102 protein-coding genes are annotated in these 115,343 nt (G+C 69.2%); 60 read left to right on the top strand and 42 right to left on the bottom strand.

What is annotated here, in order from left to right; translation table 11 throughout:
* Nucleotides 1-105: 105 nt before the first annotated feature.
* From T333_RS09285 to nrdE, 3 genes are all read left to right on the top strand, one after another.
* On the top strand, nucleotides 106-339 hold the full coding sequence (locus T333_RS09285) for a redoxin NrdH (RefSeq protein ID WP_067781531.1): 234 nt from the start codon (nucleotides 106-108) through the stop codon (nucleotides 337-339).
* Between the two features lie 45 nt (nucleotides 340-384).
* Nucleotides 385-846, top strand: a complete 462-nt coding sequence (nrdI, locus tag T333_RS09280) for a class Ib ribonucleoside-diphosphate reductase assembly flavoprotein NrdI (protein WP_354999149.1) — start codon at nucleotides 385-387, stop codon at nucleotides 844-846.
* A gap of 65 nt (nucleotides 847-911) precedes the next feature.
* Nucleotides 912-2,993 carry a class 1b ribonucleoside-diphosphate reductase subunit alpha gene (gene nrdE, locus T333_RS09275; RefSeq protein WP_354999824.1) on the top strand — a complete coding sequence of 694 codons (2,082 nt, stop codon included), beginning with the start codon at nucleotides 912-914 and terminating at the stop codon, nucleotides 2,991-2,993.
* A 114-nt stretch (nucleotides 2,994-3,107) separates the two neighbouring features.
* Here nrdE and T333_RS09270 read toward each other — a convergent pair whose 3' ends face one another.
* Nucleotides 3,108-4,100 carry an LLM class F420-dependent oxidoreductase gene (locus T333_RS09270; protein ID WP_496424226.1) on the bottom strand — a complete coding sequence of 331 codons (993 nt, stop codon included), beginning with the start codon at nucleotides 4,098-4,100 and terminating at the stop codon, nucleotides 3,108-3,110.
* 295 nt (nucleotides 4,101-4,395) lie between these two features.
* On the bottom strand, nucleotides 4,396-5,157 hold the full coding sequence (locus tag T333_RS09265) for a response regulator (protein ID WP_496424225.1): 762 nt from the start codon (nucleotides 5,155-5,157) through the stop codon (nucleotides 4,396-4,398).
* 171 nt (nucleotides 5,158-5,328) lie between these two features.
* On the opposite strand from T333_RS09265, the gene T333_RS09260 reads away from it, so the two are divergent.
* From T333_RS09260 to mgtE, 3 genes are all read left to right on the top strand, one after another.
* Nucleotides 5,329-5,541, top strand: a complete 213-nt coding sequence (locus T333_RS09260) for a type II toxin-antitoxin system VapB family antitoxin (protein ID WP_354999152.1) — start codon at nucleotides 5,329-5,331, stop codon at nucleotides 5,539-5,541.
* Between the two features lie 76 nt (nucleotides 5,542-5,617).
* Entirely contained in the window at nucleotides 5,618-6,142 is a 525-nt protein-coding gene (locus tag T333_RS09255; protein WP_357253318.1) for a hypothetical protein, read from the top strand.
* Nucleotides 6,143-6,418: 276 nt separating this feature from the next.
* Entirely contained in the window at nucleotides 6,419-7,783 is a 1,365-nt protein-coding gene (mgtE, locus tag T333_RS09250; RefSeq protein WP_357253320.1) for a magnesium transporter, read from the top strand.
* Nucleotides 7,784-7,787: 4 nt separating this feature from the next.
* On the opposite strand, the gene T333_RS09245 is transcribed toward mgtE, so the two are convergent.
* From T333_RS09245 to T333_RS09230, 4 genes are all read right to left on the bottom strand, one after another.
* Nucleotides 7,788-8,717, bottom strand: a complete 930-nt coding sequence (locus T333_RS09245) for a peptidase (RefSeq protein ID WP_496424224.1) — start codon at nucleotides 8,715-8,717, stop codon at nucleotides 7,788-7,790.
* A 184-nt stretch (nucleotides 8,718-8,901) separates the two neighbouring features.
* On the bottom strand, nucleotides 8,902-9,876 hold the full coding sequence (locus T333_RS09240; protein ID WP_496424223.1) for a peptidase: 975 nt from the start codon (nucleotides 9,874-9,876) through the stop codon (nucleotides 8,902-8,904).
* Between the two features lie 181 nt (nucleotides 9,877-10,057).
* Nucleotides 10,058-11,014, bottom strand: a complete 957-nt coding sequence (locus T333_RS09235) for a hypothetical protein (protein WP_496424222.1) — start codon at nucleotides 11,012-11,014, stop codon at nucleotides 10,058-10,060.
* A 185-nt stretch (nucleotides 11,015-11,199) separates the two neighbouring features.
* Nucleotides 11,200-12,081 carry a hypothetical protein gene (locus T333_RS09230; protein WP_496424221.1) on the bottom strand — a complete coding sequence of 294 codons (882 nt, stop codon included), beginning with the start codon at nucleotides 12,079-12,081 and terminating at the stop codon, nucleotides 11,200-11,202.
* Nucleotides 12,082-12,636: 555 nt separating this feature from the next.
* Between T333_RS09230 and nrdF the strand changes: the two genes are divergently transcribed.
* Complete coding sequence (gene nrdF / locus T333_RS09225) at nucleotides 12,637-13,599, top strand: class 1b ribonucleoside-diphosphate reductase subunit beta (protein ID WP_067781560.1); 963 nt, start codon at nucleotides 12,637-12,639, stop codon at nucleotides 13,597-13,599.
* Between the two features lie 119 nt (nucleotides 13,600-13,718).
* Here the strand turns inward: nrdF and T333_RS09220 are convergent, their stop codons facing one another.
* The 3 genes from T333_RS09220 to T333_RS09210 all read right to left on the bottom strand — a co-directional run bounded on the left by T333_RS09220 (nucleotide 13,719) and on the right by T333_RS09210 (nucleotide 16,744).
* On the bottom strand, nucleotides 13,719-14,579 hold the full coding sequence (locus T333_RS09220; RefSeq protein ID WP_496424754.1) for a dioxygenase family protein: 861 nt from the start codon (nucleotides 14,577-14,579) through the stop codon (nucleotides 13,719-13,721).
* 204 nt (nucleotides 14,580-14,783) lie between these two features.
* Nucleotides 14,784-15,872: an ABC transporter substrate-binding protein gene (locus tag T333_RS09215; protein WP_496424220.1), complete on the bottom strand. Its 1,089-nt coding sequence runs from the start codon at nucleotides 15,870-15,872 to the stop codon at nucleotides 14,784-14,786.
* A gap of 71 nt (nucleotides 15,873-15,943) precedes the next feature.
* The gene (locus T333_RS09210) at nucleotides 15,944-16,744 is read right to left on the bottom strand and encodes a VOC family protein (RefSeq protein WP_354999160.1); all 801 of its coding nucleotides are present in this window, start codon (nucleotides 16,742-16,744) and stop codon (nucleotides 15,944-15,946) included.
* 263 nt (nucleotides 16,745-17,007) lie between these two features.
* On the opposite strand from T333_RS09210, the gene ctaD reads away from it, so the two are divergent.
* The 9 genes from ctaD to T333_RS09165 all read left to right on the top strand — a co-directional run bounded on the left by ctaD (nucleotide 17,008) and on the right by T333_RS09165 (nucleotide 26,877).
* Entirely contained in the window at nucleotides 17,008-18,750 is a 1,743-nt protein-coding gene (ctaD, locus tag T333_RS09205) for an aa3-type cytochrome oxidase subunit I (RefSeq protein WP_354999161.1), read from the top strand.
* 180 nt (nucleotides 18,751-18,930) lie between these two features.
* Complete coding sequence (gene serB / locus T333_RS09200) at nucleotides 18,931-20,151, top strand: phosphoserine phosphatase SerB (protein ID WP_354999826.1); 1,221 nt, start codon at nucleotides 18,931-18,933, stop codon at nucleotides 20,149-20,151.
* A gap of 89 nt (nucleotides 20,152-20,240) precedes the next feature.
* Nucleotides 20,241-20,690, top strand: a complete 450-nt coding sequence (locus T333_RS09195) for a protease inhibitor I42 family protein (RefSeq protein WP_354999162.1) — start codon at nucleotides 20,241-20,243, stop codon at nucleotides 20,688-20,690.
* Nucleotides 20,691-21,467: an aminoacyl-tRNA hydrolase gene (locus tag T333_RS09190; RefSeq protein ID WP_496424219.1), complete on the top strand. Its 777-nt coding sequence runs from the start codon at nucleotides 20,691-20,693 to the stop codon at nucleotides 21,465-21,467.
* A 329-nt stretch (nucleotides 21,468-21,796) separates the two neighbouring features.
* The gene (locus T333_RS09185) at nucleotides 21,797-22,630 is read left to right on the top strand and encodes an ABC transporter ATP-binding protein (protein ID WP_357253484.1); all 834 of its coding nucleotides are present in this window, start codon (nucleotides 21,797-21,799) and stop codon (nucleotides 22,628-22,630) included.
* Between the two features lie 312 nt (nucleotides 22,631-22,942).
* Nucleotides 22,943-23,713, top strand: a complete 771-nt coding sequence (locus tag T333_RS09180) for an NUDIX hydrolase (RefSeq protein WP_354999828.1) — start codon at nucleotides 22,943-22,945, stop codon at nucleotides 23,711-23,713.
* Nucleotides 23,714-23,771: 58 nt separating this feature from the next.
* The gene (locus tag T333_RS09175; RefSeq protein ID WP_357253336.1) at nucleotides 23,772-24,548 is read left to right on the top strand and encodes an enoyl-CoA hydratase-related protein; all 777 of its coding nucleotides are present in this window, start codon (nucleotides 23,772-23,774) and stop codon (nucleotides 24,546-24,548) included.
* Between the two features lie 158 nt (nucleotides 24,549-24,706).
* On the top strand, nucleotides 24,707-25,684 hold the full coding sequence (locus T333_RS09170; protein WP_496424218.1) for a class I SAM-dependent methyltransferase: 978 nt from the start codon (nucleotides 24,707-24,709) through the stop codon (nucleotides 25,682-25,684).
* The gene (locus tag T333_RS09165; protein ID WP_496424217.1) at nucleotides 25,684-26,877 is read left to right on the top strand and encodes a THUMP-like domain-containing protein; all 1,194 of its coding nucleotides are present in this window, start codon (nucleotides 25,684-25,686) and stop codon (nucleotides 26,875-26,877) included. Before T333_RS09170 ends, T333_RS09165 begins: the two co-directional genes overlap by 1 nt.
* 19 nt (nucleotides 26,878-26,896) lie before the next feature.
* On the opposite strand, the gene T333_RS09160 is transcribed toward T333_RS09165, so the two are convergent.
* Together T333_RS09160 and T333_RS09155 are read right to left on the bottom strand one after the other, a co-directional pair.
* Nucleotides 26,897-27,436, bottom strand: coding sequence for a DUF1697 domain-containing protein (locus T333_RS09160; RefSeq protein ID WP_496424216.1), 540 nt, complete (start codon nucleotides 27,434-27,436; stop codon nucleotides 26,897-26,899).
* Between the two features lie 41 nt (nucleotides 27,437-27,477).
* Nucleotides 27,478-28,227, bottom strand: a complete 750-nt coding sequence (locus T333_RS09155) for an acyltransferase (protein WP_354999168.1) — start codon at nucleotides 28,225-28,227, stop codon at nucleotides 27,478-27,480.
* 242 nt (nucleotides 28,228-28,469) lie between these two features.
* Between T333_RS09155 and T333_RS09150 the strand changes: the two genes are divergently transcribed.
* Nucleotides 28,470-29,801 carry an outer membrane protein assembly factor BamB family protein gene (locus tag T333_RS09150; RefSeq protein WP_496424215.1) on the top strand — a complete coding sequence of 444 codons (1,332 nt, stop codon included), beginning with the start codon at nucleotides 28,470-28,472 and terminating at the stop codon, nucleotides 29,799-29,801.
* Nucleotides 29,802-29,865: 64 nt separating this feature from the next.
* Here T333_RS09150 and T333_RS09145 read toward each other — a convergent pair whose 3' ends face one another.
* From T333_RS09145 to T333_RS09135, 3 genes are read right to left on the bottom strand one after another with little or no spacing between them, the layout of a single operon-like run.
* Complete coding sequence (locus T333_RS09145) at nucleotides 29,866-31,128, bottom strand: glycosyltransferase family 4 protein (RefSeq protein WP_354999170.1); 1,263 nt, start codon at nucleotides 31,126-31,128, stop codon at nucleotides 29,866-29,868.
* On the bottom strand, nucleotides 31,125-32,711 hold the full coding sequence (locus T333_RS09140) for a 1,4-alpha-glucan branching protein domain-containing protein (protein WP_496424214.1): 1,587 nt from the start codon (nucleotides 32,709-32,711) through the stop codon (nucleotides 31,125-31,127). Before T333_RS09140 ends, T333_RS09145 begins: the two co-directional genes overlap by 4 nt.
* A complete protein-coding gene (locus T333_RS09135; protein WP_496424213.1) occupies nucleotides 32,708-33,517 on the bottom strand; it encodes a class I SAM-dependent methyltransferase in 810 nt (269 codons plus the stop codon). The genes T333_RS09140 and T333_RS09135 overlap by 4 nt, the downstream gene beginning before the upstream one ends.
* 192 nt (nucleotides 33,518-33,709) lie before the next feature.
* On the opposite strand from T333_RS09135, the gene T333_RS09130 reads away from it, so the two are divergent.
* Together T333_RS09130 and T333_RS09125 are read left to right on the top strand one after the other, a co-directional pair.
* Nucleotides 33,710-34,495, top strand: a complete 786-nt coding sequence (locus T333_RS09130; RefSeq protein WP_067781613.1) for an electron transfer flavoprotein subunit beta/FixA family protein — start codon at nucleotides 33,710-33,712, stop codon at nucleotides 34,493-34,495.
* Nucleotides 34,496-34,533: 38 nt separating this feature from the next.
* Nucleotides 34,534-35,490, top strand: a complete 957-nt coding sequence (locus T333_RS09125; protein WP_354999173.1) for an electron transfer flavoprotein subunit alpha/FixB family protein — start codon at nucleotides 34,534-34,536, stop codon at nucleotides 35,488-35,490.
* Between the two features lie 241 nt (nucleotides 35,491-35,731).
* On the opposite strand, the gene T333_RS09120 is transcribed toward T333_RS09125, so the two are convergent.
* Nucleotides 35,732-36,589, bottom strand: coding sequence for a LysR family transcriptional regulator (locus T333_RS09120; protein WP_357253349.1), 858 nt, complete (start codon nucleotides 36,587-36,589; stop codon nucleotides 35,732-35,734).
* Between the two features lie 112 nt (nucleotides 36,590-36,701).
* Between T333_RS09120 and T333_RS09115 the strand changes: the two genes are divergently transcribed.
* The 3 genes from T333_RS09115 (at nucleotide 36,702) to T333_RS09105 (ending at nucleotide 40,154) form a co-directional block, all read left to right on the top strand.
* A complete protein-coding gene (locus T333_RS09115; RefSeq protein WP_496424212.1) occupies nucleotides 36,702-37,973 on the top strand; it encodes an NAD(P)/FAD-dependent oxidoreductase in 1,272 nt (423 codons plus the stop codon).
* A gap of 229 nt (nucleotides 37,974-38,202) precedes the next feature.
* The gene (locus tag T333_RS09110; RefSeq protein ID WP_354999176.1) at nucleotides 38,203-39,027 is read left to right on the top strand and encodes a GNAT family N-acetyltransferase; all 825 of its coding nucleotides are present in this window, start codon (nucleotides 38,203-38,205) and stop codon (nucleotides 39,025-39,027) included.
* Nucleotides 39,024-40,154, top strand: coding sequence for a lysophospholipid acyltransferase family protein (locus T333_RS09105; protein WP_496424211.1), 1,131 nt, complete (start codon nucleotides 39,024-39,026; stop codon nucleotides 40,152-40,154). Before T333_RS09110 ends, T333_RS09105 begins: the two co-directional genes overlap by 4 nt.
* A 20-nt stretch (nucleotides 40,155-40,174) precedes the next feature.
* Here T333_RS09105 and T333_RS09100 read toward each other — a convergent pair whose 3' ends face one another.
* Nucleotides 40,175-41,566 (bottom strand): aldehyde dehydrogenase family protein, encoded by a 1,392-nt coding sequence (locus tag T333_RS09100; RefSeq protein WP_496424210.1) that lies wholly within the window; start codon nucleotides 41,564-41,566, stop codon nucleotides 40,175-40,177.
* A 138-nt stretch (nucleotides 41,567-41,704) separates the two neighbouring features.
* On the opposite strand from T333_RS09100, the gene T333_RS09095 reads away from it, so the two are divergent.
* The 6 genes from T333_RS09095 (at nucleotide 41,705) to T333_RS09070 (ending at nucleotide 49,109) form a co-directional block, all read left to right on the top strand.
* Entirely contained in the window at nucleotides 41,705-42,649 is a 945-nt protein-coding gene (locus T333_RS09095; RefSeq protein ID WP_496424753.1) for a glycosyltransferase, read from the top strand.
* The gene (locus tag T333_RS09090; RefSeq protein WP_357253357.1) at nucleotides 42,646-43,611 is read left to right on the top strand and encodes an NAD-dependent epimerase/dehydratase family protein; all 966 of its coding nucleotides are present in this window, start codon (nucleotides 42,646-42,648) and stop codon (nucleotides 43,609-43,611) included. The genes T333_RS09095 and T333_RS09090 overlap by 4 nt, the downstream gene beginning before the upstream one ends.
* A gap of 100 nt (nucleotides 43,612-43,711) precedes the next feature.
* Complete coding sequence (locus T333_RS09085) at nucleotides 43,712-45,334, top strand: carbamoyltransferase family protein (protein ID WP_496424209.1); 1,623 nt, start codon at nucleotides 43,712-43,714, stop codon at nucleotides 45,332-45,334.
* Nucleotides 45,331-46,824 (top strand): HAD-IIIA family hydrolase, encoded by a 1,494-nt coding sequence (locus tag T333_RS09080; protein WP_496424208.1) that lies wholly within the window; start codon nucleotides 45,331-45,333, stop codon nucleotides 46,822-46,824. Before T333_RS09085 ends, T333_RS09080 begins: the two co-directional genes overlap by 4 nt.
* Nucleotides 46,825-46,846: 22 nt before the next feature.
* Entirely contained in the window at nucleotides 46,847-47,797 is a 951-nt protein-coding gene (locus T333_RS09075; protein ID WP_496424207.1) for a glycosyltransferase family 9 protein, read from the top strand.
* Entirely contained in the window at nucleotides 47,790-49,109 is a 1,320-nt protein-coding gene (locus tag T333_RS09070; RefSeq protein WP_496424206.1) for a UDP-glucose dehydrogenase family protein, read from the top strand. Before T333_RS09075 ends, T333_RS09070 begins: the two co-directional genes overlap by 8 nt.
* A gap of 254 nt (nucleotides 49,110-49,363) precedes the next feature.
* On the opposite strand, the gene frdD is transcribed toward T333_RS09070, so the two are convergent.
* The 7 genes from frdD to T333_RS09035 form a co-directional block, all read right to left on the bottom strand.
* The gene (frdD, locus tag T333_RS09065) at nucleotides 49,364-49,717 is read right to left on the bottom strand and encodes a fumarate reductase subunit FrdD (RefSeq protein WP_496424205.1); all 354 of its coding nucleotides are present in this window, start codon (nucleotides 49,715-49,717) and stop codon (nucleotides 49,364-49,366) included.
* Complete coding sequence (locus T333_RS09060) at nucleotides 49,714-50,106, bottom strand: fumarate reductase subunit C (protein WP_496424204.1); 393 nt, start codon at nucleotides 50,104-50,106, stop codon at nucleotides 49,714-49,716. The genes frdD and T333_RS09060 overlap by 4 nt, the downstream gene beginning before the upstream one ends.
* On the bottom strand, nucleotides 50,103-50,846 hold the full coding sequence (locus T333_RS09055; RefSeq protein WP_496424203.1) for a succinate dehydrogenase/fumarate reductase iron-sulfur subunit: 744 nt from the start codon (nucleotides 50,844-50,846) through the stop codon (nucleotides 50,103-50,105). The genes T333_RS09060 and T333_RS09055 overlap by 4 nt, the downstream gene beginning before the upstream one ends.
* 5 nt (nucleotides 50,847-50,851) lie before the next feature.
* Nucleotides 50,852-52,594 (bottom strand): fumarate reductase (quinol) flavoprotein subunit, encoded by a 1,743-nt coding sequence (gene frdA / locus T333_RS09050; protein WP_354999187.1) that lies wholly within the window; start codon nucleotides 52,592-52,594, stop codon nucleotides 50,852-50,854.
* A 25-nt stretch (nucleotides 52,595-52,619) separates the two neighbouring features.
* Complete coding sequence (locus T333_RS09045; RefSeq protein ID WP_357253375.1) at nucleotides 52,620-52,853, bottom strand: hypothetical protein; 234 nt, start codon at nucleotides 52,851-52,853, stop codon at nucleotides 52,620-52,622.
* 81 nt (nucleotides 52,854-52,934) lie between these two features.
* Complete coding sequence (gene ligA, locus T333_RS09040) at nucleotides 52,935-54,926, bottom strand: NAD-dependent DNA ligase LigA (RefSeq protein ID WP_354999189.1); 1,992 nt, start codon at nucleotides 54,924-54,926, stop codon at nucleotides 52,935-52,937.
* 56 nt (nucleotides 54,927-54,982) lie between these two features.
* Nucleotides 54,983-56,107 carry an NADH:flavin oxidoreductase gene (locus tag T333_RS09035; protein ID WP_496424202.1) on the bottom strand — a complete coding sequence of 375 codons (1,125 nt, stop codon included), beginning with the start codon at nucleotides 56,105-56,107 and terminating at the stop codon, nucleotides 54,983-54,985.
* A gap of 115 nt (nucleotides 56,108-56,222) precedes the next feature.
* Between T333_RS09035 and T333_RS09030 the strand changes: the two genes are divergently transcribed.
* The 7 genes from T333_RS09030 to T333_RS09000 all read left to right on the top strand — a co-directional run bounded on the left by T333_RS09030 (nucleotide 56,223) and on the right by T333_RS09000 (nucleotide 65,037).
* Nucleotides 56,223-56,690: a MarR family winged helix-turn-helix transcriptional regulator gene (locus tag T333_RS09030; RefSeq protein WP_496424201.1), complete on the top strand. Its 468-nt coding sequence runs from the start codon at nucleotides 56,223-56,225 to the stop codon at nucleotides 56,688-56,690.
* Nucleotides 56,691-56,927: 237 nt separating this feature from the next.
* Nucleotides 56,928-58,157 carry a cysteine desulfurase family protein gene (locus T333_RS09025; protein ID WP_496424200.1) on the top strand — a complete coding sequence of 410 codons (1,230 nt, stop codon included), beginning with the start codon at nucleotides 56,928-56,930 and terminating at the stop codon, nucleotides 58,155-58,157.
* Complete coding sequence (gene mnmA / locus T333_RS09020) at nucleotides 58,157-59,275, top strand: tRNA 2-thiouridine(34) synthase MnmA (protein WP_496424199.1); 1,119 nt, start codon at nucleotides 58,157-58,159, stop codon at nucleotides 59,273-59,275. Before T333_RS09025 ends, mnmA begins: the two co-directional genes overlap by 1 nt.
* A gap of 438 nt (nucleotides 59,276-59,713) precedes the next feature.
* Entirely contained in the window at nucleotides 59,714-60,763 is a 1,050-nt protein-coding gene (locus T333_RS09015) for a methionine synthase (protein WP_496424752.1), read from the top strand.
* Between the two features lie 70 nt (nucleotides 60,764-60,833).
* Complete coding sequence (gene ligA, locus T333_RS09010) at nucleotides 60,834-62,948, top strand: NAD-dependent DNA ligase LigA (RefSeq protein ID WP_496424198.1); 2,115 nt, start codon at nucleotides 60,834-60,836, stop codon at nucleotides 62,946-62,948.
* A 263-nt stretch (nucleotides 62,949-63,211) separates the two neighbouring features.
* Nucleotides 63,212-63,904, top strand: a complete 693-nt coding sequence (locus T333_RS09005; protein ID WP_496424197.1) for an SDR family NAD(P)-dependent oxidoreductase — start codon at nucleotides 63,212-63,214, stop codon at nucleotides 63,902-63,904.
* Nucleotides 63,901-65,037, top strand: coding sequence for an S-adenosylmethionine:tRNA ribosyltransferase-isomerase (locus T333_RS09000; RefSeq protein ID WP_496424196.1), 1,137 nt, complete (start codon nucleotides 63,901-63,903; stop codon nucleotides 65,035-65,037). The genes T333_RS09005 and T333_RS09000 overlap by 4 nt, the downstream gene beginning before the upstream one ends.
* Nucleotides 65,038-65,319: 282 nt before the next feature.
* On the opposite strand, the gene T333_RS08995 is transcribed toward T333_RS09000, so the two are convergent.
* Nucleotides 65,320-65,673, bottom strand: coding sequence for a hypothetical protein (locus T333_RS08995; RefSeq protein WP_357253402.1), 354 nt, complete (start codon nucleotides 65,671-65,673; stop codon nucleotides 65,320-65,322).
* Between the two features lie 66 nt (nucleotides 65,674-65,739).
* Nucleotides 65,740-66,339, bottom strand: coding sequence for a Uma2 family endonuclease (locus tag T333_RS08990; protein ID WP_496424195.1), 600 nt, complete (start codon nucleotides 66,337-66,339; stop codon nucleotides 65,740-65,742).
* A gap of 179 nt (nucleotides 66,340-66,518) precedes the next feature.
* Between T333_RS08990 and T333_RS08985 the strand changes: the two genes are divergently transcribed.
* From T333_RS08985 to T333_RS08975, 3 genes are read left to right on the top strand one after another with little or no spacing between them, the layout of a single operon-like run.
* Nucleotides 66,519-67,763 carry an AAA family ATPase gene (locus tag T333_RS08985; protein WP_496424194.1) on the top strand — a complete coding sequence of 415 codons (1,245 nt, stop codon included), beginning with the start codon at nucleotides 66,519-66,521 and terminating at the stop codon, nucleotides 67,761-67,763.
* Nucleotides 67,764-67,791: 28 nt separating this feature from the next.
* Entirely contained in the window at nucleotides 67,792-68,136 is a 345-nt protein-coding gene (locus T333_RS08980; RefSeq protein ID WP_354999198.1) for a hypothetical protein, read from the top strand.
* Nucleotides 68,137-68,182: 46 nt separating this feature from the next.
* Nucleotides 68,183-68,692: a GNAT family N-acetyltransferase gene (locus T333_RS08975; RefSeq protein WP_496424193.1), complete on the top strand. Its 510-nt coding sequence runs from the start codon at nucleotides 68,183-68,185 to the stop codon at nucleotides 68,690-68,692.
* 59 nt (nucleotides 68,693-68,751) lie between these two features.
* Here T333_RS08975 and T333_RS08970 read toward each other — a convergent pair whose 3' ends face one another.
* Nucleotides 68,752-69,402: an ACT domain-containing protein gene (locus T333_RS08970; protein WP_067781705.1), complete on the bottom strand. Its 651-nt coding sequence runs from the start codon at nucleotides 69,400-69,402 to the stop codon at nucleotides 68,752-68,754.
* A 364-nt stretch (nucleotides 69,403-69,766) separates the two neighbouring features.
* On the opposite strand from T333_RS08970, the gene gatC reads away from it, so the two are divergent.
* Entirely contained in the window at nucleotides 69,767-70,066 is a 300-nt protein-coding gene (gatC, locus tag T333_RS08965; protein ID WP_354999200.1) for an Asp-tRNA(Asn)/Glu-tRNA(Gln) amidotransferase subunit GatC, read from the top strand.
* The gene (gatA, locus tag T333_RS08960) at nucleotides 70,063-71,535 is read left to right on the top strand and encodes an Asp-tRNA(Asn)/Glu-tRNA(Gln) amidotransferase subunit GatA (protein ID WP_496424192.1); all 1,473 of its coding nucleotides are present in this window, start codon (nucleotides 70,063-70,065) and stop codon (nucleotides 71,533-71,535) included. Before gatC ends, gatA begins: the two co-directional genes overlap by 4 nt.
* A gap of 70 nt (nucleotides 71,536-71,605) precedes the next feature.
* On the opposite strand, the gene T333_RS08955 is transcribed toward gatA, so the two are convergent.
* From T333_RS08955 to T333_RS08940, 4 genes are all read right to left on the bottom strand, one after another.
* Entirely contained in the window at nucleotides 71,606-72,850 is a 1,245-nt protein-coding gene (locus tag T333_RS08955) for an SGNH/GDSL hydrolase family protein (protein ID WP_496424191.1), read from the bottom strand.
* A gap of 91 nt (nucleotides 72,851-72,941) precedes the next feature.
* Nucleotides 72,942-73,388 (bottom strand): SRPBCC family protein, encoded by a 447-nt coding sequence (locus T333_RS08950; protein ID WP_496424190.1) that lies wholly within the window; start codon nucleotides 73,386-73,388, stop codon nucleotides 72,942-72,944.
* Between the two features lie 339 nt (nucleotides 73,389-73,727).
* On the bottom strand, nucleotides 73,728-75,140 hold the full coding sequence (locus T333_RS08945) for an alpha/beta-hydrolase family protein (protein ID WP_496424189.1): 1,413 nt from the start codon (nucleotides 75,138-75,140) through the stop codon (nucleotides 73,728-73,730).
* Nucleotides 75,137-76,006 (bottom strand): hypothetical protein, encoded by an 870-nt coding sequence (locus tag T333_RS08940; RefSeq protein ID WP_496424188.1) that lies wholly within the window; start codon nucleotides 76,004-76,006, stop codon nucleotides 75,137-75,139. Before T333_RS08940 ends, T333_RS08945 begins: the two co-directional genes overlap by 4 nt.
* A 169-nt stretch (nucleotides 76,007-76,175) precedes the next feature.
* Here T333_RS08940 and T333_RS08935 point away from each other — a divergent pair, with 169 nt between their 5' ends.
* Both T333_RS08935 and T333_RS08930 read left to right on the top strand, forming a co-directional pair.
* The gene (locus tag T333_RS08935; RefSeq protein ID WP_496424187.1) at nucleotides 76,176-77,396 is read left to right on the top strand and encodes a sensor histidine kinase; all 1,221 of its coding nucleotides are present in this window, start codon (nucleotides 76,176-76,178) and stop codon (nucleotides 77,394-77,396) included.
* 84 nt (nucleotides 77,397-77,480) lie between these two features.
* A complete protein-coding gene (locus tag T333_RS08930) occupies nucleotides 77,481-78,146 on the top strand; it encodes a response regulator (RefSeq protein ID WP_354999207.1) in 666 nt (221 codons plus the stop codon).
* Here T333_RS08930 and T333_RS08925 read toward each other — a convergent pair whose 3' ends face one another.
* On the bottom strand, nucleotides 78,147-79,043 hold the full coding sequence (locus T333_RS08925; protein ID WP_354999208.1) for a serine hydrolase: 897 nt from the start codon (nucleotides 79,041-79,043) through the stop codon (nucleotides 78,147-78,149).
* A gap of 247 nt (nucleotides 79,044-79,290) precedes the next feature.
* Here T333_RS08925 and T333_RS08920 point away from each other — a divergent pair, with 247 nt between their 5' ends.
* A complete protein-coding gene (locus T333_RS08920) occupies nucleotides 79,291-82,086 on the top strand; it encodes a serine/threonine-protein kinase (RefSeq protein WP_496424186.1) in 2,796 nt (931 codons plus the stop codon).
* 17 nt (nucleotides 82,087-82,103) lie between these two features.
* On the opposite strand, the gene T333_RS08915 is transcribed toward T333_RS08920, so the two are convergent.
* From T333_RS08915 to T333_RS08905, 3 genes are read right to left on the bottom strand one after another with little or no spacing between them, the layout of a single operon-like run.
* Nucleotides 82,104-84,596, bottom strand: a complete 2,493-nt coding sequence (locus tag T333_RS08915; RefSeq protein WP_496424185.1) for an ABC transporter permease — start codon at nucleotides 84,594-84,596, stop codon at nucleotides 82,104-82,106.
* A complete protein-coding gene (locus tag T333_RS08910; protein ID WP_354999211.1) occupies nucleotides 84,593-85,342 on the bottom strand; it encodes an ABC transporter ATP-binding protein in 750 nt (249 codons plus the stop codon). Before T333_RS08910 ends, T333_RS08915 begins: the two co-directional genes overlap by 4 nt.
* Nucleotides 85,343-85,376: 34 nt before the next feature.
* On the bottom strand, nucleotides 85,377-85,697 hold the full coding sequence (locus T333_RS08905; protein ID WP_496424184.1) for a hypothetical protein: 321 nt from the start codon (nucleotides 85,695-85,697) through the stop codon (nucleotides 85,377-85,379).
* A gap of 191 nt (nucleotides 85,698-85,888) precedes the next feature.
* On the opposite strand from T333_RS08905, the gene T333_RS08900 reads away from it, so the two are divergent.
* The 9 genes from T333_RS08900 (at nucleotide 85,889) to gatB (ending at nucleotide 95,897) form a co-directional block, all read left to right on the top strand.
* Nucleotides 85,889-87,295, top strand: coding sequence for a sensor histidine kinase (locus T333_RS08900; RefSeq protein ID WP_496424183.1), 1,407 nt, complete (start codon nucleotides 85,889-85,891; stop codon nucleotides 87,293-87,295).
* A complete protein-coding gene (locus tag T333_RS08895) occupies nucleotides 87,292-87,981 on the top strand; it encodes a response regulator (RefSeq protein WP_354999214.1) in 690 nt (229 codons plus the stop codon). Before T333_RS08900 ends, T333_RS08895 begins: the two co-directional genes overlap by 4 nt.
* A gap of 51 nt (nucleotides 87,982-88,032) precedes the next feature.
* Nucleotides 88,033-90,063 carry a serine/threonine-protein kinase gene (locus tag T333_RS08890; RefSeq protein ID WP_496424182.1) on the top strand — a complete coding sequence of 677 codons (2,031 nt, stop codon included), beginning with the start codon at nucleotides 88,033-88,035 and terminating at the stop codon, nucleotides 90,061-90,063.
* Nucleotides 90,053-90,940, top strand: coding sequence for a serine hydrolase (locus tag T333_RS08885; RefSeq protein ID WP_496424181.1), 888 nt, complete (start codon nucleotides 90,053-90,055; stop codon nucleotides 90,938-90,940). The genes T333_RS08890 and T333_RS08885 overlap by 11 nt, the downstream gene beginning before the upstream one ends.
* A gap of 93 nt (nucleotides 90,941-91,033) precedes the next feature.
* Complete coding sequence (locus T333_RS08880; RefSeq protein ID WP_067781831.1) at nucleotides 91,034-92,068, top strand: ATP-dependent 6-phosphofructokinase; 1,035 nt, start codon at nucleotides 91,034-91,036, stop codon at nucleotides 92,066-92,068.
* A gap of 52 nt (nucleotides 92,069-92,120) precedes the next feature.
* Nucleotides 92,121-92,378, top strand: a complete 258-nt coding sequence (locus T333_RS08875) for a type II toxin-antitoxin system Phd/YefM family antitoxin (protein WP_496424180.1) — start codon at nucleotides 92,121-92,123, stop codon at nucleotides 92,376-92,378.
* Nucleotides 92,368-92,775, top strand: a complete 408-nt coding sequence (locus T333_RS08870) for a type II toxin-antitoxin system VapC family toxin (protein WP_496424179.1) — start codon at nucleotides 92,368-92,370, stop codon at nucleotides 92,773-92,775. The genes T333_RS08875 and T333_RS08870 overlap by 11 nt, the downstream gene beginning before the upstream one ends.
* A gap of 171 nt (nucleotides 92,776-92,946) precedes the next feature.
* On the top strand, nucleotides 92,947-94,326 hold the full coding sequence (locus T333_RS08865) for an alpha/beta hydrolase family protein (RefSeq protein WP_496424178.1): 1,380 nt from the start codon (nucleotides 92,947-92,949) through the stop codon (nucleotides 94,324-94,326).
* Between the two features lie 65 nt (nucleotides 94,327-94,391).
* Nucleotides 94,392-95,897 carry an Asp-tRNA(Asn)/Glu-tRNA(Gln) amidotransferase subunit GatB gene (gene gatB, locus T333_RS08860; protein ID WP_354999219.1) on the top strand — a complete coding sequence of 502 codons (1,506 nt, stop codon included), beginning with the start codon at nucleotides 94,392-94,394 and terminating at the stop codon, nucleotides 95,895-95,897.
* A gap of 184 nt (nucleotides 95,898-96,081) precedes the next feature.
* Here the strand turns inward: gatB and T333_RS08855 are convergent, their stop codons facing one another.
* Complete coding sequence (locus T333_RS08855; RefSeq protein ID WP_496424177.1) at nucleotides 96,082-97,185, bottom strand: PQQ-dependent sugar dehydrogenase; 1,104 nt, start codon at nucleotides 97,183-97,185, stop codon at nucleotides 96,082-96,084.
* A 142-nt stretch (nucleotides 97,186-97,327) separates the two neighbouring features.
* Between T333_RS08855 and T333_RS08850 the strand changes: the two genes are divergently transcribed.
* Complete coding sequence (locus T333_RS08850) at nucleotides 97,328-98,170, top strand: DoxX family protein (protein ID WP_354999221.1); 843 nt, start codon at nucleotides 97,328-97,330, stop codon at nucleotides 98,168-98,170.
* 12 nt (nucleotides 98,171-98,182) lie between these two features.
* On the opposite strand, the gene T333_RS08845 is transcribed toward T333_RS08850, so the two are convergent.
* From T333_RS08845 to T333_RS08825, 5 genes are all read right to left on the bottom strand, one after another.
* Nucleotides 98,183-98,986 carry a VOC family protein gene (locus T333_RS08845; protein ID WP_496424176.1) on the bottom strand — a complete coding sequence of 268 codons (804 nt, stop codon included), beginning with the start codon at nucleotides 98,984-98,986 and terminating at the stop codon, nucleotides 98,183-98,185.
* 260 nt (nucleotides 98,987-99,246) lie between these two features.
* Complete coding sequence (locus T333_RS08840) at nucleotides 99,247-99,951, bottom strand: hypothetical protein (RefSeq protein WP_496424175.1); 705 nt, start codon at nucleotides 99,949-99,951, stop codon at nucleotides 99,247-99,249.
* 259 nt (nucleotides 99,952-100,210) lie between these two features.
* Nucleotides 100,211-100,447, bottom strand: a complete 237-nt coding sequence (locus T333_RS08835) for a hypothetical protein (protein WP_496424174.1) — start codon at nucleotides 100,445-100,447, stop codon at nucleotides 100,211-100,213.
* A gap of 91 nt (nucleotides 100,448-100,538) precedes the next feature.
* Nucleotides 100,539-102,380, bottom strand: a complete 1,842-nt coding sequence (ilvD, locus tag T333_RS08830; RefSeq protein WP_496424173.1) for a dihydroxy-acid dehydratase — start codon at nucleotides 102,378-102,380, stop codon at nucleotides 100,539-100,541.
* A gap of 463 nt (nucleotides 102,381-102,843) precedes the next feature.
* The gene (locus T333_RS08825; protein WP_496424172.1) at nucleotides 102,844-103,425 is read right to left on the bottom strand and encodes a PH domain-containing protein; all 582 of its coding nucleotides are present in this window, start codon (nucleotides 103,423-103,425) and stop codon (nucleotides 102,844-102,846) included.
* A 348-nt stretch (nucleotides 103,426-103,773) separates the two neighbouring features.
* Between T333_RS08825 and T333_RS08820 the strand changes: the two genes are divergently transcribed.
* The 3 genes from T333_RS08820 (at nucleotide 103,774) to ilvC (ending at nucleotide 107,351) form a co-directional block, all read left to right on the top strand.
* A complete protein-coding gene (locus T333_RS08820) occupies nucleotides 103,774-105,708 on the top strand; it encodes an acetolactate synthase large subunit (RefSeq protein ID WP_354999225.1) in 1,935 nt (644 codons plus the stop codon).
* A complete protein-coding gene (gene ilvN / locus T333_RS08815; protein ID WP_067781857.1) occupies nucleotides 105,705-106,208 on the top strand; it encodes an acetolactate synthase small subunit in 504 nt (167 codons plus the stop codon). The genes T333_RS08820 and ilvN overlap by 4 nt, the downstream gene beginning before the upstream one ends.
* A gap of 141 nt (nucleotides 106,209-106,349) precedes the next feature.
* Complete coding sequence (gene ilvC, locus T333_RS08810; protein ID WP_496424751.1) at nucleotides 106,350-107,351, top strand: ketol-acid reductoisomerase; 1,002 nt, start codon at nucleotides 106,350-106,352, stop codon at nucleotides 107,349-107,351.
* A 53-nt stretch (nucleotides 107,352-107,404) separates the two neighbouring features.
* On the opposite strand, the gene T333_RS08805 is transcribed toward ilvC, so the two are convergent.
* Entirely contained in the window at nucleotides 107,405-107,707 is a 303-nt protein-coding gene (locus tag T333_RS08805) for a hypothetical protein (protein ID WP_354999226.1), read from the bottom strand.
* A gap of 490 nt (nucleotides 107,708-108,197) precedes the next feature.
* Between T333_RS08805 and T333_RS08800 the strand changes: the two genes are divergently transcribed.
* From T333_RS08800 to T333_RS08785, 4 genes are all read left to right on the top strand, one after another.
* A complete protein-coding gene (locus T333_RS08800; protein ID WP_496424171.1) occupies nucleotides 108,198-109,562 on the top strand; it encodes a DUF2252 domain-containing protein in 1,365 nt (454 codons plus the stop codon).
* A 105-nt stretch (nucleotides 109,563-109,667) separates the two neighbouring features.
* Nucleotides 109,668-110,549 carry an AAA family ATPase gene (locus tag T333_RS08795; RefSeq protein WP_357253446.1) on the top strand — a complete coding sequence of 294 codons (882 nt, stop codon included), beginning with the start codon at nucleotides 109,668-109,670 and terminating at the stop codon, nucleotides 110,547-110,549.
* Nucleotides 110,546-111,940 carry a vWA domain-containing protein gene (locus T333_RS08790; RefSeq protein WP_496424170.1) on the top strand — a complete coding sequence of 465 codons (1,395 nt, stop codon included), beginning with the start codon at nucleotides 110,546-110,548 and terminating at the stop codon, nucleotides 111,938-111,940. The genes T333_RS08795 and T333_RS08790 overlap by 4 nt, the downstream gene beginning before the upstream one ends.
* A gap of 164 nt (nucleotides 111,941-112,104) precedes the next feature.
* Nucleotides 112,105-113,580, top strand: coding sequence for an ATP-binding protein (locus T333_RS08785; RefSeq protein ID WP_496424169.1), 1,476 nt, complete (start codon nucleotides 112,105-112,107; stop codon nucleotides 113,578-113,580).
* Nucleotides 113,581-115,030: 1,450 nt separating this feature from the next.
* Here T333_RS08785 and T333_RS08780 read toward each other — a convergent pair.
* Nucleotides 115,031-115,252 carry a hypothetical protein gene (locus tag T333_RS08780; protein WP_496424750.1) on the bottom strand — a complete coding sequence of 74 codons (222 nt, stop codon included), beginning with the start codon at nucleotides 115,250-115,252 and terminating at the stop codon, nucleotides 115,031-115,033.
* Nucleotides 115,253-115,343: the final 91 nt, after the last annotated feature.

Here is a 115,343-nt window from a genome sequence, read left to right as displayed (position 1 = left end):
ACCGGCTGTGGATCAGGCTCGCGATGTGAGCTCGGGCCCGGAGGCGGAAGCCCGCGTAACCAGGCCGCGAACATCGCGGATTAGGCACAGGAGAGAGGGACATCAATGACCATCACCGTGTACACCAAGCCCGCTTGCGTCCAGTGCAATGCCACCTACAAGGCCCTCGACAAGGCCGGGGTGGACTACGAGGTCATCGACATCTCCGAGAACGACGAGGCGCGTGACTACGTCATGGCCCTCGGTTACCTCCAGGCTCCGGTCGTCGTCGCGGGTGAGGACCACTGGTCCGGCTTCCGCCCCGACCGCATCAAGGCCCTGGCGGTCGCGGCGGCCTGATCGGCGCCACATCTTCGGCGTTCGTCCGATGGGAGAGGAGAAGCGATGTCCACGGGGACCGCGCTGGTCTACTTCTCCAGTGCCTCGGAGAACACACATCGTTTCGTCGAGAAGCTGGGACTCCCAGCCACTCGCATACCACTGCACACCGCCGATTCGCTGCGCGTCGACGAACCCTACGTGCTGATCGTCCCCACCTACGGGGGCGGTCGGCACGTTCTGGGGGGTAACAGGTCCGACAAGGACTTCGTGCCGCGGCAGGTCGCCAAGTTCCTCAACGATCCGCACAACCGCGCCCTGCTGCGCGGCGTCGTCGCGGCGGGAAACACGAACTTCGGCGATACCTATTGCTTTGCGGGAGAGGTGATCTCGCGCAAGTGCGGGGTGCCGTATCTGTATCGCTTCGAACTCATGGGAACCGCTGAGGACGTCGACCGCGTCCGAGAGGGATTGGGATTGTTTTGGCAACAGCAACGACAGCGCCCGCCGGAAAGACAGCTCGCTTAGAGCAGCCCCCGGTGCGCGGCGCCGACGCCGCGGGCGAGGTACTCGACTACCACGCCCTCAACGCGATGCTGAACTTGTACGGACCGAATGGCGAGATTCAGTTCGACAAGGACCGCGAGGCCGCCCACCAGTACTTCCTGCAGCACGTCAACCAGAACACCGTCTTCTTCCACAACCTGGACGAGAAGCTGGACTACCTGGTCGACGAGAACTACTACGAGGCAGAGGTTCTCGACCAGTACAGCAGGGCGTTCATCAAGAGTCTGTTCAAGCAGGCCTACGCGCACAAGTTCCGGTTCCCGACCTTCCTCGGCGCGTTCAAGTACTACACCTCGTACACGCTCAAGACCTTCGACGGCAAGCGCTACCTGGAGCGCTTCGAGGACCGTGTGTGCATGGTGGCGCTCACCCTGGCCGCCGGTGACGAGACCCTGGCGCGTCAGCTGGTCGACGAGATCATCGGCGGCCGCTTCCAGCCGGCCACCCCGACCTTCCTCAACTCGGGCAAGAAGCAGCGCGGCGAGCCGGTGTCGTGCTTCCTGCTGCGCATCGAGGACAACATGGAGTCCATCGGGCGCTCCATCAACTCGGCGCTGCAGCTGTCCAAGCGCGGCGGCGGTGTCGCCTTGCTGCTCAGCAACATTCGCGAGCACGGCGCGCCGATCAAGAAGATCGAGAACCAGAGCTCCGGCGTCATCCCGATCATGAAGCTGCTCGAGGACTCGTTCTCCTACGCCAACCAGCTCGGCGCGCGGCAGGGCGCGGGCGCGGTGTACCTGCACGCGCACCACCCGGACATCTACCGCTTCCTGGACACCAAGCGGGAGAACGCGGACGAGAAGATCCGCATCAAGACGCTCTCGCTCGGCGTGGTGATCCCCGACATCACCTTCGAACTGGCGAAGAAGAACGAGGACATGTACCTGTTCTCGCCGTACGACGTGGAGCGCATCTACGGCAAGCCGTTCGCCGACATCGACGTCACCGAGAAGTACTACGAGATGGTCGACGACAAGCGGATTCGCAAGTCGAAGATCAAGGCGCGCGAGTTCTTCCAGACCATCGCCGAGCTGCAGTTCGAATCGGGCTACCCGTACATCATGTTCGAGGACACGGTGAACAGGGCCAACCCGATCGCGGGCAAGATCACCCACTCCAACCTGTGCTCGGAGATCCTGCAGGTCTCCACCGCGTCGGAGTTCAACGACGACCTGTCCTACAAGAAGGTCGGCAAGGACATCTCCTGCAACCTGGGTTCGCTGAACATCGCCAAGGCGATGGACTCGCCGGACTTCGCGCAGACCATCGAGGTGGCCATCCGCGCGTTGACCGCGGTGTCGGACCAGACGCACATCTACTCGGTGCCGTCGATCGAGCAGGGCAACAACGAGTCCCACGCGATCGGGCTCGGGCAGATGAACCTGCACGGGTACCTGGCGCGCGAGCGGGTCCACTACGGATCCGAAGAGGGCATCGACTTCACCAACATCTACTTCTACACCGTGGTCTACCACGCGATCCGGGCGTCGAACCGGATCGCCATCGAGCGCGGCGCCTGGTTCGGCGGCTTCCCGGAATCCAAGTACGCCAGCGGCGAGTACTTCGACAAGTACACCGACCAGGCGTGGGAGCCGAAGACCGACCGGGTGCGTCAGCTGTTCGACGACGCGGGCGTGCACATCCCGACCCAGGACGACTGGCGCGAGTTGAAGGCCTCGGTCATGGAGCACGGCATCTACAACCAGAACCTGCAGGCGGTGCCGCCGACCGGCTCGATCTCCTACATCAACCACTCCACCAGCTCGATCCACCCGGTGGCGTCGAAGATCGAGATCCGCAAGGAAGGCAAGATCGGGCGCGTCTACTACCCGGCGCCCTACATGGACAACGACAACCTCGAGTACTACGAGGACGCCTACGAGATCGGCTACGAGAAGATCATCGACACCTACGCCGCGGCCACCCAGCACGTGGACCAGGGCCTGTCGCTGACCCTCTTCTTCAAGGACACGGCCACCACCCGTGACCTGAACAAGGCGCAGATCTACGCCTGGCGCAAGGGAATCAAGACGCTGTACTACATCCGGCTGCGGCAGATGGCGCTGGAGGGGACCGAGGTCGAGGGCTGCGTGAGCTGCATGTTGTGAGGCTTATGGCTCGATGAAAGGGGCGGCTTCCGTTGGGAGGCCGCCCCTTTCGTGTGCGGGTTGCGCTGGGGCCGGGTGAGCCGACGTCGTGACCGGACTCGGTCCGCAGTCGAATCAGGACAGCGCCGGGATGACCTCGCGCTCGAAGAGCTCGATGCCCGAGGTGTCGTAGGCGGACTCGGGGAAGTTGAGGATCGTGTAGCCCAAGCCGAGATCGCGGATCTTGGAGAGGTTTTCGACGATCTGCTCCGGGGTGCCGACGGCGGCGGTGCCGCGGAACAGGTCGTCGACCTGCTTGGCGGCCTGTTCGGCGCCCACGAACGGGATCAGCCGATCGCGCAGGGCGGCGAGGCGGTCCTCCACCTCGGACTCGGTGGCGCCGATCGCGACGTTGAAGTTCGAGGAGCGGACGATGGCGTCGAAGTCGGTGCCGACCTCGGCGCAGTGTCCGCGCAGGATCTCCGACTTGCGCGCGAACTCGTCGGGATTGCCGCTGAAATTGGTGTAATTCGCGAACTTCGCCGCGATGCGCAGCGTCTTCTGCTCACCGCCGCCCGCGATCCACAGCGGAATCCCGCCCTCCTGCAACGGAAGCGGACGGACGATCGCGCCGTCGACCTGGTAGTGCTTGCCGTCCAGGGTGGCCTTGCCCGCGGTCCACGCCTGCCGGAAGATCTGCACGCCCTCGTCGAGGCGGCCAAGGCGCACGCCCGCGGAGGGGAAGCCGTAGCCGTAGGCGCGCCACTCGTGCTCGTACCACCCGCCGCCGATGCCCATCTCGGCCCGGCCGCCCGAGATCACGTCCACCGTCGCGGCGACCTTCGCCAGGTAGGCCGGATTGCGGTAGCTGATCGCGGTACACATCTGGCCGAGCCGCACCCGCGAGGTGCTCGCCGCGAACGCCGACATCAGTGTCCACGCCTCGTGCGTGGCCTCCTCGGTGGGGACCGGGACCGTGTGGAAATGGTCGTAGACCCAGATCGACTCCCACGCGTCGTTCGCGTCGGCGCGCTGCGCCAGATTCCGCATCACCTCCCACTGCGCGGCGGGCTCGATCCCCACCAGATCCAACCGCCAGCCCTGTGGGACGAACAATCCGAAGCGCACAGACTTCTCCTTCGCATATCCGAGCGAGACCTGTCCCGGCCATCCTGCCGCGAACCCGCCCCACCCTGCCCACTCCCCACCTCGACATCAACCATTCCACGCGCCCCGCGCCGAACTCCCGCCGAGCGCGAGCCGAGGCCCGCCGATTCGCGGCGCGTTCTACCGGCTCAGTCGGTCTGCTTGGGATGGCCCGAGCGGGCCAGCACCACCCAGACGATTCGTCGTTCCGAGTCGGGGCAGTACCAGATGCGGCCGCTCGCGCTCACTTCGTACTGCCACTGCCGCGGTGGGGCGACTATCTGGGGAGGAGGCCGAGGGTGGCTAGTTCGCCGGTGAGGTCGGTGGGGGAGGAGGTGACGGTGCGGGCGCCTGCGGCGATGGCCTGGTCGCTGGTGTCGCAGCAGGCGGTGTGGGCGCTGGTGAAGACGAGGACGGGGGTGGTGAGGCCGCGGGCACGGACGGTTTCGGTGAGGCGCAGGCCCGCGTCGGGGACGGCGGAGCCATTTTCGGTGCGGTTCATGTCGGTGATGATCGCGCCGTAGCGGCGGGTCGACAGCAGGTCGGTGGCGGCCGCGGTGGTCAGTGCGGTGTCGACGCGAATTCCGTTGCGTTCCAACCGGTCGATGAGGAAGGCGTTGTTGGAAGGGTGGTCGTCCACCCACAGGATCGCGCTCGCGACAGGGGATTCCGGATGAGGCGCGGCCGTGCCGAGGTCCAAGGAGCTGCCGACGTCCTCCGCGGCGCCGGATCGGGTGTCGTCTCCGGTGCCGGGCAGGCCGCGGACCTGTCCCGCGCCGGGGTCGAGCGCACGTTCGGCGGTGAGCTGATCGACCTGCTCGCGCAGTCTGCGGACCTGGACCTGCAGATCCTCGATCATATTCTCCTGCTGCTCGCTGACCTGCTTCATGTCCAGCTCTTGCCCGCCGATGCGCAAGGTGAACTGCCTGCGCGCCGCCGAGCTGATCACCCGCGCCAACGGACCGCGGAACATACACAGCGCGGCCGCCGCGAGCAACGGCCACAGCAGCGCCGCGACAGCATCGATCGTCTCGTTCACAGCTCCCCCTTGTGACGTGTCCCCAACGAGCACAACGTATTTCGCCAGAACCCCGCCCGACTATAAGGTCCCCCCGCGTCCCCCACAACCCGGACCACCGCGAATACCACTGTCCACGGCGCGGAAATTCGGCCTACGATTCGAAGAGGGGCCGATTTGTGGGAGGTGCGCATGTCGCAGACATCGATCGATGTGGATGATGCCGCCCTGGCGGTGGTCGGTGTGCTGCTCGGCACGACGGACACCGAGGAAACGGTGAACGCGGCACTGCACGAGGTGATCGCGCAACGTAAGCGGCTGGCGATGCTGGAGCGGATGATGGTCCGTTCCCGCGAGAAGGTCGACCAGGCGCCTGACCCGTGGCGCAAGACCGTCTCCTGGTAACGGGGAACGCGGGAAAGCCCGGCGCTGGAGCGAAATTCGGTGGCCGGTCAGCTCGGCCGAGGTCATGCTTGGTGCGATGAACAACGAACGACAGTATCGACTCGGCGTGGACTTCGGCCGGGTCATCCAGGGCGCCGCGCTGCCTTCCGGCGACGCCGACACCGTCTTCCTCGGCGGCGGCGACACGGACGCCATGCGAACTCCACCGAGCCCCAACGCTTTCGAGGTCCTCGCACGCTTGGTCGCGCTGTTCGAGCGGCGCGCCTGGATCATCTCCAAATGCGGTCCGCGCGTGGAAGAACGCACCCAGCGGTGGCTCGACCACCACGACTTCTACGAGCGGACCGGACTTCCGCGCGGCAACCTCCGCTTCTGCCGGGAACGCGCCGACAAGGCGATTCACTGCGCCGAACTCGGCATCACGCACATGATCGACGACCGTCTGGACGTGCACCGGGCGCTGCGCGGTCTGGTGCCGCATCTCTATCTTTTCGGCGTGCAATCCGGCCCGATCCCGGAGTGGGTCGAACATGTGCTGACCTGGGACGATGCGGAACCCGCTGTGGTGGCTTCGATCACGCCGCGACCCGCGGAAGGGTGACGACACGCCGCTCGCCGTGAAACATGGGGTTGAAACATGTATCCTTCACGGGGACGCATTCGCGTTCGAATTCTGTTGACCAGGTAAACGGCGCGCGACCGATCGGTCGCGGCGGGGACGATCAGGAGGTGGGTTGCCATGCGCAGTGAACCTCCCAGTCGAAGGCCGCGCGGCGCCGCCCCTTCGCATACCTGGTAGGTCTGCGTCGCCCGGGTGGGCGCCTCGCGGTGTGAAACTTCGTGCACTTTTCACCCCACGCTGTGCTGAGGACCTCCCATGTCGCAGATCGATCTCATCGAAGCACGCCCGGTTACGACCGAGTCCCTGCCGGACTTCGTCGCCGAGCACCGTGTCGACGCCGCCCTCGACTGGCTCGACAACCACCCGCCGCACTTCATCGCCGACCAGCTGGCCAGGATGGACGCCGTCCAGGCTGGCATGGCGTTCCGGCTGCTGGACAAGGATCTGGCGCTGGCCGTCTTCGAGGAGCTCGAGCCGGTCGACCAGCAGCAGATCCTGCAGGGCCTGCGTGATCAGAGCTTCCGTGAGCTGGTCGAGGGCATGGCCCCGGACGACCGTGCGCGCATGTTGCGCGAGGCGCCCGCCAAGGTCGCCAAGAAGGTGCTCGCCGGTCTGAGCCCGCGCGAGCGGCGGATGACCGCCGCCCTGCTCGGCTATCCCGAGGGCTCCGCGGGCCAGTACATGACGCCCGAGGTGGTCGCGTTGCCGCGCAACCTGACCGTCGCGGAGGCGCTGGCCACGGTGCGCGCCAAGGGCACGGGCGCGGAAACGGTGTACACGCTGCCCGTCGTCGACGCGGGCCGTCGGCTCACCGGCGTCGTCGAGCTGCGGGAACTGGTGCTGGCCCGACCCGACACCATGGTGTCCGAGCTGGTCGTCACCGAGCCCGCGTTCGCCCGCGCGACCGACTCCGCCGAGAAGGCCGCCCGCCTGATGCGCGAGACCAACGACATCAACCTGCCGGTGGTGGACAGCGAGGACCGCCTCGTCGGCCTGCTCACCATCGACGACGCAGTGGAGGTCATCGAGGCCGCCGACAGCGAGGACGTCGCCCGCCAGGCCGGTTCGGCGCCGTGGGAGGGCCACTACATGGCGGCGGGCGTCTTCCAGCTGGCCCGCTACCGCGCGCTGTGGCTGATGCTGCTGCTCTTCGCGGCGACGCTCACGGTGAGCGTCACCGATTTCTTCGAGGGCACCCTGGAGCAGGCCGCGCACCTCGCGCTGTTCATTCCGCTGCTGATCGGCGCGGGCGGCAACGCGGGCGCCCAGGCGGCCACCGCGTGTGTGCGCGCGCTCGCCGTCGGCGAGGTGCGGGTCTCGGACCTGTTCAAGGTGATCTGGCGCGAATGCCGGGTCGGTCTGGTGCTCGGATCCCTTTTGGCCACTGCGGGTTTGGTGATCGGCGGGCTGTTCGTCGGTCCGCGCATCGCGGTGGTGGTGGCGATCACCCTGGTGCTGATCTGCGCGTGGGCCGCCACCATAGGGGGCACCATGCCGTTGCTGGCCAAGAAGCTGCGCATCGACCCGGCGGTCGTGTCGGCGCCGATGGTGACGACACTGGTGGACGCCACCGGTCTGATCATCTACTTCACGACGGCGAAGTTGGTCCTCGGCATCTGACCCGCTATCGCTCGGGGAACAGGGCGAGCACCTGGGCCGCGACCTCGGCGGCCACCTCGTCGGACGCCGAGGTGACCTCGACGACAGGTACCCGCGGACCGTGGGCGGTGCTTCCCGAGGGCAGCTCGGGGCCGACCTGGGCGGTGAAGATCGGAATGGTGTTGTCGTACACCGAGACCGAACGACGGACGGGGCGCCCATCGATGCGCACCTCGGTGCCCTGCTCGGCGAGGTAGTCGGGGATCCGGTATTCGTAGCCGACGGTGACGACCTCGTCCCGGTAGCGGAACCGGCACGCGGTCAGGCGCGGTTCGCCGGTATCGGCGGTGCCGGACAGCCGGGCGCGCACCGCGCAGGGGTCGGCGCCGAGCAGGACGGTGCGCACGGTGTCGGGTGACGTGCCCTGGACCGGACCCGCACGCCACCTGTCCAGCACCCCGGGGGTGAGCCGCTCGGCGAGCGCGCAGGGATCGTTCGCGGTGACGCCGAGATAGATGGCCGCGCCCGCCGGAAATCGGGAGGTGGTTCCGCACGCTGTCGCCGGTCCGGTCTCGCGGTCGGGGACGACGCGCACGCTCACGTCGCCGATCGGCTTGGTCGCGCCGGTCAGTTCGGCCAGTAGCGTCGGTGACCAGTACGCGATGACGACGTCCGCCTGCTCTTCGCGCTCGACCTCGGCGGTGCAGGAGTACAGGTCGGTCGTCACCCTGCGCACCTCGCCCAGATCGGCGAGGACGTCGCGGGGAAGCAGAGCGCACACGTCGATCTGACGGGCGCCCGAGGCGACCTCCTGGCGTTGCTGTTCGGTGTGCGCGGGCTGTGACCAGAATTCCGGGGGATGCGCGGGTTGGACGGTGGCGGCTTCCTCGCTCGAACCGCCGCAGCCCGCCGCGACGAGCAGCGCGGCGGCGGTCAGGACGAGTATGCGGTGCATCGGATCCTCCGTCCGCGATGGCCGTGCCCGATCGAGTGCTCGCCTATCGAGTCTGCCGTTCGAGCAATCCCCGCGCAAACATCACCGTCGTCACCGGGATCAGGCGGCCGCCTGACCCGTCACCTTCTGGGCGACCTCGTCGGTGTCCGCGCGGATGTCGGCGCCGGGATCCACCGTCGCCGGTTCAGGAGAAGAGCGAAAGCGCTTGCCGCACGACTTCTTTCGCGACATCGTCGGATTCGGCATGGACGCTGACGATCGGCACGGACGGGCCGAACGTCTCCGACGGCTCGGCCTGCGGCAGGTCGGGGCCGACCGGCGCGTTGTATGTGCGGATCGGGTCGTTGTCGCCGGACGGGTTGGACCGGTAGACGTCGTGACCGTCGATCGTGACAGCCGTGGCGGCGGCGGTGAGCACACGCCGGTATCTGTTCTCGTAGGTCAGGATCACCTCCTCGTCCCGGTAGGTGAAACCGCAGCCGTTCAGCGTTCGTTTGACGCCGAACTCGACGGTGCCGGTCAACTTGCCGCGCACCGCGCATGGGTCGGCGCCGTGCAGGACGGTGGGCGCGGTGTCGGGCGAGGTGCCTTGCTGCGGCCCCGAGCGCCACCGGTCGAGCATCCCCGGGACCAAGCCTTCGATCGTCGCGCACAGATCGGTCGACGTTTTTGTCTCGATGTCGAGATACACGCCGACGCCCGCCGGGAACCTGGCGGTCACGCTGCACCGCCGCTCCGAAGCGACGGTCCAGGTCGTGATGTCGCCGAGCTGACGCACCGTGCCGCGGTCCTGCGGAAACTGATCCGGCAGCGCGTTCGTCGACCACTTCAGCTTGGTGCCCTCGAGGTAGCCCGCAGGGCCCAGCGATGCCTTGCACGAGGTCGGCTGATCGTTCTCCACGGCGCGCACCGCGCCGAATTCGGTGAGTTGGCCGAGCGTCTCGCGCGGAAGCAGCGCGCACACATCGATCCGGCGGGTGTGCCGCAGCACCTCGTCACGCTGCTGGTCGTTCTCCGGGACCTTGGACCAGAAACCCGCTGCCACAACGGATTCCGTGGCCGACGCCGAGTTCGTCGCCGGTTCGGACTGACATCCGGCGGCGGTCAGGGCGATCACGCCCACCAGTAGTAGTCGACGCAGCATCGAGTCCCCCTTCATCGCAACGGATCCGAGATGGCTCGAACTCCCGCGAACCATCGCCGCCGAGTCTGCCCGTAGTGCCGCTGTCTCGCAAAACGGGGATTGCATTGGCCGGGAGCGAGATGCGTACATTCCCCAGGCCAGGGCGGATCGTCGTCCTCGAGGGTTCTCCAGGCTGGGTGAAGACAGCCCCCGCGTGTCAGGCGGCGGGGAACAGCGCGGTCGCCCGGCGCAGGACCTCTTCCACCACGGCCCCGTCGTGGCCGTACACGTTCACGACCGGGAGCTTTGGTCCCAGGAAGGACTCGGGTTGGGCCGATGGCACTACCGGTCCCACTATCGCGTTGTACGAATGGAGCTCGGTGGCGTCCGGATCGCCGTATCCGAGATGCCCATTGATGGTGAAGATCGGTTCGCCCTTGACGACCAGCGCTTCCTTGTCATAGGTGTACTGAACCTCGATGTCGTCGCCGCGGTATGGGAAGGAGCACTTCCACTCGCGCTGGTCCGCTACCGCCAGAGGGACGCCGAGTTCGTTCGCGACCGCGCAGGGATCGCGGCCGAGCAGGGCGGTCAGCGGTGTATCCGGCGAGGTGCCGTGCGCGGGTTCCTTGTCGAGCTGGGCGAGGATGGTCGGTATTACGGCTTCGGCGACCGGGCACGGTTCCGTGCCGAGGGGGGTCGTGACGAAGATCATCACGGCCGCGGTCGAGGGGAAGCTCGCGCTCGCGGTGCAATTGCGCTGGACCAGCTGGTCCTGGAGGTCGGGATTGGCGTCGAGATCGCTCAACGTGCCGACCGTGACAGCGCCGATCGTCGTCGTGCGACCGGGTTCCGACTGTTTGATGCCGTTCGGTGCGACCAACAGCGACCAGCTCAGCTCGGTTCCTTTCCCGGCTTCGGTCGACCCCATCCGCGCTTCGCACCAATCGGGCCTGCGGACATCCACCCAGCGCACGGTATCGATCTTCGCCAGTTCACTGCGTGGGATGAGCGCGCACGGGTCGATCGCGCGAATCTTGCGCAGCAGTTCCCAACGCTGTTCGTCGGTCTGCGGGGCGGTGGACCAGTATCCGCTGGAACCGGTGGGTGTGGGTGGCAGGTCGTCTTGACAGGACGTGACACCCAGCAGGACAACAGCGGCTGCGGCGATCATCGCGAATCTGCGTAGCACAGTGACCCCCCTTGTGCGGCGCGCCGAGTGCGCGCGTTCCTGGGCAGCAGTCTGCCCGCTCGTCGGCGCGCGTCGCAAACAGCCGCGGCGTGGCGCCGGTGAGTGGTCGGGTATTCCGTCGGTCGATGCACGTTCGACTGCCGTCGCCGCTGACCCGAGGCGGCCGCTCACGCCGCGGGGAAGTACGAGGCTACCTGGCGCACAACCTCTTCCACTGTGGCAGCGTCCTTGCCCAGGACGGTGACGACCGGAAAGCGAGGTCCCATGAAGGCGGGCTCGGCGGTGAATATTTCCGGGCCGACGAGCGCCGTGGATGCCCGGGCCTCGTCCAGATCCTTGCGATAGACGCGACGCCCGTTCACGATGAGCGGCTCGCCCTCGGCGAAGAGCTTCTCCTGGTCGTAGGTGTATTCGACCAGGACGGTGTCGCCACGGTAGGTGAAGATGCACTTCCATACTTGCTGCGCCTCGATGGACGGCGTGGCGCCGAGACCGCGCGCCACCCGGCACGGATCGGTGCCGTGCAGAACGGTCTTCGGGGTATCGGGTGAGGTGCCCTGCCCGGGGGAACGGTTCAGATTGGCCAGCAGCGCGGGCACCACCTCCTCGACGACGGAGCAGGGTTCGGTGCCCAGGGGGGTAGTGACGAAAAGCATGACCGCTGCGGTCGAGGGCAAGGTGACCGTGGCGGTGCATTTCCGCTCGACGAGTTCGTCCTTCTTGCTGGGATCGGCATCGACGTCGGCGAGCATGGTGACCTTTGCTGCGCCCACGGTGGTCGCCCGGGCGCCCTCTCCGATGTGGAGTCCGTTGGGTGCGAACAACAGCGACCAGTCGATCTTGGTGCGTCCGGTCGCTTCCATGACGGTGCTGCACCATTCCGGCCTGCGCGCCTCGACCCGCACCACCGACCCGAATCGGCTCAGGTCCGCGCGGGGAATCAACGCACACGGGTCGACCGCGCGAACCCGCCGCAACACCTCCCAGCGCTGTTCGTCGGTCTCGGGCACCGTGGACCAGAACATGTCGCTTTTCGGCGAGGCAGGCATTTCCTCCAGGCATCCCGCCGATATCGCGACGAGGGCGAGGGCAACTACGGCCTGCGCGAACCTGCGCAATACAGCGAACCCCCCTTGTGCGGCGCATCGAGTGCGCGACTTCTGGTACAGCACTCTGCCCCAACTATGCGGTGCGGGCCAAACGGTCCAGGTGGCGGCGGCGGGGTTCCACCTGAGGTGTGTGGAGTCGGTGATTGGGGTGTTTCCCGGCCGTCTCGGCGGGTCGCGGGACCGATTCGGTCCCGGCAAACGGCCGCCGATGGGTGGACCACGGACCGGACGCGGGCGAGTTCTTCCGGCTAACTGCTGGCGATGGCTAACTGCTGGCGATCGATCCCCGCTGGCCGAGGACCGCTGCGGTCGCGCGCGGACGGGTACCGCAGAATGGGTGCCGCGCGCGGTGGTCCCACGGCGAAACGGTTGTCCGTGACGTGCGCCGCAGCGACACAAGGTGTTGTGCTGCATGGAGTTCTGAGCCACTAGGAGTAGTGTTCGGTGGTAGGAACTCTGTGACGGCAGCGTGCTCGGGAAAGGTGTGGAGGCAGGATGAAGCTGATCGATCGGGTAAGCGCCATCAATTGGAATCGGGTGCCCGACGAGAAGGATGCCGAGGTCTGGGACCGGCTGACCGGCAACTTCTGGCTGCCGGAGAAGGTTCCGGTGTCCAACGACATCCCCTCGTGGAACACGCTGACCGCCGACGAGAAGCAGCTGACCATGCGGGTCTTCACCGGCCTGACCCTGCTCGACACCATCCAGGGCACCGTCGGCGCGGTGAGCCTGATCCCGGACGCGCTGACCCCGCACGAGGAGGCGGTGCTCACCAACATCGCGTTCATGGAGTCGGTGCACGCGAAGAGCTACAGCTCCATCTTCTCCACGCTGTGCTCCACCAAGGAGATCGACGAGGCGTTCCGCTGGTCCGAGGAGAACCGGAACCTGCAGCGCAAGGCCGAGATCGTGCTGGCCTACTACAACGGTGAGGACCCGCTCAAGCGCAAGGTGGCCTCCACGCTGCTGGAGAGCTTCCTGTTCTACTCCGGCTTCTACCTGCCGATGCACTGGTCCTCGCGGGCCAAGCTGACCAACACCGCCGACATGATCCGCCTGATCATCCGCGACGAGGCCGTGCACGGGTACTACATCGGCTACAAGTACCAGAAGGGCCTCGAGCTGGTCTCCCAGGCCGAGCGCGACGAGCTGAAGAACTACACCTTCGAGCTGCTCTTCGAGCTCTACGACAACGAGGTCGAATACACCCAGGACCTCTACGACGAGGTCGGCCTCACCGAGGACGTCAAGAAGTTCCTGCGCTACAACGCCAACAAGGCGCTGATGAACCTCGGTTACGAGGGGCTGTTCCCGAAGGACGAGACCGACGTGAATCCGGCCATCCTCTCGGCGCTTTCGCCGAACGCGGACGAGAACCACGACTTCTTCTCCGGCTCCGGATCGTCGTACGTGATCGGCAAGGCGGTCAACACCGAGGACGAGGACTGGGAGTTCTGAGCGTCCACGCGTGAACCGGGGCCCCGCCGATGCGGGGCCCCGTCTTTATGCCGCTCAGGTTTTTCGGGTTTGCCGCTCAGCGGGTTCCGGTCTCACACGGCTCAGCGGGTTTCCCGAGCTCAGCGGCCGGGCGGCGGACCGCCGGGGCGGCCGGACGGCGGGCCGCCGGGTCTACCGAAACCCTCTTCGGGAGAGGAGTTCTCGGATCTCGCGGCGACGCCGATGGTCAGCGCGACCGTGAGGCCGGAGGCGGGTGTTCCGGTGACGGTGGCCAGCTCCGTGTCCCAGCCGTCGCCGAACACGTTGTCCGAGGCGAGCGAGACGTCGGACATGTTGCGGATGCTCTGTGCGTAACCGGAGTCCTGCGCGAAGACCGCCTCGCACGCGTCCTGGGGGAGCGCGATCTGCGAGGTGAGGCGGGCGTTGCTGCCCGCGACCGCGGTTTCCAAGGAGTCGTAGACCTCGAAGTGGATGTGCGGCCAGCGGCCCGAATAGCAGGCAGGGAAGATCGAGGTGAACGTCACCGCGCCGGTCTCGTCGGCGACTTGCACGCCGCGCAGATAGTTCTGGTCGGTGACGCCCGGGCTGTAGAGCGAGTACGCGCCGGATCGGTCGCAATGCCAGACGTAGACGGCCATGCCCGCGCCCGCGGCGCCGTTCTTCGCGAGATCGCGCAGCGAGAGCCGCAGTGTCATCGGCACGCCTTCCGCCACACCGGAATACGAGCCGAAGCTGGTGGTGATGTCGGAGCGGACCACCCCGGATTCGATGAGCACATTGGGCCCGTTGGAGCCGTCACCCGGGTACGGTCCCGCCGTCTCCTGCGGCGCCGCGCTCACCGCGCCCGTGTCGCTCGCCGCCGCGCTCGTGGTCGTGCTCGTAGCGCTCGACGTGCCGGTGGTCGTGGCCGTCGCGCAAGCGGTCGCCGCCGTCGCCGCCCCGGCGATCCCGAGAAAGGTCAGCGCTCGCCGCCGCGACATGACCCGCAGGTCGTGCGCCAGACCGAGATCGTGCTCGTGCACCCCACCATTCCTGTCCACCACATTCCTCCTCCGCTCGTTCCGCGTCGACAGCGAAGGTATGAGGCCCTGCTCGGACCCGACTGGGACATCGCTGGGAGTTCGCTGTGAGGGTGTGGACTTCGCGGTTCCGCGCGCGGTGAGTTCAGGGGAGCGGCCGTGCGATCAGTCGGTGACGTACCCGTTCAGCGTCTTCTGCAGATCGCTGAGCAGTGCGCGGGCGGCGGTGAGTCCGTCGCCGTGCCACACGCTGTCCTCGACGGCGAAGACGCGACGGTCGCTCGCGGCGCCCAGTTCCTTCCATGCGTCGCCGCGCATCACCTTCTCGCCCTGCGCTTTACCGGATTCACCGGCGAGCACGACGTAGATGATGTCGCCTTCGACCTTGGTGTCGAGGTCGCCGGTGGGAACGTCGAAGGACGCGCCGCGCTGGGCGGTGGGGCGCTGGACGCCCGCGTCCGCCAAGACCCTGCCCGCGAAACTGTCACCGCCCTGAACTTGGACGGCGTCGCCGGTGAACCGGACGACCGAGGCTTGACTCTGGTTGGCGGCGATGGCGTTTCCGATGTCGGCGGCTTCGGTGCGGTAGTTCTCCACGGCCGTGTTCGCCGCGCCGCTTCGGTCCAAACCCGCCGCGAAGGCGCTGAATTCGGCCTGCCAGCTGTTCGATGTTCCGACCAGCACGGTCGGTGCGATGGCTCGCAACGCGTCGAAAGTGGCCGCGCCCGAGGGCTGTTCGCCGATGATGACGTCGGGACGCAGTTCCGCGATCTTGGCCAGGTCGGGTGCGGCGGCGGTGCCGACGCTCGGGATCTTCAGTACGCCGGTGCCGAGGAATTCGGGCTGCGGACGTTCGCCGTCCACGGTCACCGCGCCGACGACACGCTCCCACAGGCCGAGGGCGCAGGTGGCGTCCAGCGCGGAGGTGGTCAGCACGACGATGCGCTGCGGATCGGCGGGCACCTCCGAGACCCCGGCGGCGTGCGTGACGCTGCGGGTGCCCGAGGCCTGATCGGGCGCGCTGGGCAGGGCGCAGGCCTTGGTCGTGTCGCGCTCCAGGCCGACGACGCCCGCGCCCGCGATGTTGGTGGTGGTGCGGATGATCGAACTCGCGTCGTCGGTCTGGTTACCGCAGCCGACCAGCACCGCGGCGCAGACGGCCGCGACGGCGACAGTGCCGTTACGGATGACGACAGCGCCGTAACGGGCGGCGACAACGCGATTTCGGGTGCGTACGAGTGCGCTCACCGGCATGCCGGAGAGGGTACAGGCGTCCGGCGGCGCCACCGAGGCGCGGGGCGGCCCGCGCCTCGGCGAGCGAGCTCTCAGGCGACGTCACCGCCGAGGTTGAAGATCGCGCCGGTCGGATCGGCGACGGTGGCCATCCGCCCGTACGGGGAGTCCTGCGCGGCCGAGACGACCTTGCCGCCGAGCGCGACGACCTGGGCGACCGCCTTGTCCACGTCGTCGGCGCCGAAGTACACGGTCCATCCCGCGGGCGCGCCGGGCGGCAGGAAGTCCGAGGCGTCCATCACGCCGCCGAGCATCGGACTGGTCGAGTGGATGGTGGTGTAGCGGAACTCCGGTGCGCCGGGCATCTCGAAGGTGTCGGACCAGCCGAACACCTCGCGGTAGAACGCCAGCGAGTTCTCGTAGGAGCGGGTGTGCAGCTCGAACCAGGACGGTGCGCCCGCATGGTCGCGCCACTTGCCGCCCTCGACGATGGCCGCGGTCTCGAATCCGCCGAACGAACCCGCCTGCCAGACGCCGACGCCCGCGCCGCCCGGATCACCGAGCACCGCCATCGCGCCGAGATCGCCGACGTCCATCGGCTCGACGATCACGGACCCGCCGTGCGCGCTCGCGGCCTCGGCGGCGGCCCTGGCGTCCGGCGCCGACAGATAGACGGTCCACCGATCCGGTCCGGTGTCGCCGTCGTCGTCCGTCCGGCCCATCCCGCCCGCGACGGCCTTGCCGTCCTTGCGGAAGGTCAGGTAGCCGCCGAATTCCGCGTCGGCGCGGTCGACGGTCCAGCCGAACAGGTCGCCGTAGAAGGCGATGCTGCGCTCGGGATCGGCAGTGTAGAGGTCGACCCAGACAGGGTCGCCCGGCTTCGGGGTGGTCATCAGCGGTCTCCTCGCAGGTGACGAAGGGTTGTCATGGATAGAGACGACCGCGGCGTCGCGAACTCATCGGCGTAGGCCGTGGGACATCCCGCGGACGACCCGCGAACAACGAAATACGACGCAGAGTAGGACCCGTGCTGTCGGCCGTGACGGCACCGTTTACGATCTCAGGAGCGCAAGCGAACTGTCCGCTGTCTCGGGAACGGGATGAAGGCGAGCAGCGGAGCTCGCGGAGCGACCTAAAGGCATCTTCAGGAGGATCAGTGACTGCGGTAGAGCCCAGACCAGTCCCTCAGTTGGAAGCGACTCGACCGTATCCGGCTCGGACCGGACCCAAGGGTTCTTTCCTCTACAAGATGGTCACCACCACGGACCCCAAGGTGCTCGGCACCATGTACCTGGTGACGGCGATCAGCTTCTTCATGGTCGGCGGTCTGATGGCGCTGCTGATGCGTGCCGAGCTGGCGCGCCCCGGCCTGCAGTTCCTCTCGCCGGAACAGTTCAACCAGCTGTTCACCATGCACGGCACGATCATGCTGCTGTTCTACGCGACCGCGATCGTGTTCGGCTTCGCCAACATCATCCTGCCGTTGCAGATCGGCGCCCCTGACGTCGCCTTCCCGCGTCTGAACGCGTTCAGCTACTGGCTGTACCTGTTCGGCGGCTCGATGGCGACCGCGGGCTTCGTCACCCCGGGCGGCGCCGCCGACTTCGGCTGGACCGCGTACGTCCCGCTGACCGACATCCTGCACTCGCCCGGCGTCGGCACCGACCTGTGGATCCTCGGCCTCGCCGTCTCCGGCCTCGGCACCATCCTCGGCGGCGTGAACATGCTGACCACCGTGGTCTGCCTGCGCGCCCCCGGCATGACCATGTTCCGGATGCCGATCTTCACCTGGAACATCGCCGTCACCAGCGTCCTGGTGCTGCTCGCCTTCCCACTGCTCACCGCGGCGCTGTTCGGCCTGGCCTACGACCGCCACCTGGGTGGCCACATCTACGACCCGGCCACCGGCGGCATCCTGCTCTACCAGCACCTGTTCTGGTTCTTCGGCCATCCCGAGGTGTACATCATCGCGCTGCCGTTCTTCGGCATCGTCTCGGAGATCTTCCCGGTCTTCAGCCGCAAGCCGATCTTCGGTTACACCACGCTGGTCTACGCGACGCTCGGCATCGCCGCGCTGTCCATCGCGGTGTGGGCGCACCACATGTACGCGACCGGCGCCGTGCTGCTGCCGTACTTCTCCTTCATGACCTTCCTCATCGCGGTGCCCACCGGCGTGAAGTTCTTCAACTGGATCGGCACCATGTGGCGCGGTCAGCTGACCTTCGAATCGCCGATGCTGTGGTCGCTCGGCTTCCTCGTGACCTTCCTCTTCGGTGGTCTCTCGGGTGTCATCCTGGCCTCGCCGCCCATGGACTTCCACGTGTCCGACACCTACTTCGTGGTCGCGCACTTCCACTACGTGCTCTTCGGCACCATCGTGTTCGCCACCTTCGCGGGCATCTACTTCTGGTTCCCGAAGATGACCGGCCGCATGGTGGACGAGCGCCTGGCCAAGTGGCACTTCTGGGCGACCTTCGTCGGCTTCCACACCACCTTCCTCGTGCAGCACTGGCTCGGTAACGAGGGCATGCCGCGTCGTTACGCCGACTACCTGCCGACAGACGGTTTCACCACGCTGAACACCATCTCGACCATCGGCGCGTTCGTCCTCGGCGCCTCGATGCTGCCGTTCATCTGGAACATCTTCAAGAGCTACCGCTACGGCGAGGTCGTGACGGTGGACGACCCGTGGGGCTACGGCAATTCGCTGGAGTGGGCGACCACCTGCCCGCCGCCGCGGCACAACTTCTACGAGCTGCCGCGTATCCGTTCCGAGCGTCCCGCGTTCGAGCTGCACTACCCGCACATGGTCGAGCGCATGCGCGCCGAGGCGCACGTGGGCTGGGGCTCGGGCAAGCACGCCACCGCCGTCCACGAGGGCGAGCTGGCGAAGCACTAGTTCGCAACACAACGCGCATGCACCCGCTGGTTCCAGCGGGTGCATGTGTGTTTACCCGGTGTAGTGCGTCGACGGCTCCCGGCTGACGGGCCGTTGCGCACGCTGCCGCTGCCGCGGGGCGTCGGCGTCCAATACGGTAGAGCTCAGCGGCAATCGAACACAGACTTGGAGCACACAGACTTGGCCGACACCACCGTTCTCGTCACCGTCACCGGACCCGACCGCCCCGGTGTGACGTCCGTGCTGCTCGCGGCGATGTCGCGGCACCAGGTGAGCCTGCTGGATGTGGAGCAGGTCGTCATCCGCGGCCGACTCACCCTCGGTGTGCTGGTCACCTGTCCGAACGACCCGGAAGAGCTCCAGGAAGAGCTCGAAGAAGCGATGAACACCGTCGGCATGAGTGTCGACGTGGAGGTGGGCGCCGCCATCGGGCGTGCGCCGATGTCCACGCACGCGGTGGTCATCCTCGGCGCGCCGGTCACCGCGCGGGCGTTCAGCGCGGTGTCGCGGGAACTGGCCGTGCTCGGCGCGAACATCGACACCATCCGCGGCATCGCCGACTACCCCGTCACCGGGATGGAGCTGCTGGTCACCGCGACGGATACCGGCGCGGACACCGACTCCAGGCTGCGCACGGCGCTGGCCGAGGTCGCGGTCGCCGAGGAGGTCGACGTCGCGGTGGAGCGGGCCGGGCTGGCGCGTCGGGCCAAGCGGCTCATCGTGTTCGACGTCGACTCGACCCTGATCCAGGGCGAGGTCATCGAGATGCTCGCCGCGCACGCAGGTGTCGAGGAGCAGGTCCGTCAGGTCACCGAGGCCGCCATGCGCGGCGAGATCGACTTCGCCGAATCGCTGCGCCAGCGCGTCGCGACCCTGGAGGGGCTCGACGAATCGGTCATCGAGGAGGTCGCCGACCGGATCGAGCTGACCCCCGGCGCGCGCACCACCATCCGCACCCTGCGCCGCATCGGCTTCCGCTGCGGCGTGGTGTCCGGCGGTTTCCGCCAGGTCATCGAACCGCTCGCGCACGAACTCGAACTCGACTTCGTGCAGGCGAACACGCTCGAGATCAAGAACGGCAAGCTGACCGGCAGGGTCGTCGGCGACATCGTCGACCGCGCCGCCAAGGCGACCGCGCTGCGCAAGTTCGCCGCCGAGGCCGGGGTGCCCATGGAGCAGACCGTCGCGGTCGGTGACGGCGCCAACGACATCGACATGCTCAACGCCGCCGGCCTCGGTGTCGCGTTCAACGCCAAGCCCGCGCTGCGCGAGGTCGCCGATACGGCGCTGTCGCACCCGTATCTGGACGCGGTGCTGTTCATCCTCGGCGTCACCCGGCACGAGGTGGAGGCCGCCGACGCGCGCGACGGGTTGATGCGCCGGGTGCCGCTGGTTCGGTGAGCGGGCCTGCGCCTTCGCTCCGGTCGGGTGCGGTCGGCAGGCACGTACGCTGATTGCGGATGGTGATCATTCGGCGATCGGAGAATGCGGTGCGGAAGTCCCTGGTTGTGCTGCTGTTCGGCGTCGTGCTCGCCGGGTGCGGCACCGATGATCACGAAGGGCACACGCCCGCGACGTCCACCGCGTCCGCGACCACCCAGCGTTCGGGAGATGCCATGGACGTGACCGAGGCCGACAGCGGGCAGAATCGCGAGCTGCGCACCGGGCAGCGGTTGGTCGTGACATTGCCCGCCAACCCGTCGACCGGGTACGGCTGGCGGCTCGCCGCGCTGGACCAGAACGTGCTGCGTCCCGAAGGCGAGCCGGATTACCGGCCGGATGCGGACCGGCCGATCGCGCCGGGTTCCGGCGGCACCGCGGTGTGGACGTTCGTCGGGAATGCCGCGGGTGTCACCGAGCTTGCACTGGAGTACGCGCGCCCGTGGGAGCACGGTGTCGAGCCCGCGCAGAAGTTCACGTTGAGGGTCGAGGTGGAGTGAATGAGCAGTCCGGAGAGCGGCATCGTGGACGAATTGTCCACGGGGGAAGAGGGATTCCGCATCCGGCACGCGGAACTCGCGCTCGGCTACGGCGGCGCGGGCGATCCCGACGACCCCGATCAGGTGCAGGCGATGCAGATGGTGCTGCACCTGCCCAAAGCCGATCCGCCCGCGCGCAGCGCGTTGCTCGCCGCCGCCGCGGCCTCGGCGGTCGCGCTGTGCCTGGACGAACGGGTCGGACCGGACGGCCCTTGGGCGCAGCGGTATCTCGCGTGGAAGCGCTCCCGCATCCGCAAGGTGGCGCGGCGCGCTCGCGGTGCGCAGTGGCTGGCGGCGAACGAGGTCGACGGCGTCACCGCGGAGATCGGCGGCGCGCAGGCGCGGGCCTTCGTGCCGAGCGCGGTCGGCGAGGTGGACCCGCGGATCAAGAAGCTCCAGATCGGCGGCACCGACCTCGATCACGACGACCCGGGGCCCGCCGACCCGAATCTTCCTGTGCTGTGGGTGAACTCGGCGCTCGGCATGACGCTGGGCAAGAGCGCGGCGCAGGTCGGCCACGCCAGTATGCTGCTGGCGGCCGCGCTGCGTCCCGAGGACGCCTACCGGTGGTCTCGGCGCGAATACCATTGCGCGGTGCGCGAAGCCGACCCCGCGCGATGGCAGGCGCTGAGCGGCCTGGTGCGGTCGGGCGGCGCGGTGGCCGTGCGAGACGCGGGCTTCACCGAGATCGCTCCGGGTTCGCTGACGGTGATCGCGGTGCCACCCGAGGCCTGGTGATCCGCTCGCCGGACCGGCCGCTGCCGCCGCACTCAGGTGTGGGCGGTGGGTATTTGGGTATCAGTGACGGAACAGGACCGCGCCCCCGCTGTCTCCGGAGGTTGTCATGACGACGCTGCTGTGGATTCTCGCCGGATGGGTGCTGCTTTCGTTGCCGCTGGCCCTCATCGTCGCCAGGATGTTCCGGCCGATCGGTGGGCCGCCGTCGGATCGACCGCGCCCCGCCCGAGCCAGGCGGCGCGCCTTGGTGGCTCGCGTGGCCGACCGGATGCCCGGTTCCGTGCGAGCGTTGTGGGTCGGTCGGACAAACCCGGCGCATGTGGGCCAAGATGGAGCGCGTGCCGCAACCGGATCCCGATCTGCTCATTGATTTCACCGACGTGACCGTCCGACGCTCGGGGCACACCCTCGTCGGTCCGGTCACCTGGCAGGTCGAGCTCGACGAACGCTGGGTCGTGCTCGGCCCGAACGGCGCGGGCAAGACCTCCCTGCTGCGCATGGCCGCCGCCGAAATGCACCCGACCTCGGGCATCGCCCACCTGCTCGGCGAGGTGATCGGCAAGGTCGACGTCAACGAGCTGCGGCCGCGCATCGGCCTCTCCTCGGCGGCGCTGGCCAATCGCGTGCCGCTGGACGAGAAGGTCAGCGACCTCGTGGTGTCCGCGGGGTACGCCGTGCTCGGCCGCTGGCGTGAACGCTACGACGACGTCGACACCGACCGCGCCATCGACATGCTGGAAAGCCTGGGCGCCGAACACCTTTCCGACCGCACCTACGGCACCCTGTCCGAAGGCGAGCGCAAGCGGGTGCTCATCGCCCGCGCCCTGATGCCCGACCCGGAACTGCTGCTGCTCGACGAACCGGCGGCCGGTCTCGACCTGGGCGGTCGCGAGGAACTTGTCGAGCGCCTCGGCGATCTCGCCGCGGACCCCGAGGCGCCCGCCATGGTGCTGGTCACCCACCACGTGGAGGAGATCCCGCCCGGCTTCACCCACGGCCTGCTGCTCAACGAGGGCGAGGTGGTCGCGCAGGGCCTGCTCACCGACGTGCTCACCTCGGAGAACCTCAGCGACGCCTTCCGCCAATCCATCGCCCTCGACCGCGTCGACGGCCGCTACTTCGCCCGCCGCGCCCGCCGCGCGGGAAAACACCGCTCCCGCTAGGCAGCACACGAGCGCAGCTGGCCTCGCGACGGGCCGGTGGACAGCGCACGTTCGGCCTGCGTGTGCCCGGTTGCAGATCGCGCGCCGACTGGGGTCTGGAAAGCCAAGCGCGCCTCGAGCCCCCTCAGCCTGCGCTGCGGTCATGCGGCGCGGCGGGAGCGCACGTCGGCGTAGCGTGGTCGCTGGTCCTGCGGCGGCTGTGGCGATAGGCGCGAACCAAGCGCGCGTTAGGGTGCAGGTGTGAGTGAGACAACGACGTCGGCTGACGCGCAGCCGCAGGAACCCCCGGCTCCGAAGGACGCGTCCACGGTGATGCTGGTGCGCGACGGGGCGAACGGTCCCGAGGTGTTCCTGCAGCGACGAGTCGGGGCGATGGCTTTCGCCGCGGGCATGACGGTGTTCCCGGGCGGGGGCGTCGATCCCGCCGACAGCACCATCGAGATCGACTGGGCGGGTCCGGATCCGGCCTGGTGGGCCGAGCGGTTCGCGAGCACCGAGCCCCGCGCGAAGGCGCTGGTGTGCGCGGCGGTCCGGGAGACCTTCGAGGAATGCGGCGTCTTGCTCGCGGGCCCGACTGCCGACACCGTCGTCGAGGACACCGCCCCGTACCGCGAGGCCCGCGGCAAGCTCGAGCGCCGCGAACTCTCCCTCGCCACCTTCCTCGCCGAGGAGAAGCTGGTGCTGCGCGCGGATCTGCTGCGCCCGTGGGCGAATTGGATCACCCCGGTCATCGAGCCGCGCCGCTACGACACCCACTTCTTCGTCGCCGTCCTGCCGCAGGGCCAGCTGGCCGACGGCGCGACCTCCGAGGCCGCCGAGGTCCAGTGGAGCACCCCGGCCGAGGCGCTGGACCGCTGGCGCGCGGGCACCGACATCCTGCTCCCGCCGACCTGGTCCCAGCTGGACGCCCTCGGCCGGTTCGGTTCCACGGCGGAGATCTTCGCGGCCGAGCCGGTCATCGACGCGATCATGCCGGAGTTCACCGACACCAACGGCACCAAGATGCTGAGCTTCCCCGGCAACGACCGCTACTTCGCGGACCTTCCCGAAGCGGGCAAGCTCAAAGGTTCCGCCCGTCGGTAGCCGAGCGAGGCCCGCGGAGATGCGGGGTGCGGCAGGGGTGGAAGGTAGCGTGCGTGCCATGGCCGAATTCGTGACCTTGGAGCTGCCGGAAGGGGATGGCGCGCGGGGCGTCGCCGTCCTGCGGATCGCTCGTCCGCCGATGAACCTGCTCAACGTTCAGGTGGTGCGGGAGGTGGCCGAGGCCGCGGCGGCGGTGGCGGCGCATCCGCGGGTCGCGGCCCTCGTGGTGTACGGGGACGAGCGGGTGTTCTCCGCGGGTGACGACGTGGCCGAGCTGGCCGCCCTGGACGCCGACCAGGCCGAGGCGATGGCCGCCGACGTGCAGTCCGCGCTGGGGTGCCTGGCCAAGGTTCCGCAGCCGACCGTCGCCGCGATCAGCGGGTATTGCCTCGGCGCCGGGCTGGAGCTCGCCCTCGGCGCCGATCGTCGCGTCATCGGCGACAACGTCAAGCTCGGCCTGCCGCAGATCCACGCGGGACTCATCCCGCTCGCGGGTATCCGGCGGCTCTCGCTGCTGATCGGTCCCGGCCCGGCCAAGGACCTCGTCTACACCGGGCGTTTCGTGGAGCCGGACGAGGCGCGCGCGCTCGGCTTGGTCGACGAAGTCGTCGCGCCCGACGACGTCTTCGCCGCCGCGCTGCGCTGGGCCGAACGCTTCACCGACGGCCCCGGCCGCGCGCTGGCCGCGGCCAAGGCGGTATTCGAGGCCGGTCCGCACGGTTTGGACCGCGCGCGGGGCGAGTGGACCGGTCTGTTCGCCACCGAGGACCGCCGGATCGGCACGGAGTCCTACGTCGCCGACGGGCCGGGTTCCGCGGCCTTCGTCGGTCGCTGAAGGCAGCCGCCCGCACACATACCGATCGGTCCGAAAGGGGTGTGCCAGGGGATTGCCCTGATGGGAACAGGTTCTCCTTCGACCCTCGGTCCAGCACTCCGCAAGAAGCCCGGGCCGATAGCGGGCTTCATCTGGGGATTTATGTAGGCTAGGCGACCATGACGGTACGTCCCGACGACCCCGCGCCGAACCCGCATGCCACCGAGGCCGAGGTCGAAGCAGCGCTCAAGGATACGAAGCTCGCCCAGGTGCTCTACCACGACTGGGAAGCGGAGACCTACGACGACAAATGGTCCATCTCCTATGACGAGCGCTGCATCGAATACGCCCGCGGCCGCTTCGACGCCGCGGTGGGCCCCGCGCCGCTGCCCTACGGGAAGGCGCTCGAGCTCGGCTGCGGCACCGGGTTCTTCCTGCTGAACCTGATGCAGGGCGGCGTCGCCGAGTCCGGCTCGGTCACCGACCTCTCGCCCGGCATGGTGAAGGTGGCGCTGCGCAACGCGGAGAACCTGGGTCTGGACGTGGACGGCCGAGTCGCCGACGCCGAGACCATCCCCTACGACGACGACACCTTCGACCTGGTCGTCGGTCACGCTGTGCTGCACCACATCCCGGATGTGGAGCTGGCGCTGAAGGAGTGCCTGCGGGTGCTCAAGCCCGGCGGTCGCTTCGTCTTCGCCGGTGAGCCGACCACCGTGGGCAACTTCTACGCCCGCTGGCTCGGCCGCATCACCTGGAAGGCCACCACCTCGGTCACCAAGCTGCCCGCGCTGGCGGGCTGGCGGCGTCCGCAGGAGGAGCTCGACGAGTCCTCGCGCGCCGCGGCGCTGGAGGCGGTCGTCGACCTGCACACCTTCGATCCCCGCGACCTCGAGTCGATGGCCCGGTCCGCGGGCGCGGTCGACGTCAAGGCGAGCACCGAGGAATTCGCCGCCGCGCTGTGGGGTTGGCCGGTGCGCACCTTCGAGGCGGCTGTGCCCGCCGAGAAGCTCGGCATGGGCTACCGGATGGCGATGTACCGCGCCTGGCTCGGACTGAGCTGGGTGGACGAGAACATCATGCGCCGCGTGGTGCCGCGCCAGTTCTTCTACAACGCCATGATCACCGGCGTGAAGCCGGGCGCGTCCGCCAAGTAGTGGGCTACCGCTTCGGTCGCGCGGACATCGCCTTCCTCGCCTCCGCGACAGGGCGTGCCGCGCTGGCCGAGGCGGACCGGCTGGAACTGTCTCCCGCGACGCACCTGCGCGATCTGGAGCGGGTGCGTCGCGACCACGGGGAGAACGCCGCCGCTCTCGTGGAGACCGTGCGGCTGCGCCGGAAGGCCGCCGCCAAACTGCACGGCGCGGGGGAGTGGCTCTTCACCGACGACGCGCTCCAGCAGGCGACGCCGACCACGGTCGCCCGGCACCGGGCGGCCCGGCTGGCGGGGCGGGCCGTGCACGACGTCACCTGTTCCATCGGCGCCGAACTCGTCGAGCTGGCCGAGGTGTGCCCCGCCGTCGTCGGCAGCGACCTGGACGAGGTGCGGCTGGCGATCGCCGCGCACAACCTCGGCGCCCGCTGGTGGCCGCTCTCCGGTACCGGAAATGTGTTGCTGGCCAAGGCCGATGCCGTCGTGCCGAGCAGTACCGGCACGGTGGTCATCGCCGATCCGGCACGCCGCTCGGACGGTCGCCGCACCCACGACCCTGCCAAGCTGCAACCTCCGCTGCCCGATCTGCTCGACGCCTACGCGGGTCGCGACATCGCCGTGAAGTGCGCGCCCGGACTGGATTTCGACCGGCTCGACTGGTCCGGCGAGATCGAGGTGGTCTCGCTGGACGGCGCGGTGCGCGAGGCGTGCCTGTGGTCGGTGGGCCTGGCCGAATCCGGCGTCACCCGCCGCGCCACGGTGCTGAGTTCACGCGGCGTGCCGGAGGTCGTCACCGACGCCGAGCCGGACGAACTACCCGACCGCCCGCCAGGCGAGTGGATCATCGACCCCGACGGCGCGATCGTCCGCGCCGGGCTGGTGCGGCACTACGCCGCGAGACACGGTCTGTGGCAGCTGGATCCACACATCGCCTACCTCACGGGCGAGACTGTCCCCGCGGGTGTCCGCGGCTTCCGTATCGAGGACCGGCTCGAACTGCGTGAGAAGACACTGCGCCGAGAGCTGGCCCGCCGCGATTGCGGGGCGCTGGAGATTCTGGTGCGCGGCGTGGGCGTCGACCCGGACGCGCTGCGTAAACGTCTCAAGCTCGAGGGCAGCGTGCCCTATACCTTGGTGATCACCCGAATCGGCCGCGCCGCCACGGTGTTCCTGTGTACGGCGCATGCCGCAACCTGACAAGCGGGATTCCGTCGTCCTACGACTCCAGTTTCTTCACGATCCGCTGCACCGTCAGCCAGGTGCGGGTGGTGATGTCCTTGCCGTAGGTCTTGTCCAGCCAGGCCATGAAGTCCGGGGTCTTCGGCGTGCTGTTGTCGATGACCGTGAGGAACGCGCGCGCCTCGGCGTCGTAGCCGATGATTCGGGTCAGCGCGTCGCCGGTGTCGGGGTGCTCGATGCTCGGGCTCTGGTCCTTGAAGAAAGTCACCGTGAGGTACGAGCCCCGCTCGTGGGTGAGGCCCTCGAACGGGTCGCGATCGAGCAACTCGCGCAGTTCCTCGTAGCTGCGCACGATGGTCCCGCCCGGAATCCCCAGTTCCCGGTTCAAGGCTTCTTGGATCCGGTCCTCCAGCGCCGCCGCGTCGGTGTCGGCGCAGCGGAACACCACGTTGCCGCTGGAGAGGATCGTCGCGACCTTCTCGAAGCCGAGTCCTTCGAACACCGCGCGCAACTTCTCGTTGCGCATGTTCGGGTTGGTCGGCATGATCCCGCGCAGCAGCGCCGCGTACCTGTTCATGCCAACGACCGTACTCGAGCGGACCGACGACTCGCGTCGAACTACACCTGCTGGGTGGCGCCGTTCTTCTTGCGTTCGATGTCCTCCAGCGCGGCGATGTACTTCGCCCGCTCCTCGGCGCCCGCCTCCCAGGTGGCCTTGCGGTTCTTGACCACCTTGGCCGGTGCGCCGACGGCGATGCTGTAGTCCGGGATCTCGCCCTTGACCACCGCGTGCGCGCCGAGCACGCAGCCGCGGCCGACCCGGGTCTCGCGCAGCACGGTCACCTTGGCGGCGATCCAGGTGTCGGGGCCGATGCGGACGGGGCTCTTCACGATGCCCTGGTCCTTGATGGGCAGCGTGATGTCGTCCATCTTGTGGTCGAAGTCGCAGATGTAGCACCAGTCGGCGACCAGGGTCGATTCGCCGATCTCGATGTCGAGGTAGGTGTTGACGACGTTGTCCTTGCCGAACACCACCTTGTCGCCGATGCGCAGCGAGCCCTCGTGGCAGCGGATGGCGTTGCCGTCGCCGATGTGCACCCAGCGACCGATCTCCATCCGGCTCAGCTCGGGGGTCGCGTGGATCTCGACCCGGCGGCCGAGGAACACCATGCCGCGCAGCACGATGTGCGGGTTCGTCAGCTTGAACTTGAACAGCCGGTAGTAGCGGACCAGATACCAGGGCGTGTAGGCGCGGTTGGCGAGCACCCAGCGCAGCGACGCCATGGTCAGAAATCGCGCCTGCTGCGGATCCCGGCGGCGCGAACCCCGCCACCGCGAGCGCAACGGTGCGCCCCACATGCTCGTCACGAACCGTTCTCCCGTCGTGTTCCCCGGGGCCGGCGACCCGAGGGGTGTCTTTGGCTACACAGCGTACTTTCGCGCCGCATCACCGCCTGCTCTACCCTCACGTTCGCCCGCGACACCGTCGCCAGCAGCGGTCGCTCGAGCGCGAGACACCAGGGGGCCGCGAACACGCCGTGCCGCAGGCGCGGCAAATCGAACACCGGCTAGTCTTGCGAGCGGCCACCGACCAGAGGGGAGAACAGCAGGTGCGAACCGGTAGCGTGCGGGCTGTCGCCACACAGCCGCGATCCCGGGTGCGTGCGGTGGCCGCGCTGGCCGCCATGGGCGCGCTCGCGCTGACCGCCTGCGGCACCGACGTCGACGACATCACGGTCGGCCCCGGGAAGGGTTGGCCCGCCGCGCACCACGACGGTCGCAACAGCGGCGTCAGCCCCGTGACCGGCGCGCGCTCGCTGACGCTGAGCTGGTCCAGGCCCGCCGCCGGTCCCATCGAGCAGCCGGTCACCATCGGCGCCGAAGGCCAGCTGTTCCTGACCACCCGCACCCCCAACGGATGCGCCATCCTGTCGTTCCAGATGCCGACCGGCCGCAAGCGTTTCTGTGATGTGCTCGGCCCCAACGCGATCTCGTCGCCCACCGCCGTGGACGGCGTGAGCAACGTCTACGTCGGCGACGACGGCGCGGTGAACTCCTACAACTACCTCGGTCAGCCGCGCTGGCGCACAGCCGTTGCGGGCGTGCCGGTTTCGGTGCAGTTCACCGGTGACAGCAGGCTGCTCACCATCACCCAGTCCGGCCAGGTGGACGTGCTCGACCGGCAGACCGGCCTGCGGACCGTGCCGACCCTTCAGCTGCTCGGCGAGCCCGACTTCATGGAGCACCCCGACCTGACCCGCCCGGCTTCGGGCCAGGGTCTCGACGACTGCGCCACCGGCGGCCCGCAATGCCCGGTCGCGAACATCTCGGCGATCGAGGAGTCCACCGGTCGCTTCTACGTCACCGTGTGGCAGCCCGGTTCGCCGAACGCGGCGCTGGTCGCTCTGCGCTACGTCGACAACAAGATTCAGCAGGAGTGGCGCGCGGAGATACTGACCGACGGCAGCGCCACCGGTCCCGCGCTCTCCGCGGACGGCGGCACGGTCTACGTCGGCGACAACACCGAGCGGCTGATCGCCGTCGACACCGCCGACGGTCGCACCAAGTGGGTGCGGCCGCTGGGATTCACACCGACCGGCGGAATCTCGGTCTCCGCCGACGGTCTGATCATCCCGGCGGGCGACGAGGGTTACCTGCTCGCCCTGCGCGACACCGGTGAGACCGCCGAAACGGTCTGGGAGCGCAAGGATCTCGCGCTGCGTGGCGTGCCGGTGCAGACCGCGGGCGGTACCGGCTACACCGTGGCGGCGATCCGCGAGGGCCTGAGCCTGATCACCTTCGACACCGGCAGCGGCGACACCATCGATGCCGACGTGCTGCCCGGCGCGAAGGGCAGCACCACCGGCACCTCGGTCGGCGCCGAGGGCGAGGTGGTGCTGGCCACGCGAATCGGCGAGGTCTTCGTTTTCAAGCCGGAGTAGGCGCAGCTCCGTATCCGCTCCGGCCGTGCGCGGTCTTCGGCCGGACTGCGTCCGGCAGCGCCGATCAGATCGGGTTGTTCGGATCCCGTTCCGGCAGCGGACGTTCCACGATGACCGGCCTGCCGAGCGGGTTGCGCACCCGGCGTTTGGCTTCCGAGTACACCTGCGCGGTCTCCGCGGCGACCACGTCCCAGGCGAAGTCCGCGGTCAGACGCTCCCGCGCGGCGTAGGCGCGGTCCTGCGTGGCGACGGGATCGTCCAGCGTGGCGCGCACCGCCTCCACCAGACCGTCCACGTCGGCGGGTTCGAAGGAGGCGCCGGTGACGCCGTCGATGACCGCTTCGCCGAGCCCGCCCGCGGTGGAGGTGATCAGCGGGGTGCCCGCGGCGGCCGCCTCCAGCGCGACGATGCCGAACGGCTCGTAGCGGCTCGGCAGCACGATGGCGTCGGCGCCGTGCAGCCAGCCGAGCAGCTCCTGGTGACCGAGCTGACCGGCGAAGGTCACCGCGCGCGCGACGCGGTGCACCCGAGCCCGTTCCCGCAGCCATTCGAACTGGGTGCCGACGCCGGCGACGGTCAGCGTGGTGCCGGGGTGGGCGCGGCGGATGCGGGGCAGGGCGGCGATGGCGTCCTGCACGCCCTTCTCGTATTCCAGCCTGCCGACGTACAGCAGCCGCGGCGGGCCGGAGCGTGGCGCGCGCGGCCGAAAGGTCCACGCGCCCACGTCGATGCCGTTGCGGATGACGGTCATCGGGATGCGCTCGGGACCGTAGAGGCGCTGCACCTCGTCCTGCATCGAGGTCGAGCAGGTGATCAGCGCGTCGGATTCGTTGGCGAGCCACCATTCGACCGAGTGGACCTGCTTGTTGACCTTGCCCGCGACCCAGCCGCTGTGGCGACCCGCCTCGGTGGCGTGAATGGTCGAGACCAGCGGCACGTCGTAGTACTCGGCGAGGGCGATGCCGGGATGGGCGACCAGCCAGTCGTGCGCGTGCACGACGTCGGGCGTCCAGCCGTCGCCGATGCCCGGCTTACCGAGCGCGACGCCCGCGCGCACCATCGCGTGGCCCATGGCCAGCGTCCAGGCCAGCATGTCCTCGCCGAAGTCGAAGCAGGGCGGATCCTCGGCGACGGCGACCACCAGTACGCCGTCCTCGATGAACGAATGCGTCGGGTGGGTGGCGGAATCGGTGCCGGACGGGCGGCGGGACAGGACGACCACTTCGTGGCCCCCCGCGGCGAGTTCGGTGGCGAGGTGATGCACGTGCCGACCCAACCCACCGACCACAACCGGCGGGTATTCCCACGACACCATCAAGATCTTCATGCATGTCCTTCATAGGCAGGGCCGTCCGCGGCCGGGCCTTGCGGGCCCCGGCCCAGGTTCCCGGTGGGATCGGCACTGGGGAGCCGTCGCGCATCCAATCCGGGGAAGAATCCGTCGGCCGCGTACCATCCTGCCGCCAACTGCCGCGCTTTGGCGACTTGACCCGCGCCGACCGCCGCCGCGATCTCCCGCACGGCATGCGCGTGCTGGTGGGCCCGCTCCCGCGCGTAACCCGCCGCGGAGTCCTTGCTGACCATGAACGCCCAGTCGCTGGACACTGTCAGGATCGCCTCGCGCAGCAACTGATCCGCGACCGGATCGCGCAGCGGAGACGTGGATCCCGCGCGCATCTTGTCCAGGGTGTCCAGCGCCAACCGCACGACTTCGTCATTGAGTTCGACCAGATCCCGCACCTGATCACCGGCCCAGACCCGCCAGTCCTTTCCGGATCCCCAGGACGAATCGGTCAGCTGCACGGGCTCACCCACGAAGCCGCGTTCGCGCGCGTCGGCCAGGGTGCCGACGGTGACACCCGCTTCGGGCAGCGCGCGCAGGACCTGGGCCAGCCACTGCGGGCCCTCGTGCCACCAGTGCCCGAACAGCTCGGTGTCGAAGGCGGCGACGACGAGCGCGGGGCGGCCGATGCGTTCGGATTCGGCCACGAGTCGATCGCGCACGGTGCGCACGAAGTCGTCGACGTCGCGGACCACCGCCGCGGCCGCCAGCTCCGGGTCGTACGGGGCCTTGTCGGGCCCGGCGACGGTCTTGCCGGTGACCCGGGCGGGTTTGAGACCCGTCGCGTGGTCGTAGTGATGAAAGTCACGGTACGCCGCCTGGCCGGGATACCCGGACTTCGGCGACCAGACCCGGTAGCTCACCTGCAAATCGCGCCCGAACGCCACCACGTCGGTGTCGCGCACCGGGCGGCCGAGGCTGCTGTCGCCGCGCAGCGCGGGCCCGTCGACCATGAAATGCGTCACACCAGCCTCGGCGTAGCCGATCTCCATGCCCGGCGTGTATCCGCACTCCGGCGCCCAGATGCCGGTCGGGGTGTGGCCCCAGCGCTGGCGGGCGTCGGCGAGGCCTTCGCGCAGCTGGAAAGCGCGCAGCCGCGGGTCCAGCAGCGGCTGGAACGGGTGCGCCAGCGGCCCGCCGAGCAGTTCGATCGTCTGCGCGTCCGCGAGTTCGCGCCAGACCGGCGCCGCGCCGTGCCGCCAGCGCAGCTCGAACTCGGTGAGCGCCGCGGCGGCGAGCCGGTGCTCGTGTCTGCCCAGCGCGATATTGCCCGCCATGGCGGCCTCGTCGGCGCGCAGCTGCCAGTTGCCGAGCCAATGGTGCATGCCCGCCAGGCAATGCGGGTCGTCCAGCTGGGCCGCGAGCACCGGCGTGATGCCGAGGCTGAGCAGATGCGAACGCCCTTCCGCCGCAAGGGTTCTCAGCACCTCGACGACCGGAAGGTAGGACGCGGCCCAGGACTGGTAGAGCCATTCCTCGCCGACCGGCCAGCGGCCGTGGTGGGCAAGCCACGGCAGATGGGAGTGCAGGACCAGGGTGAACTGGCCGGGTACCGCGTTGTCGGTCAACGCTTCACCGCGATGGCCACGAGGTCGAGACTGGCGTCGATGTCCTCGGTGATCAGGTCGAAGTCGTCGATGGAGACCGCGGCGACGTCGGCGGTCAGCTCGGCGGGCCACGGCTCGCCCGCGAGCGCCCGCTCGATCTGCGCGTCGATGAACGAGCCACCGTGCTTGGCGTCCAACGCTTTCAGCGTCGCGCCGTGGTGCACGCCGGTCATCAGCGCGACCTCGAAACCGGCCTCGACGAGCAGTTCGGTCAGTTCGTCCGCGTTGAGTTCGCGGGTGTGGAACGGGTTGAGCGGGGTGTCGCGGCCGGGGGAGAAGGTGATCCGGTTGGGCGTGCTGATCAGCAGCTCGCCGCCGGAGCGCAGCACTCGATGGCATTCCCGCAGGAACTGGCTCTGGTCCCAAAGGTGTTCGATGACTTGGAAATTCACCACGACATCGACCGAGGCGTCGTCGAGCGGCAGGGCGGCGAGGTTGCCCTGGATCATCTCCACGCGCGGGTAGCGCGCGCGTACGTGCGCGACCGCGCTCGCGTCGTAGTCGAGGCCGATCACCTTGGCGGCCACTCCGGCGATCATGTCGGCGCCGTAACCTTCGCCGGAACCGGCCTCCAGCACGGTCTTTCCGGCGCACCGGTCGAGCAGCCGGGCGTAGACGATCTCGTGCCTGCGGAACCAGTAGTTCTCCTCGGCGATGCCGGGGACGGTGCGCTCGCCGGTCAGCGGCAATGGTTCGTCGGCACCGGCGTTTTCCGCAGTTATGACCCTCGGGTCGCCCACTGCGGCAGGGATCACAGCCTCGCTCATCACACCGACGTTACTGGTAAGGGTCGCGCACGATATCGCCCGGACCGGTGTATTGAGAGAGAAGCCACTAAGTTACCCACGAGTAACTTAACGTAGGGTAGTGTCACGCCCTGAGCTACCTCAACAGGACGTACGGCCCAGCTCGTGCGACCACCAGATAACGCCCCCAGAACAGGAGGTCGACGAAGACCGATGCCGAACATCGTCGTACTCATCAAGCAGGTCCCTGACACCTGGTCCGAGCGCAAGCTGTCCGATGGTGACTACACCCTGGACCGTGAGGCCGCGGACGCCGTCCTCGACGAGATCAACGAGCGCGCCGTCGAAGAGGCGCTGCTGATCAAGGAAGCCCAGGGCGGTGAGGTCACCGTGCTGGCCGCCGGTCCGGACCGCGCCACCGAGGCCATCCGCAAGGCGCTTTCCATGGGCGCCGACAAGGCCATCCACATCAACGACCCGGCGATCCACGGCTCCGACGCCGTGCAGACCGCGTGGGTGCTGGCCAGCGCGCTCGGCCAGGTCGAGGGTGTCGAGCTGGTCATCGCCGGTAACGAGGCGACCGACGGCCGCGCCGGTGCGGTGCCCGCGATCATCGCGGAGTACCTGGGTCTGCCGCAGCTGACCCACCTGCGCAAGCTGACCGTCGACGGCGACAAGATCACCGGCGAGCGCGAGACCGACGAAGGCGTCTTCAAGCTGGAGGCCACCCTCCCGGCCATCGTCTCGGTCACCGAGAAGATCAACGAGCCGCGCTTCCCGTCCTTCAAGGGCATCATGGCGGCCAAGAAGAAGGAAGTTCAGGTCTTCACGCTGGCCGATCTGGGCGTCGACCCGTCGACCGTGGGTGTCGCCAACGCGGGCACCACCGTCACCGCGTCCACCCCGAAGCCCCCGCGCACCGCGGGCGAGAAGATCGCGGACGAGGGCGACGGCGGCACCAAGATCGCCCAGTACCTCATCGGTCAGAAGATCATCTGATCCGCCCGGCTGACGAGACTTCCTAGGAGAGAACACAAATGGCTGAAGTACTTGTGCTCGTCGAGCACGCCGACGGTGCGATCAAGAAGGTCAGCACCGAACTGCTCACCGCCGCCCGCACCCTGGGCACCCCGGCCGCCGTCGTGCTCGGCGCCGCGGGCACCGGCGAGAAGCTGGCCGACGCGCTGGCCGCCGCGGGCGCCGAGAAGATCTACATCGCCGAGTCCGACGATGTGGACAACTTCCTGGTGACCCCGAAGGTCGACGTGCTGGCCGGTCTGGTGGAGTCGGTGTCCCCGGCCGCCGTGATCGTGTCCGCCTCCGCCGAAGGCAAGGAGGTGTCGGGTCGCCTCGCCGCCCGCATCGGCTCCGGCCTGCTGGTGGACGTCATCGGCGTCAACGAGGACGGCTCCGTCGTGCACTCCATCTTCGGTGGCGCCTTCACCGTCGACGCCAAGGCCACCGGCGACGTGCCGGTCATCTCGGTCCGCCCGGGTGCGGTCGAGGCCGCGGCGCAGGCCGGTGCCGGCGAGAAGGTGACCGTCGAGGTCCCCGCGCAGGAAGAGGGCGTCGTCAAGGTGACCTCGCGCGAGCCGGTCGTCGCCGGTGACCGTCCGGAGCTCACCGAGGCGAACATCGTCGTCTCCGGTGGTCGCGGTGTCGGCTCGGCCGACAACTTCGCGGTCGTCGAGGCGCTGGCCGACTCGCTCGGCGCGGCCGTCGGCGCCTCGCGCGCCGCCGTCGACTCGGGCTACTACCCGGGCCAGTTCCAGGTCGGTCAGACCGGTAAGACGGTCTCCCCGCAGCTGTACATCGCCCTCGGCATCTCCGGCGCCATCCAGCACCGCGCCGGTATGCAGACCTCGAAGACCATCGTCGCGGTCAACAAGGACGAAGAGGCCCCGATCTTCGAGATCGCGGACTACGGCATCGTCGGCGACCTGTTCAACGTCGCCCCGCAGCTCACCGAAGCGGTCAAGACCCACAAGGGCTGAGACCCCTCGGCGCGTAGCCAACTTGAACGACCCCGGCTGGAAACAGCCGGGGTCGTTCCTGTTTCAGCTTCGATGCCGGTACCTGGGCTCCGCGATGAGCCGCGGCACACCAGTCCAAGAGGCCGATCGTCGTGGCCGGGGACTTGTCGTTCGAACGTGGGGCCTGGCGATTGACCGGCGAAATCACTGTGGACCGGCGGCTTTCGCCTCGTTTGTGAGACCGAGGGTGGTCTGCGGTGCCTCAGCTGCGGTGGAGGGTGGCCAGCAGGGTGGTGAGGATGGGGGAGCGGCGGGCGTCGTCGCGGAGGACGGCGGAGACGGGGATGCGCAGGCGGTGTTCGGCGAGTTGCAGGACGACGAGTCCTTCGGTGGGGCTCTGGGCGTAGAGGACGGTCCACGCCTCGGGGCGGTTGATCAGCTCCATGGTGGCGGTGTGGTCGGGAGGAATCGGCGGGCCGAACGTGGGGCCGACGGGCAGATCGGCGAAGGCGCTGCGAATGATGTTGTGCAGCAGCACCTGTTCCTGTTCGGGCGGCAGCAGCAGCGGGTAGGAGCTGAGGTCGTTGAGGGTGACGGTGTCGCGGGTGGCCAGCGGGTGACCGCTCGAAGTGGCGATCACGAGGTCTTCGACCCAGAGTTGTTCCACCATCAGGCCCGGCTGGTCGACGCGCCCGCGGATCAGCGCGAGATCGCAGTCGCCGTCCGCGACGGCCGTGATGCGTTGGCGGAAGGGCTTGATCACGAATTCGATTTCCGCGTCCGGGTGCGCGGCGCGCGCGGCCGCGATGGCCGACAGCGAGCGGCTCGCGAAGGACATGTTGGCCGCCAGCCGGATTCGCGGCCCGGAGGCCCGAACCGCCGCGCGGATGGCGGATTCCAGGCTCAGCATCTGTTTGGCCAGGGGAAGTAGCCGGGTGGTCGCGTCGGTGGGGACGACGGCCCTGGTAGAGCGCTCGAACAGCGGCACACCGAGGTCGCGTTCGAGCCGCGCGATCTGGTGGCTGATCGCCGACTGCGAGATGAAACATCGGGCCGCGGCCCTGCTGAAGCTCAGTTCTTCGCAGACCGCGACGAAGTACGCCAGCTGCCGAAGCTCCACGACAAGCTCCTATTCATGAGCAATCCAGATAAGAGTCATCTTCATTATGCGCCGTAACGGCTGAAATATCTGCGTTCCCGATGACGGTTGGTAATGAGAGAAGGAGGCTGTCATGGAACACGCAGATGTGGTCGTCGTCGGATCGGGATTCGGGGGGCTGGCCGCCGCCAAACAACTCGCCAAGTCGGGTATCGACTTCGTACTCATTTCGAGCACGCCGGAACACCTGTTCCAGCCGTTGCTCTATCAGGTCGCGACGGGTGTGCTGGCGTCGCACGAGATCGCGCCGCCCATCAAGTCGGTGCTGCGCAGGCACAAGGAAGCCGATGTGCGCCTCGGCAAGGTGGTCGGCATCGATCCGGATCAGGCGATCGTCACCTACGAGAACGACGGTGTGCGCCAAGAGATTCGGTACGGCTCGCTGATCGCGGCCACCGGCGCCTCGCAGTCCTATTTCGGCCGTGACGATTTCGCCGAGAAGACCTTCGCCCTCAAGACCATCGACGACGCGAAACTGCTTCGCGCCCAGATCGAACGGGTCTTCGCCGAGGCCGCGACCGCGGACCCCGAGACCAAGAGCAGGCTGCTCAGCTTCGTGGTGGTCGGCGCGGGCGCGACCGGCGTGGAAGTCGCCGGTCAGCTGAAGGAGCTCGCGAAAAGGTACTACCACCAGGAGGTTTCGGTCACCCTGGTGGAGGGCGCCGGAGAGGTGTTGCCGCCCTTCGGCGGTGGGCTCTCGGAGTACGCGAAGAAGTCGTTGACCGGAAGCGGCGTCGAGGTGCTCGTCGACACGTTCGTCACCGACATCGAGCCGGGCAAGGTGACCGTCAAGGACAAGGCGGGTGTGGAGCGCAAGATCGGCGCCGAGACCGTGGTCTGGTCGGCTGGTGTGCAGGCGGGCGGGTTCGCCAAGATCCTGGCCGAGGCCACCGGCGTCGAGACCGACCGCGCCGGACGGCTGCTGATCAACCCCGATCTCACCGTCGCGGGCTACGCCGACATCTACGCCATCGGCGATATGACCTCGCTCAACGGCTACCCCGGTCAGTCGCCGGTGGCCATGCAGGAGGGCAGGCACGCCGCCGACATCATCCGCCGCAAGAAGCAGCCCGGCACCCCGTTCAAGTACTGGGACAAGGGCAGCATGGCGGTGATCAGCCGGTTCAGCGCGGTGGTGAAGCTCAACGAGAAGATCACCTTTCGCGGCGTGATCGCCTGGGTCATGTGGCTCGCGGTGCACCTGCTGTACCTGGTGGGCTTCCGCAACCGCTTCGCGGCGGTGGCTTCGTGGCTGGTCGCCTTCATCGGCAGCGGCCGCCCCGGTTTCGACGAGGTGGAATCGACCCCGGCGCAAGCCCGCGCACCGGAACGCGTCGCCGCCTGAGCGCACCCGAACGAATCGCACCGATGCCCGCGCATCGGTGCGATTGCCGTTTTCGGGCACTGAACGGTTGCTCGAGCAGGGAAAAGGCGACTCCACGACGCGTCGATGCTAACGCCGCGCGTCGGGTCGGTGAACCTTGGGTGTGACCGGCGTCTCGTTAACCTAGCCTGCATCGACACGCAACTTCGAGGTTGCCCCGGCGCAGTGTCGGACTGGCTTCATCACGGATATGACTATTTCGTCCGTGCTGACAGCCCCGGCTCCGACGGACTCGGGGGTGGAACGGTCGCGTTATTCCCTGGTCGTCTCGTCCGACGCCGAGCACAGGGAGGCGGCGCAGCGGCTGCGCTACGGCGTCTTCGCCAACGAGCCGGGCTTCCACATCCCCGACAACGGCACCGGGCTGGACGCCGATCGCTTCGACGAGCACTGCGACCACCTGCTGGTGCGCGACGACATCACCGAGCAGTTCGTCGGCTGCTACCGGATGCTGCCGCCGGACAAGGTCGCCGCGGCGGGCGGGTACTACACCGCCACCGAATTCGACCTCGCCCAGCTGGATCCCGAGGGTCAGCGGATCGTCGAGATGGGCCGGGCCTGCGTGGTGCCCGACCACCGCAACGGGTCGGTGCTCACCCTCATGTGGGCGGGCATCCTGCACTACATCCAGCTCACCGGATACGAGTGGGTGATGGGTTGCGTGTCGGTGCCGATGCAGGACTCCCCGGCGGACCCGGTGGGCGTCAACGTGCGCGGCGTGCGGGACATGCTGCTCGGGCGGCACGCCTCCGATCCGGAGCGGCGGGTGCACCCGCACCGCCCGGTGGTCGTCGACGGTAAGACGCTCGACGAGCTGACCCCGCCCTCGCGCCCCAAGCTGCCTCCGCTGCTGCGCGGCTACCTGCGCCTCGGCGCGGAGATCTGCGGCGAGCCCGCGCACGATCCCGACTTCGCGGTCGCCGACTTCGTCGCGCTGCTCGGCCTGGACACCATCAACACGCGATACCTGGACCGACTACAGGGCGCTGCCGCGGCCCTCGACGGGGGGCGGTGAGGACCGTGGTCTTCGAGGCGCCGCCCGCACAGGCCGTGCACGCGTGGATGCCGTCGAGCCCCTGCGGGCCCGGCTGCATCGAGCCGATCGGTGAGATCGGCACGGCGCGGGTGGTCGCCCGCGCGCTCGGCGTCGCCGGGCTGCTGCTGACCTATCCGATGTGCCACCTCGCGACGCCCGCGGGACGGCGCGAAGACCTCCAGCGCGGATACGCGCGGATGCTGCTGCGCTGTCTCGGCATGCGACTGCGGGTGGTGGACAAGCGGATTCCCACCGATCCGGTGCCCGCCGAGCGCGCGATCGCCTCCCGGGTCGGCGCCGAACGCGCCGCGTCCGCGGCCGCCAGCGCCGATGTCCGCTACGCCGATCGCGGCACCGGCGTGCTCGTGGTGACCGGGCACATCGGCTGGACCGACGTCGTCGCGCTGGCCGCCGTGCAGCCGCTCGGGTTCGTCGCGCGAGCCGATCTGATCGACTGGCCGCTGCTCGGCGAGCTGGCGAAGCTGATGCGCGTCATCCCGATCGAACGCGAGCGGCTGCGCCAGCTGCCCGACATCGTCGCCCAGCTCGGGGCGCGTCTCGCCGCGGGCGAGCGCGTCGCGGTCTTCCCGGAAGGCACCACGTGGTGCGGCCGCGCCTACGGCACCATGCGGCCCGCACTGTTCCAGGCCGCGATCGACACCGGCACCTTCGTGCAGCCCGTCCGCCTGCGCTACTTGGACGGGCACGACGACCGCTGCACCGTCCCCGGCTTCGTCGGCGAGGACTCCTTCGGTGACTCGGCCCTGCGCGTGTTGCGCTCCCGCGGCATGATCGCCGAGATCGTCCTCGAGCCGCCGGAGTACCCGGGCCTGGACCGCAAGGATCTCGCCCGCCGCTGCGAGCTGGCCGTGCGCGGCGACGAACTCTCCCGGCACGGACTGAACGACACCCGGTGGATCGAGGCCACCGCGACTCGGGTGGAGGACCCGGCGCCCGTCGAACCGACGGCGCCCGCCGCGGTCACGCACAGCGGCGTGGATCGACGCGGACTGCGCAGCCGCGCGGTCGCGGTCTTCCGCGGTCGGGGACGTGCGCCGGAGCACGCGCCGCGCACCGAAACGGCATCCGACAGCGCACGCGCCTGACACAGGTGGCGCACTGCGTGCTAGCTGGGAGCCGGACGCAGGTGCACGACCTTCGTCTGGGTCATCTCGTCGAGCAGTTCCGGTCCGTAACCGAAGCCGGTTCCGCTGGCCCGCCGCGGATGCGCCGCGCCGCCCGGCGCTCCGCCGAACACCGCGTTGATCTTCACCGTGCCGACCGGCAGCTCCCGCCAGGCGCGCTGAGCGTTGGCGATCGAGGGAGTGAGCACGGTCGCCGCGAGGCCGTAGTCGTCGTTCGCGGCCTCGGCGAGACCCTGGTCGAACGTGTCCACCACCCGTACCGGCGCGACCGGACCGAACGTCTCCTCGCGCATGATTCGCATGGTCGGCTCGCAGCGGGTCAGCACGGTGGCCGGATACCACGCACCGGCGCCGTCCGGCACCGTTCCGCCGGTCAGCAGATCGGCTCCGTCGCGGACCGCGTCGCGCACGTGGGCGTGGACCCCACCGCGATGGCGTCGGTCGACCAACGGCGCCGCCCGCCAGGACTCGGCCTCGGCGACCAGCGCCGCGAGAAACGCCTCCGCGACATCCCGGTGCACGAAGATCCGCTCGACGGACACGCAGATCTGACCGGCGTTGGCGAACGCGCCGAGCGCCGCCTGCCCGGCGGCCCACACCGGATCCACACCGGTGTCGACGACGAGCGCGTCGTTGCCGCCGTTCTCCAGCAGGGCCTTGGCGCCCGTGGCCGCAACGCTTTTCGCGATCGACCGTCCGGTGCTCGTGCTGCCGACGTGCGCGACGACATCCACGTCGGTGCGTGCGGCGAGCAGCGCGCCCACCCGCCCATCGCCCTGCACCGTTTGCACAACGCCTTCGGGGAACGCGCTGGTGAACAGCTCCCCGAGTAGCCCGCCGGTGTGCGGCGCGCGCTCACTCGGCTTGTGCACGACCGTGTTTCCGGTGACCAGCGCCGCGCCGAGCAGACCGCAGGACACCGCGACGGGGTCGTTCCACGGCGTCAGCGCGACCACGACGCCGCGCGGTTCCCACACCATGAGGTCGGTCGCGTCGAAGTCGCCCTGCAAGCTCTTGCCCCGGTGCACCGGGCCCAGTTCGGCGTACTGCTCCAACGTCGCGGCCCCGGCCGTCACCCCTTCCTTGCCCTCCGGCCGAGGGCGCCCGGTTTCGCGGCGGTTGAACTCGGCGAGATCGTCGGCGCGCTCGCGGAGCGAGGCGGCGCAGGCGCGGAGCGCGGCAGCCCGTTCGGCCGCCGAGGTGCGCGCCCACGTGGACTGGGCACGGCTGGCCAGCTCCATCCGCTGATCGATCTCCGCGAGGCTCGTCATGGACACCTTGCCGACGGTGGCGCCGGTGGCGGGATCGAGGATCTCGATCGTTTCGTCCGCCCGGTCTTCGGTGGGAAACGTGACAGCTCTCGGTCCGGTCATACCGCGGGCGTTGCCTGCCGCCCGCTGTTCAAACCAGTGGCGCCGGTGCTGCCGTACCGTGCGGGGCCGGGTTTGATTCGATGCCGACAGGCAACAGCTAACGACGTGGCCGCGACTGTCGAACGGCGCACCGTGCTGCTGTGGCATGTGCACGGCTCGTGGACGACATCGTTCGTCCAAGGGCCGCACCGTTATCTGGTCCCCGTGGTGCAAGGCGGTGGGCCGTGGGGGCGTGGGCTCTGCGGTCGGGACTGGCCGTCCGCAACGGAGGTGCTCGCGGGAGAGTTGCGCGAGACCCAGCCGGACGTGGTCGTTCTGCAACGCCCGGAGGAGATCGAGCTCACCGAGCGCTGGCTGGGCAGGCGCCCCGGCGCGGACATTCCGGCGGTCTACGTCGAGCACAACACGCCGCGCCCCAGCGCGGCCACTACCAGGCATCCGCTGGCGGATCGCGCCGACATCGCGCTCGTGCACGTGACGCATTTCAACGAGCTGATGTGGGACAACGGAATCGCGCCGACCCGGGTCGTGCCGCACGGCATCGTGGACCCTGGCGCGCTCTACACCGGGGAGCTGCCGCACGGCGTGGCGCTGATCAACGAACCGATGCGGCGCGGCCGGATCACGGGCAGCGATCTGTTACCCGACCTCGCGATGGCGGGACCCATCGATCTGTACGGCATCGGCGCGGACGACTTCACGACGCACAGACCCACCCGACATCCAATTCGCGGCATCGGCGATTTCGCACAGCACGCATTGCACCGGGAAATGGCGCGGCGACGGATATACCTGCACACCGCGCGGTGGACCTCGCTCGGCTTGTCGCTCCTGGAAGCCATGCACCTGGCGATGCCGGTGATCGCCCTGGCCACCACCGAGGCCGGGTGCGCGGTGCCGCCGGAAGCGGGCGCGCTCTCGTGTGATGTCGCGTCGCTCACCGCGAAATTCCACGAATTCCTGCACGAACCCGATCTCGCGGTGCTAGCGGGCAAGGCCGGACGGCAGTTCGCGCTGGAGCATTACGGCCTCGACGCCTTTCTGCGTCGGTGGGATTCCCTACTTTCGGAGGTCACCGGATGAAGGCGAAACGCGTATTGGTCACCGGCGGTTGCGGATTCGTCGGGTCGCACCTGTGCGAGCGGTTGCTCGACGCGGGCGCCGCGGTGGTCGCACTGGACAACTTCGCCACCTCCACACCGGACAATGTCGCCCGGCTGCTGGACCGACCCGGCTTCGACCTCGTCCAGCACGATGTCACCGAGTCGTTTCCCGCGGTGGGCTCCTTCGATGTCGTCTTCCACCTCGCGTCGGCCGCCTCGCCCCCGGACTATCTGCGGCTGCCGATCGAGACACTACGAGCCGGTTCGGCCGGGACCGGCAACGCCCTCGGGCTGGCCGAGCGGAATCGGGCTCGTTTCGTGCTCGCCTCGACCAGCGAGGTCTACGGCGACCCGGCGGTCCACCCGCAGCGCGAGGACTACTGGGGTCACGTCAATCCGGTCGGTCCGCGCAGCGTCTACGACGAGGCAAAACGTTATGCCGAGGCGTTGACCATGGCATTTCGCCGGGAGCGGCGCGTCAACACCGGCATCGCCCGTATTTTCAACACTTACGGTCCCTGGATGCGCACCGACGACGGCCGCATGGTGCCTACGTTCATCGCCGAGGCGCTGGCGGACGCACCGCTCACCATCGCGGGAACCGGCGAGCAGACCCGCTCGCTGTGCTACGTCGAGGACACGGTGCGTGGCTTGATCGCGTTGGCGGCCAGCGATCACCCGGGACCGGTGAACATCGGGAATCCGGACGAGGTCTCGGTGCGCAGCCTGGCCGAGGAGATCCGCTCGTTGAGCGGAAGCCGGTCCATCGTGCGGTACGTCGACGGCGCGATCGATGATCCGCGGCGGCGCTGCCCGGACATCTCACTCGCGCGGCGTGAACTGGGCTGGTGGCCGTCGGTGACCAGGGACGATGGGCTGCGCCGCACGATCGACTGGTTCGCGGGGCGCCCGACCGTGCCCGCCGAGGAGCCGGTGCGCTGATCGGCGCGTCGGTTTAGTGGCGACCGCCGAGGGTAGCGCCCGATAAATGCCAGCGGTCGGCCGATGGGCCCCGCATCCGTCTCGAACAGAAAGGCGGCACGTGCGCATTCTGGGAATCAACGCGATATTCCACGATCCTGCCGCCGCCCTGATCGTGGACGGCGAAATCGTCGCGGCCGCCGAAGAAGAGCGGTTCAGCCGACGCAAGCACGGCAAGCGGCCGGTGCCGTTCTCCGCGTGGGAGCTGCCCGAGCAAGCGGCCAAATGGTGTTTGGACAAAGCCGGGATACGCCCCGATCAGCTCGACGCGGTCGGCTACTCGTACGACCCGAAGCTGGTCGATCACTCGCTCGACGGCCTCGACCCCGGAAGCGAGGAGACCCGCACGGACTACGCCTTCCGAGCGCCCGCATTCCTCGCGGCCGCGTTGCCCGGCCTCGATCCCACGAGAGTGCGTTTCGTGCGACATCACCTGGCACACGCCGCGTCCGCCGCGCTGGCCGCGCCGTTCGGCGACTCGGCCGTCCTGGTGGCCGATGGACGCGGCGAAAGCCATTCCTCTCTGGCCGGCGAATACCGGGACGGCAAATTCGTCGAGCTGGCCTCGCAGCGGCTGCCGCACTCGCTCGGCCTGATGTACGAGGACCTCACCGAACACCTCGGATTCGCCCGCTCCAGCGACGAATACAAGGTGATGGCCCTCGCCTCCTACGGCACGCCCCGGTTCCTCGATCGGTTCCGCGAGCTGGTGTATTGCACCGGTGACGGTGGTTTCCGAACCGAACCGGTGGACTGGGATTCTTTCGCGCCCGCCGTGATCGACGGTGCGTTTCGCCTCGACCACGCCGACCTCGCCGCGAGCGTCCAACGTCGACTCGAGGACGTGTTGCTCGAGTCGATTTCCTGGCTGCACGGTCAGACCGGTCAGCGTGACCTCACGCTGGCCGGTGGGATCGCGTTGAACTGCGTCGCCAACACCCGGTTGCACGCCGAAGGTCCCTTCGAACGGATCTGGGTGCAGCCCGCGGCCGGTGACGCGGGCACCGCCCTGGGCGCCGCGCTGCAACTGGCGGCCGAGTTCGGTGAACGTGCCACCCCGATGCGGGCGGCCGGTCTGGGTCGTGAGTGGACCGGCTCGGAGCTGGAAGCGATTCTCCGCACGGCGAAGGTCGCGTACACGAAGTCCGACGACGTCGCGGCGGATGTGGCGCGGGCGCTGGCGGCGGACGAGGTGGTGGCCTGGTTCCAGGGCCGCGCGGAGTTCGGCCCGCGCGCGCTCGGGCACCGTTCGCTGCTCGCGCATCCCGGTCGGGCCGAGAATCTCGAACGCCTCAACGAGGTGAAGGGGCGCGAACAGTTCCGCCCGCTCGCGCCGATGGTGCTCGCCGACCGCGCGGCCGAGATCTTCGGACGCGGACCGTTGCCGAGCCCGTACATGTTGTTCGTCCACGATGTCGCGCCCGAGTGGCGGGCCAGGATTCCCGCCGTCACGCATGTGGACGGCACCGCGCGGGTGCAGACCGTCGATCCCGCGGACAGCCCCGTCGTGGCGCGGATGCTGGCGGAGTTCGACAGGCTCACGGGTCTGCCCGTGGTGGTCAACACTAGCCTCAACACCGCGGGCAGGCCGATGGTCGATTCACCACGTGATGCGCTCGAGTGCTTCGGTTCCGCGCCGATCGATCTGCTCGCCATCGGCTCGTTCCTGGTGCGTCGCGCATGAATACCGTCGACTTCAGCGTCGTGATTCCGACCGTGGGCCGAGAGAGTATTCGGACGCTGCTCGAGTCGCTCGACGCCGCGACCGGCCCGAAGCCGCGGGAAATCGTCGTGGTCGACGACCGGCCCCATGGCGGGGAACTACCGCTGCCCGAGATGCTGTCTCCGGTACGGGTCGTCCGCTCGGGTGGCCACGGACCCGCCGCGGCGCGGAACGCCGGTTGGCAACACGCGTCGGGCGAGTGGATCGCCTTCCTCGACGACGACGTGCGCCCCGCGCCGGACTGGCCCGCCCGCTTGGCCGACGACCTGCACGACCTCGATGAGAGAACAGCGGCGTCCACGGCCCGCATCGAGGTTCCGCTGCCGAAGCACCGCCGACCGACCGACGAGGAACGGGGCGTCGCCCGGCTGGCCACCGCGCGGTGGATCACGGCGGACATGGCCTACCGCCGGACCGCGCTGCTCGCGGTCGGCGGCTTCGACGAACGGTTCCCGAGGGCATTTCGGGAGGACGCCGATCTGGCGCTGCGGATTTGTCTCGCCGGGTACGTCATCGCCAATGGGCAGCGGGTCACGCACCACCCGGTGCGTCAGTCGGGGCTCATGGCCAGTGTGCGAGCGCAACGCGGCAACGCCGACAACGCGTTGATGCGGCGCAAGTTCGGCCCCCGGTGGCGTCAGCGCGTGGGCGAGGACAAGGGATCAATGCCTCGCCACGCGCTCACCACGGCCACGGGTGTGGTCGCCCTGGCGCTCGGCGTCGCCGGACGCGAACGCGCGGCTTTGGCGTCCGCGGCGCTCTGGGCGACGCTGACCGGCGTATTCGCCGCGCGCCGGATCGCACCCGGGCCGCGCACGCCCGCCGAGATCGGCCGAATGGCGTTGAGCAGCGCGCTGATTCCACCGGCCGCGTGCTGGCACCGGCTGCGCGGCGAGCTGCGCCACCGGCACGTGACCCACGCTTCGCCGCTGGCGCTGCTGTTCGACAGGGACGACACTCTCATCGTCGATGTGCCCTATCTCGGCGACCCCACCGAGGTCCGTCCGGTACCCGGCGCCGTCGACGCGCTGCGGATGGTGCGCGCGGCGGGCATCCCGCTCGGCATCGTCAGCAACCAGTCCGGCGTCGCGCGGGGATCGATCAGCCACGAACAGCTGGCCGCGGTGAACTCCCGCGTCGAGGAACTGCTCGGGCCGTTCGCCACGTGGCAAGTCTGCGTGCACGGCGAAGGAGACGGCTGCGCGTGCCGCAAACCCGAGCCCGGCCTGATCAGACGGGCCGCGGCGGAGCTCGGCGTCGACGTCGGCAGGTGCGTGGTCATCGGCGACACCGGCGCGGATGTCGCCGCCGCGACGACCGCGGGCGCCCGCGCGATCCTGGTGCCGACAGCGCGAACCCTTCCCGAAGAAGTGCACCGCGCGCGGCACGAAGCGACCGTGGCGCGAGACCTGGCCGAGGCCGTTCGGCTGGCGCTGGCGGGTGTGCCGTGACCGGCGCGCTGTTCGAGGGATCGTGGCCTTGACCGGCTCGATCCTCGTGCTGCGCGCACTGGGCCTCGGCGATCTGTTGACCGTGGTGCCCGCCCTGCGCGGATTGCGCGACGCCTTCCCGGACGACCGCGTGGTGCTTGCCGCCCCGGAGTCCCTGCGCGATCTGGTCGATCTCGTCGACGCGGTCGACGAACTGCTGCCGACAGCGGGACTCGGTGCGCTCCGCTGGCCGGGTGCGCCGCCGAGGCTGGCGGTCAACCTGCACGGCAGCGGGCCGGAGAGCATCCGCGATCTGCTCGCGACAAATGCGGACATCCTGCTGAGCCATCGTCATCCGGATTTCCCCGACCTGCCCGGCCCCGAGTGGCGCGACGACATGCACGAGGTGGATCGCTGGTGCCGACTGCTGGAGTCCGCGCGGATCGACGCCGATCCCGCCGCGCTGCGGTTACCCGCGCCACGACAGCCCGCCCCCGAGTCGAACGTGGTCGTGATCCATCCCGGCGCGGCCTATCCCGCCCGTCTCTGGCCCGCCGAACGTTTCGCGCGCGTGGCTCGGGAACTCGGCGCAGACGGCCACCGGGTGGTGATCACCGGGACGCCCGCCGAGCTCCCCTTGGCGAACTCGGTCGCCGAGCAAGCGGGCCTACCGCCCTCGGCGGTGTACGCCGGACGCACCGACCTCGCGCGACTCGCCGCGCTGGTGGCCGACGCGGCGCTGGTGGTATGCGGCGACACCGGCGTGGGCCATCTCGCCACCGCCTTCGACACACCGTCGGTCCTGCTGTTCGGCCCGACACCGCCGAACCGGTGGGGGCCGCCGCTCACCGCGAAAGATCATGTGGCGCTGTGGGCCGGGGACATCGGCGATCCGCACGCCGACCGCCCGGACCCCGGGCTGCTCATGCTGCGACCCGAACAGGTGCTGGCGGCCGCGGCCGGATTGCTCGGAGAGAAGGTGCCCCATGGGTAGTCGCGTCGGAGTCGTCGGTGCCGGGTACGTGGGACTCACCAGTGCCGCGTGCCTAGCGCATCTGGGACATCACGTGGTCTGCGTCGACAACGACGAGTCCAAGATCGCGGCGCTACGCGCGGGGACGGTCGCGATAGTCGAGCCCGACCTGCCCGAACTGGTACGGGAGGGGCTCGCGGAGAACCGGCTCTTCTTCACCTCGGATCCGGGGGCGCTGCACGAATGCGAAGTGGTCCTGCTGTGCCTACCGACTCCCATGGGCACCGCCGGTACGGCCGACCTCGGCGTGGTCGAAGACGCGCTGGAGACCCTGACCGCGGTCCTGCCGCCGGATTGCGTGCTCGTCACCAAGTCCACCGTTCCGGTGGGGACGGCGGCTCGGATTCCGGCGCTGTTCGGTCTGCCCGCGGTCGTCAGCAATCCCGAATTCCTCCGTGAGGGCCACGCGGTGCACGACTTCCTGCATCCCGACCGCGTCCTCATCGGCGTGGAGGAGCGGGACCGCGAATCGGCCGACCGTGTCGCGGCGCTGTACGCCGGAACGGACGCGCCGGTGCTGCGATCGGATACGGCCAGCGCGGAGCTCGCCAAGTACGCGAGCAACGCGTTTCTCGCGGTCAAGCTCTCGTTCGTGAACACGCTCGCCGAACTGTGCGAGCGGGTCGGCGCCGACATCACCAAGGTCACCGACGCGATGGGCATGGACGACCGGATCGGTCCGGCGTTCCTCGCGCCCGGCCCCGGCTGGGGCGGCTCGTGCCTGCCCAAGGACACGCGCGCGCTCCTGCGGGCCGCGGAGGCAGCGGGCGTGGACTTCGCCGTCGTCCGGGACGCGTTGCGCGCCAACGACCATCAGCACGCGATGGTGATGCGCAAGATCCGCCGCGCGGTCACCGGTGCCGTCGACGGCTCGCTGTCGGGGACCCGGATCGGCGTGCTCGGGCTCGCGTTCAAGGCCGGGACGGGAGACCTGCGCGATTCCCCCGCCGTCGCGATCGCGCGGCAACTGTCCCATCACGACGCCGCGGTCACCGCCTACGACCCGTGTGTGCCTCGGTCGGTCGCCGCCGACCTCGACGGCATTCGCGTGGTGGACGATCCGTACCTGGTGGCGAAGCGCGCCGGTGCGATCGTCATCCTCACCGAGTGGCCCGAATTCCGTTCGCTCGACTGGACCAGGCTCGCCGCCGATGTCGACCGTGCCGTGATCGTGGATACCCGAAATCTGCTCGACGAACGTTTGCTGAGCGGCACCGGCTTCGCCTTGCTCGGCACCGGCACCGCCGCGGCTTCCGGAGACGGACCGACGTGAACGGTGCCTCCGCGGGCCGATTGTCCAGGCGGCCAAGAACTTCGGCTCATCTACCGGGCTGTCGCTGGGGGAAGCGCAAGCGCGGGATCTCGTGGACGATTCCTGCCTGTAGGTCCCGTCGATTTCCATGCGGCGCGACGTAGCGGCTTCCGGTGACGGTCATCGACGTTCCGGCCTCGGCCGCGTGCAGCCCAGTGTCCGGGTATCCGAGTACGGCGGTAATTGACCGAGGTCGATCTACGTCCGGGGGGTGTCTAGGCGCGCAGCAGCAAGTACGCGGCGACTACCGAGCCGATGACGGCGCCGCCGTAGCAGACCGCGATGATCAACGCGCTGAACCGCTCCAGCCGCAAGCCGTGTGTCAGCGTGTACCGGAAGCGGTGTGCCCAATGGAACAGAGCCAGCGCGCAGAGGCCGAAAAGGACCAGCCGGGTGACGGGATGACGCAACACCGAGAGCAGGTCTGCGTGGTCCGGCGCGGGCAGCCAGTCCAGGGGAAAGGCGATGCCGAACAGGAACAGCAGCACCGGCACGAGCAGCGCGGCGGCCATCCCGCCGGCGCTGAACAGCAACCACGCCAACGGTTCCGGGGATCTTCTGTTCGTCATCGCAGCACCACCCACAGCACGATCGCCGTCAGCAGACCCCACAGCAGATAGTGCGCCCCAACGATCGTGGCCGGTGCGACGCGCCGGTTCCGAACCCGCACGACCATCGCCTTGGGCGCGAGGCCGAACCAGGTGACCGTGTGCAGTAGCACGAACAGCAGGGCGATCGTGTTCAGCGCGACCACCCACCCTCCGGAGCTCCAGCTCAGAAACCGTTGATACTCCGCGCTTCCCGAACTGACCGCGTGGACGAGGAGCAGCAGATACACCACGAACCAGGCGACGAACACGCTGCTGAGTTCGCGCAGAACGAAGAGCAGGTACGAGCGGCGTCGCACCCACCAGAACGTGGGGACCGGCTTGCGGTACAACCGCGGCGCCGTGGTCATCGGGCCCGCCAAGGCATGAGGAAATCTCGCAGCGATTGCGTGGCCGCGGTCAGTTTGTAGCGTTGGATCGCCCCGGCCGGGTCGACCCCCTTGGGGCAGGCGGTGCTGCACTCGCCGACCAAGGTGCAGGACCATACTCCCTCCGGAGAAGAGAGCACGTCCCGCCGATCCGCGGCTCCCTCGTCACGCGAGTCGAGGTTGTAGCGCTGGGCCAGCGCGATCGCCGCCGGACCGAGGAACTCGGGCTCGAGCGCGTAGACGGGACAGGCCGAGTAGCAGAGCATGCAGTTGATACACATGCTGTATTTGCTGTAATCGTCCATTTCGGACGGTGTTTGCAGGTACTCGCCGTCCTCGGGCGGCCGGTGTTCCTCCCTGATCAGCCATGGCTCTACCGCCGTCAGCTTCTGCATGAAGTCGCTGATCTCCACGACGAGATCCCGGATCACCGGGAAGTTGCGCAATGGCTCGACCCGCACCGGCCCGGGCGCGTAGTCGGTGAGGAAAGTGGCGCAACTCAGCTGTGGCTCGCCGTTGACGGTCATGCCGCAACTACCGCAGATGCCCATCCGGCACGACCACCGGTACGACACCGTCCCGTCGAGGTCGTCCTTGATGTAGTTGAGGCCGTCGAGCACCGTCCATTCCTTGCGCAGCGGAACCTCGTACGACTGCGGGACCGGTTCGTCGTCTCGATCCGGTCGGTAGCGCGCGACCTGCAGGGTTATCCGGTCCGCCATCGCCATCACCTCCCATATACGCGTTCGGCCGGAGGCCAGCGGGTAATCGTCACCGGCAGGTACGAGACGCGGCCCGGACCGTCCGGCTGCCGATGGATCAGCGAATGGGCCAGGAATCGCTGGTCGTCCCTGGCGGGGAAATCGGTCCGTTGGTGCGCGCCACGGGATTCCTCCCGCGCCAGTGCGCAGGCGACGATGCATTCCGCCACGTCGAGCATGCAGGACAGCTCCAGCATCGCCACCAGTTCGGTGTTGAACGCCCGGCTGTGGTCGTCGAGGTGCGCGCTGCCGAACCGTTCGCGAAGCTCGCGCACCTTGTCGGCCGCCGCGGTGAGGGAGGCGCCGTCCCGGTAGATCCCGGCACCGGTCTCCAGCGTCTCTTGCATCTCGGTGCGGATTTGGGCGATGCGTTCGGATCCCTCGGCATGCTGGGCCAGTCGCTGTTCCAGCCGGTCCTGTTCGGTGCGTCCGCGCGCCACGACCGCCGGTGTCTCGCGGGTCTTGGCGGAGCTCGCGTACTCGGCGGCGGCGTGACCGGCTCGCGCGCCGAAGACCAGCAACTCGGGCAGGGAATTCGACCCGAGCCGATTGGCGCCGTTGATGCTGACGCAGGCGGTCTCACCTACGGCGTACAAGCCGTCCAGGGGTGTCGCGCCGTGGATGTCGGTATGGATGCCGCCCATCATGTAGTGGACGACCGGGCGAACCGGGATCAGCTCCCGGACCGGATCGATGTTCTGGTACTTCGAGCACAGCTCGCGCACGAACGGCAGTTTCGTGTCGATGAGAGCCGCGCCGAGGTGGCGTAGGTCGAGGTGGACGACGTGTCCGTACGGCGTGCCGATGGTCCGGCCCTTGTCCAGCTCGTGCACGAAGGCCTGCGACAGCCGGTCACGCGGCCCGAGTTCCATGCTTCGCATCACCGGCTTCGGTGCGGGCGTCCCGAGGTCGTAGTCCTGCAGGTAGCGGTAACCGTCCTTGTTGAGCAGCCAGCCGCCCTCCGCGCGCGCCGCTTCGGTGATCAAGATGCCCGTGAATGGAAGCCCGGTCGGGTGGTACTGGACGAACTCCATGTCCTTGAGCGGTGCGCCCGCCCGGTAGGCCAAGGCCATACCGTCGCCGGTGTTGATATTGGCGTTGGTGGTGAACGGATACACCCGGCCGCAGCCGCCGGTGCACACGATGACAGCGCTGGCGAGAATGGTTTCGACGCGTCCGGTGGCCAGTTCGATGGCGACGATGCCGCACACCTTGCCCTCGTCGACGAGCAACGTTGTGGCGAACCACTCGTCGTACCTGACGATGTCTCGATACGACAGTGCGGTCTGGAACAGCGTGTGCAGCATGTGGAAGCCGGTCTTGTCGGCCGCGAACCAGGTGCGGTTGTTCGTCATGCCGCCGAACGCGCGTACCGCGATGCGCCCATCCGGCTTGCGGCTCCATGGACAGCCCCAATGTTCCAGCTGGAGCAGCTCGCGCGGTGCTTCCTGGACGAAGGCCTCGACAGCGTCTTGGTCACAGAGCCAATCGCTGCCGGAGACCGTGTCGTGTGCGTGCTCGTCGAGGCTGTCGCCGGGATCAGCGACAGCGGCCGCGCCACCCTCGGCGGAGACGGTGTGGCTGCGCATCGGATAGACCTTGGAAACGATCGCGATACTCAACCGGGGGTTGTCTTGCGCGATGGCGATGGCCGCACGCAGGCCCGCGCCGCCCCCGCCAACGATCACTACATCGTGCGAAGCGGTCATGGTGGCACCACCCGGGCGTCGTCGGTCAGGCCTCGAAGTCGGCGCTGTGCTCGTCCATCAGGACCTTGCCGTCGTGGCGGACGGTTTTGATCCGAACGCTGCCGTCGTGGAATTCGTGTCGAATCCTGCGGCAGCCGCAGTCGTAACGCAGGTCATCGATGACCAGGCCCGCGTCGTCGTTTTCCCGGTGGCGAGCCCCGCCCCGCAGTTTCCCGCATGGGGCGCGTTCGGTGCTGAACTGCTCGGTGGTGCTAAGCATCTCGGCCTCCCGGCTAACCGGTGGCACACCCTACTGATCGGTGTAGAAGACAAGCGTACGCGCATTGCCCCCGGGTCGGGCCTAGACGACCTTGGCGTCGATCAGCCGCTGCCAGATCTCGCCCTGATCGATGACCTCGACGCCGAGTTTCTCCGCCTTGGCCAGCTTGCTCTCACCGACTCCCGCGCCGGTGACGAGCAGGTCGGTGTTCGCCGACACCGAAGACGCCACCGTCGCGCCCGCCTTCTCACACAAGCGTTGGAATGTCGGCCGGGCGACCTTTTCGCCGGAGCGCGGGTCGCTGATGGCGCCGGTGATCACCACCGCCTTGCCCGCCAGGGGCGCGCCCGCCGCGACGACCGGGGGCAGGTCCTCTTCGCGCACATCCAGACAGACACCCGCGGCGCGCAGCCGCTCCAATTCCGGGCGCAGGCGAGTGAGATGCTCGACCAGGGAGGCGGCGACCTTCGGTCCGATATCCTCCACCGCCACGAGCCGTTCCTCGCCCGCGTCGGCGACCTCCTCCAGGGAGCCGAATCCCGCTCGGGCCAGGCGCGCGGCGGTGCCATCGGAGGCCATCGGGATCGCCAGGCCGATCAGCGCGCGACGCAGGCCGACCTGGCGGCTGGCATCGATCGAGTCGATCATGCGCGCGGCCGAGACCTCGCCGATGCGGTCGAACTCGAGCAGACGCTCCTTGGTCAGCGTGTAGAAGTCCGCGGGACTCTCCAGAATGCCCGCCTCGGCCAGGCGTTCGATCCACACCGGTCCGATGGCGTCGATGTCGGCCGCCGCCCGCGACGCCCAGTGGATCAGCCTGCGCACCGTCTGGGCGGGGCAGGAGGCGTTGGTGCAGAACAGTTCTCGGCTGTTGCCCTGTTCGGTCACCGGCTGCGCGCACGAGGGGCAGGCGGTGGGCGGCACGATCTCGCGTTCCTCGCCCGTGCGCTTGGAGGCGTCGAGCACGCCCGCGACGAACGGGATCACGTCGCCCGCGCGGCGCACCAGTACTGTGTCACCGATTTTGATGTCGCGGGCGCGGATCACCTCTTGGTTTGCCAGCGTGGCTTTCGTGACTGTGGTGCCGCCCACGAACACCGGCTCCAGCCACGCGACCGGGACGATCTTGCCCGTCTTGCCGACGTCCCAGACCACCTCGGCCAGCAGCGTGGTCTTCTCCTCGGCGGCGAACTTGAACGCCAGCGCGCCGCGCGGGGAGTTCGACCGCGTCCCGGCCGCCGCGTAGGCATCGCGGTCGGCCAGTCGCAGCACCGCGCCGTCGAGGTCGTAGTCGAGTTCGTTGCGGCTTCGCTCGATCGCGGTGATCGCGGCTTGCGCCTGCTCGGCGTCGGCGCAGTGCCGCATCTGCGCGCCCATGATGCCCAGTGCCGCCAACCCCTCCACGAGGTCGACCGCGGCGGCGTCGGCGGGGGTGTCCAGGTCGAATCCGAAGAACTGCAAGCGCCGGCCGGCGACCGTGGCCGGGTCCTTCGCCCGCAATGTGCCCGCGGCGGCGTTGCGTGGATTGATCAGCGGCTTGTCCGGATGGGCGGTGTTGTAGGCGAGGAAGGTCGAACGCAGCATCACCGCCTCGCCACGAACCTCCACCCGCCCCGAGAGGCCGATCCGCTCGGGAACGCCGTCGACCAGCGCGCGAACCAGCATGGTGACGTCGTCGCCGGTGGTGCCATCGCCCCGGGTCACGGCACGCACCAACCGCCCGTCCTCGAAGACAAGGGCCAGGGACAAGCCGTCGAGCTTCGGCATCACCACCACCGGCTGGCCGGGAAAACGTTCGAAGAACGCCGCGACCTGCTCGGGCTTGGTCGCCTTCTCGAGCGACAGCATCGGACGCGAGTGCCGCACCGGCGCGTGCAGCACCGCGGGCGCGCCGACCTGCTCCAGCGGATTCGGGTCGGGCGTGAGGTCGGGGTGCGCCCCGATCAGGGCACGAAGCTCGTCCTCGAGCGCGTCGTACTCGGCGTCCGCGACCAGCGGCGAGCCCTGGTAGTAGGCGTCGCGCAGCGCCACGATGCGGTCCGCGAGCTCTTGGATACGTTCACCGGTTTCCACAGCACGGGAGGCTACCGATACCCACCGACACTGCCGTCGAGGCGCTTCCGCCCGGCCTAGCTGAGCGTCTTCAGTGCCGCCGCGTCGTACGGCTTCAGCTCGTCGATCCGCCCCGCCAGGACCTTGGACGCCCACTCCGGGTCCTGGAGCAGGGCGCGACCGACAGCGACCAAGTCGAATTCGTCGCGCTCCAGACGATCGAGGAGGTTGTCGAGGCTGCCGAGTTCGGCGCCCTGGCCCGTGAACGCACGGAGGAAATCGCCGTCGAGGCCGACCGAGCCGACGGTGATGGTGGGCTTGCCAGTGAGCTTCTTGGTCCAGCCGGCGAGGTTCAGGTCCGAGTCGTCGAATTCCGGGAGCCAGTAGCGACGAGTGGAGGCGTGGAAGGCGTCCACGCCTGCCGCGGCGAGCGGAGTCAGGATCGCCTCCAGCTCCCGCGGGGTCTCGGCGAGTCGCGTGTCGTAGGCCTCCTGCTTCCACTGCGAGTAACGGAAGATCACCGGGAAGCCGGGCGAGACGGCGGCGCGAACCGCGGCGACGACCTCGGCCGCGAACTTCGTACGGCCCACGGGGTCACCGCCGTAGACATCCGCACGGCGGTTGGTGCGTCCCCACAAGAACTGGTCGAGGAGATAGCCGTGCGCACCGTGCAATTCGACGCCGTCGAAGCCGATGCGCTCGGCGTCGGCCGCGGCCTCGGCGAAGGCGCCGATGACGTCGTCCAGGTCACCCTGGGTCATCGCCTTGCCACCCTCGGTGCCGTCGACACGAATACCGGAGGGGCCGACAGCGGGTGCGTCAGGGTAGGGCGCGTCGCCCTGGTTGCGGACCATGCCGATGTGCCACAGCTGCGGCACGATCTTGCCGCCCGCCGCGTGGACGTCCGCGGCGACCTGCGCCCACCCCGCCAACTGCTCCTCGCCGTGGAACCGCGGCACGCGATCGCTCTGCCCCGCCGACTCGTGGCCGATGTAGGTCCCCTCGGTGACGATCAGGCCCACGCCGGCGGCGGCGCGCCGGGCGTAGTACGACCGCACGTCGTCACCGGGAATGCCGCCAGGGGAGAACATGCGCGTCATCGGCGCCATCACGATGCGGTTCGGGACGGTCAGGCCGTTCAGCGTGACCGGCCGGGACAGGATCTCGGCCGTGCGGGAGGCCTTGGACGCGGTATCGATCAACTGGATGCTCCTAGTAGTTACTTGAGGAAGTCGATGGTTGAGAACTTCAAACAACGCAGCCACCGTAGAGCTAAGTATTTGAGATGGTCAAGTTTCTGCGGATAGGGTGGTTCGCATGGCAGAAGCTTCCGGCGTCGACACGGCCCAGCTCATGGAGCTGCTCTCGGTGTCGCTCGGCACCTACTACAGCGACTTCACGGCCGCGGCGGCGAGCGAGAACCTCACCGCGAGCCAGGCCAGGACGCTGAGCGTGCTGCGCCGGGGGCCCGTCGCGATGCGCGCCCTGGCCGAGACCTTGGCCTGCGACGCCTCCAACGTGACCGGGATCATCAACCGGCTGGAGAAGCGTGGCCTCGTGCGCCGGGAGGCCAGCGCATCCGACCGGCGCGTCACCAATCTCGTCATCACACCCGAGGGGTGGCAGGTGACCGAGACGATCCGGGCGAAAATGTGCGCCACCCGAGAAGGCCTGGACAGGCTCAGCGACCAGGACCGAGACCGTCTGTGCGCACTGCTGGAACAGGTTTTCGTCGCCCGGCTCGCCACCCGGTCCGACTCGTCTACCTCGGTCACCGGTCGATAGGCGCCGCCGACTCCGGCCCCGCACCCTCGAGCAAACCACCCTGTCCGGCGATGGGCGACCGTGAGGGGCGCAGGGCTCCCGAACGCCATAGCGGCCCGTGCCGAACCGCGGCCGAGGGAATACTCGAGGGCGGTCGGCAGGTTGCGGGAAGCGTGTGCGAAATCGTAGAGAATTCGTAGATGGCGGGGGAATACCCCAAGATTGCGCAGGTCAGCGATGGGATAGGCTTTATCGGTCATGAAGTCGGCTTTTTCGGGTCCGGTCATCGGTGCTGCGCCCCAGACGGTCTACCTCGATCATGCGGCGACCACACCGATGCTGCCCGCGGCGATCGAGGCGATGACGGCTGCCATGGCGCGGCCGGGGAACGCCTCGTCGGTGCACGGATCCGGGCGGGCCGCGCGCCGGTTGCTCGAGGAGGCGCGCGAGTCGATCGCCGCTGATCTGGGCGCCCGGCCGTCCGAGGTGATCTTCACCTCCGGCGGAACCGAGAGCGACAATCTCGCGGTCAAGGGCATCTACTGGGCGCGCAGGGACGCCGACCCGTGCCGCACCAGGATCATCGCCAGCGCGATCGAGCACCACGCGGTCATCGACACGGTGGAATGGCTCGAGCGGCACGAGGGCGCGCAGGCCACCTGGCTGCCGGTCGACGCCGACGGCGTGGTGTCGCCGCGCTCGCTGCGGGCGGCGCTGGCCGAGCACCCCGACGAGGTCGCCCTCGTCACCGTCATGTGGGCGAACAATGAGGTCGGCGCGATCCAGCCGATCGCCGAACTCGCCGCGGTGGCACAGGAATTCGGCGTTCCCATGCACAGCGACGCGATCCAGGCGGCGGCCCAGCTGCCCATCGATTTCGCCGCGAGCGGGCTGTCCGCGGCGAGTTTCGCCGGGCACAAGGTCGGCGGACCGCACGGTGTCGGCGTGCTGTTGCTTGGCAGGCAGGTCGGGTGTGTGCCGCTGTTGCACGGCGGCGGGCACGAGCGCGACCTGCGCTCCGGCACCTCGGACACCGCGGCCGCGGTCGGCCTTGCCACCGCGCTCGACGCCACGGTCGCCGAATTGCCCACGCGCACAGCCGAATTGATCGCCTTGCGGGACGCGCTCATCGCGGGCGTCACGGCGGCGGTGCCGCACGCCGTGCTCAACGGTCCGGTCGGCGCGCAGCGCTTGCCGGGCAACGCGCACTTCACGTTCCCCGGTTGCGAAGGCGATTCGCTGCTGATGCTGCTGGATGCGGCGGGGATCGAATGCTCGACCGGCTCCGCCTGCAACGCGGGCGTGGCCACGCCGAGTCACGTGCTGATCGCCATGGGCGTCGAACCATGGGTGGCGCGCGGCTCGTTGCGATTCTCCTTGGGGCACACGTCGACCCGCGCCGACGTGGACGCCCTCCTCGATGTCTTGCCCCAGGTGGTGGAGCGGGCCAGGGCCGCTGGTCTTGCCGGTGCGAAAGGTGGTGTGTGATGCGGGTACTCGCGGCGATGAGCGGTGGTGTCGATTCCGCCGTCGCGGCGGCGCGCGCCGTCGACGCCGGGCACGAGGTGGTCGGCGTGCACCTCGCGCTCTCGGCCACGCCCGGCACGCTGCGCACCGGTTCGCGCGGCTGCTGCTCGAAGGAAGACGCGGGTGATGCCCGCCGCGCGGCGGACGTGCTCGGAATCCCTTTCTACGTCTGGGATTTCGCGGACCGCTTCAAGGAAGACGTGATCGACGACTTCGTCGCGGCCTACGCGGCGGGCGAGACGCCCAACCCGTGCCTGCGCTGCAACGAGAAGATCAAGTTCTCGGCGCTGGCCGACCGCGCGGTGGCGCTCGGCTTCGACGCCGTCGTCACCGGCCACTACGCCCGGCTGGAGGACGGTGTGCTGCGCCGCGCGGTGGACGCGGACAAGGACCAGTCCTACGTCCTCGCCGTGCTCACCGCCGAGCAGCTGTCCCGCGCCATGTTCCCGGTGGGCGACACCCCGAAGCCGCAGATCAGGGCCGAGGCCGCCGAGCGCGGACTCGCGGTGGCGAACAAGCCCGACAGCCACGACATCTGCTTCATCCCTTCCGGTGACACCCGCGCCTTCCTCGGCGCGAAGATCGGCGTCCGGCCGGGCGCGGTCGTGGACGCCGACGGCCAGGTGCTCGCGAAGCACGAGGGCGTGCACGGCTTCACCATCGGCCAGCGCAAGGGTCTCGGGCTCGCGGGCCCCGCGGCCGACGGCAAGCCGCGCTACGTCACCGACATCGATCCCGACTCCGGCACCGTGCGCGTCGGCTCGGCCGAGGACCTGCGGGTCTGGACGGTGCGCGCCGAGCGGGCGATCTGGACCTCGGGCACGACGCCGGAGGGGCCGATCGAGTGCGTCGCGCAGGTGCGCGCGCACGGCGGCACCGCGCCCGCGGTCGCCGAGGCGGCGGGCGACGGGCTCGAGGTGCGGCTGCGCGAGCCGTTGACCGGCGTCGCGCGCGGACAGGCCGTCGTGCTGTACCGGCCCGACGCGGCGGGCGACGAGGTGATCGGCAGCGGGACCATCAGCGACACCTCGCGCGAGCCGCACTCGGCCGACGACGCGGCGCGCGTCGAGGCGCGGTAGAGGAGCCGATCGTCCGTCCTTATCGGTCGATGTACCCGTTGCAGTACCGGGGCGCGGTAGAGGAGCCGATCGGCCGAAGTACCCACTGGCGCACCGGGGCGCGGTAGAAGTCGATCGCCCGTCCCGATCGGCCGACGTACCCGCTGGCGCACCGAGGTGCGGTAGAGAAGCTGATCGTCGTCTTGATCGGCCGACGGACTCGTCGCCGCACCGAGGAGCAGGCCGCGAGTCCGACAGGCATACGCCATGATCGCCCCGGCTGCGGTGCGGGGTAATGTCACGATGCCGCGGCCGGGCGGACTGGGACGGATCTCGGCATCAGGCGTCGAGCCACCGGTGCACGCGGCGGCATCCATCACACATCGACATGGGTAGGACGTGGTGAGCGAAACCGGTACTGACGCTGCGGATTCCGCCGACCCCGGCGCGTTCGACCCGTTGCCCGGCGGTATCGCGACGGCCGTCGGCTCCTGGCCGGGCGCCGATCCGCGCGAAGCCGCGAACACCGTGCTCGGCGAGCTAGCCGAGCTGACCCACCTGCCCGAGCTACCGGGCCGCGGTCTCGGATCCGACATGATCGGCCGCGTCTCGGCCCTGCTCGTGGACATGCGCTTCGACATCAGCACCCGCGGTTACCGGCTCGCCGCGCGTCCCGGCGCGGTCTCCCGCCGCGCCCGCGATCTGCTGCGCGCCGACCTGGACGCGCTCGAAGAGGCATGGGAGACAACGGGTTCGGCGGGTACAGGACGCGTCGTCAAGGTGCAGGCCGCCGGTCCGCTCACCCTGGCCGCCGAGGTCGAGCTGCCCGGCGGGCACCGCGCGCTCACCGATTCCGGCGCCCTGCGCGATCTTTCGGAATCCCTCGCGGAGGGCCTCGCCCAGCACGTCGCCGAGGTCGGCAAACGGCTCGGCGCGCGGGTCGTGCTGCAACTCGACGAGCCGTCGCTGACCGACGTGCTGAACGGTTCGCTGCGCGGCGTCAGCGTGCTGGACACCGTGCGCGCGATGCCGGATCCGGAGGCGCTCGCGGTCCTCGACGCCGTCATCGAGGCGCAGGCCGCGCCGGTGCTGGTGCACAGCTGCGCCGAGCCGCCCGCGCTGGCCTTTCTGCGCCGCAGCCAGGCCGCCGCGGTCGGCTTCGACCTCGCGACGATCCACACCCGCGATCTCGACAGCATCGGCGAGACGCTCGACGCAGGTAAACGGCTGGTGCTCGGGCTGGTGCCGACCACCGACCCGGCGATCAGAGCCGCCGCGACGGCGACCACGCCGCAGGCGCCGGTCACCTGGCGTGAGATAGCGGAACCGGGCGTGCGTCTCATCGATCGCCTCGGCTTTCCGCGCGCCACGCTCGCCGACCGCGTGCTCGTCGCACCGGCGTGCGGGCTCGCGGGCGCGCCGCTGTCCTGGGCCCGGCGCGCGCTGAATCTGGCGAACGAGGTGGCGCGCGCCTTCGCCGAGGACCCGGAGTCGCTGACCTTCTCCTGACCGGTCCGGACCGCGCGGCAGGGCTCGGACGTGCGGGAATGTGTCGGTGGCCTCGACTACTCTGCCTTTCGTGAGCGAGAGCGAGAGTGTGGCGATTCCGGCGACGGCAGAGCAGCGGGTGGAGTGGCAGCGGCTCGCGGACGAGGTTCGCGAACACCAGTTCCGCTACTACGTGCGCGACGCGCCGATCATCTCCGACGGCGAGTTCGACGAGCTGCTGCGGCGGCTGCAAGCCATGGAGGACGAGCATCCGGACCTGCGGACGCCCGATTCGCCGACCCAGCTCGTCGGCGGCGGCTTCGCGACCGACTTCACCGCGGTCGACCATCTGGAGCGGATGCTCTCGCTGGACAACGTGTTCAGCTATGACGAACTGCGCACATGGGCCGCGCGGGTGGAGGCCGAGACCGGCCCGAACCTGCACTACCTGTGCGAGGTGAAGATCGACGGCGTCGCGCTCAACCTGGTCTACGAGAAGGGCAGGCTGGTGCGCGCCGCGACCCGTGGTGACGGTCGCACCGGGGAGGACGTCACGCTCAACGCGCGCACCATCGACGACATCCCGGTCGAGCTGGCCGCCGCCGACGAGTTCCCGATTCCCGACCTGCTCGAGGTGCGCGGCGAGGTGTACATGCGGTTGGCGGACTTCGAGACCCTCAACGCGTCCATCGTCGCCGAGGGCAAGCCGCCCTACGCCAACCCGCGCAACACCGCGGCCGGTTCGCTGCGGCAGAAGGACCCGTCGGTCACCGCGCGCAGGCGGCTGCGGATGATCTGTCACGGTTTCGGCCGCATCGAGGGCTACATGCCGTCCTCGCAGTACGAGGCGTACCGTGCGCTGGCCGCCTGGGGCCTGCCGGTCTCCGAGCACACCCGGCGGGTGCAGGGCGTCGAGGCGGTGATCGAGCGGGTGGCCTACTGGGGCGAGCACCGCCACGACATCGAGCACGAGATCGACGGCCAAGTCATCAAGATCGACGAGACGTCGCTGCAACGTCGCCTCGGTTCCACCTCGCGCGCGCCGCGCTGGGCGATCGCCTACAAGTACCCGCCCGAGGAGGCCACCACCAAGCTGCGCGACATCCAGGTCAACGTGGGACGCACCGGCCGCGTCACGCCGTTCGCGGTGATGGAGCCCGTGTCCGTCGCGGGCTCGACCGTCGCGATGGCGACGCTGCACAACGCGTCGGAGGTCAAGCGCAAGGGCGTGCTCATCGGCGACACCGTCACCATCCGCAAGGCGGGCGACGTGATTCCCGAGGTGCTCGGCCCGGTGGTGGACGCGCGCACCGGCGAGGAGCGCGAGTTCGTCATGCCGACGCACTGTCCGGAGTGCGGCACCGAGCTCGCGCCGGAGAAGGAAGGCGACGCCGACATCCGCTGCCCGAACCAGCGTTCCTGTCCCGCGCAGCTGCGGGAGCGGGTGTATCACGTGGCCAGCCGCAACGCCTTCGACATCGAGGCGCTCGGCTACGAGGCCGCCGTCGACCTGCTGAAGTCCGGCGCCATCGCCGACGAGGGCGATCTGTTCGACCTCGACGAGCCGCGCCTGCTCACCACCTCGCTGTTCGCCAACAAGAGCGGCACCCTCTCGGCGAATGGCAAACGGCTGCTGGACAATCTGGACTCCGCCAAGGAGCGTCCGCTGTGGCGGGTGCTCGTCGGCCTGTCGATTCGGCACGTCGGCCCCACCGCGGCCAGGGCGCTGGCCGCCGAGTTCGGCAGCATGGAGCGGATCGAGTCGGCCACGGCCGAGGAACTCGGCGCCGCCGACGGCGTCGGCCCGACCATCGCCGCGGCGGCGGCCGAATGGTTCACCGTCGACTGGCACCGGGCGATCGTCGACAAGTGGCGCGCGGCCGGTGTGCGGATGGAGGACGAACGCGACGAGTCGATCGAGCGCACGCTGGAGGGCCTCTCGATCGTCGTCACCGGTTCGCTGCAAGGCTTTTCGCGCGACGGCGCCAAAGAAGCCATTCTGATGCGCGGCGGTAAGGCGGCGGGTTCGGTCTCCAAGAAGACGGCGTTCGTGGTGATCGGCGAGTCGCCCGGTTCGAAGGCGGCCAAGGCCGAGGAGCTCGGTGTGCCGATTCTGGACGAGGACGGATTCCGATTGCTGTTGGCGGGTGGGCCGGAGGCGGTGACACCGGCGGCGTCCGGCGCCGAGGGAAACGTCGAGGAGTAGGCCCCGCGGCGGTCGGCGTGTGCGCCGTCTGCGAACGGCACTTGACCTGAACCTTGCTTCAGGTATGACGATCGGTGGGTAGGCGTACCTCCGCATTCGCTCCATGCGCGGCTACCTCGGCAGTCGCTCCGGCCATGCGACGGCGTACCTCCGCAGTCGTTCCGGGCGTGCGCGGCGTACCTCCGCAGTCGCTTCGGCCGTGGGGTGGTCTTCGGAGGGATCGAGTCCGACAGCGCCTACCAGGCAACTAGGAGGAGGTCATCATGACTCACCGTCCCACCGCCCTCATCACCGGCGCGTCCGCCGGGCTCGGCCGCGCGCTGGCACGCGCGTTGACCGGGCGCGGCTGGCGGGTGATCGGCACCGCCCGTCGTGGTGATCGGCTCGACGAGGTCCGCGCCGAGCTCGGCGTCGCATTCGTCGCCGTCACCGGCGATGTCACCGATCCGGCGCACCGCGCGCGGCTGGCCGAAATCGCCGATGGCGCCGGACCTCTCGACCTCGTGGTGAACAACGCCAGCAGGCTCGGCCCGAGCCCGCTGCCGCGGCTGGCCGACTACCCGCTCGACGAGCTCGAGGCCGTGTATCGCACGAACGTGGTGGCGCCGCTGGCCGTTCTGCAAGCCACGCTGCCCCTGTTCGGTCCCGGCGGGGTGATCGTCGACATCAGCTCCGACGCCGCCGTGGAGCCGTATCCGGGATGGGGCGGGTACGGTTCGGCCAAGGCGGCGCTGGACCAGCTCACCGCGATCCTCGCGGCCGAGCATCCGGAGCTGGCCGTCTACTCCTTCGATCCGGGCGATATGCGCACCGAGATGCATCAGGCCGCGTTCCCCGGCGAGGACATCTCCGATCGGCCGGAGCCGGAGAGCGTCGTGCCCGCGCTGCTGCGGCTCCTCGACGAACGCCCGAGGAACGGCCGTTACACCGCGGCGGATTTCGCGGTGGCGCGATGAGTGGCGGGGCGTCGCGCCGATCTGCGAAAGGCATCGTGCCGTCCGCGCGGCACCGCTCGTTGTCGAAGCACGGAAAGATCCGGGCGGCAACGCCTTTCGCCGCGTGGGCGCGGACTTTCGAACTGCCGGATCGGCGCAATGCCGATGCACCGCCGGAGGCGCGTGGGTTGGCGCGGGACGAAGTCCGGCTGTTGGTCGCGGGAGACCGGTCGACGCACGCGCGGTTCCGCGAACTGCCGCGGTATCTGCGACCGGGCGACCTAGTGGTGGTGAACAACTCGGCTACGACCTCGGCGGCGGTCGACGGCACACTCGCCGATCTGCCGATCACCCTGCACTTCGCCACCTGGTTGGACGACGGCGGTTGGGTGGTCGAGGCGCGCACCCGCGAGCGCACCCCGCTGCCCGACGGCGAACTGCGTGCGGGCGCTGTGCTCGAGCTGGCGGGCGGAGCGCGCGCGACGCTGCGCGAACCCTGGTTGCCGGGGGCGCGCAGGTTGTGGATCGCCGACGTCACCGTGGATCCGCGGGTTCTCATGAGTGAGCACGGACGACCGATCACCTACTCCTACGTGCCGCGGCGATGGTCGCCGTCGTACTACACCACGGTGTTCGGACGGATTCCGGGCAGCGCGGAAATGCCCAGCGCCGCAAGGCCCTTCACGCACGACGTGGTGCTGGATCTGGTGAGCTCGGGTGTCTCCCTCGCGCCGATCACGCTGCACACCGGCGTCTCGTCACCGGAAGCCGGGGAGCCGCCGAGCCCGGAGCGTTTCGCGGTGCCCGCTGCGACGGCCCGGCTGGTGAACGACACCAAAGGCGCGGGCGGGCGGGTCGTCGCGGTCGGCACCACGGTCACCAGGGCCCTCGAATCCGCCGCCGACAAGGATGGTCGGGTACGGCCCGTGAGCGGGTGGACCGAACTGGTGCTCGGCGCGGACCGCCCCGCTCGCGTGGTCGACGGGCTGATCACCGGCTGGCACGCCCCCGGCGCCTCCCACCTCGATCTGCTCGTCGCGGTCGCGGGGGAGACCACCGTGCGCCGCGCCTACGCCGAGGCGCTCGACACCGGCTACCTGTGGCACGAATTCGGCGACAGCGCACTGCTTTTCCGCGGCGACGACCGCGACTAGGTCGTACCTCCGCGTTCGCGTGGGCGCCGACCTTCGAACTGCCGGATCGCGCGATGCCGATTCACCGCCGGCGGTGCGCGGGTTGGCTCGGGACGAAGTCCGGCCGCCTGGTCAGGGACCAGCGGGTCGCGGGTCTTGTGGACGAACGCCACCGGCGCGCCGTCCAGCCCACGGCCGTGCGCGGCTTACGGGGCGACTCCGTCCGGCTGCGCCCGTCGGGCGAGGTGAAACGTGCTGCGCCGCAAGACTGTCAAACCGAACGTCTTTCCGGCGGTGTGCTTGTCAGGCGGCCGTGACCAGCACGGTCGCGCTCTCCTGGCCCTCGATCTCGAAGCGCGCGCAGTGCCCGCCCGGATCGAGTTCGACGTGCCGACGGTTGACCCGGCGCGGGCCGGTGGTGTCGACGACGACCTTGGTACCGCTGGTCGAACACACCTTGGTCACCGCGGGGTACGCGGTGTAGGTCGCGCTGCCGCTCTGACACAGATTGGTGGCGTTGTTCAGGAACACCCGCGCGGTACCGTCCTGGCACGGCGCCTCCGCGATCGCCGTCTGCGGCACCGCGACCACCGCTCCCGCGGCGACCGCCCCGATCACCGCACCGCGGATCACGAGCCGACGAAGTATCCGTGTCATCGCTGCACCTCATCCCTGGGAGACGTTCCGACAGCCACGCCCCGCACAGGACCTAGCGCCAGCATGCTAACCCCGATCGGCCGACCTGTCCCCCCGTCCGTCAGCTGTCGGCCGCCGGTTTTTCGGGAAGAGGATGTCGTCGACCGCGACCGCGGTGTCGGCGAAGTGCAGCGGAATGAGTTCGCCAGGACGGAATTTGCGCACGTTGGCATAGCCGACGGGAGTGGGCTCGGTATGTTCGTAGATCAGTTCCCTTGTGACGACCCAATACACCGGATACCCGCCCCGGCTGTAAAGGTTGGCCTTGATAGTGAGGTCTGGCACGACCGTCTCGTCGGAAACCTCGACGACCAGCGGGATATCGTCCGGGGCCCACACCGAGATCTTCCGCCCGACGACACCGATCGGCTCGGAATCGAGCCGTCGGACCCAGCAGCCCGGGTCGGGAAGAGAATCCTCGGTCGGCAGCGTTGTTCCGCTGACCTCGAACCCGTCCGACTCCAATGCCAGTCCGACGCGGAATACGGCTGGCCCGTGCCAGTCTCCGATGACCACCGACCAGACCTCCCCCTCCACGAGTTCGACCCGATGGTCGAACGCGCCCGCTTGCCACGCGCGCAAGAACTCGTCGCGGCTCCAGCGGTAGGCGATCGAGGCCTCGGTCATGAAGCCAAGCCTACCGTGCCGTGCTCGAGGTGAGGGCGGAAGCGCGTCGCATCGGGCCAGGTAGCGGTGAGGAAATCGAACTTATCCACAACTACGGACTCGGCGGGCGCCGTGTGCTGGTTCGTGCACCGACGCGGGTTGGTGTCGCCTCGAGGTGGGTGGGACGGAAGTATGGCGGCATGCTGCGGAGTTTTCAGGTGACCAACCACAGATCGCTGGCCGAACGGCAGGAGTTGCGGCTGACCAAGGGGAGCGGGCCGGTGGCGGTGCCGGTGACCGCGGTGCACGGAGGGACGGCGGCGGGGAAGACGAGCCTGGTCGACGCGCTCGGGCACATGCGCGACGCGGTGCTGCACTCGGTCACGGGGTGGGATCCCTACGCGGGCCCGGTTCGCGCGCCGCACTTGGGTTTTCCGGATCGGCCGTCGGAGTTCGTCGCGGGGTTCGTCGCGGAGGGCTGCCCGTTCACCTACGGCTTCCGGTTGGACAACGCCGAGGTGACGGCCGAATGGTTGTACAGCCATCCGCGCTCGCGCAAGCGAATCGTGTTCGAGCGCAACGGCGAACAGATCAAGATCGGGCCCATGTTCGAGGCCGCCCGCTACGGCATCGCCGCGCTGGTTCCGCTGGTGCGCCCGAACGCGTTGCTGCTCAGCCTCGCCGGGCAGATGTACGCCGAGGCGCTGGTCCCCGCCTACCGCTGGTTCTCCTCGATGCTGGAGGTACAGCGCGGCGCCGCCGAGCCGAACGAGATCGCGCACCGGTTGGGCGGCCACATCTCTCGGTCCCCGGACAACGCGGCCCGACTGCTGCTGTTGCTGCGCGCCGCCGAACTGGGCATCACGGATCTGCTGATCGCCGAGAACGACCCGCTCTACGCCGACTACCTGCGCGAACTCGACGCCGATATCGAGGGCGCCGCCAAACAGGTCGAGCTGTGCGCCACCTCGCCCGCGCACGCCGACCGACTACTACAGGACACCGGGCTCACACCGCTGCTGTTGGAACGGGAGCTGACCAACCTGCGCGCCGCCCGCGACGCGCTCTACACCCGCATGGTGGGTCGGCGCGGGGTCGGCCTGAGCCTCGTGCACGCGGGCATCGACGCCCCGTTCGACATCACCGACGAATCCGCCGCGACCCTCTCGCTGCTGCGCCTGCTGCCCACCATGCTCGACGCGCTCGACAACGGCCGGGTACTCGCGGTCGACGACATCGGCGCGCACCTGCCCGCCGAACAGGCCGACCGGCTGATCCAGCTGTTCCAGAACCCGGAGACCAATGCCCATGGCGCCCAACTCGTTTTCACCACCGACAACCGCTCGCTGATCGATCGGGGCAACGGGCGTTCGCAACGCACCCGCACGGCGGTCTGGCAGGTCCGGCGCACGGAGCGCGGGACGAGCGAGCTGGCCGCGCTCTGACCCCACCGTTGCCCCATACGATGGACCCATGCTGGAACTCGCAATGCTGGTGATCATGGTCACCCTGCTCGTCGCGCTGCTGGTGTCCTACCGCCGGGGGCGAAAGGGCTTCCAGCTGGCCGAACCGGAATCCGGCACCCTGTACGTGACCGGCGTGAGCCCGCGCCCGGACGCCGTGGGCGAGCAATACGTCACGATCACCGGCAACCTGACCGGCCCCTCGGTACCGGGGACCGTGGTCTACGGACGCTTCGCCTGGGACGTGAACCAGTGGCCCGCGATCGGCGACTACATCCCCGTGGTGTACCCGCCGGGCAAGCCGGACCGGTGGCAGATCCAGCACCCCGGCGGCCGTCCTAGCCTGGGTTCCTGAACTGGTCGGATGTCTAGGTCGCGCGCGGCGGTGGCAGGATGCCGGTATGGGCGCGAGCGAGCTGGTCATCCGGACGGCGATCCCGGAGGAATACGCCGCGGTCGGTGAGCTGACCGTCGACGTGTACGTGGGCGAGGGCTATGTCCGGCCGGGCAGTCCGTACGTCGCCGAGCTGGCCGACACCGAACGCAGGGCCGCCGCCGCTGCGGAGGTGTTGGTCGCCGTGCACGACGACCGCTTGATCGGCTCGCTCACCGTCGCCCGCTACGGCACCCCTTATGCGGAGATCGCGCGGCCCGGCGAACTGGAGTTCCGCATGCTCGCGGTCGCCAAGCGGGCCCGCGGGCTCGGTGCGGGAACGGCGTTGGTGCGCACCGTGATCGAGATGGCGAGCGCGCAAAAGTGCGAGGCGGTCGCGCTGACCACCATGTCCGCGATGGTCGACGCCCGCCGCATCTACGACCGCTTCGGTTTCGTCGCCGTGCCGGAACGGGATTGGACGACGCAGGCGGGCGAGCTGCTCACCGTGCTGCGGCTACCGCTACCTCCACGCTGACACCGTTCGCGCGAATCCGACTGCGCGCCAAGAGCAGTTCCCTCCGGCGCGGTTCGGGTTCAGCCGAGCACGGTCGCGACGATTCCGGCCAGGTAGCCGAGCCGCGCCACCTCCGACGGCCGGAAGTCCGGGCCGCCCGGCCTGCCGAGCAGCAGCACCTTGCCGGTGTTGCCCAGCGGCGCCGCCGCCAGCTTGGTGTCCATGTCGCGCCAGATCTGCGGCACCCACTCGGCCTCCGGATCGAGCACCGCGGGCTTCTCCAGCGGCATCCACGGCGCCGAACCGGCCTGGGTCTGCGGCGCGCTCTGGCTGCCGACGAGCCGATAGGCGCCGTGCGGGCCCAGATCGATCACCGTGCTCCAGCCGACGCGCAGCACCCGGGGGACGCCGTCGACGAGCACTTGCAGCCGATCGTCGCGGGCGCTGGCCACCTGGTCGATGAGCTCGAGCTCGCGGTGCGTGTCCAGCACGCCCGAATAGGGGCGGATCGAGTCCACGTGCACGTCGCCGATCGATTCCGCCGCGGTGATCAGCGTGTCCGGGAGCGCGTTGGGTGGAACTTCCACGACGAGATCGTCCACGGCGAAGCCTGCCCCTCGTTCGACCACATCCAGCGAGAGGATGTCGGCGCCGACGGAACCCAATGCGAGCGCGAGTGCGCCGAGGCTTCCCGGGCGATCCGGAAGTTGCACGCGGAGCAGGTATGACACGCGCGTTCCTTTCCTCTGGCCGGCCGAGCCTGGTGGTCGGATACCCGGGTCAGGCAATACTTACACCCCTTGCGGCCTGTTATCGACTCGAAGCGCTGCCAGTGACGAACGCCACGCGGCAATTTCGCGCCATCTCGGCGTGTCGCTCTAGATCCCGTGGTGTGTCGTCGCGGTTCTTGCTCTCGGACGGGCGGTGCGTCGCGCGGCGTAGTGTTTGTCTGTCCACCGCAGCCCCGGCAGCGACCGGGTGGGCGGAGCGATCCCGGTCGCGGACTAACATCTGCCGTGCACGATGTGAGCCGAGCGCCAGCGCGGTCGTCGTGCACGGCCACCCATGCACAACCATGCCGAAAGGGGTCCCGCGGTGCCCGCCATCTCCCGCGACGAGGTCGCACACCTCGCCCGGCTGTCCCGGCTCGCGCTGACCGACGCCGAACTGGATCAGTTCGCCGGTCAGCTGGATTCGATCCTGAGCCACGTGCGGACCATCTCCGAGGTCGCCGCCGCCGACGTCCCGGCCACAGCCTCGCCGAATCCGGTGACCAACGTGACGCGCCCCGACGAACTCGTGCCCGGCCTGACGCCGCACGAGGCGCTGGCGGCCGCACCGGCGGTCGAGGAGCAGCGGTTCATGGTGCCGCAGATTCTGGGAGAGGGCGAATGACAGAGCTGACCACGCTCAGCGCGGCCGAGCTGGCCGCGAAGATCCACGCCCGCGAGGTGTCCTCGGCCGAGGTCACCCAGGCGCACCTGGATCGGATCGCCGAGGTGGACGGCGAGTTCAACGCGTTCCTGCACGTCGCGGGCGAGCAGGCGCTCGCCGCCGCGAACGCGGTGGACGCGGCGCTGGCCGACGGGCACGCGCCCGCCTCGCCGCTGGCCGGAGTTCCGTTGGCGCTCAAGGACGTCTTCACCACGACGGACATGCCGACCACCTGCGCCTCGAAGATCCTCGAGGGCTGGATGTCGCCGTACGACGCGACGCTGACCAGCAAGCTGCGCGCGGCGGGCATCCCGATCCTCGGCAAGACCAACATGGACGAGTTCGCCATGGGCTCGTCCACCGAGAACTCCGCCTACGGCCCGACCCGCAACCCGTGGGACACCACCCGCATCCCGGGCGGCTCCGGCGGCGGCTCGGCGGCCGCGCTGGCCTCGTACCAGGCGCCGCTGGCCATCGGCACCGACACCGGTGGCTCGATCCGGCAGCCCGCGGCGGTGACCGCGACCGTCGGCACCAAGCCGACCTACGGCACGGTCTCCCGCTTCGGCCTCGTCGCCTGCGCGTCCTCGCTGGATCAGGGCGGGCCCTGCGGCCGCACGGTGCTCGACACCGCGCTGCTGCACGAGGTGATCGCGGGGTACGACCCGCGCGACTCCACCTCCCGCGACGTGCCGGTGCCGCCGGTGGTGGCCGCCGCGCGCGCGGGCGCCGAGGGCGATCTGCGCGGCGTGAAGATCGGCGTGGTCAAGGAGCTGCACTCCGACAGCTACCAGCCGGGCGTGCTCGCCTCCTTCGACGCCGCGGTCGGCGTGCTGAAGGAGCTGGGCGCCGAGGTCGTCGAGGTGTCGTGTCCGCACTTCGAGTACGGCTTGCCGTCCTACTACCTGGTGATGCCCTCGGAGGTGTCGTCGAACCTGGCGCGCTTCGACGCCATGCGCTACGGCCTGCGCGTCGGCGACGACGGCACGCACAGCGCCGAGCAGGTCATGGCGATGACCCGCGCCGCGGGCTTCGGCCCCGAGGTCAAGCGCCGCATCATGATCGGCACCTACGCGCTCTCGGCGGGTTACTACGACGAGTACTACGGTCAGGCGCTCAAGGTCCGCACCCTGATCGCGCGCGATTTCGACGCCGCCTACGAGAAGGTCGACGTGCTCGTCTCGCCGACCAGCCCGTTCACCCCGTGGAAGCTGGGCGAGAAGGTCGATGATCCGCTGGCCATGTACCTGTCGGACCTGTGCACGCTGCCGACCAACCTGGCGGGCCACCCGGCCATGTCGGTGCCCTCGGGGCTGAGCAAGGACGACGGCATGCCGGTCGGCTTGCAGATCATGGCGCCCGCGCTGGCCGACGACCGCCTGTACCGGGTGGGCGCGGCCTACGAGGCCGCCCGCGGACCCGTCGCCTGACGGACCGGACAACGGCGAGCGGGCCGGGGCGTGATGCCCCGGCCCGCTCGGCGTTTTCGGTGGGTTGTCCTCAGCGCAGATCGGCGAGATCCACGGCTTGCGCCATCGCGCGGAAGCCCGCGTCGTTGGGGTGCAAGCGATCTCCGCTGTCGAAGGCCGGGTTCAACCGGCTCGGGTCCGCCGGATCGGCGAGCACGGCGGCGGTGTCGACAACCGCGTCGTACTCACCGGAGGTGCGGATCCACTCGTTGACGGCCAAGCGCTTGGCCTCGGCCTCCGGCGAGTCGTACGGCGAATCGCCGAAGGGCAGGATGGTCGCGCCGATGACGCGAAGTCCGGCGGCCTTGGCCCGGGCGATCAGCTCGCGGTGCGCGGCGATCAACTGGTCCGCGGAGACCGGCACCGGCGGTTCGCCGAGGTTGGGCGCGCCCGCGCTGAGGCCGATGTCGTTGGCGCCTTCCAGGATGATCACCGTGCCGACGCCAGGCTGGTCGAGGACGTCGCGCTGGAAGCGGTGCAGCGCGCTCTCGCCGAGCCAGTCGGAGTCGACCGTCACCCGGTTGCCGCCGATGCCCTGGTTCAGCACCGCGCGCGGGGCGCCCGCCGCGGCGAGGCGTTCGGCGAGCTCGTCGGGGAAGCGGTTGTCCGCGTCGGTGGTCGAGCCGACGCCGTCGGTGATGGAGTCGCCGAAGGCCACGATGGCGGGCGGGTTCGGCAGGAGATCGGCCACCTCGACGCCCGCCAGGTAGTACCAGGTCGGGGTGGTCTCGGTGAACGCGGCGGCGGTCGGGTCGGCGCGGTGATCGCCCGCGGCGCGGTAAGTGGTGGCGACGGCCTGCGCGTGTTGCGTGGCGGGGCCGGTCGGCCCGGCGAAGTACAGCGTGATGGTGATCGAGTCGAAAGCGTTGAGCGGCAATGCGACCGGATCGGTGACGAGGTCGGCGCCCGGCGCGATCTCGAAGGTGGGTGACAGCCCGGCGGTCAGCGGCGACAGCGTCTCGGGTCTGATCGCGCCCGCGCCCGCGGTGCGCGCGATGGTCGCGCCGGTGATCGTCAGCGGGGCGGCGCCGTAGCGGTTGGTCAGCCGCACGCGGGTGGTGAGTCCGCCCTCGCTGACCCGGACCACTTGGCGCAGAGTCTGATTCGCGAAGCCCTGCTGGGCCCAGTTGGTCACGAACGCGCGACTCGGCGGGTGCGGTGAGGTCGCCCACGCCGTGGTCCAGCCCGGCGGATCCGCTGGACGGGCCGCCGCGCCCGCGGCGGTGAACGGTAGCAGGATCAGCAGCAGGGCTAGCAGGGCACGGACGGTGCGCACGACGGAATCCGTTCTCTCGTGGTCGAACTCGGCGAAGCGCCGAACAGGACGGCACAACCACGAAAGCGCCGGGTCGATTCCCGGCCCGGATTCAGCTGGTGCGCAACAGCTCGGCGCGGCGCTGGACCCCCGCGGTCATACCTTCGAAGCCGCGGCGCAGGTTCGCGCCGAGCGCCGCCGCCACCACGGGGTGGAACCAGCCGCCGAGCTCGAAATGCGATTCGTAGCGCGTTCGTTCGGGACTCACCGCGGTGACGGTGTGCGAGCGCAGGCTGTGCAGCGCGCCGAGCGGCACCGGCTTCATCGAGTAGCTGAGCTCACGACCCGGGGTGTGGCTGCGAATCCATTCGCGCTGCCGCCGCGGGCTGGAGCCGTAGACCTGCACGAGCATGTCGATCGGATCGCCGGGCGTGAGCGTGCTCTCGCATTCGGTGACGAAGGGATTCCACTCGCCGTAGCGGGGGAGGTCCGTGATCACTTGCCACACCAGGTCGGCCGGTGCGTCGATGTACACGGCCACGTCGATGACAAAGCCCATGGGAGCAAATTAGAACAAGTTCTACTGTCGCGTCAATGAACGGCTCGCTCAGCGTAAATCCCGCGCCGACGAGCGAGCTCAGCGGGGTTCCGGCGCTGTCCGGTGCGTCGGCTAGAGCCCGGTGCTGGGCGGCATCCTCAACTGGAGCCCGGGGCCGAGCGGCAGGCTGAACATGAGCCCGGGGCCGAGCGGCAGGTTGAACACGAGCCCAGGGCGGACTTGGCGGGTGCCCGGTGCTGACCGGCGGACTTGGCGGGTGCCCGATGACGACCGGCGGGCTCGGCGGGTGCCCGGCGCCGCGCGGCGGACTCAACACGAGCCCGGCGCCGCGCGGCGGACTCAACACGAGCCCAGCGCTGTGCCCTGGTCGGTGCCGTAGCGATGGCCGTGGCCTGGCGGCGCGTCCAATGCGGCGAGCAGGTCCGCGGTGGTCTGTAGGAAGCTCACCACCGGCAGCCAGCGCGGGACGGGGGCGTCCACGCGCACGCCGGTCAGGTCGGGCGCGCGCCACAGTAGGGCGGGCGACCAGTGCACGACCGGATCGGAGCTGTTGGCCAGCACGGTCGCGCCCGCGCGGTGCACGCCGCCCGCGGGCGGACCGGCCCAGAGCGCGGCGCAGGTGCGGCGGTCCTGCTCGGCGTCGTCGGCGAAGATCGCGCTGCCGCCGAGCGCGCCGAGGCTCTGGCCGTAGACGAACAGCCGCGGCGGGTCGGCCATGGCGCTCAGGCGTTGCTCCACGGCGTCGAAGAGGGCGCGGGCGGCCCGCACCGCGTCGGCGCGGCCGAAGACGAATGTCACCCAGCTCGGCGCGTAGGAGTACTGGAGACCGACCACCGCCACGTCACCGCCGAAGCGTTCGGCGAATCCGGTCACCGCGTCGGCGTCGATCCAGCCGGACCCAGTCGGCAAGGCGACCACGATATTCGACCGGTACAGCCCGCCCGAGCGCTCCAACTCCCGGATGGCCAGTGCCACTCGGGAATCGAGATCCGGCGCGGAATCCACGCCGACGTACACCCGCACCGGCCCCTCCGGCGTTCCGCTGACGAACTTGCGGCCCTGAGCTCCCAACGAAGGCCAGCTGACCGCCGACCCGGCGCTGCCCGATCTGGTGTGCGAAACGGGTTGCGTCAGAGCGGGATCCATCGCGACGTTGGCCGCCGCGTACACCTGCTGCCGCCATCCCACCACCGCGGGCGTCAGCACCAGGTAGCCCACCGCCGCGGTGACCACTCCCAACACCAGACCGCGGAGCAGGCCGAGTGTGCGCAGCGCCCAGCCGAGCGCCTTGGCGATCCCGACGACGACGCCGGTGAGCAGCGCGGTGGCCAGCGCGCAGTGCAGCCAGTAGCCGGGGCCGATCGGCGGGGTCCCCATGGCGGCACGCAGATCGTTCTGCCAGTGCCCGGCGCGCCAAGCGGTGATCGTCACGGCCAAGCCGACCACTCCCAGCAGCGGCAGGCGGTAGCGAGCGAAGCGTCGGTCGACGTCGAAGTCCCAGCGGCCGAGCGAGAATCGCAGCGCACCGGCGAACCCGAGCGCACCGCAGATCAGCAGGGCGGTGAGCACGGCTTGCGCACCGGGCGTACGGGGCAGCAGACCCGGCGCGAGCGAGAGAAGTGTTCCCGCACCGACTGCCAGTGTCGTCCCGATGCGCGGCGCGGCGATGGCTGCCCGGCTCCGGCGCTTCGGGAGCGGTGTCGTGGGGACGGGGCGAGGGCTTTCGGAGAGTCGCTGCGTCGTCGTGGTCATGCCGAAACTCCCGCGGTGACAGCGTTGTGCCGGATGGGCGCCGAACTGGCCAGCGTCGTCAGATCGCGACTCGAAGTGCTTGGTGTGCAAGCGTTTCGGGTCGCCGATGCGTTTGCGATGCCGCTGGAGATGGACCCGGCACCCGCGGACCGATCGCCGGACGCGCGACGAAGCGCACCGAGGACGAGCGCGAGCAGCGTGCCGAGTCCGAGCGCGCCGAGTCCGGCGAGACCGACCAGCCAGCCACTCCATCCGGACGCCGTGACGCCCGCGCCGAGCATCGTCTCGACGACCGGAGCGCCATAGTGCTGGCGGCGTGAGTTCAAATCGACCACGGTGTCGGCGATATCGGCCATCGTGTAGCACCTGGCCCGGCCCCACGACTCGGTGCGCGCGTCGCACGCTTCCCGCATCCGGCGGTCCAGGGCCGCGTCCACGGCCTGGCGCGCCCACGGGCCGAGCGGTTCGCCGCGCCGATCCGCGTAGCGCAGCAGGTCGTAGCCGAGATCGTGGGCCTTGCAGGCGGTCTCGAATTCGGCGGGCAGCGGGACGGGGGAGGAGCAGTCTCCGCCGGGATTGGTCAGCAGGCCGTGCACCGGGACCGGTCGATAACCGAGCACGGTGACGAAATCGTCGGGAATGCTTGCGGCAGAGGCGGTCTCATGTGCGGCCAACACGGCGACCGCGGTGGCGGCCGCGACGTTCTCGACGACGGGCGGCGCGACGGTGGCCGCCTGCGCGGCGGGGGCCATGGCGACGGTGGCCGACATCGTGGTCAGCGCCGCGGCCGTCAGCGCCGCGACCCGGCGCAACCCCAGGGGTGCGGTCGGGTGGCGGTCGGTGGCGGCGATGGTCTCGGTCCTCATGGGCCTCGACGCTAAGAACGGCACACGCTCACCGGCCTCCCGCCGAGGTGGGGTTTGCGCCGCCGTGCTGCCGGGGGATCGGCCGGGTCGGCTCACCCCGGGGTACGGGGTGGGAATTCACCCGTGGGTATGAGGCACGGGCCGGGCCGGGGTTCCTAGGGTCGTAGCTATGAAGGAGAAGACCCGTGACCTGGCGAAGCGGATGGACGCGCGCGGCTGGTTCGACGCGTCCGTCGTGCTCACCGCGCTCATCCTCTACTCGGTCGCGTGGCCGACGCTGCACGTGACGCACGCCGTTTCCCCGGGGGCGCAGCCGTTCATCGCCGCGTTCGCCGCGTTCCCGATCCTGCTCGTGCGGGTCAATCCGGCGCTGGGCTGGGCCATCTCCGCGGGCTCGGCGCTGCTCATCGCGCTGGCCATCCCGCATCAGCCGAACAACGATCTGCCGTTCCAGGTAGTGCAGGTGATCGCGCTGATCGCGCTGCTGTTCGCGGTCGGCTTGCGCGCACCCGTGCAGACCGTGGCCATCGCGTGGGGCGCGACCTCGCTGCTGTTCGGCACAACCATGCCCGGTGAGGGCGAGGCGTTCGCCAACGCGGCATGGGGCTGGCCCATCGCGCTGGCGGCGGTGGTGCTGTTCGCCCTGCTGGTCCGGTGGCTGGTGCTCTCGCGCCGGGAACTGGTGCGCCAAGAGGAGGAGAACGAGCTCGAACGGGCCCGTCGCGCCATTCTCGAGGAGAAGGCGCGCATCGCCCGCGACCTGCACGACGTCGTGGCCCACCACATGTCCCTGGTCGTGGTGCAGGCGCAGACCGCGCCCTACCGCGTCGAGGGCGTGACACCGGCCGCACGCGCCGAGTTCGAATCGATCGGCGCCACCGCTCGCGAGGCGCTCAACGAGATCCGCGGCATGCTCGGCGTCCTGCGCAGCGACGGTCAGCTGCCCGAACACGCGCCCCAGCCGAAGGCCGAGGACGTGCTCACGCTGTTCGACGGCGCCCGGCGGGCGGGCGTCCCGATCGACTGGACCATCGAGGGCGACCTGCGCTCGGTCCCCGAGACCACCGGGCTCGCGCTGTACCGGATCGCGCAGGAGTCGCTGTCGAACGCGTCACGGCACGCGCCCGGTGCGCCGGTGCGGGTGGCGATCGTCTGCGGGTTGGAGCTGCACCTGCGGGTGGTCAACGGGCCGGGCGCGGCGCCCGCGCGGCCGGTCGGCAACGGCGGGCACGGCATCGCGGGGATGCGGGCCAGGGCGTTGGCCGCGGGCGGCGAGGTGACGGCCGGTCCCAGCGACGACGGCGGGTTCGAGGTGCAGGCCCGGCTCCCGTTGGGAGCGGTACTCGCGACGCCCGCCGCGGTGCCGGTCGCGACGCCGACGGTGCAGTAGGCGTATCTCCGCCTTCGCTCCGGCCATGCGCGCGGCGTACCTCCGCGATCGGACGGCCGCGGGCGTGGCAATTAGGGTGGGCGCGTGGCAATAACGGTTTTGATCGCCGACGACCAGGCGATGGTGCGCCAGGGGTTCGGCGCGCTGCTCGCCGCCCAACCGGACATCAGCGTCGTCGGCGACGCCCCCGACGGCAAGGTCGCGGTGGCCGAGGCCAAGCGGCTGCGCCCGGACGTCGTGCTGATGGACGTGCGCATGCCCGAGATGAACGGCTTGGACGCGGCGCGCGCGATCCTCGCGGCGGGCTTCGACCCGCCCGTGCGGGTGCTGATGCTGACCACCTTCGACATCGACGACTACGTGTACGAGGCGCTCAGCCTCGGCGCCAGCGGATTCCTGCTCAAGGACGCGCCCGCCGAGGAGTTGGTGCGCGCGGTGCGGGTGGTCGCCGAGGGGCAGGCACTGCTCGCGCCGACCGTCACCCGCAGGCTCATCGCGGATGTCACCAGCCGCCGAGCCGCCGCGCGGGTGAAACCCGCACCGCAGCTGGCCGCCCTCACCCCGCGGGAGCGGGAGGTGCTGGAGTTGATCGCGAAGGGCATGTCCAACACCGAGATCGCCGAGGCGCTGTTCGTGGCCGAGCAGACCGTGAAAACCCATGTCTCCAAGGTCTTCTCGAAGCTGAACCTGCGCGACCGCGCGCAGGCCGTCGTGCTCGCCTACGAATCCGGCCTGGTCACGCCCGGCTGATCAGGCCGGGCACTTGCCGCCGCGCAGCTCGTCGACATGGCGGCCGAGCAGCGCGGCCAAGCTGTCCAGCAGCGCGGTCGCGTCCGCGAAAGTTCCCGAGTCCGCCTGTGCCGCAAGGGCGACCGCGACCAAACCGGAGCGGGACGGCAGCAGACCGAATTGGCGCGCCGTGTAGACGCCGGTCTCGTCGTCCGGGCCCCAGCCGCCCTTGAACTCGGCGCCCTCCAGTATTCCGAGACCCCAACCCTGGTCGGGGGTGATCTCGCCCATCAGCCGGGTCACCGTCTCGGTCTGCGGCAGGCACGGCAGACGCGAGGCGAAGCGGACCTGATCGGTCAGCGTCCACTCGGTCGCGCCGAACGCCTCGTAGTCCAGCCGGGTGCGCGGGCCCGCCACACCGGTGACCGCGTCGCCCGCCTCGTCGAGCACTTGCTGCACGGCCTGCGCCGCCTCCAGCCCGTCGCCCAGCGAATTCCACAGCGCGCCCGCCGCGGCGTTGTCGGAGACGGTGATGGCAGCTTCCGCGTCGTGTATGGCGCCCTCCGGGTCGTGGCGCAGCGCGGCGATGGCCAGCGGAACCTTGATGGTGGACCACGCGATGCCGGTGGTCCAGTCCCCGAAGACGGTGATCCGGCGGCCGCCGACCGGCATGATCGCCAGTCCGACCTGTCCGTGCAGGCCGGGCTGCAACTGGGTGAAATCGGCCGCGAGCGAATCCGGCAGGCTCACCGTGCGCCCCGCCTTCCAGGTACCCACCGTCTGCGCTGACACTGTCGCCGCGGCGGGTTTCTCCACCCGCTCGGGCATCAGGCCGCACGAGACCATGGCCAGCATCGTCGCCGCGACGGTCCCGCGCAGCACCGGACGACACGCGGAAGCGATTCGAGCCGACTTCACCACCGTCAACCTCCCCACCGCCCCGCGCATGCCGCGCGACCCTCGGCGGTGCCATCTACCCGTCCAACCCGTCCGGGTGATTCACCGGCCGAGAACCCACCACCGTGCTCGCTCGTGGGAAGTGACGCGATGATGATGTGCTGTACCTAGTTTTGCCGATGACGGCGCAGAATTCGAAACCGCGTGGATCTCGGGGGTCCGTCCGGGTTCCATTACGCTGGCTGTCCTGGACCGGAAGGGGGTCGCCTTGCTCACTAGCGGTGAGGTGTTCGCGGGGTTCACCGTGGAACGGCTGCTCGGGCAGGGCGGTATGGGCTCGGTCTACCTGGCCCGGCATCCCCGGCTGTCCCGGCTCACCGCGCTCAAGCTGCTGAACCGCGATCTGTTCCTGGACAACGAGGTCCGGGCCCGCTTCGAGCGCGAGGCCGACTTGGCCGCGCAGCTGGATCACCCGAGCATCGTGGCGGTCTACGATCGCGGCTCCGAGGACGGTCAGCTGTGGATCTCCATGCAGTACGTCGACGGCGTCGACGCGGCGGCGGTGAACCCGATGACGCTGCCGCCGGAGCGGGCCGTGCAGATCATCGAAGGCGTCGCGGACGCACTGGATTACGCGCACGGCATGGGAGTGCTGCACCGGGATGTCAAGCCCGCCAACATCATGCTCGCCAGGTCCAGCGGCGGACAGGGCGAGCGGGTCTTCCTGGCCGACTTCGGCATCGCTCGCCTGCGCGAGGACTCCACCCACCTGACCCAGACCGGCATGTTCACCGCCACACTGGCCTACGCCTCGCCGGAACAGATGACCGGCGCGCCGCTGGGCAACCGTTCCGACCAGTACTCGCTGGCCTGCGCGCTGTACTGGCTGCTCGCCGGGGTCGGGCCGTTCGACTCCGCCAACCCTGCCGACATCATCCACGGCCACCTCCAGATGCCGCTGCCCTCGGTCCGCCTGCGCCGACCGACCCTGAACCCCGCGCTGGACGCGGTGCTCGCCGCGGGCATGGCGAAACGCCCGGAACACCGCTACCGCTCCTGTACCGAGTTCGCCGACGCCGCCCGCAAGGCGCTGACCGCGGTGGGCCCGCCGCCGCTCCCCGTCCTCCCGCCGCCCACCTACGCGCCCCAGCCGTACCCCGCACCACCCGGCTACCCGCAGCTCATGCCGCCCGCGCCGATGCGGCCGATGCCGCCGCAACCCATTCCGCCGCAACCGGTTCCGAGGCAATCCCCACCGCGGCCCGCATCTCCGCCTTCGCAGCCCCCTCCGCCACCGATGCCGCACCCCGTGCTCCCGGCCGCCGCGCCACCGCCTCAGGTGGTACCCGCGCCGCCGAATGCGCCGCAGCGCGTAGCCCCGCCCGGGGCGGTTCCGGTGCCACAGCCAGCAGCCCCGAGTGCCGCGCCCCCGCCCCAAGCGGTCCCGGCGCCATCGAATGTGCCGCCGTCGGCAGCCCCGTCCGCTGCGCCCCCGCCCGGGGCGGTTCCGGTATCGCCGAATGTGCCGCAACCAGAAGGCTCGACTGCCGTGCAATCGCCTGGAGCGGTTCCGGCGCCATCGAATGTGCCGCAGTCGGCAGCCCCGCCCGCCGAGCTACCACCCCAAGCTGCCCCGGTGCCGCCGCCGGGCATGTCTCCACCCGGCGGTCCTCAGCCGATGCCGCATCCGCCGGGGGTGCATCCCGCGCCGAGCGCACCGGTCTCTTCGCAACCCGCGCCGACACCGCTGTCGCCGAACGCGTCTCCGCCGTCTTCGGTTCAGCCCGCTTCCCCTGCGTCGCAACCGGTCGAACCGTCGCTCATGTCCGCACAGCCCTCCTCGGCCGATCCGGCCGGTCAGGTCGAACCGGAAAGTGCGGCGGCAGAGTCTGATTCGACTGCTGGTGCGAGACGCGGCGACGAGTCGCCGTCGGCAAGTGACAGTGGTGTCGCGATGCTCTCGGAAACCGACCGAGACGCGGAGAATGCTGCGGCCGAAGACGAAGGAGCGCTGCCGCCACGCGGACAGGAATCTTCGGCTCAGCACGCTGCACCAGACCGGGATGGTGAGCCTCCAGCTGCGACAGGCCCAACCGGAAACCCGGCACCGGATTCGGAAGACGGCACGGCCGCGGTCGAATCGTCCGCTGCGGCGAGCGCTCAACCCGTCCACGGGGCAGCACCCGCGCCCGGTGGCGGAACACCCGACGGAAATGGCGGCGCGGCGCGAAGACAAGACCCGGTAGCCGCGCAACCACTCGCCGGTCCACCGCCGGGTGCGCCGCCGATGTCTGGGCCGATCAACAGTCCGTCCGGCCCACCTCCCGGATATCCACCGCACGGCCCGAATCCCATTGGACCCCAACCGGTACCCCCGCGCCGCAGTCTCGCCGGACTGTTCGGTGCGCTGGCGCTGGGCTCGGTGGTGGTCGTGGCGCTGGCGGTCGGCCTGGTCGTCGTGCTGGCGTCCCGGTCGGATTCGGGAGGCGACACTTCCGCCGCTCCGGCGACCGCTCTCCCGAAGGCGGCTTCCCCCGCCCCCGCGCCGGATCCGCTGACGGCGAGCAGGCGGGCGTTCCCGACATTGCTGCCGCAGGAGCCGGGGACCATCGGCGAGGGGTACGAGGACGCGACCTGCTACGCCGAGAAGCGGGGCGACCGTTTGAACATCGACGAGGAAGCGCTCACGTCGAGCCCGTGGATCCTCGCCTGGGAGTGTCGTCGCGACGTCGACAACCCGTTCGGCATGAGCTACACCGTCCTGGAATACCAGTCCGCCGCGGCGGCGCGGTCGGTGGTGGACACGCTGCCCACCAATGCCGCGACACCGGGTCGCAAGTCGGGTGTGCCGTTCACCCGACATCTTTGGATCCGCGCGGATCCGCCGGGCCCGGTGCCGTCGCATTACTACACGGCGAAACTCGTGGTGAGCTTCCCCGGCGAGACCACCCACGCGAACTACCTCGTGTACGCGAGCCACCGCGGCCCCGCCCGCGACGCACAGGCTCCCGTGCCGCCCGCCGAGGACGAGCTCGCGGATTGGTGGACGACCGCGCCGCTGTGAGCCGCTGTCGCGGCCGCTCAGTCGACCGCCAGCGCCTCCACGATCGGCATCCGCGCCGCGCGCAACGCGGGCGGAATCGACCCGAGCAGCGCCAACGCCAGCGCGGCGGTGCCGTAGACCAACAGCATCGGGCTCGGCTCGTAGACGATGTCGATGGTCATGGCGTGACCGATGGCGACGGTGGCCAGATACTGGATCGCCGCGCCGACCACGAGACCTATCGCGGCGCCGACCAATCCGATGCCCGCCGCTTCGGCGAGCACCGACCGCAGCAGGAACTTGCGGCTGGTGCCCATGGCGCGCAGCACGCCGAGTTCGCGGCGGCGTTCGAGCACCGAGAGCATCAGGGTGTTCAGCAGCGCGATGGTCGCGACGAGCACCACGATCCACAGGATCGCCCTGCTCATCACCGAGCCCTGCCGCATGCTCGACGAGATCGCGGTGACGGCGTCCTGCCCCGAGCTGACGTGAAACTGTTCCGGCACGGCGGCGCGGATAGCGGCCTGCACCGCGGCCCGGTCCGCGCCTGGCGCGACCTCGACGGACAGGATGGTCTCGCCGGGGCGTTGGTACCACTGCCGCAGGTGTTCCACGTCCATCATCACGATGCCCGAGATCGCCGAGACGTACGGGATGATCTGCAGCACTTCCACCCGGTGCGGACCGGTCGGGGTTTGCAGGGTCAGCTCCGCGCCCGCGCTCACCCCGAGCGATCGGGCCACATCGCGGGAGATCACCACACCCTCGCCGGAGGTCATGCGCGGCAACAGGCTTCGATCGACGGCGTTGGACCGGATATCGCCCAGCGCGGTCGGATAGCCCTGCAGCATGACCCGCCCGGTCCCCAGGGTGGCGAAGGCCATCTGCGCCGGGTTGACCTCCTCGACACCGGGGACCTTCGCGACGATGCCCTTCAAATCCTCGGGCAGCAGCGGCCCGGTCGGGAACTGCTCCATCGCCGTGGGACTGACGTAGACGTCGGCCGTGCCGAGGTCTTCGAACGTGGCGGTGGCCGAGTCCACCATGTTCGTCGAGGCGCCGCCCATCGCCACGGTCGCGGACACGCCGATCATCACTGTCATAGCCGTCGCCCACACCCGGCGCGGCGCGCGTTCCAGGGTGGTGGAGCCGAGCGCGCCGGGCGCGCCGAAGCGGCGGGCGATCGCTGCCGCGGTGCGCACGATCGGTCCGGTGGCCGCGAAGCAGACGAGCAACGTCGCCGTGAACGACAGCGAGATGGAGGCGAGCGAGAGCCTGCCGAGGTCGGCCTTGGCGACGAGGACGGCGGCCACGGCGAGACCGACGCCGAATACCGCTGCGCCCCAACGCACTACCGGCCGAACGGTGTCGGTCTGCCCGACACCGACCGGGGCAAGCGCCTCGATCGGCTGCACTTTGTAGACCTGCCGCGCGGCGAGCGCCGCGGCGGTGACGCTCGCCAGCACACACGCCGCCACCGCGGCCGGAATGGCGTGGCCCGGCACCATGTACTCGGTGCGCGCCTCGACCGATTGCACCATCGCCGCTGGTAGCCGGTCGATCGCGGTGCGGCCCATGAAGATTCCGAGGATCGCGCCGATCACGCTGCCGAGCAGGCCGAGCAGGGCGGCCTCGGCGAGCAGGTCGCGCACCATCGGGCCGCGTTTGCCGCCGATGGCGCGCAGCAGTGAGAGCGTCGGCCTTCGCTGGGCGACCGCCATGCTCATCGCGTTGTAGATGAGGAACGCCGAGACGATCAGCGCCGCCGCCGAGGACATCAGCGTCGAGTAGCGGACGATCTGGATCGCCCCGCCCGCCTGCGCCGTGCGCAGATCTGGATCGGCGACGACGGCGCGTCCGTCCACCACCGAGGTCAGCGCGGCGCGCAGCTCGCCGACGTCGGCGCCGTCGTCGGCGATGATCTGCACCGAGTCCAGCTTGCCGACGCGGTCGGTCAGAAACTGCGCCAAACCCAGTGGCGCGGCGACGATGTGGCCGCCGTTGAGCTTGTCCGAGGTCTCGGCGTCCAGTACGCCCGCCACGGTGACCGTGCCTATACCGAGCGGGAACTCGTCGCCTTCGGCATAGCCCATCGCGGCGCCGACCAGGACGCCGCGCGGCGTGGTGATCAGCTTGGTCGTGTGCTCGCCCATCGGTCCGGCGAGTTCGCTGTCGAGCGCGGTGATGTTCGCGTCCGCACCGAGCAGCAGCGCGCGATCCTCGCCCGAGCCGAGCTGGGCGCGCAGCATCGGCACCGCCTGGTCGACGCCCGGCGTCGCGGCGATGCGCGGGAGCAGTTGCTGGTCGAAACCCGCGTCGGTGATGCCGGTGATCTCCAGTGCCGCTTTGCCGCCGAGCGCTTTGGTGAGCCGATCCACCGATCCGGTGACCGAACCGGAGATGCTCAGCACCGCGACGAGCAGCGCGGCCGACACCGCCATCACGGTCATGGACATGACCGTCCGGCCACGGTGTGCGAGCAGTTCGCCGAAGTTGAACAGCCGCAACCGATCCCATCCGGCCCGGATCATGCGCGCACCGAACCCTCGTCGAGCGCCGCGTCCTCGTCGCGCCCCGCGCCCGCGCGCTCGACCCGGTCGTTGGAGCCGATCTTGCCGTCGCGCAACGTGATCACCCGGTCGCAGTACTCCACCGCGCCCATGTCGTGGGTCACCATCACGACCGAATTGCCGTTGCGCGCGATGTCACCGAGCAGTTCCAGGATCGACGCGCCGGTCTTGGAGTCCAGGTTGCCGGTCGGCTCGTCGGCCAGGATCAGCGGCGGATTCATGATCAACGCCCTGGCCACCGCCACCCGCTGCATCTGGCCGCCGGACAGCTCGGCCGGGCGATGCGCGGCCCGATCGCCGAGTCCCACGCGGTCGAGCAGTTCCAGGGCTTGCGGCTTGGCCTTGCGTAATCCTGTGCCGTCCAGCAACTTCGGGATCGCGACGTTCTCCCATGCGGTCAGCGTGGGCAGCAGGTTGAAGAACTGGAAGATGAAACCGACTCGGTGGCGGCGGAATTCGGACTGCTGCTCCTCCTTCAGCGCACCGATCTCCTCGCCCTGGAAGCGGATCGACCCCGCGTCCGGACTGTCCAGCGCGCCGAGCAGATGCAGCAGCGTGCTCTTGCCGGAGCCGGACGGACCGATGATGGACGTGAATTCGCCCCCCTCGATGCGCAAACTGACGCCGTCCAGCGCGCGGACGGTCTGCTCGCCGACCCGGTACTGCTTGACGATGTCCGACAGTTCCAGCATTGCCGGGTCCGACATAGTGCTTCCCCCAATCGCTTTCGTTTCTCAGGTGCTATCGCGCCAGTGCTTCGACGGCCAGGTGGCGGCGACGATACTGGCAATCGAGCACCGCGCGCAGCGTTGGCTGCTCCGCGGCGAGCTCGAGATAGGCCTCGACGGCGGATTGCCCCTGCGTCAGGGCCTGCTCCATTTTGACGTCCAAGTGCAATCGCCACCGGTAATTCAGCGCGAGCAGCACCCCCTCCGGGCCGCCGAACAGCCGATCCAGCCCCGGTATCCCCGAGAGCAGGTCGGGTCTTTCCGGATCGACCGCGGCGCGGGCGAGCACGGTGTGCACGATTTCGGTCCGAGCGTGTTGTTCTTCCCAGGACATGACATCGGCCTTTCGTGAAGCGTCCGCCGCACCGCCGGTCGGGCCGCGCGACGAGATTGCAGCCAACGCTACGGCTGGGACGTCCGGGTGTCGTCGTGCCGAGGACGCGAATCGATCTCCTACCGTGGTAGGAGGCGCCGACCGTTCCCGGCACGATGCGTCGGCGCACGTCGGCCGACTAGCCTGACAAGATGGATGTGACGCAGGCCATCCCTCCGCCCCCGGGCGCCGAACAGGCGGTTCCGTTCCGGGAGCGCGGGCGGGTGCGAGATCGGCTCGCCGAGTTCGCGCGCGATCCGATCGGCACCTTCCGGCGAAGTCTGACGGAGTTGCCGTTCGACTATCCGCCGAAGGTGATCGTCATCGCCGACATCGCGACCTTCGTGATCGGCGTCGCCGCCACCGTGCAGCGGCACGCCTATTTCCCGACCGCGGTGCCGCTGCTCGCCATGCTGTTGCTGTTCATCTCGGTTCCGGCGTTCTGCCTGTTCGGCGTGGTGCCGAATCCGGGCACTCTCGGACTGTGTGGGATGGGGGCGGCGGCGCTGTTCCTGGTGCAACCGGTCGCCGCCGATTTCGCGCCGTTCGTTCTGGTCATCGTCGTCGGCGAGGTCGCGGCGCTCGCGTCGGTGCGGGTCGGCGCCGCGGTGGCGGTGGGGGCGGTCGCCGAGCTGGTGGCCTTCGACATCGCGGGCAACGTGATGTGGAGCGCCGACACCGAACGTTTCTCGGGCCTGCCGATGTACGGCATGGGCATCCTGCTCGGCTTCATGTGCGGGCTGATGCTCCAGTACCAACGGCGCTTCCTCTACCGGGAACGGCACTATCAGGACATGCGCGCGGCTCAGGCGGCCGAGGAAGAACGGCGCAGGATCGCCCGCGAAGTGCACGACGTGATCGCGCATTCGCTGAGCATCACGCTGCTGCACCTCACCGCGGCCAGGCACGCGCTGGAGACCGATCGCGACGTGGACGAGGCGGTGGAGGCGCTGGTCGACGCCGAACGCCTCGGCCGCCAGGCGATGGCCGACATCCGGCGCACCGTGGGACTACTCGACAAACGACCCTCCAAGCTGGTTCCGGAACCGAGCGTCGGCGATATCGAGGATTTGGTCGGCGATTTCGTCCGCGCCGGACTCGACGTGCGCTACCGGTGCACCGACGACCTGTCCCCGGTGACGGCGGCGGTAGGTCTCGCGCTCTACCGCATCGGCCAGGAGTCGCTGGCCAACGTCGTCAAGCACGCGCCAGGTGCGACGGCGACCGTCCTGCTCACGGTGGACGACGCCGCGGCGGCGCTGACGGTGGTCAACACGCTGCCCGGCGGACTGCCCGCGCAGCGCGGCCACGGCATGGGCCTGACCGGCATGTGGCAGCGCGCCGAACTGCTCGGCGGACGGCTGACCGCGGGGCCCGCCGAGGACGGCTGGTCGGTGCGGGCCGAGTTCCCGCTCGTCGCGTCCAAGGCGTGGCTGCACTGTCCGCTGCCCGGTCTGTTCCTCGACGCCGCGAGCGCGGTGCGCGAGGGCGCGACACCGCGCGAGCAGCCGCCCGCCCTCGGCGCTCCGGCGTGGCGCACCATGCGGGAGGGCGCGTGACGGCCGCCGCCCCAGCCGCGGACGCCATCGCCGTCCTCGTCGTCGACGATCAGGAACTGGTGCGCGGCGGCCTGCGCCGGATCCTGCGCCGCCGCGACGGTTTCCTGGTGACCGAATGCGCCGACGGTGACGAGGTGCCCGCCGCGGTGGCCGCCGACAAGCCCGATGTGGTGCTGATGGATCTGCGCATGAAACGCGTCGACGGCATCGACGCCACCCGCCTGCTGCGCGCCACCGACGGCGCGCCGCCGGTGCTGGTGCTCACCACGTTCGACGACGACCAGCTGTTGTCCGGCGCGCTGCGCGCGGGAGCCGCGGGCTTCATCCTCAAGGATTCGCCCGCCGAGGATCTGATTCGCGCGGTCCGGATGGTGGCCGCGGGCGGAGCGTGGCTGGACCCTTCGGTGACCGGCCGGGTGCTCTCGGCCTATCGAACCGTCCGTCCGGTATCCGCTCGCGGCGACAGCAGACTAGCGGATTTGACCGCGCGCGAGTACGAAGTTCTCGAATTGATCGGCCGCGGGCGCGCGAACGCGGAAATCGCCAGGCAGCTGGGCATCTCGGAAGTCACCGTGAAAAGCCATGTCGGACACATATTCGGCAAGTTGGACCTGCGAGATCGAGCCGCCGCGATCGTCTTTGCGTTTGACCACGGGGTGGTCTCACCCGGAGAATCCACTCTTTGACGGGCAACCCGGAGCAGTGGGTCGCCGCCCGGGATGTGGAGGTTGCACGGGGTGGACGGACCTGGATGGCGGGTCGGCAGTCGGTTCGGGCCGTACGAGTTGCGCTCGCTGCTGGGCAAGGGGGGAATGGGCGAGGTCTACGAGGCCTATGACACGGTGAAGGACCGGGTCGTCGCGGTCAAACTGCTGTCCGAGGAACTCGCCAAAGACCCGGTGTACCAAGTGCGTTTCCGCCGGGAATCGCAGGCCGCCGCCCGGCTCGCCGAGCCGCACGTCATCCCGATCCACGACTGGGGCGTGATCGACGGCGTCCTGTTCATCGACATGCGGCTGGTCAACGGGGTCGACCTGCGCACCATCCTGCGCGGGCAGGGGCCGATGAGCCCGGAACGCGCCGTTTTCCTCATCGAGCAGATCGCCGCCGCGTTGGACGCCGCGCACGCCGACGGCCTGGTGCACCGCGACGTCAAGCCCGCCAACATCCTGGTCACCGACGCCGATTTCGCCTACCTCGTCGATTTCGGCATCGCCCACACCGAGGGCGACTCGGCCGTGACCCAGGTGGGCATGGCGGTCGGCTCCTACATCTACATGGCGCCGGAGCGTTTCGACGTCGGCCCGGTGACCGGCCGCGCCGACATCTACTCGCTGGCCTGTGTGCTGCACGAATGCCTCACCGGGGCAACACCCTTCCCGGCGGCGAGCATGAGTGTGCTGATCAAGTCCCATCTTTCCGATCCGCCGCCGCGTCCGAGCGCCGAGCGTCCCGGTATCGCGCCCGCCCTCGACGACGTCATCGCGCGCGGCATGGCGAAGGACCCCGCCGACCGTTTCGCGACCGCCGCCGAGCTGGCCCGCGCGGCCCGCGCCGTGGTGGGCTCGGCGTCGCCCGCGGCGACCGCCCCCACATTCGTCGTGCGCGCACCCGATCCCGCGAGGTTCGGACAGTCGGATCCGACCGTGCGCGGAGCGGTTCCGCCGGAATCCACCGGGGAGCTGTCAATTCCAGCGGTCATCCACCCCACGGCGCCGACAGAGATCCGTCCGGCCGACTTCCAGTTCACCCCGCTCCCGCCGCAGCAGCCGCAGGCGCCGCCCGCGACCGGACCGCTGCCGCAGGTGCGCCCGTTTCCCGACGCGCATCTCTACCCGGAATCCCAGCGGTACGCCGAACCGCAGTACGGCGCGAGCCAGTACGCCGAAACCCAGTTCAACCAGCCGCAATACGCGGAGCAGCCGTCTCCGGCGCCGCAGTACACCGCGCCGGAGACCCAGCGCTACCCGGCGCCGGAGGAGCGGCAACCCGCGCCGGAGACCCAGCACTATCCGGTGCCGGAGCAATCGGCACCCGAAACCCGGCGATACCCCTTCCCGCCGACGCCCGAAGCGCAGCAAGCCGCGCCGGAAACCCAGCGCTACCCCGAATCGCCGTTCGCCCCGCCGCCCCAGCCGCGGCACGGTGCGCAACCGCTCCCGCAGCCGACCTACGCCGACCACGTCGCGCAGGGCGAACCGTATCCGCCGCACGGGTACGGCGCCGACGCCTATGACGGGCGCTACGGCGGGGCCGATCCCTACGCGCCGCGGGAGCCGCGCCGGTCGGTCGTGCTGCCTTTGCTGTTCGCGGTGCTGGTGATCGTGGTGGTGACGGTCTCGGGCGCGGTCGCCTGGCAGGCGATCGGCTCGCGCGATTCCGGCATCGACAACGCCGCCGAAGGCAGGACCGGCGTGTCCTTGACCTCGGCGCGCGCGCCCAGCGCGGCCGCGACCCCCGCTGCCCCCAAGACCGCCCCGACCTCGACGTCCGCGACCCCGGTCCGGCTACCCGACGGTGCGACGCCCTGCGGCGCCGCGCAACCGTCCGGAGCCTTCGCCAGGGCCGCGATCGGCAACGCGGTCACCAGTTGCCCGTTCGCCGAGGAAGTGCGGAGGGCCTACTCCGCGGCGGGAAGCGCGGGCGGATCCCGGTCGGTGGTGGCCACGAGCCCGGTCACCGGCCGGACCTACACGATGAATTGCGCAGCCGAAGGCCAGCTCGTGGTCTGTACCGGCGGTGAGAACGCGGTGGTTTATGTTTACTGATCGAATCGGGCGCCTCGGTAAGGCGCTGGGTACCTGCACGCTCGCTCTGGCGTTGCTGACTTCGTGCGGCGCCGATCCCAGTGGCGACGCCGCCGAGGCGACGACCATCACCGAGGCGGCATCGCGCAGCGATCAGATGAATCTGGAATTCACGCTGCCCGGCACGCTGGCGGCCGGTTTCCAGGAGTTGCGTGCCGGTGTGCGCGGCAGTTTCGGCATGGCGATCATGCCGGTGGGCGGCAGCGACCGAATGCTGACCTTCGGCGATTGGACCACCGGGCCCGCCTGGTCGACCATGAAGGTGCCGCTGGTCATCGCCGCGCAGCGCCGCAATCCGTCCGTCTCGACCTACTCGATGACGGCCGCGATCACCTCCTCCGACAACGCCGCCGCCGACACGCTCTGGCAGGGGCTCGGCAGCCCGCAGGAGGCGGCCAAGGCCATCGAGGCGGTGCTGCGCGAGGGCGGCGACAGCAAGACCGCGGTGCCCGCGACGCGCAGCCGCGCCGAGCACTCGGCGTTCGGCCAGGCGGAATGGTCGCTGGCCGAGCAGGCGCGGTTCGCCTCGCGGCTGCCGTGCCTGCCGGAGTCGGAGACGGTGCTGGAACTGATGGCCGAGATCGTCCCGAACCACCGCTGGGGCCTCGGCGCCTTCCGCAGCGCGGAGTTCAAGGGCGGCTGGGGACCGGACGCCTCCGGCGACTACCTGGTACGTCAGTTCGGCATCATCGACGTCCCGACCGGAAAAGTAGCGATCGCCTTTGCCGCCCAGCCCGATTCGGGCGCGTTCTCGGACGGCATGAGTGTGCTCGACAAGATGGCCACGCTCGTCTCCGAACACCTCGACGAACTGACCGGGGGCAAGTGCCGGTCCTGACCCGAGCGGCGAATGCGGCGCTGAGCGGGACGTAACCCAGGGTTCACGGGGGCGGGGCTGCCAGGCCTCGCCGAGCGGGGCAAGATAGCGGCCATGCGCATCGGAGTCTTGACCGGAGGCGGGGACTGTCCAGGACTGAACGCGGTCATCCGCGCCGTCGTTCGCACCGCGAACGGACGGTACGGGGACGCGATCGTGGGCTTCCAGGACGGCTGGCGCGGCCTATTGGAAGACCGCAAGATCAACATCCTCAACGACGACCGCACCGACCGGCTGCTCACCAAGGGCGGCACCATGCTCGGCACCGCACGCACCAATCCCGACACGCTGCGCGCCGGGCTCGGCCAGATCAAACAGACGCTCGACGACAACGGCATCGAAGCACTCATCCCCATCGGCGGCGAGGGCACTCTCACCGCCGCCAGCTGGCTGGCCGACGAGGGCGTCCCCGTGGTCGGCGTGCCCAAGACCATCGACAACGACATCGACTGCACCGACGTCACGTTCGGCCACGACACCGCGCTGAGCATCGCCACCGAGGCGATCGACCGCCTGCACACCACCGCCGAATCGCACCAGCGCGTGATGCTGGTCGAGGTGATGGGCAGGCACGCGGGCTGGATCGCGATCAACTCCGGCATGGCCGCGGGCGCGCACCTGACCTTGGTGCCCGAGGTCCCGTTCGACGTGGACGAGGTCTGCGCCATGATCAAGCGCCGTTTCCAGCGCGGGGACAAGCACTTCATCTGCGTGGTGGCCGAGGGATCGCATCCGGCGCCGGACTCCGGTTTCGCGTTGCGCGAGGGCGGTATCGACGAATTCGGGCACGAGCGGTTCACCGGCGTCGCCCAGCAGCTCGGCGCCGAGATCGAACGTCGCATCGGCAAGGAGGTGCGCACCACCGTGCTCGGCCACGTCCAGCGCGGCGGCAGCCCGACCCCCTACGACCGTGTGCTTGCCACCCGATTCGGTCTGCACGCCGCCGAAGCGGTGCACGCTGGTCAGTTCGGTCAAATGGTCGCCCTGCACGGCACCACGATCGGCCTCGTTCCGCTCGCTGAGGCGACCAAACAGCTCAAGCGGGTGCCTGCCGACCGCTACCGGGAAGCCGAGGCGTTCTTCGGCTGAGCTGGTTGGCAGACGTATAGCGGCCGATAGCATCGTCCGCTATAGTGGCATGGTGACCAGGACCATCAGTCAGGCTGAACTGCGCAACGGAAGCGCGGGAGTCATGGATGCGTTGGAGGCGGGCCAAGACTTCATCATTACCCGCAACGGTCGACCTGTGGGTGAGTTGCGGCCGTTGGCATCGGTGCGCGGGGTGACGACCGCTGAGCTGAAGCGGCGGCTTGCTCGCTTCGCCCGCGCGGGCTCCAGCGCTGAGGAGCGCGAACAAGTCGACGCGGTATTCGGCGAGGACAGGCTCGATGACGACTGAGCGCCAGGATTCGGGCCTGCTCGACACCTGTGTGCTGATCGACTTCGACGCACTGCCGGAGGATCAGCTGCCAGCCGTGCCGAAGGTCAGCACCGTAACGCTCGCCGAACTCGGACTCGGAATCGCGGCGGCATCGGATGCCGTCACCCGGTTGCTGCGGACCGAGCGCCTCCAAGAGGTCGAAAACAGCTTGGAGGCACTGCCATTCACCGCTGAGGCCGCTCGGCGGTTCACTTTGATGGCCGGCTTGATCACCGCCGGAGGGCGCAGCCCAAAGCCACGCAAATTCGATCTGATGATCGCAGCTGTCGCCTCGGTACACGGACTACGCCTCTATACCCGCAACCCGAAAGACTTCTATGGGTTGGAGCAGGTGCTGACCGTCGTCGCGGTGTGATGCTGGCCGGTGCGTCGCATAGCTCTGGTCTGGCGGCGGCCGCGGTGCGGTACGCGCGCGGGGAGTGATCGCCTTCTGGGATTTCCTGGAGCCCAGATCATTCCCGCGGCGTACGGTGCGTGCGACTCGCGGTTGATCCCTATTCGGCGGTGTCGTGGGTACTGTCGCTGCATGCGTACCGGTCGAGTGCTCGCCGTGGTCCTGTTCGTGGTCGCCGCGCTGGTGGCGAGCTGTACGGAGGAATCCAACCCGCCGGAACCCACCACCGGTGACTGGCACGGCGCGATCCAGATCCCCGGCCAGCCGCTGGAGATCGGGGTGACTTTCGCGGGTGACGGCACCGCGACCATCGACATCCCGCTGCAAGGCGTGCGGGACGAACCGCTGAAGGACGTGAAGTCCGATCGGAGCGGCGTCGCCTTCGCCATTCCGGACGTCCCCGGCGACCCCGTGTTCAAGGGCAGCTATGACGCGGGCCCCGACCGGATCACCGGCGATTTCACCCAGTTCGGTCAGTCGTACCCGTTGACGCTCGAACGCGGCGCCGTCGCCCAGCTCGACCGGCCGCAGGAACCGAAACCGCCGTTCCCCTACAGCTCCGAGGACGTGAGTTACGCCAGCGGCGACATCACCGTCGCGGGCACTCTCACGAAACCCGAAGGGGCCGGACCGTTTCCGGCGGTGCTGCTGGTCACCGGCAGCGGACCGCAGGACCGGAACGAAGAACTGATGGGCCACAAGCCCTTCCTGCTGCTCGCCGACACCCTCACCCGCGCGGGCTACGCGGTGCTGCGCACCGACGACCGCGGCGTCGGCGGCACCGGCGGCAATCTGGCGGAGTCGAACTACACCGACCTGGCCAACGACGTCGCCGCGGGCGTGAACTACCTGCGTGGCCGCCCCGACATCGACCCGGCGCGCGTCGGCCTGCTCGGCCACAGCGAGGGCGGCTACCTGGCGCCGATGGTCGCCGCACGGCCCGACAGCGGCGTCGCCTTCGCGATCCTGATGGCGGGGCCGACGGTGCCCGGCGGCGATGTGCTCATCGAACAGACCAGGGCGATCCTGGCCGCCAACGGCGTGCCGCCCGAGCAGATCGACAAGCAGGTGCGCGACACCACCGAGATGGTGGCGCTGCTGAAGGCCGGTGATCTGGCCGGGGCCAAGGACTTGGCCAAGCGCAACAACGCCGCACTGCCCGAGGGCGAGCGGGTGCCGGACGACCAGGTCGGCGCCGACATCACCCCGTACTTCGCCGCGCTGATCGCCCACGATCCCGCGCCCTCGCTCTCCGCGCTGCGGATTCCGGTGCTCGCCTTCTTCGGGGAGAAGGATCTTCAGGTCCTCGTCGCCCAGAACGAGCCGCCCGCGCGCACCTTGCTGGCCGCCGGCCCGGACGCCACCGTGCACGTCTTCCCGGGGCTCAACCACCTGATGCAGCCAACCCAGACCGGCCTGCCCAGCGAGTACACCGCCATCGAGACGACCATCGATCCGCAGGTCCTCACCTACGTGACGAACTGGCTGACCCAGCGGTTCCCGCCGAAGTAATTCGCCGGAACCGAACCGCGGAGGTCGGCGCGGTGTCCACCGACCTCTTCCCTAAACTGATCGGCATGAGCACAACCACCGTCGAGCTGATGGACTACAGCGACGTCATCGCCCGGTACGAGCCGGTGCTCGGCATGGAGGTCCACGTCGAGCTGTCCACGGCGACAAAGATGTTCTGCGGCTGCGCCACCGAATTCGGCGCGCAGCCCAACACCCAGGTGTGCCCGGTGTGCCTCGGGCTGCCCGGATCGCTGCCGGTGGTGAACCAGCAGGCGGTGGAGTCGGCGATCCGTATCGGCCTGGCGCTGAACTGCTCGATCACCCCGTGGGGCCGGTTCGCGCGGAAGAACTACTTCTACCCCGACCAGCCGAAGAACTACCAGATCAGCCAGTACGACGAGCCGATCGCCACCGACGGCCACCTCGATGTGGTGCTCGACGACGGCAGCACCTTCCGGGTGGACATCGAGCGCGCCCACATGGAAGAGGACACCGGCAAGTCGGTGCACGTTGGCGGCGCCACCGGCCGTATCCACGGCGCGAGCCACTCGTTGCTCGACTACAACCGCGCGGGCGTGCCGCTCATCGAGATCGTCACCAAGCCGATCACCGGCGCGGGGGAGCGCGCGCCCGAGGTGGCCCGCGCGTACGTGACCGCGCTGCGTGATCTGCTCAAGTCCCTCGACGTCTCGGACGTCAAGATGGAGCAGGGCTCGCTGCGCTGCGACGCCAACGTCTCGCTGATGCCCATCGGCGCCACCGAATTCGGCACCCGCACCGAGACCAAGAACGTCAACTCGCTCAAGAGCGTCGAGGTCGCGGTGCGCTTCGAGATGCGCCGCCAGGCCGCCGTGCTCGCCGACGGCGGCAGCATCGTGCAGGAGACCAGGCACTTCCACGAGGCCGACGGCACCACCTCGCCGGGCCGCCGCAAGGAGACCGCCGAGGACTACCGCTACTTCCCGGAGCCGGACCTCGAGCCCATCGCGCCGGACGCGGAGTGGGTCGAGAGCCTTCGTGCCACCATCCCCGAGTACCCGTGGCTGCGCCGGGCGCGGATCCAGGCCGACTGGGGCTGGTCGGACGAGGTCATGCGCGACGTGGTGAACGCGGGCGCGCTGGACGCCATCATCGCCACGGTCGAGGCGGGCGCGCCGCCGAACGAGGCGCGCTCCTGGTGGGTCAACTACCTCACCGAGAAGGCCAAGGAGCGCGAGGTCGGCCTCGAAGACCTGCCGATCACTCCCGCGCAGGTGGCCGAGGTGACCAAGCTGGTCGAGGCCAAGACCGTCAACAGCAAGGTCGCCAAGCAGGTTGTCGACTTCGTCCTCGCGGGCGAAGGCGAGCCCGCCGCCATCGTCGAGGCCAAGGGGCTCGGCATGGTCAGCGACGACAGCGCCCTGCAGACCGAGGTCGAGAAGGCGCTCGCCGCCAACCCCGACATCGCCGAGAAGATTCGCTCCGGCAAGGTGCAGGCCGCGGGCAAGATCGTCGGCGATGTCATGAAGGCGACCCGGGGGCAGGCCGACGCCGCGCGCGTCCGCGAGCTCGTTCTCGCCGCCTGCTCCTGATCGAACGCAGCGCGCCGCCCGCCACCATCGGTAGCGGGCGGCGCGGTCGTTTGCGGGGGCCGTTTCGAGCACCGTGGCGTGGTCGGGCCACGTTCGTGCTCACGGGCAGGTGGTGGGGCGAGCCGTTTCGAGCACCGTGGCGTGGCCGGCCCGCGTTCGTGCTCGCGGCCGCGCCGTATGCCGGTTAGTCCGGTCCGGTGCCGCTGGCGCTCTGCGGCGGGATGCGGACGACGCGGTCGTCGTTGGGGCCGGGCTGGCCGTCGGTCTTGTTGACGGTGCCGACCCAGATATTGCCGTCGGGTCCCACCGTCGCGCCGCCGAGCTGGCCGTAGCGGTCCTGGGCGAGCAGGCTGGGGGCCGTGGTCACGGCGTGGGTGTTCTCGTCGGCGGCGGCGATGGCGAGCGCCTTGGCGTAGGTCAGCGAGACCGCCACACCGTCGGCGGCCGCCGCGCAACCCGCGACGCCCGGCCGGTCCGGCCAGGTCCACGCGACGCTGACCGCGCCGTCCGCACCCAGCCGTTGCAGCCGGTCCTCGACGGGGGTGCGGTCGGTGAACCAGACGTTGTCCTTGCCGTCGCGGCACAGATCGCCCGCGACGCCGATGCCCGAGGCCGCGACCTCCGGCGCCGCCGCACCGCCCGGCGCGGGCGAGTTCACTCGCAGCAGTTTCCCGGCCAGCGAGGAGGGGGTCGAGGCCAGGCCGGGGTTGCCCGCGTCGCCGGTCAGCACCAGCAGCTGATCGGGGCTCGCCCATTCGATCGCGCCGTGATTTCCGCTGGCGCCCTTGGGGATTCCGGTGAGGATGTCCTTGGGCGGGCCGCCTTCGGCGATCCGGACGACCCGGTTGTCGCTTGCCGTGGTGATGTACGCGTAGAGCAGGCCGTCCTCGCGGTAGGTGGGGGAGAGCGCGATGTCGCTGAGTCCGCCGTCGGCCGAGCCGTCCACGTCCAGGCGCGCGATCTCGATCGGCGGCTGATCCGGGTCGACCACTTTCAGGATGCGCCCGGTGCGGCGCTCGGCGACCAGCGCGCCCTCGGCCACGCCGACCATGCCCCCGGTGGTGTCCAGGCAGGTCGCGACCACGGCCGGATCGGGGTCGATGCACGGCCCGCTCGGGCGGGTCGTCGACGGCGGCGCCTGCTTCGGGGACTTGGGATCCGCGGGTTCGAACGTCGGCTCGGGGGTGAACGGGCTCGACGCGGAATCGTCGAACCTGGCGCACCCGGCCAGCAGAGCGGACCCGAGCGCCACACTCATGGCGAGACGTCCCACGACAACCAACCTCATGCCCCAGACGTTACGGAAATACCCTCGCCCGCGCCGCTCCCGGGGGCGTGTTGACACGCCGTCGGGCTTCGACTCCCGTCGTCGCGCGGCGCGACATAGGGTGTAGACCCATGAACGAGCGACGTATCGGCGAGGCGCGACCGTGACCGACAAGCCGAATCAGCTTCCCACCGGCCCGATCACGGGCGAGCAGCTCACCACCGCCCGCCAACCGGTGACCAGCCCGTTCGATTCGCCGACCCAGCAGTTCCCTGTAGTCGACATGTCCAAGCCGCGTCCCGCCGACGTGCCGCGCACCGACGACGAGCTCGGCCTCGATCCCGACGTGCCCAGCGTCGAGCAGACCAAGGCGGGCGAGCCCGCGTACTCCTACGCCAGCATCCCGCCCGCCGCCAACCCGCCGAACGAGCCGAGCAAGGCCGCGCGGCGCCGCACCGCCGAGAATCGGCGCGGCACTCTGTATTTCGGCCTGTTCCTGCTGCGGCTGGTGGTCGGCGGCACCTTCATCTATCACGGCTTGCAGAAGCTCACCGGCTGGTTCCACGGCCCTGGCCTGGACGGCACCCGCGACATGATGGCCGACGGCGGCTGGGACCACCCGAGCATCGCCACCGTCCTCCTCGTCGCGGGCGAGCTCGGCGGTGGCGTCTTGCTGATCCTCGGCCTCGCCACCCCGCTCGCCGCGGGCGCGGTGCTCGCCGTGATCCTCACCGCGTGGGCGTGGAAGCAGGGCATGATCCCCGGCTTCCAGTACAAGGGCTCGGTCCCCTCGGGCGTCGAACTCGAGACCATCCTCGCGGGCACCGCCGCCGCCGTCATCCTCACCGGCCCCGGCCGCTGGTCCCTCGACCGCAACCGCGGCTGGTCCACCCGCCCCGCCTGGGGCTCCTTTGCCGCCCTGCTGGCCGCCATCGCCGCCGCCGCGGGCACCTACTGGTATCTGCACGGCGGCAACCCCTTCACCGGCATCGGCCCCTTCGACTGATCGACCGAGCTCTCAGCCAGGCTGTGCCGATCGGATAATCCGGAAGCTTGCGCCGAAGGGGTCGTCCAGACCGGCGAGATACCCGTACGGGGTGTCATGGGCGGGCCGGACCACTGTTGCGCCTGCCGCAGTGGCGCGCGCGACGGTTGCGTCGACATCCTCGACCTCGAAGTAAGTCAGCCACTCGGACTTGGTGGCCGACGGCTCTCCGTGGATGCCGCCGATCGGCCGGTCATCGGGTCGACGCAGAACCGTGTAGTCGAGGTCGCCGGGTGTGTTCTCCAGGGTGAATTCGAATACCGCGGCGTAGAAGTCGCGGGCCGCGCTCGGTTGGGCGGTGACCAGTTCGGGCCAGGCCAGTGTGCCGGGCTCGTTCACGATCTCCGCACCGATGTGGGCGCGGCCCTGCCACAACCCGAACTGGCCACCCGCGGGATCGATACCGATGGCCATCCTGCCCTGGTCCATCACATCCATCGGCGGCAAGGGGATGTGGCCACCGGCGTCGGTGATCCGCTCGACCGTGCGGTCGCAGTCATCGGTGGCGAAGTACAGATTCCACCAGAACTCCGTCGCGTCGGCATCGGGATTCTTCATCAGAGCCGCCACCGGCTTCCCGCGTACCAGACACATGGTGTAGTTGCCGGTTTCCGGCGGCCCTTCCAGAAACTGCCAGCCGAATACCGCGCCGTAGAACTCCATCGCTCGGTGATGATCAGGGATCCCGAGATCAAGCCAGGTCGGCGTGCCGTTGGCGGAATTTTCGTCACTTCGGTCATCGGATCTCTCCTCGCCGCTGTTCAGTGGACCGCACAAGCCTCATCGTCGAGCCCAGACGCATTCCAACGCAGCAAATTCGGCTATCCGCGATGTCAGCGTCGCCGTCGACGATCAAGCCCTGATATGGGTGCTGTTTCGAACGCACCGACGAACCATTCGATCATTCCACTGGTCCGCGGCGGCCGTACGCGGGTTCGTCCGTGCTGAAGCAGCAGATCGGATCCCACGGACGGCCAGTCGCCGCAGAGTCGAGCAGACCCGATCGCTGGCGCCACGGCCTCAGCGAGTTCCGAGGGTCAGTCGTGGAAGAGGTCGCGCACGTCGGTGACCACGAGCGCTCGGTCCAGCCAGGTGTGCAGCGTGTCCCGGTCGGTGCAAGCCACGATCCGATCGTGTGTCTCCGATGGAACCTCGACGCCGCGGCGCTCGAGCACCCGCAAAATGCTCCCGCACACCCCTTCTGCATGCCCTTCGGCGCGCAGGCGCTGGGAGCTTTCCGAGCGGAAGAACGACAGATCCAACGACATCAGCTTCCTCCATGTTGTGGCGGCCGGGCTGGTTCCGAGCCCCATTTCGGTGAGTTCGGCGAAGATGGACCGGTCCTCGTCGAACCCGTGCAGAGCGGTAGCCAACGCCTTCAGTATGGCATTGATGTCCGGCTCGTTGGCGTGGGTGACCGCGGACAACGCGGCCAGCGGGATGTCGGCCGCTGCGGCGGCGACGTCGGTGACTGCGGGGACATTGTGCGGCCCGAGGACGATGGGGGCGAGGATGAGACTGCGCCGGAACGGTATGCCGATCGCCGGTGGTCTGCGCGCCCAGTGCGCCGTCTGCTGGTCATGACACACGATCAGCAGAACCGGCGGGAGCCCGTACTTGGCGTGCAAATGCGACAGATAGTAGGCCCACGCGGAGGGCTTGGCGTGGTCGATCTGTCCCTGTGCCTCGACGAGCAACAGGAACGCCCCGTCGACCGTGGTGATCCGGAGCAGAGTGTCCACTCGACGTTCCACCGGACGGTTTTCGGTCAGATCAGTGGGGAGTAGCGCAACCTCCACAGGATCGAGGAAAGGTAGTCCGAGCGCGCGGACGGCGCGCGCGAAAACGCCTGGGTCGTGCTGGAAGATCCGGTGCATTGCCTCGTGCTGTGAACCGACCATGGCGGAGACAGTAGGACAGCGATCGGCAGTGATCGAAAGTGTGTTCGGCGTTTCTTCGACCCTCGCCCCGATACCGGCGTGTCCAGGGGACTCTCCGGGGTCAGTCCTGGAACAGGTCCCGCACGTCCGTGACCACCAGCGCCCGATCGAGCAAGGCGTACAGCGTGTCTCGATCGGCGCATCCCACGATGCGATCGTGCGACTCTGCTGGAACCTCGACGCCGCGGCGCTCGAGCACCCGCAAAATGCTCCCGCACACCCCTTCTGCATGCCCTTCTGCGTGCCCTTCGGCGCGCAGGCGCTGGGAGCTTTCCGAGCGGAAGAACGACAGATCCAACGACATCAGCTTCTTCCATGTTGTGGCGGCCGGGCTGTTCCGAGGCGACGAAGGCCCCGGTGGAGAACCGGGGCCTTCGTCGTTCGGGCGATCAGGGGACGCGGCGGACGGCGCCCTTGTCGGCGGAGGTGGCGAGGGCGGCGTAGGCGCGCAGGGCCGTGGTGACCGGGCGCTCGCGGTCGACGGGCTGCCACGGCCGCTCGGAGGCTTCCATCTTGGCGCGGCGCTCGGCGAGCACGGCGTCGTCGACGAGCACCTCGAGCGCGCGGGTGGCGACGTCGATGCGGATCTGGTCGCCGTTCTCGATGAGACCGATCACGCCGCCGCTGGCCGCCTCGGGGGAGATGTGGCCGATCGAGAGGCCCGAGGTGCCACCGGAGAAGCGGCCGTCGGTGATCAGCGCGCACTGCTTGCCGAGACCGGCGCCCTTCAGAAACGCGGTGGGGTGCAGCATTTCCTGCATACCGGGACCGCCCGCGGGGCCCTCGTACCGCACGACGATCACGTCGCCCGGCTTGATCTGCTTACCGAGGATGACCGACACGGCCTCCTCCTGCGATTCCACGACGACGGCGGGACCCTGGAAGGAGAACAGATCCTCGTCGATGCCCGCGGTCTTGAGGATCGCGCCGTCCGGCGCGATGTTGCCGCGCAGCACGACCAGACCGCCCTCGACGGTGTAGGCGTGCTCCTTGTCGCGGATGCAGCCGCCCGCGGCGTCGGTGTCCAGCGAGGACCACCGGTTGTCCGTGGAGAACGGCTCGGTGGTGCGGACCCCGCCCGGCGCGGCGTGGAACAGCTCGACGGCCTCGTCGGATGCCTTGCCGGAGCGGATGTCCCAGGTGTCGAGCCACTCGTCGAAGCTCGCGGTATGCACCGTGGTCACGTCGGTTTCGAGCAGCCCGGCGCGGCGCAGCTCGCCGAGGATGGCCGGGATGCCGCCCGCCCGGTGCACGTCCTCCATGTGGTAGTCCGAGTTCGGCGAGACCTTGGACAGGCAAGGCACTTCGCGGCTGATCTCGTCGATGGTGCTCAGATCGAAATCGATCTCGCCCTCCTGCGCGGCGGCGAGGGTGTGCAGCACCGTGTTGGTGGAACCGCCCATCGCCACGTCGAGCGCCATCGCGTTGCGGAACGCCTTCTGGTTGGCCACGTTTCGCGGCAGCACCGAGGCGTCGTCCTCGCGGTACCAGCGGTTGGCGATGTCGACGATCACCCGGCCCGCCTTCTCGAACAGCGCGCGGCGGGCGGCGTGCGTGGCCAGCGTGGAGCCGTTGCCCGGCAACGCCAGACCCAGCGCCTCGGTGAGGCAGTTCATCGAGTTGGCGGTGAACATGCCGGAACAGGAGCCGCAGGTCGGGCAGGCGCTGCGCTCGACCTCGTCCAGCCCCTCGTCGGTGACATTGCTGTTGGCGCTGGCCGAGATCGCGGTGATCAGGTCCGTCGGAGCCTGGGCGACACCGCCCACCACGACGGCCTTACCGGCCTCCATCGGACCGCCGGAGACGAACACGGCCGGGATGTTCAGTCGCATGGCGGCGTTCAGCATGCCCGGAGTGATCTTGTCGCAGTTGGAGATACACACCAGCGCGTCGGCGGTGTGCGCGTTGGCCATGTATTCGACCGAGTCGGCGATGATCTCGCGGGAGGGCAGCGAGTAGAGCATGCCGCCGTGGCCCATCGCGATGCCGTCGTCCACGGCGATGGTGTGGAACTCGCGCGGCACGCCACCCGCGGCGCGGACCGCCTCCGCCACGATCTCACCGACGTCCTTCAAATGCACGTGGCCCGGCACGAACTGGGTGTAGGAGTTCGCGATGGCGACGATCGGCTTGCCGAAGTCGGAGTCGGTGAGGCCGGTGGCCCGCCACAGCGCGCGTGCGCCTGCGGCGTTGCGTCCGGCGGTGGTGGTGCGTGAACGAAGCGGTGGCATGGAGGGTCCTCGGAGGGTCGCGGGGGCTGTGGTGCGACTGCGCGGAGTTCGCTCGGCGTGTGCGGAACTCGCTCGGCGGCTGTTCCACGGTACTCCCGGGGGTGCCGGGCCGATGTCGCCGGTCGCGGTAGGCGATGTGCCGCGCGTCGCGGGTGCGTTCGTGTCGCCGCGGGTGGTGGTCGTCGGCGCGGACGGTGTCATCGGGTGTGTGTCGGTACCCGAACCGTCCAGCCGCGCGGGCGGTTGTCCGTCGGCGGCGCGGCTACGCCAAGACTAGCGTCGCGTGTCCAGCCGATATTCCGAAGCGCGGGAAGAACCAAGTGCGGGAGCGGCTCTCGTACCGCCTGCGAACTACCTGGCCTGCGCACGTCGACCGTCCACCTCGGCATTCGCTCCGACTGTGCGCGTACCTCCGCCTTCGCCGCGGCCTCGAGCGCCGCCGAGACTCCGGCCGACTAGGACTTCAGTCGTCGGACTTGCGATCCTTCTCCGTTGCCTCGGCCGACTCCGCGCCTCCAGTCGATCCCTCGCCCGCGTCTCCAACCGGCTCCGCGCTCGCCCGCTCCTCGGCGTCCCGCTCGGCTTCGGCCGCCGCGGCCGCGCCGAACAGATCGGGCAGCCGTCCCTTCGACGCCGCGATCAGCGTGCGCAGCTGGTCGTAGCTGACCGCCGGCAGCCGCACCTGCGACTCGTCGGTCAGGTGCGCGCGCACGAATCCGCGCTTGGGAATGCTCACACCTTTGATCTGGTCCCAGTCGATGTGCCGCGAGCCGAAGAGGCTGCGCAGGTCCAGCCCGGCGTCGGAGACGACGGTCCGGGTGCGCGCCACCCAGGCGGCCACCACCACGGGCAGTGCCAGCAGCCACCACAGGGCGGCGGGCCAGCCGACGAAGAAGAGGAACACGCACAGCGCGAGCACGACCACGCCGAGGTAGGCGAGCGGCTGAATGCGGATGACCTTGGCCTCCGGCCGACCCGTATCCGATCCCGCGTCGGAGGTATGGGACGATTTAGCCGGTGGCACGGACTGATGCGGTGATGACACACCACCATCCTCGCATCCTGGTAATCGGACACAAGCAACCACTGGAGTCCCACATAATGGGACGTACTGGGTCATCTGTTTGACTCATCGCTTCACGCCCGCTTAACGTCGTGCGCGTGAATCGAAACGAGTTGCTCGTAATCGGCCGGCGCGTCCAGCGTTGAGCCTGACTACCTAGGTCGAATACGTCAGCTCGCGTTGCGACGCGCCACCCTCGAACAGCCATGCGCTGGTCGGGGGCTTTTTTGTGTTCGGGCAGTTTCCGGCGCGGCGGGTCGCGAAGACCGATCGTGTCGAGCACAGCAGTGTTGTCCGGGGTCAAGAACGACAAGTTAGGAAACGAAGACGGTGAGCGCACCAACCGCACGGCCCGGGCCCTCGGCCCGCAGGCCAGCGCCTTCGGCTACTCAGCAGGCATCGCCCGCTGGCACTCCGACGACCACGGCGAACCGCCGCCAGGTCCCGCCCGAGCGGGTCACCGGCGCGCAGTCCGTCGTCCGGTCGCTCGAGGAGCTCGGCGTCGACACCGTATTCGGCATCCCCGGCGGCGCGATTCTCCCGGTGTACGACCCACTCTTCGACTCGACCAAGGTCCGCCACGTGCTGGTGCGCCACGAGCAGGGCGCGGGTCACGCGGCCACCGGGTACGCGCAGGCGACCGGCAAGGTCGGTGTGTGTATGGCCACATCCGGCCCCGGCGCGACCAACCTGGTGACGCCGATCGCCGACGCCCAGATGGACTCGGTGCCGATCGTCGCGATCACCGGCCAGGTCGGCCGCGGCCTGATCGGCACCGACGCCTTCCAGGAAGCCGACATCTCCGGCATCACCATGCCGATCACCAAGCACAACTTCCTGATCACCGACGGCGCCGACATCCCGCGCATGATCGCCGAGGCGTTCTACCTGGCCGCCTCCGGCCGTCCGGGCGCGGTGCTCGTCGACATCCCCAAGGACGTGCTGCAGGCGCAGACCACCTTCAGCTGGCCGCCGGAGATGCGGCTGCCCGGCTACCGTCCGGTCACCAAGCCGCACGGCAAGCAGGTGCGCGAGGCCGCGCGGATGATCCTCGAGTCCAAGGCCCCCGTGCTGTACGTGGGCGGCGGCGTGATCAAGGCCGACGCCTCGGCCGAGCTGCTGGAACTGGCCGAGCTGACCGGCATCCCGGTGGTCACCACCCTGATGGCGCGCGGCGCGTTCCCCGACAGCCACCAGCTGAATATGGGCATGCCCGGCATGCACGGCACCGTCGGCGCGGTCGCGGCCCTGCAGCGGTCGGACCTGCTGATCACCCTCGGCGCCCGCTTCGACGACCGCGTGACCGGTCAGCTGGACTCGTTCGCGCCCGGCGCCAAGGTGATCCACGCCGACATCGACCCGGCCGAGATCGGCAAGAACCGGCACGCCGACGTCCCGATCGTGGGCGACTGCCGCGAGGTCATCACAGAGCTGATCGAGACCCTGAAGGCCGACCCGGCCGCAGGCGCGGCTCCGCTGCTGGACATCTCGGAGTGGTGGTCCTACCTGGACGGCGTGCGCAAGCAGTACCCGCTGGGCTGGACCCCGCCGAAGGACGGCTCGCTGTCGCCGGAGTTCGTCATCGACGCGCTCGGCCGCCTGGCCGGACCGGACGCGATCTACTGCGCGGGCGTCGGCCAGCACCAGATGTGGGCCGCGCAGTTCATCAAGTACGAGAAGCCGCGCACCTGGCTGAATTCCGGCGGTCTCGGCACCATGGGCTACGCCGTCCCGGCCGCCATGGGCGCCAAGATGGGCGCGCCGGAGAAGGAAGTGTGGGCGGTCGACGGTGACGGCTGCTTCCAGATGACCAACCAGGAGCTGGCCACCTGCGCCGTCGAGGGCGTGCCGATCAAGGTCGCGCTGATCAACAACGGCAACCTGGGCATGGTCCGGCAGTGGCAGACCCTCTTCTACGAGGAGCGCTACTCCAACACCGACCTGGGCACCCACACCCTGCGCATCCCCGACTTCGTCAAGCTCGCCGAGGCGCTCGGCTGCCACGGCATCCGCGTGGAGAAGGAAGAGGACGTCGAGGCCGCGATCCGCGAGGCGCAGTCCATCAACGACCGTCCGGTCGTGATCGATTTCATCGTCGGCAAGGACGCCCAGGTGTGGCCGATGGTCGCCGCGGGCACCAGCAACGACGAGATCATGGCCGCCCGCGGTATCCGCCCGCTGTTCGACGAGGACGAGCAGGCCGCCGAGCCCGCCGTCATCCACGAGGCGATGTCGCACGAGAAGAACAAGGGGACTGAGGCATGAGTAGCACCCACACCCTGAGTGTCCTCGTGGAGGACAAGCCGGGCGTGTTGGCGCGGGTGGCGAGTCTGTTCTCGCGCCGCGGGTTCAACATCGAGTCGCTCGCGGTCGGCGGCACCGAGATCCCTGAGATCTCGCGTATGACGATCGTCGTGACGGTCGAGGACCTGCCGCTCGAGCAGGTCACCAAGCAGCTCAACAAGCTGGTGAACGTCATCAAGATCGTCGAGCAGGACGCCGACGCGTCGGTCGCGCGCGAGCTGATCCTGGTCAAGGTGCGCGCCGACGCGAGCGTGCGCACCCAGGTGATCGAGGCCGTGCAGTTGTTCCGCGCCAAGGTGATCGACGTCTCGCCGGACGCGCTGACCATCGAGGCGACCGGAACCCGGTCCAAGCTGGACGCACTGCTGCGCATGCTCGAGCCGTACGGTATCCGCGAGATCGTGCAGTCGGGCGTGGTCGCTGTCGGCCGCGGCCCCAAGTCCATTACGGCCACCCGCTAGGGTGGTCGCGATCGACGGTCGGTGTTGGTCCCCGCGCGCACGCGGAGATGAGCCCCGTCCCAGTACAAGCGCAAGATGCGCACATCGTTTCCCCGCATCGGCGGGGATGATCCGAAGGGAACCAATCAAGTGGCAGTCGAGATGTTCTACGACGACGACGCCGACCTGTCGATCATCCAGGGCCGCAAGGTCGCTGTCATCGGCTACGGCAGCCAGGGCCACGCGCACTCGCTGAGCCTGCGCGACTCCGGCGTGGACGTCCGCGTCGGTCTCGCTGAGGGTTCGAAGTCTCGGGTGAAGGCCGAAGAGGCTGGTCTGACCGTCGGCACCCCGGCCGAGGTCTCCGAGTGGGCCGACGTGATCATGGTGCTGGCGCCCGACACCGCGCAGGCGTCCATCTTCACCAACGACATCGAGCCGAACCTGAAGGACGGCGACGCGCTGTTCTTCGGCCACGGCCTGAACATCCACTTCGGCCTGATCAAGCCCCCGGCCGACGTCACCATCGGCATGGTCGCGCCGAAGGGCCCCGGCCACCTGGTGCGCCGCCAGTTCGTCGACGGCAAGGGCGTTCCCGCGCTCATCGCCATCGACCAGGACCCGAAGGGCGAGGGCCAGGCGCTGGCGCTGTCCTACGCCAAGGGCATCGGCGGCACCCGCGCGGGCGTCATCAAGACCACCTTCAAGGAAGAGACCGAGACCGACCTGTTCGGTGAGCAGGCCGTGCTGTGCGGTGGCACCGAGGAACTGGTGAAGACCGGTTTCGAGGTCATGGTCGAGGCCGGTTACGCGCCGGAGATGGCCTACTTCGAGGTGCTGCACGAGCTGAAGCTGATCGTCGACCTGATGTACGAGGGCGGCATCGCGCGGATGAACTACTCGGTGTCCGACACCGCGGAGTTCGGTGGCTACCTGTCGGGTCCGCGCGTCATCGACGCCGACACGAAGGAGCGGATGAAGGCGATCCTGAAGGACATCCAGGACGGCACCTTCGTCAAGCGCCTCGTCGCGAACGTCGAGGGCGGTAACAAGGAGCTCGAGGGTCTGCGCAAGCAGAACGCCGAGCACCCGATCGAGGTCACCGGCGCCAAGCTGCGCGGCCTGATGAGCTGGGTCGACCGGCCGATCACCGAGACCGCGTAAGCGTCGTCGCACACAACGGCCCGGCACCCGAGGGGTGCCGGGCCGTTGCGTTTCTAGCTGCTGCCGAAGGAGCCGCGCGGCCAGCCCCAGAGACCGTTGCCGTGCCAGCCGTTGCCGGGCCAGCCGTCGCAGCGATCCCACTGGTTCCAACTGTTCCAGTCGTTGTCCCAGAAATCCCAGCCCCAGTTCCCGTGGCAATCCCTCGGGTGGTGGTGGCGGACCTCGGTGATGGTGGGGGCGCCCGGCTCGGCCGATGCGGGTACGGCCAAGGCGGCCAACGGTATTGCGGCGACCGCGCCCGCGACGGCCACTCGGGCCAGCATGCGTCCGGTCGCGGACTTGCGTGTGGTGGACAACGTGAATCCTTTCACTCTGCGGCGAACCGCTCGTTCGCCATCCCTCGCGGGGATCCGTTCGCCTGAGCTGGGCGAACGGGTCTGGATAGGACGTGCCGTCGTCGTCGCGGGAACGCGACCCCCGGACATACCGTCGCGTCGGCGACCGCACGCCTACACTCTGCACCACTCGAGCCGAAAGGTCACTGGGCGTTCGGCATTCGCGAACAATTTTCAGTCTGAAGTACTACGCCGATAGGGGGATACCCTGAGGGCGAAGCCGGAGTTGCGCCCGGACCGGACGGGCGCAGGCGTTGGGGCGCAATCTCATCCATCGTTGAGGTATGGCCGGGCATTCGGCGGGCTGTCCAGCCGCCGAATCCCGCTGTCGCCAGGTGGCAATTCTCGAGCAATTGCGCGTGGCTGGAATGGTGTGCGCGACTGCCTTTCGAACGCGCCGCCGGATCGAGTGAACCTTGCCACCCCGTTCGCGGCCCATCACACTGGGCAAATGACGACCTCGTCCGCCGCTGACCCCGGGTCGACCGCCGTCTCGCTCGGACGCGAGGCGCGCAAACGGGTCTCGCGTTCCGCGCTCGGCGCCTGGCGAATTCCGCCCGACCGCATCGATCCGGTTACCATCCTGGAACGCCAGGCCGCCACCCGCGTCCCGGAGCTCGTTCCTATCCGCTACGCGCGGATGGCCGCGGGGCCGTTTCCGTTTCTGCGCGGCGCGCCCGCCATCATGGCCGCGGACCTCGCCGCGTCGGCGAGCACCGAGCTGACCGTGCAGCTGTGCGGTGACGCGCACCTGTCGAACTTCGGCCTGTTCGCTTCGCCGGAGCGCTCGCTGGTGTTCGACCTCAACGACTTCGACGAAACACTGCCCGGTCCGTTCGAGTGGGACGTGCAGCGCTTGGCTGCCAGCGTCGCGGTGGCCGCGCGCGAGAACTTCGGCGCCGACACCGACGCCGAGCGGGCCGTACTCGCCGCGGCCCGTGGCTATCGCGAGTCGATGCGCCGGCTGGCCCGGCTCGACGGGATGCAGGTCTGGTACGAGCGGATCGACGCCGACGAGGTCGCGGCGTTGATTCGCAAACCCCAGCGGCGCAAGGGCGTCGAGCGGGCCCTCGATGCCGCCCGCGCCCGCACCAGCTTGCAGGCGCTGGCCAAGCTCACCGACCTCGACGCCGACGGCATCCCGCGCATCCGGCACCGTCCGCCGTTGGTCACGCCATTGGCGGAGCAGGAGGCGAACGCTGTCTCGGCGGTGTTCGCCGACTACCGTCGCAGCCTGCCGGAGGAGCGCCGTGTCTTGTTGGACCGGCACCGGCTGGTCGATGTCGCACGGAAGGTGGTGGGCGTCGGCAGCGTCGGCACCCGATGCTTCATCGTCCTGCTCGCCGACCGCGACACAGCGGGACCGCTGTTCCTCCAGGTCAAAGAGGCCCAAGAGTCCGTGCTGAGCCCGCACCTCGAGCCGAGCCGGTTCCGGCACCAAGGTCACCGGGTGGTGCACGGCCAACGACTCACGCAGGCCGCCAGCGACATCTTCCTCGGCTGGGCCACCGGTCCCGAGGGACGGCACTACTACTGGCGCCAGCTGCGAGACATGAAGGGCTCCGCGGTGATCGAGAACATGTCCCGCCCGGTGCTCACCGCCTACGCCAGGCTCTGCGGGCAGAGCCTGGCGCGCGCCCACGCCCGCTCCGGCGACCGCGTCGCCATCGCCGCCTACCTCGGCGCCGGTGACGCGTTCGACCGCGCGATGGTGAACTTCGCCCTCGCGTACGCGGATCAGACCTTCGACGACCACAAGGCGTTGCTCGCGGCGATCGAAAGCGGACGCGTGCGCGCCGCCGCGCCGGGGGCGTGACAGCCGCCTGTCCCGGCGCGTGAGAATCGGCTGCTCATCCCAGCGCCTTGTATCGGATCGCGGCCGTGCGAGCAGCGCCGTGACGTCCTTCTACACTGGCTACCGATGAGTAGGTTTTTCGATTCGGTCGACCAGGTGACCCGGCGTCTCGCCGACGCGGGCTACCTGCCGTCGCTGGACATCGCCACGGCCGTGTTCCTCGCCGGGCACCTCGGCAAGCCGCTGCTGATCGAGGGTCCGGCGGGCGTCGGCAAGACCGAGCTGGCCAAGGCCGTCGCCGCGGCGACCGAGGCAGAGCTGATCCGCCTGCAGTGCTACGAGGGCATCGATGAGGCGCGCGCCCTCTACGAGTGGAACCACGCCAAGCAGCTGCTGCGCATCACCGCCGCCGACAGCGCGGACTGGAACCGGACCCGCGATCACGTCTTCACCGAGGAGTTCCTGCTCGACCGCCCGCTGCTGGCCGCCATCCGCAATCCCGACCCCACCGTGCTGCTCATCGACGAACTCGACAAGGCCGATGTCGAGCTGGAGGGCCTGCTGCTCGAGGTGCTCGGCGACTTCCAGGTCAGCATCCCCGAACTCGGCACCGTCACCGCGGTCCGCAAGCCGTTCGTCATCGTCACCTCCAACGCCAACCGGGACCTGTCCGAGGCGCTGAAGCGGCGTTGCCTGTACCTGCACATCGACTATCCGACGGCCGAGCTCGAGCGCGCGATCGTCCGGATGAAGGTGCCGGAGTTGGACGAGGCGCTGGGGGAGCCGGTGGTGCGGGTGGTCGGCGCGCTGCGTGAGCTGCCGCTGCGCAAGGCGCCGTCGATCGCCGAGACCGTCGATTGGGCGAAGACGCTCGTGGCGCTGGGGGCGCGGAATCTGACCAACGGCGTGGTCCGGTCGACGCTCGGTGTGCTGCTCAAATACCAAGCGGACCATCGGATCGCGGTCGAGCGGCTGGCGTTGTCGGAACCGGAGAGCGACCGGCGATGAACGGGCTCGGTTCGAACGAGACGCTCACCGACCGTCTCGTCGACTTCGTCGGCCTCCTCCGCGAGCACGGAATCCACGCGGGCCCCAGCGAAACCGTCGACGCCGCGTCGGCGATCGTCGCCCTCGGCGTCGAGAACCGCGAACTCCTGCGCTCCGGCCTGGCCGCCTGCCTGCTGCGCCGCAACGGCCAACGCGCCGTCTTCGACCAGCTCTTCGACCTCTATTTCCTGACCGCCGAACGGCCGACGCCCGCAACGATTCCCGAGTCCATCGAGACGCTGCGCAAACGTCTCGCCGCCGCGCTGGCCGCCGACGATCAGGCCGCGCTCGCCGAACTCGCGAGCCAATCCCTCACCGAGCTGGGCGGTTACGGCGGTGCGGGCGGCGCTGGTCAATCGTCCCGGCCCGTCACGACCGCGTCCGGCGCGGGCTGGTCCTCGTACCAGACCATGAAAGCCCTTCGCCCGGAAGAACTTCTGGACCGCGTCGTGGCGAGCATGGGCGGCGCGGGCGAACTCGATTCCGCCGTCCGAACCATCGAGGCCCAACGCAGGCTGCGCTCGTTCCGCACTGCCGTCCAAACCCAGGCCCGACTCCGCTCGGCCGACCTGCGCGGCACCGACTACATTGCCCGCCGCGGCGTCGAAACGGCAACGGACCGAATCGATTTCCTCGGCGCCCGCGAACAAGATCTCGCCGAAATGCGCCGCCTCGTGAACCCATTGGCCCGCAAACTCGCCACCCGCCTCGCCGCCCGCCGCCGCAAGGCCGTCCGCGGCCAGATCGACATGCGCCGCACCCTGCGCCGCTCCATGGCCACCGGCGGCGTCCCCGTCGACCCGGTGCTGCGCGCCCGCAAACACGGCCGCCCCGACCTCGTCGTCCTCGCCGACCTCTCCGGCTCCGTCACCGGTTTCGCCGAATTCACCCTCCAACTCGTCCAGGCGCTGCAAGACCAATTCAGCAAGGTCCGCAGCTTCGGCTTCATCGACACCTGCGACGAGATCACCGGCTTCTTCACCCCCGGCGAACCACCACTCCCCGGCCTTTCCGCCCGAATCATCCGCGAGGCCAACGTCTCCCGCTTCGGCAGCAGCAACTACGGCGAAGCCCTCCGCACCTTCGCCGACACCCACCTCGACGCCCTCGGCCCCCGCACCTCCCTGCTCATCCTCGGCGACGCCCGCACCAACCGCACCGACCCCAACCTCCCCGCCCTGCGAGCGATGGCCGACCGAGCCAAACACGCCTACTGGCTCAACCCCGAACCCGCCCGCTCTTGGTCCACGGGAGACTCCGCCGCGCTGACCTACGCGGAGCACGTCACCATGCACGAATGCCGCAACGTGCGCCAGCTGACCGAGGTGATCTCCCGCTTGTTGCCTGCGTGAAGCGGGGCGGCATTTCTGTAACGCCCACCACTCGATTGCTGATCTTTCACTAGAGTTTTCCTTCGAATTGTTGGCGTGGGTGACCTGGGGTGGCGATGACGGCTGAGTGGGAGTTCGAGGTACCAACGGCGGGAACGAAGTACCTACCGCCGGACGCACGGTACATGGACGCGCTGACCAGTCAGGGTTACGGCTTCGAAGCTGCGATCGCTGACCTGATCGACAACTCCATCGATGCCCGCGCCCACGACGTGGTCGTCCACTTCCTGCGGGACGGCGATACGCTCGTCAGCTTGCTGATCATTGATGACGGTCACGGGATGACCGACGAGGATCTCGACGTCGCCATGACCGTCGGCGGTCGCCGCGGCTACGCGGCAAACGCGCTGGGAATGTTCGGAACCGGTTTGAAGTCGGCGTCTCTCAGTCAAGCCGCGGCCGTGACAGTCACCAGCCGTACTCGCAAGACTCGACCCGCGGGTCGGCGGTGGGTGATGGAGAAGGCGCGCAACGGATTCCAGTGCGACATCGTCGAACCGCGGTACGCCCAGTCGCTCATCGACCGCTACAACGGCTGCCCGATCACCTGGCAGGGGACGGTGATTCGCTGGGACGGAGTCAAGAACTTCCCGCAGCACGGTGGCGGCGGGCAGACAGACCGCTACCTGCACCGAACCATCAACAAGTTGGGCCTGCATCTGGGACTCCAACTACATCGATTTCTGCTTCGCGACGACTTCAACATCACCATCGTTGTCGAGGACATTCGAACGGGCGACGTTTACATGAACTTCGGTGTGGTGCCGCTGGATCCGTTCGGTTATCCCGTCAGCGGCCACCCGGAATACCCGCGGATCTTCGTTGCCGATGTTCCCTCGATCGGTCGCGTGCCGTTGACCGCTCACATCTGGCCCCCGAAGTCGTCTCTCGACGAGTACAAATCGGTCGGCACTGTGCTCGATCGGCAGGGGTTCTACTTCTATCGAAACGGACGCATCGTGCAAGCGGGTGGTTGGAACAACTTCCGCCAACCCGAGCAGCACCTCGCGCTGGCTCGGATCGATGTCGACCTTCCTACGGCATCTGCCGATGTCTTCCGCCTCAGCGTGAAGAAGGAGGGCGTAGAGGCATCGCCGGAATTTGCCGCGGCACTAGAGGACGCCAAGGATGCCGACGGTCGACTGTTCACCGATTACATCGCCGAAGCGCAGCTCACTTATCGTGAAGCGCGCAAACGAGCGGGAACAACACGGAAGGCAGTCATACCACCGGGCATCGGATTCGCGCCGGCGGTGCGGGAGACGATCGAGGAGGAATTGCCGCTGATTCCGGGCGAGCAACCCATCGCCATCCAGTGGCGAAAGCTTGCGGGAGACGTCTTCTTCGACCTCGACCGTGACCAGCGGGTCATTTCGCTGAATCGGCGCTTCCGGGCCGCAATCCTGGGAGGACGTCGTGGAAGTCTGAACGACGCACCGGTCTTGAAGTCACTTTTGTATCTGGTACTACACCAGGTCTTCGAATCCGAGTTCAGTGGTCCAAGGGTCAAAGACAATCTGCAACTGTGGCAGGCGATTCTGCTCTCAGCCGCTCGCGCCGAGATGACCGAGCCCGACGACGAGACCGGAGAAGGCGAATGAGCATGTCCGAAGCGCTGCGGCTCGACTTGCACAGTGCGGTGCTCGCCGACTTGGCTGGTAGCAGGCCCAAACGACTCGTGCGTGCAATGCGATATCAAGCTGAGGACCTGCCCGCGGGCGTAGAGCTGCATGCGAACGAAGACGACTTCCGGCAAGCCTTGTTCGACGCTGTACCGGGCGACCAGTTGGTCGACATGTGGCGCATACAATTGACGCGCTGGGATTTCATCGAAAGTCCACCGTGGTCGACTACCGCGGCGCACACCGATGAACGTCGTACCGACATCTACCGCCTCCTCGCGCTCGAGCCTGCCACGGTGAAGCTGCTCGAGGCAGTCATCCCGATCGTCAAAACCATTCCGCCAGTAGTCATCAGCGAGCACTTCGTACCTTGGTACACCCCTACCTCGCAGCAGGGCAGGCCCTGGTACTGGCCGTCCTATCGCGGGGTGCTCGCCCGCAACGGTTGGTCCGAAGAGTCGATTGCGGGACTCGACGTCGCAACCGACAGTGTCGTCGAACGCCTGGCCGATCCCAGCCGAGCCGATGCCTACCAGTCGAAGGGCCTGGTCGTCGGTTATGTCCAGTCTGGGAAGACCGCCAATTTCACCGGCGTCATCGCAAAGGCTGTAGACGCGGGATATCGTCTGGTCATCGTGCTGGGTGGAACGCTCAACCTCCTGCGCGCGCAGACCCAGCGTCGTCTGGACATGGAACTGGTCGGCCGAGAGAACATCCTGCGCGGTGCGGGTGAGTACGAATCCGACTACGCCGACGACCCAGCGTGGAGCAAGGGAAGGTTCGTGCGCTTCGGCGGCTTGCCCTCTGCTTTGGGGGCCTTCGACATCGTGCGCATGACTACCCGCTACGACGACTACAAGAGCCTGCTCCAGGGAATCGTCGCCCTCGAATTCGAGAAGCAGCAGCCTGCGTTCCCGCTCTACGATCCCCGAAACCTGCACCGTGCGTCCGCTCGGCTCATGGTGGTCAAGAAGAACAAGACCGTTCTGAGCAAGCTGGTCAAAGACCTCAACAAGATCAAGACTCCGCTTTCCGAGATCCCTGTTCTGATCATCGATGACGAGTCGGATGAGGCCTCCGTCAACACCGCTCGCCCGAAGCCCGACGCCGATCGGACCGCAATCAACCAGAAGATTTCTGAACTCCTGACAATGCTGCCGCGAGCGCAATACGTCGGCTACACGGCGACCCCGTACGCCAACGTCTTCATTGATCCGAGCGACACCGCCGACATCTTTCCCAAAGACTTCATCATTTCGCTCCCGAGACCCGACGGGTACATGGGCGCGGGCGACTTCCATGATCTCGACTCGGATATCTCGGAAGATGAACGGACATATGCGAATTCGAACGAGAGAGCTCATGTCCGCGATGTGATTGTCGCAGACGACGACGACACGGCCTGCTTGCAGCAGGCTATGAGCACCTATCAGGTTCGGTTGCGGAGTCTTCGCCAGCAGATGAGGGCGGCGGCGAGGTCGAGGAGTCCTTGGTGGATGTCGGTGCGTCGTTCCCAGCGGGTGGCGAGGCGGCGGTACTGGTGCAGCAGGGCAAGGGATTGTTCGACGATCCATCGCCCTGTCACCTTGTCGTGGGTGCCGCGGCGGGGGATGTAGCCGGTGATACGACGTTGCCGCAGTTCGGTATACACGCGCGGATAGTCGTAGCCCTTGTCCGCGATCAGTGCCTTGATCCGGTGGCGAGGCCGACCCGTTCTGCCGCGCAGCGGCCGGACCCGGTCG

Source organism: Nocardia sp. CNS-044 (genome assembly GCF_059570515.1).
This window is presented reverse-complemented; position numbering and strand designations above follow the sequence as displayed.

What these genes read in the sequence shown, in the direction of transcription:
- T333_RS09285 (WP_067781531.1), top strand. Translation starts at nt 106, where the DNA reads ATGACCATCACCGTGTACACCAAGCCCGCTTGCGTCCAGTGCAATGCC.
- nrdI (WP_354999149.1), top strand. Translation starts at nt 385, where the DNA reads ATGTCCACGGGGACCGCGCTGGTCTACTTCTCCAGTGCCTCGGAGAAC.
- nrdE (WP_354999824.1), top strand. Translation starts at nt 912, where the DNA reads ATGCTGAACTTGTACGGACCGAATGGCGAGATTCAGTTCGACAAGGAC.
- T333_RS09260 (WP_354999152.1), top strand. Translation starts at nt 5,329, where the DNA reads ATGTCGCAGACATCGATCGATGTGGATGATGCCGCCCTGGCGGTGGTC.
- T333_RS09255 (WP_357253318.1), top strand. Translation starts at nt 5,618, where the DNA reads ATGAACAACGAACGACAGTATCGACTCGGCGTGGACTTCGGCCGGGTC.
- mgtE (WP_357253320.1), top strand. Translation starts at nt 6,419, where the DNA reads ATGTCGCAGATCGATCTCATCGAAGCACGCCCGGTTACGACCGAGTCC.
- T333_RS09245 (WP_496424224.1), bottom strand. Translation starts at nt 8,717, where the DNA reads ATGCACCGCATACTCGTCCTGACCGCCGCCGCGCTGCTCGTCGCGGCG.
- T333_RS09240 (WP_496424223.1), bottom strand. Translation starts at nt 9,876, where the DNA reads ATGAAGGGGGACTCGATGCTGCGTCGACTACTACTGGTGGGCGTGATC.
- T333_RS09235 (WP_496424222.1), bottom strand. Translation starts at nt 11,014, where the DNA reads ATGATCGCCGCAGCCGCTGTTGTCCTGCTGGGTGTCACGTCCTGTCAA.
- T333_RS09230 (WP_496424221.1), bottom strand. Translation starts at nt 12,081, where the DNA reads ATGCCTGCCTCGCCGAAAAGCGACATGTTCTGGTCCACGGTGCCCGAG.
- nrdF (WP_067781560.1), top strand. Translation starts at nt 12,637, where the DNA reads ATGAAGCTGATCGATCGGGTAAGCGCCATCAATTGGAATCGGGTGCCC.
- T333_RS09220 (WP_496424754.1), bottom strand. Translation starts at nt 14,579, where the DNA reads ATGTCGCGGCGGCGAGCGCTGACCTTTCTCGGGATCGCCGGGGCGGCG.
- T333_RS09215 (WP_496424220.1), bottom strand. Translation starts at nt 15,872, where the DNA reads ATGCCGGTGAGCGCACTCGTACGCACCCGAAATCGCGTTGTCGCCGCC.
- T333_RS09210 (WP_354999160.1), bottom strand. Translation starts at nt 16,744, where the DNA reads ATGACCACCCCGAAGCCGGGCGACCCTGTCTGGGTCGACCTCTACACT.
- T333_RS09190 (WP_496424219.1), top strand. Translation starts at nt 20,691, where the DNA reads ATGAGCAGTCCGGAGAGCGGCATCGTGGACGAATTGTCCACGGGGGAA.
- T333_RS09185 (WP_357253484.1), top strand. Translation starts at nt 21,797, where the DNA reads ATGGAGCGCGTGCCGCAACCGGATCCCGATCTGCTCATTGATTTCACC.
- T333_RS09180 (WP_354999828.1), top strand. Translation starts at nt 22,943, where the DNA reads ATGCTGGTGCGCGACGGGGCGAACGGTCCCGAGGTGTTCCTGCAGCGA.
- T333_RS09175 (WP_357253336.1), top strand. Translation starts at nt 23,772, where the DNA reads ATGGCCGAATTCGTGACCTTGGAGCTGCCGGAAGGGGATGGCGCGCGG.
- T333_RS09170 (WP_496424218.1), top strand. Translation starts at nt 24,707, where the DNA reads ATGACGGTACGTCCCGACGACCCCGCGCCGAACCCGCATGCCACCGAG.
- T333_RS09160 (WP_496424216.1), bottom strand. Translation starts at nt 27,436, where the DNA reads ATGAACAGGTACGCGGCGCTGCTGCGCGGGATCATGCCGACCAACCCG.
- T333_RS09145 (WP_354999170.1), bottom strand. Translation starts at nt 31,128, where the DNA reads ATGAAGATCTTGATGGTGTCGTGGGAATACCCGCCGGTTGTGGTCGGT.
- T333_RS09135 (WP_496424213.1), bottom strand. Translation starts at nt 33,517, where the DNA reads ATGAGCGAGGCTGTGATCCCTGCCGCAGTGGGCGACCCGAGGGTCATA.
- T333_RS09130 (WP_067781613.1), top strand. Translation starts at nt 33,710, where the DNA reads ATGCCGAACATCGTCGTACTCATCAAGCAGGTCCCTGACACCTGGTCC.
- T333_RS09125 (WP_354999173.1), top strand. Translation starts at nt 34,534, where the DNA reads ATGGCTGAAGTACTTGTGCTCGTCGAGCACGCCGACGGTGCGATCAAG.
- T333_RS09115 (WP_496424212.1), top strand. Translation starts at nt 36,702, where the DNA reads ATGGAACACGCAGATGTGGTCGTCGTCGGATCGGGATTCGGGGGGCTG.
- T333_RS09110 (WP_354999176.1), top strand. Translation starts at nt 38,203, where the DNA reads ATGACTATTTCGTCCGTGCTGACAGCCCCGGCTCCGACGGACTCGGGG.
- T333_RS09100 (WP_496424210.1), bottom strand. Translation starts at nt 41,566, where the DNA reads ATGACCGGACCGAGAGCTGTCACGTTTCCCACCGAAGACCGGGCGGAC.
- T333_RS09090 (WP_357253357.1), top strand. Translation starts at nt 42,646, where the DNA reads ATGAAGGCGAAACGCGTATTGGTCACCGGCGGTTGCGGATTCGTCGGG.
- T333_RS09080 (WP_496424208.1), top strand. Translation starts at nt 45,331, where the DNA reads ATGAATACCGTCGACTTCAGCGTCGTGATTCCGACCGTGGGCCGAGAG.
- T333_RS09070 (WP_496424206.1), top strand. Translation starts at nt 47,790, where the DNA reads ATGGGTAGTCGCGTCGGAGTCGTCGGTGCCGGGTACGTGGGACTCACC.
- frdD (WP_496424205.1), bottom strand. Translation starts at nt 49,717, where the DNA reads ATGACGAACAGAAGATCCCCGGAACCGTTGGCGTGGTTGCTGTTCAGC.
- T333_RS09060 (WP_496424204.1), bottom strand. Translation starts at nt 50,106, where the DNA reads ATGACCACGGCGCCGCGGTTGTACCGCAAGCCGGTCCCCACGTTCTGG.
- T333_RS09055 (WP_496424203.1), bottom strand. Translation starts at nt 50,846, where the DNA reads ATGGCGGACCGGATAACCCTGCAGGTCGCGCGCTACCGACCGGATCGA.
- frdA (WP_354999187.1), bottom strand. Translation starts at nt 52,594, where the DNA reads ATGACCGCTTCGCACGATGTAGTGATCGTTGGCGGGGGCGGCGCGGGC.
- T333_RS09045 (WP_357253375.1), bottom strand. Translation starts at nt 52,853, where the DNA reads ATGCTTAGCACCACCGAGCAGTTCAGCACCGAACGCGCCCCATGCGGG.
- T333_RS09030 (WP_496424201.1), top strand. Translation starts at nt 56,223, where the DNA reads ATGGCAGAAGCTTCCGGCGTCGACACGGCCCAGCTCATGGAGCTGCTC.
- T333_RS09025 (WP_496424200.1), top strand. Translation starts at nt 56,928, where the DNA reads ATGAAGTCGGCTTTTTCGGGTCCGGTCATCGGTGCTGCGCCCCAGACG.
- mnmA (WP_496424199.1), top strand. Translation starts at nt 58,157, where the DNA reads ATGCGGGTACTCGCGGCGATGAGCGGTGGTGTCGATTCCGCCGTCGCG.
- T333_RS09005 (WP_496424197.1), top strand. Translation starts at nt 63,212, where the DNA reads ATGACTCACCGTCCCACCGCCCTCATCACCGGCGCGTCCGCCGGGCTC.
- T333_RS09000 (WP_496424196.1), top strand. Translation starts at nt 63,901, where the DNA reads ATGAGTGGCGGGGCGTCGCGCCGATCTGCGAAAGGCATCGTGCCGTCC.
- T333_RS08995 (WP_357253402.1), bottom strand. Translation starts at nt 65,673, where the DNA reads ATGACACGGATACTTCGTCGGCTCGTGATCCGCGGTGCGGTGATCGGG.
- T333_RS08990 (WP_496424195.1), bottom strand. Translation starts at nt 66,339, where the DNA reads ATGACCGAGGCCTCGATCGCCTACCGCTGGAGCCGCGACGAGTTCTTG.
- T333_RS08985 (WP_496424194.1), top strand. Translation starts at nt 66,519, where the DNA reads ATGCTGCGGAGTTTTCAGGTGACCAACCACAGATCGCTGGCCGAACGG.
- T333_RS08980 (WP_354999198.1), top strand. Translation starts at nt 67,792, where the DNA reads ATGCTGGAACTCGCAATGCTGGTGATCATGGTCACCCTGCTCGTCGCG.
- T333_RS08975 (WP_496424193.1), top strand. Translation starts at nt 68,183, where the DNA reads ATGGGCGCGAGCGAGCTGGTCATCCGGACGGCGATCCCGGAGGAATAC.
- gatA (WP_496424192.1), top strand. Translation starts at nt 70,063, where the DNA reads ATGACAGAGCTGACCACGCTCAGCGCGGCCGAGCTGGCCGCGAAGATC.
- T333_RS08950 (WP_496424190.1), bottom strand. Translation starts at nt 73,388, where the DNA reads ATGGGCTTTGTCATCGACGTGGCCGTGTACATCGACGCACCGGCCGAC.
- T333_RS08945 (WP_496424189.1), bottom strand. Translation starts at nt 75,140, where the DNA reads ATGACCACGACGACGCAGCGACTCTCCGAAAGCCCTCGCCCCGTCCCC.
- T333_RS08940 (WP_496424188.1), bottom strand. Translation starts at nt 76,006, where the DNA reads ATGAGGACCGAGACCATCGCCGCCACCGACCGCCACCCGACCGCACCC.
- T333_RS08935 (WP_496424187.1), top strand. Translation starts at nt 76,176, where the DNA reads ATGAAGGAGAAGACCCGTGACCTGGCGAAGCGGATGGACGCGCGCGGC.
- T333_RS08915 (WP_496424185.1), bottom strand. Translation starts at nt 84,596, where the DNA reads ATGATCCGGGCCGGATGGGATCGGTTGCGGCTGTTCAACTTCGGCGAA.
- T333_RS08910 (WP_354999211.1), bottom strand. Translation starts at nt 85,342, where the DNA reads ATGTCGGACCCGGCAATGCTGGAACTGTCGGACATCGTCAAGCAGTAC.
- T333_RS08905 (WP_496424184.1), bottom strand. Translation starts at nt 85,697, where the DNA reads ATGTCCTGGGAAGAACAACACGCTCGGACCGAAATCGTGCACACCGTG.
- T333_RS08900 (WP_496424183.1), top strand. Translation starts at nt 85,889, where the DNA reads ATGGATGTGACGCAGGCCATCCCTCCGCCCCCGGGCGCCGAACAGGCG.
- T333_RS08885 (WP_496424181.1), top strand. Translation starts at nt 90,053, where the DNA reads ATGTTTACTGATCGAATCGGGCGCCTCGGTAAGGCGCTGGGTACCTGC.
- T333_RS08880 (WP_067781831.1), top strand. Translation starts at nt 91,034, where the DNA reads ATGCGCATCGGAGTCTTGACCGGAGGCGGGGACTGTCCAGGACTGAAC.
- T333_RS08870 (WP_496424179.1), top strand. Translation starts at nt 92,368, where the DNA reads ATGACGACTGAGCGCCAGGATTCGGGCCTGCTCGACACCTGTGTGCTG.
- T333_RS08865 (WP_496424178.1), top strand. Translation starts at nt 92,947, where the DNA reads ATGCGTACCGGTCGAGTGCTCGCCGTGGTCCTGTTCGTGGTCGCCGCG.
- gatB (WP_354999219.1), top strand. Translation starts at nt 94,392, where the DNA reads ATGAGCACAACCACCGTCGAGCTGATGGACTACAGCGACGTCATCGCC.
- T333_RS08855 (WP_496424177.1), bottom strand. Translation starts at nt 97,185, where the DNA reads ATGAGGTTGGTTGTCGTGGGACGTCTCGCCATGAGTGTGGCGCTCGGG.
- ilvD (WP_496424173.1), bottom strand. Translation starts at nt 102,380, where the DNA reads ATGCCACCGCTTCGTTCACGCACCACCACCGCCGGACGCAACGCCGCA.
- ilvN (WP_067781857.1), top strand. Translation starts at nt 105,705, where the DNA reads ATGAGTAGCACCCACACCCTGAGTGTCCTCGTGGAGGACAAGCCGGGC.
- ilvC (WP_496424751.1), top strand. Translation starts at nt 106,350, where the DNA reads ATGTTCTACGACGACGACGCCGACCTGTCGATCATCCAGGGCCGCAAG.
- T333_RS08800 (WP_496424171.1), top strand. Translation starts at nt 108,198, where the DNA reads ATGACGACCTCGTCCGCCGCTGACCCCGGGTCGACCGCCGTCTCGCTC.
- T333_RS08795 (WP_357253446.1), top strand. Translation starts at nt 109,668, where the DNA reads ATGAGTAGGTTTTTCGATTCGGTCGACCAGGTGACCCGGCGTCTCGCC.
- T333_RS08790 (WP_496424170.1), top strand. Translation starts at nt 110,546, where the DNA reads ATGAACGGGCTCGGTTCGAACGAGACGCTCACCGACCGTCTCGTCGAC.
- T333_RS08785 (WP_496424169.1), top strand. Translation starts at nt 112,105, where the DNA reads ATGGACGCGCTGACCAGTCAGGGTTACGGCTTCGAAGCTGCGATCGCT.